The sequence below is a fragment of the Nocardia sp. NPDC059229 genome, from assembly GCF_042754165.1.
In the GTDB taxonomy this organism is placed as follows: Bacteria; Actinomycetota; Actinomycetes; order Mycobacteriales; family Mycobacteriaceae; genus Nocardia.
Genome location: NZ_JBHZAK010000014.1, coordinates 113,151 through 227,544, shown reverse-complemented (window position 1 = coordinate 227,544; position 114,394 = coordinate 113,151). Strand labels below are relative to the sequence as shown.

General features: G+C 68.5%; 97 protein-coding genes, 1 tRNA gene, 1 other RNA gene, 2 pseudogenes and 1 riboswitch (1 of these 102 running past the window's edge). Of the genes and pseudogenes, 34 read left to right on the top strand and 67 right to left on the bottom strand.

The genetic code is table 11. From position 1 onward, the window contains the following. Together ACFXHE_RS29375 and ACFXHE_RS29370 are read right to left on the bottom strand one after the other, a co-directional pair. Positions 1 to 715 carry the 5' end (the start) of a DUF222 domain-containing protein gene (locus ACFXHE_RS29375; RefSeq protein WP_379387662.1) on the bottom strand. Its footprint begins 743 nt before the window's first position, so 715 of the gene's 1,458 nt are visible here — the first part of the coding sequence; the start codon lies at positions 713 to 715; the stop codon falls past the left edge of the window. Between the two features lie 98 nt (positions 716 to 813). Continuing rightward, positions 814 to 1,257: a hypothetical protein gene (locus tag ACFXHE_RS29370; protein ID WP_379387661.1), complete on the bottom strand. Its 444-nt coding sequence runs from the start codon at positions 1,255 to 1,257 to the stop codon at positions 814 to 816. Positions 1,258 to 1,376: 119 nt separating this feature from the next. Between ACFXHE_RS29370 and ACFXHE_RS29365 the strand changes: the two genes are divergently transcribed. Together ACFXHE_RS29365 and ACFXHE_RS29360 are read left to right on the top strand one after the other, a co-directional pair. Then, positions 1,377 to 1,940: a helix-turn-helix domain-containing protein gene (locus ACFXHE_RS29365; RefSeq protein ID WP_364621588.1), complete on the top strand. Its 564-nt coding sequence runs from the start codon at positions 1,377 to 1,379 to the stop codon at positions 1,938 to 1,940. A gap of 65 nt (positions 1,941 to 2,005) precedes the next feature. Next, positions 2,006 to 3,364: a cytochrome P450 gene (locus tag ACFXHE_RS29360; RefSeq protein WP_379387660.1), complete on the top strand. Its 1,359-nt coding sequence runs from the start codon at positions 2,006 to 2,008 to the stop codon at positions 3,362 to 3,364. Positions 3,365 to 3,390: 26 nt separating this feature from the next. On the opposite strand, the gene ACFXHE_RS29355 is transcribed toward ACFXHE_RS29360, so the two are convergent. Beyond that, positions 3,391 to 3,855 (bottom strand): glutathione peroxidase, encoded by a 465-nt coding sequence (locus ACFXHE_RS29355; RefSeq protein ID WP_379387701.1) that lies wholly within the window; start codon positions 3,853 to 3,855, stop codon positions 3,391 to 3,393. Between the two features lie 63 nt (positions 3,856 to 3,918). Then, positions 3,919 to 5,151, bottom strand: a complete 1,233-nt coding sequence (locus ACFXHE_RS29350) for a cytochrome P450 (RefSeq protein WP_379387659.1) — start codon at positions 5,149 to 5,151, stop codon at positions 3,919 to 3,921. Between the two features lie 306 nt (positions 5,152 to 5,457). On the opposite strand from ACFXHE_RS29350, the gene ACFXHE_RS29345 reads away from it, so the two are divergent. Continuing rightward, positions 5,458 to 7,083 carry a GMC family oxidoreductase N-terminal domain-containing protein gene (locus tag ACFXHE_RS29345; RefSeq protein ID WP_364621432.1) on the top strand — a complete coding sequence of 542 codons (1,626 nt, stop codon included), beginning with the start codon at positions 5,458 to 5,460 and terminating at the stop codon, positions 7,081 to 7,083. A gap of 153 nt (positions 7,084 to 7,236) precedes the next feature. Continuing rightward, on the top strand, positions 7,237 to 8,232 hold the full coding sequence (locus ACFXHE_RS29340; protein WP_379387700.1) for a TIGR03617 family F420-dependent LLM class oxidoreductase: 996 nt from the start codon (positions 7,237 to 7,239) through the stop codon (positions 8,230 to 8,232). A gap of 465 nt (positions 8,233 to 8,697) precedes the next feature. Here ACFXHE_RS29340 and ACFXHE_RS29335 read toward each other — a convergent pair whose 3' ends face one another. Next, positions 8,698 to 9,306 carry a TetR/AcrR family transcriptional regulator gene (locus ACFXHE_RS29335; RefSeq protein WP_354838960.1) on the bottom strand — a complete coding sequence of 203 codons (609 nt, stop codon included), beginning with the start codon at positions 9,304 to 9,306 and terminating at the stop codon, positions 8,698 to 8,700. A gap of 103 nt (positions 9,307 to 9,409) precedes the next feature. On the opposite strand from ACFXHE_RS29335, the gene ACFXHE_RS29330 reads away from it, so the two are divergent. Both ACFXHE_RS29330 and ACFXHE_RS29325 read left to right on the top strand, forming a co-directional pair. Next, the gene (locus tag ACFXHE_RS29330) at positions 9,410 to 10,525 is read left to right on the top strand and encodes a hypothetical protein (protein WP_379387658.1); all 1,116 of its coding nucleotides are present in this window, start codon (positions 9,410 to 9,412) and stop codon (positions 10,523 to 10,525) included. A gap of 2 nt (positions 10,526 to 10,527) precedes the next feature. Further along, the gene (locus ACFXHE_RS29325; RefSeq protein WP_379387657.1) at positions 10,528 to 11,553 is read left to right on the top strand and encodes a phosphotransferase family protein; all 1,026 of its coding nucleotides are present in this window, start codon (positions 10,528 to 10,530) and stop codon (positions 11,551 to 11,553) included. A gap of 60 nt (positions 11,554 to 11,613) precedes the next feature. Here ACFXHE_RS29325 and ACFXHE_RS29320 read toward each other — a convergent pair whose 3' ends face one another. Next, positions 11,614 to 13,146 (bottom strand): MFS transporter, encoded by a 1,533-nt coding sequence (locus ACFXHE_RS29320; protein WP_379387656.1) that lies wholly within the window; start codon positions 13,144 to 13,146, stop codon positions 11,614 to 11,616. A gap of 156 nt (positions 13,147 to 13,302) precedes the next feature. On the opposite strand from ACFXHE_RS29320, the gene ACFXHE_RS29315 reads away from it, so the two are divergent. Then, complete coding sequence (locus ACFXHE_RS29315) at positions 13,303 to 14,040, top strand: TetR/AcrR family transcriptional regulator (protein WP_379387655.1); 738 nt, start codon at positions 13,303 to 13,305, stop codon at positions 14,038 to 14,040. An 18-nt stretch (positions 14,041 to 14,058) separates the two neighbouring features. Here the strand turns inward: ACFXHE_RS29315 and ACFXHE_RS29310 are convergent, their stop codons facing one another. From ACFXHE_RS29310 to ACFXHE_RS29300, 3 genes are read right to left on the bottom strand one after another with little or no spacing between them, the layout of a single operon-like run. Continuing rightward, a complete protein-coding gene (locus ACFXHE_RS29310; RefSeq protein ID WP_379387699.1) occupies positions 14,059 to 15,030 on the bottom strand; it encodes a low temperature requirement protein A in 972 nt (323 codons plus the stop codon). A gap of 12 nt (positions 15,031 to 15,042) precedes the next feature. Continuing rightward, the gene (locus tag ACFXHE_RS29305; RefSeq protein ID WP_379387654.1) at positions 15,043 to 15,219 is read right to left on the bottom strand and encodes a low temperature requirement protein A; all 177 of its coding nucleotides are present in this window, start codon (positions 15,217 to 15,219) and stop codon (positions 15,043 to 15,045) included. 21 nt (positions 15,220 to 15,240) lie between these two features. Beyond that, the gene (locus ACFXHE_RS29300; protein WP_379387653.1) at positions 15,241 to 15,966 is read right to left on the bottom strand and encodes an SDR family oxidoreductase; all 726 of its coding nucleotides are present in this window, start codon (positions 15,964 to 15,966) and stop codon (positions 15,241 to 15,243) included. Between the two features lie 119 nt (positions 15,967 to 16,085). On the opposite strand from ACFXHE_RS29300, the gene ACFXHE_RS29295 reads away from it, so the two are divergent. After that, positions 16,086 to 16,685, top strand: a complete 600-nt coding sequence (locus tag ACFXHE_RS29295) for a TetR/AcrR family transcriptional regulator (RefSeq protein ID WP_379387652.1) — start codon at positions 16,086 to 16,088, stop codon at positions 16,683 to 16,685. On the opposite strand, the gene ACFXHE_RS29290 is transcribed toward ACFXHE_RS29295, so the two are convergent. From ACFXHE_RS29290 to ACFXHE_RS29265, 6 genes are all read right to left on the bottom strand, one after another. After that, the gene (locus tag ACFXHE_RS29290) at positions 16,657 to 17,301 is read right to left on the bottom strand and encodes a MerR family transcriptional regulator (RefSeq protein ID WP_379387651.1); all 645 of its coding nucleotides are present in this window, start codon (positions 17,299 to 17,301) and stop codon (positions 16,657 to 16,659) included. The two genes, ACFXHE_RS29295 and ACFXHE_RS29290, sit on opposite strands and share 29 nt — an antisense overlap. 98 nt (positions 17,302 to 17,399) lie before the next feature. Then, positions 17,400 to 18,854, bottom strand: coding sequence for a catalase (locus ACFXHE_RS29285; protein WP_379387650.1), 1,455 nt, complete (start codon positions 18,852 to 18,854; stop codon positions 17,400 to 17,402). A gap of 403 nt (positions 18,855 to 19,257) precedes the next feature. Next, positions 19,258 to 20,508: a helix-turn-helix domain-containing protein gene (locus tag ACFXHE_RS29280; RefSeq protein WP_379387649.1), complete on the bottom strand. Its 1,251-nt coding sequence runs from the start codon at positions 20,506 to 20,508 to the stop codon at positions 19,258 to 19,260. Between the two features lie 750 nt (positions 20,509 to 21,258). Further along, positions 21,259 to 22,290: an aspartate-semialdehyde dehydrogenase gene (locus ACFXHE_RS29275; RefSeq protein ID WP_364621396.1), complete on the bottom strand. Its 1,032-nt coding sequence runs from the start codon at positions 22,288 to 22,290 to the stop codon at positions 21,259 to 21,261. A gap of 4 nt (positions 22,291 to 22,294) precedes the next feature. Next, complete coding sequence (locus tag ACFXHE_RS29270) at positions 22,295 to 23,560, bottom strand: aspartate kinase (RefSeq protein ID WP_354838925.1); 1,266 nt, start codon at positions 23,558 to 23,560, stop codon at positions 22,295 to 22,297. A gap of 112 nt (positions 23,561 to 23,672) precedes the next feature. Beyond that, positions 23,673 to 24,131 (bottom strand): SgcJ/EcaC family oxidoreductase, encoded by a 459-nt coding sequence (locus ACFXHE_RS29265; protein WP_379387648.1) that lies wholly within the window; start codon positions 24,129 to 24,131, stop codon positions 23,673 to 23,675. 97 nt (positions 24,132 to 24,228) lie between these two features. Between ACFXHE_RS29265 and ACFXHE_RS29260 the strand changes: the two genes are divergently transcribed. After that, the gene (locus tag ACFXHE_RS29260; protein WP_354838919.1) at positions 24,229 to 24,693 is read left to right on the top strand and encodes a MarR family transcriptional regulator; all 465 of its coding nucleotides are present in this window, start codon (positions 24,229 to 24,231) and stop codon (positions 24,691 to 24,693) included. Positions 24,694 to 24,706: 13 nt separating this feature from the next. Here ACFXHE_RS29260 and ACFXHE_RS29255 read toward each other — a convergent pair whose 3' ends face one another. After that, entirely contained in the window at positions 24,707 to 25,282 is a 576-nt protein-coding gene (locus ACFXHE_RS29255) for a dihydrofolate reductase family protein (RefSeq protein WP_379387647.1), read from the bottom strand. A 72-nt stretch (positions 25,283 to 25,354) separates the two neighbouring features. Between ACFXHE_RS29255 and ACFXHE_RS29250 the strand changes: the two genes are divergently transcribed. From ACFXHE_RS29250 to ACFXHE_RS29235, 4 genes are all read left to right on the top strand, one after another. After that, positions 25,355 to 25,933 carry a TetR/AcrR family transcriptional regulator gene (locus ACFXHE_RS29250; RefSeq protein WP_379387646.1) on the top strand — a complete coding sequence of 193 codons (579 nt, stop codon included), beginning with the start codon at positions 25,355 to 25,357 and terminating at the stop codon, positions 25,931 to 25,933. 31 nt (positions 25,934 to 25,964) lie between these two features. Further along, positions 25,965 to 26,147: a DUF1918 domain-containing protein gene (locus ACFXHE_RS29245; RefSeq protein WP_354838910.1), complete on the top strand. Its 183-nt coding sequence runs from the start codon at positions 25,965 to 25,967 to the stop codon at positions 26,145 to 26,147. Positions 26,148 to 26,341: 194 nt separating this feature from the next. Continuing rightward, positions 26,342 to 26,932, top strand: coding sequence for an SRPBCC family protein (locus ACFXHE_RS29240; RefSeq protein WP_379387645.1), 591 nt, complete (start codon positions 26,342 to 26,344; stop codon positions 26,930 to 26,932). 91 nt (positions 26,933 to 27,023) lie between these two features. Continuing rightward, complete coding sequence (locus ACFXHE_RS29235; protein WP_379387644.1) at positions 27,024 to 28,232, top strand: low temperature requirement protein A; 1,209 nt, start codon at positions 27,024 to 27,026, stop codon at positions 28,230 to 28,232. A gap of 28 nt (positions 28,233 to 28,260) precedes the next feature. On the opposite strand, the gene ACFXHE_RS29230 is transcribed toward ACFXHE_RS29235, so the two are convergent. The 7 genes from ACFXHE_RS29230 to ACFXHE_RS29200 all read right to left on the bottom strand — a co-directional run bounded on the left by ACFXHE_RS29230 (position 28,261) and on the right by ACFXHE_RS29200 (position 36,531). Further along, on the bottom strand, positions 28,261 to 29,049 hold the full coding sequence (locus ACFXHE_RS29230) for an ion transporter (RefSeq protein ID WP_379387643.1): 789 nt from the start codon (positions 29,047 to 29,049) through the stop codon (positions 28,261 to 28,263). A 90-nt stretch (positions 29,050 to 29,139) separates the two neighbouring features. Further along, on the bottom strand, positions 29,140 to 30,708 hold the full coding sequence (locus tag ACFXHE_RS29225; RefSeq protein WP_379387642.1) for a GMC oxidoreductase: 1,569 nt from the start codon (positions 30,706 to 30,708) through the stop codon (positions 29,140 to 29,142). 218 nt (positions 30,709 to 30,926) lie between these two features. Continuing rightward, positions 30,927 to 31,637, bottom strand: a complete 711-nt coding sequence (locus tag ACFXHE_RS29220) for a type 1 glutamine amidotransferase (RefSeq protein WP_379387641.1) — start codon at positions 31,635 to 31,637, stop codon at positions 30,927 to 30,929. Then, positions 31,634 to 32,884: a MurT ligase domain-containing protein gene (locus tag ACFXHE_RS29215; protein WP_379387698.1), complete on the bottom strand. Its 1,251-nt coding sequence runs from the start codon at positions 32,882 to 32,884 to the stop codon at positions 31,634 to 31,636. The genes ACFXHE_RS29220 and ACFXHE_RS29215 overlap by 4 nt, the downstream gene beginning before the upstream one ends. Before the next feature lie 88 nt (positions 32,885 to 32,972). Beyond that, complete coding sequence (locus ACFXHE_RS29210) at positions 32,973 to 33,596, bottom strand: pyridoxamine 5'-phosphate oxidase family protein (RefSeq protein ID WP_379387640.1); 624 nt, start codon at positions 33,594 to 33,596, stop codon at positions 32,973 to 32,975. A 64-nt stretch (positions 33,597 to 33,660) separates the two neighbouring features. Beyond that, complete coding sequence (locus tag ACFXHE_RS29205; protein WP_379387639.1) at positions 33,661 to 35,427, bottom strand: FAD-dependent oxidoreductase; 1,767 nt, start codon at positions 35,425 to 35,427, stop codon at positions 33,661 to 33,663. A 126-nt stretch (positions 35,428 to 35,553) separates the two neighbouring features. Further along, positions 35,554 to 36,531, bottom strand: coding sequence for an EamA family transporter (locus ACFXHE_RS29200; protein ID WP_379387638.1), 978 nt, complete (start codon positions 36,529 to 36,531; stop codon positions 35,554 to 35,556). A 228-nt stretch (positions 36,532 to 36,759) separates the two neighbouring features. On the opposite strand from ACFXHE_RS29200, the gene ACFXHE_RS29195 reads away from it, so the two are divergent. Both ACFXHE_RS29195 and ACFXHE_RS29190 read left to right on the top strand, forming a co-directional pair. Then, a complete protein-coding gene (locus ACFXHE_RS29195) occupies positions 36,760 to 37,659 on the top strand; it encodes a LysR family transcriptional regulator (protein ID WP_379387637.1) in 900 nt (299 codons plus the stop codon). A gap of 76 nt (positions 37,660 to 37,735) precedes the next feature. Then, the gene (locus tag ACFXHE_RS29190) at positions 37,736 to 38,725 is read left to right on the top strand and encodes an LLM class F420-dependent oxidoreductase (protein ID WP_379387636.1); all 990 of its coding nucleotides are present in this window, start codon (positions 37,736 to 37,738) and stop codon (positions 38,723 to 38,725) included. 84 nt (positions 38,726 to 38,809) lie between these two features. Here ACFXHE_RS29190 and ACFXHE_RS29185 read toward each other — a convergent pair whose 3' ends face one another. The 5 genes from ACFXHE_RS29185 to ACFXHE_RS29165 form a co-directional block, all read right to left on the bottom strand. Continuing rightward, positions 38,810 to 40,660, bottom strand: coding sequence for an AAA family ATPase (locus ACFXHE_RS29185; protein ID WP_379387635.1), 1,851 nt, complete (start codon positions 40,658 to 40,660; stop codon positions 38,810 to 38,812). A 251-nt stretch (positions 40,661 to 40,911) separates the two neighbouring features. Then, positions 40,912 to 42,714, bottom strand: coding sequence for a 2-isopropylmalate synthase (gene leuA / locus ACFXHE_RS29180; RefSeq protein ID WP_379387634.1), 1,803 nt, complete (start codon positions 42,712 to 42,714; stop codon positions 40,912 to 40,914). A 199-nt stretch (positions 42,715 to 42,913) separates the two neighbouring features. After that, positions 42,914 to 43,789, bottom strand: a complete 876-nt coding sequence (locus ACFXHE_RS29175) for a transglutaminase N-terminal domain-containing protein (protein ID WP_379387633.1) — start codon at positions 43,787 to 43,789, stop codon at positions 42,914 to 42,916. Next, entirely contained in the window at positions 43,789 to 46,557 is a 2,769-nt protein-coding gene (locus ACFXHE_RS29170) for a circularly permuted type 2 ATP-grasp protein (RefSeq protein WP_379387632.1), read from the bottom strand. Before ACFXHE_RS29170 ends, ACFXHE_RS29175 begins: the two co-directional genes overlap by 1 nt. 23 nt (positions 46,558 to 46,580) lie before the next feature. Further along, the gene (locus ACFXHE_RS29165; protein WP_379387631.1) at positions 46,581 to 49,949 is read right to left on the bottom strand and encodes a DUF2126 domain-containing protein; all 3,369 of its coding nucleotides are present in this window, start codon (positions 49,947 to 49,949) and stop codon (positions 46,581 to 46,583) included. Between the two features lie 64 nt (positions 49,950 to 50,013). Here ACFXHE_RS29165 and ACFXHE_RS29160 point away from each other — a divergent pair, with 64 nt between their 5' ends. Then, on the top strand, positions 50,014 to 50,655 hold the full coding sequence (locus ACFXHE_RS29160; RefSeq protein ID WP_379387630.1) for a hypothetical protein: 642 nt from the start codon (positions 50,014 to 50,016) through the stop codon (positions 50,653 to 50,655). A 370-nt stretch (positions 50,656 to 51,025) separates the two neighbouring features. Here the strand turns inward: ACFXHE_RS29160 and recR are convergent, their stop codons facing one another. Further along, positions 51,026 to 51,634: a recombination mediator RecR gene (gene recR, locus ACFXHE_RS29155; RefSeq protein ID WP_033090831.1), complete on the bottom strand. Its 609-nt coding sequence runs from the start codon at positions 51,632 to 51,634 to the stop codon at positions 51,026 to 51,028. A 14-nt stretch (positions 51,635 to 51,648) separates the two neighbouring features. Then, entirely contained in the window at positions 51,649 to 51,981 is a 333-nt protein-coding gene (locus ACFXHE_RS29150) for a YbaB/EbfC family nucleoid-associated protein (RefSeq protein ID WP_379387629.1), read from the bottom strand. A gap of 101 nt (positions 51,982 to 52,082) precedes the next feature. Here ACFXHE_RS29150 and ACFXHE_RS29145 point away from each other — a divergent pair, with 101 nt between their 5' ends. Continuing rightward, positions 52,083 to 52,892 carry a MerR family transcriptional regulator gene (locus tag ACFXHE_RS29145; protein WP_379387628.1) on the top strand — a complete coding sequence of 270 codons (810 nt, stop codon included), beginning with the start codon at positions 52,083 to 52,085 and terminating at the stop codon, positions 52,890 to 52,892. A gap of 15 nt (positions 52,893 to 52,907) precedes the next feature. Then, the gene (locus ACFXHE_RS29140; RefSeq protein WP_379387627.1) at positions 52,908 to 53,261 is read left to right on the top strand and encodes a VOC family protein; all 354 of its coding nucleotides are present in this window, start codon (positions 52,908 to 52,910) and stop codon (positions 53,259 to 53,261) included. A gap of 10 nt (positions 53,262 to 53,271) precedes the next feature. On the opposite strand, the gene ACFXHE_RS29135 is transcribed toward ACFXHE_RS29140, so the two are convergent. Then, entirely contained in the window at positions 53,272 to 53,706 is a 435-nt protein-coding gene (locus ACFXHE_RS29135; RefSeq protein ID WP_354838852.1) for an SRPBCC family protein, read from the bottom strand. A 164-nt stretch (positions 53,707 to 53,870) separates the two neighbouring features. Here ACFXHE_RS29135 and ACFXHE_RS29130 point away from each other — a divergent pair, with 164 nt between their 5' ends. Further along, entirely contained in the window at positions 53,871 to 54,359 is a 489-nt protein-coding gene (locus tag ACFXHE_RS29130; RefSeq protein ID WP_379387626.1) for a hypothetical protein, read from the top strand. On the opposite strand, the gene ACFXHE_RS29125 is transcribed toward ACFXHE_RS29130, so the two are convergent. Continuing rightward, positions 54,356 to 55,582: an SLC13 family permease gene (locus ACFXHE_RS29125; RefSeq protein WP_379387625.1), complete on the bottom strand. Its 1,227-nt coding sequence runs from the start codon at positions 55,580 to 55,582 to the stop codon at positions 54,356 to 54,358. The genes ACFXHE_RS29130 and ACFXHE_RS29125 overlap by 4 nt on opposite strands. 210 nt (positions 55,583 to 55,792) lie before the next feature. Here ACFXHE_RS29125 and ACFXHE_RS29120 point away from each other — a divergent pair. The 5 genes and pseudogenes from ACFXHE_RS29120 to ACFXHE_RS29100 all read left to right on the top strand — a co-directional run. Further along, positions 55,793 to 56,452, top strand: a pseudogene (locus tag ACFXHE_RS29120) (metallophosphoesterase family protein); the annotation flags it as partial. A 100-nt stretch (positions 56,453 to 56,552) separates the two neighbouring features. Continuing rightward, positions 56,553 to 56,792 (top strand): annotated as a pseudogene (locus ACFXHE_RS29115) (hypothetical protein); the annotation flags it as partial. A 76-nt stretch (positions 56,793 to 56,868) separates the two neighbouring features. Continuing rightward, positions 56,869 to 57,348, top strand: a complete 480-nt coding sequence (locus tag ACFXHE_RS29110) for a WD40 repeat domain-containing protein (protein ID WP_379387624.1) — start codon at positions 56,869 to 56,871, stop codon at positions 57,346 to 57,348. A 189-nt stretch (positions 57,349 to 57,537) separates the two neighbouring features. Next, the gene (locus tag ACFXHE_RS29105; RefSeq protein ID WP_379387697.1) at positions 57,538 to 58,986 is read left to right on the top strand and encodes an FAD-binding oxidoreductase; all 1,449 of its coding nucleotides are present in this window, start codon (positions 57,538 to 57,540) and stop codon (positions 58,984 to 58,986) included. After that, positions 58,983 to 60,299, top strand: a complete 1,317-nt coding sequence (locus ACFXHE_RS29100) for a class I SAM-dependent methyltransferase (protein ID WP_379387623.1) — start codon at positions 58,983 to 58,985, stop codon at positions 60,297 to 60,299. Before ACFXHE_RS29105 ends, ACFXHE_RS29100 begins: the two co-directional genes overlap by 4 nt. A 56-nt stretch (positions 60,300 to 60,355) precedes the next feature. Here ACFXHE_RS29100 and ACFXHE_RS29095 read toward each other — a convergent pair whose 3' ends face one another. The 5 genes from ACFXHE_RS29095 to ACFXHE_RS29075 all read right to left on the bottom strand — a co-directional run bounded on the left by ACFXHE_RS29095 (position 60,356) and on the right by ACFXHE_RS29075 (position 71,835). Continuing rightward, the gene (locus ACFXHE_RS29095) at positions 60,356 to 61,828 is read right to left on the bottom strand and encodes an alpha/beta hydrolase (protein ID WP_379387622.1); all 1,473 of its coding nucleotides are present in this window, start codon (positions 61,826 to 61,828) and stop codon (positions 60,356 to 60,358) included. A 111-nt stretch (positions 61,829 to 61,939) separates the two neighbouring features. Continuing rightward, a complete protein-coding gene (locus tag ACFXHE_RS29090) occupies positions 61,940 to 65,557 on the bottom strand; it encodes a protein kinase (RefSeq protein ID WP_379387621.1) in 3,618 nt (1,205 codons plus the stop codon). Positions 65,558 to 65,738: 181 nt separating this feature from the next. Continuing rightward, entirely contained in the window at positions 65,739 to 67,892 is a 2,154-nt protein-coding gene (locus ACFXHE_RS29085) for a 3-hydroxyacyl-CoA dehydrogenase NAD-binding domain-containing protein (RefSeq protein WP_379387620.1), read from the bottom strand. A gap of 37 nt (positions 67,893 to 67,929) precedes the next feature. Then, positions 67,930 to 69,141: an acetyl-CoA C-acetyltransferase gene (locus tag ACFXHE_RS29080; protein WP_364621314.1), complete on the bottom strand. Its 1,212-nt coding sequence runs from the start codon at positions 69,139 to 69,141 to the stop codon at positions 67,930 to 67,932. Positions 69,142 to 69,399: 258 nt separating this feature from the next. Then, a complete protein-coding gene (locus ACFXHE_RS29075; RefSeq protein WP_379387619.1) occupies positions 69,400 to 71,835 on the bottom strand; it encodes a DNA polymerase III subunit gamma and tau in 2,436 nt (811 codons plus the stop codon). A gap of 425 nt (positions 71,836 to 72,260) precedes the next feature. On the opposite strand from ACFXHE_RS29075, the gene ACFXHE_RS29070 reads away from it, so the two are divergent. Together ACFXHE_RS29070 and ACFXHE_RS29065 are read left to right on the top strand one after the other, a co-directional pair. After that, complete coding sequence (locus ACFXHE_RS29070) at positions 72,261 to 73,094, top strand: hypothetical protein (RefSeq protein WP_379387618.1); 834 nt, start codon at positions 72,261 to 72,263, stop codon at positions 73,092 to 73,094. Positions 73,095 to 73,200: 106 nt separating this feature from the next. Then, the gene (locus tag ACFXHE_RS29065; protein ID WP_379387617.1) at positions 73,201 to 74,496 is read left to right on the top strand and encodes an ammonium transporter; all 1,296 of its coding nucleotides are present in this window, start codon (positions 73,201 to 73,203) and stop codon (positions 74,494 to 74,496) included. A gap of 64 nt (positions 74,497 to 74,560) precedes the next feature. Here the strand turns inward: ACFXHE_RS29065 and ACFXHE_RS29060 are convergent, their stop codons facing one another. Further along, a complete protein-coding gene (locus ACFXHE_RS29060; RefSeq protein ID WP_379387616.1) occupies positions 74,561 to 75,490 on the bottom strand; it encodes a neutral zinc metallopeptidase in 930 nt (309 codons plus the stop codon). Between the two features lie 421 nt (positions 75,491 to 75,911). Between ACFXHE_RS29060 and ACFXHE_RS29055 the strand changes: the two genes are divergently transcribed. After that, on the top strand, positions 75,912 to 77,513 hold the full coding sequence (locus ACFXHE_RS29055; protein WP_379387615.1) for a DUF2207 family protein: 1,602 nt from the start codon (positions 75,912 to 75,914) through the stop codon (positions 77,511 to 77,513). A gap of 13 nt (positions 77,514 to 77,526) precedes the next feature. On the opposite strand, the gene ACFXHE_RS29050 is transcribed toward ACFXHE_RS29055, so the two are convergent. From ACFXHE_RS29050 to ACFXHE_RS29025, 6 genes are all read right to left on the bottom strand, one after another. Next, complete coding sequence (locus tag ACFXHE_RS29050; protein WP_379387614.1) at positions 77,527 to 80,226, bottom strand: fumarate reductase/succinate dehydrogenase flavoprotein subunit; 2,700 nt, start codon at positions 80,224 to 80,226, stop codon at positions 77,527 to 77,529. Beyond that, a complete protein-coding gene (locus ACFXHE_RS29045; protein ID WP_379387613.1) occupies positions 80,226 to 80,987 on the bottom strand; it encodes an ABC transporter ATP-binding protein in 762 nt (253 codons plus the stop codon). Before ACFXHE_RS29045 ends, ACFXHE_RS29050 begins: the two co-directional genes overlap by 1 nt. Continuing rightward, positions 80,984 to 81,856, bottom strand: coding sequence for an ABC transporter permease (locus tag ACFXHE_RS29040; RefSeq protein ID WP_379387612.1), 873 nt, complete (start codon positions 81,854 to 81,856; stop codon positions 80,984 to 80,986). The genes ACFXHE_RS29045 and ACFXHE_RS29040 overlap by 4 nt, the downstream gene beginning before the upstream one ends. Positions 81,857 to 81,944: 88 nt before the next feature. Continuing rightward, positions 81,945 to 83,369, bottom strand: coding sequence for an ABC transporter substrate-binding protein (locus tag ACFXHE_RS29035; RefSeq protein ID WP_379387611.1), 1,425 nt, complete (start codon positions 83,367 to 83,369; stop codon positions 81,945 to 81,947). A gap of 7 nt (positions 83,370 to 83,376) precedes the next feature. Then, entirely contained in the window at positions 83,377 to 83,604 is a 228-nt protein-coding gene (locus ACFXHE_RS29030) for a ferredoxin family protein (RefSeq protein ID WP_040853885.1), read from the bottom strand. Continuing rightward, on the bottom strand, positions 83,605 to 84,393 hold the full coding sequence (locus ACFXHE_RS29025; RefSeq protein ID WP_379387610.1) for a GntR family transcriptional regulator: 789 nt from the start codon (positions 84,391 to 84,393) through the stop codon (positions 83,605 to 83,607). 709 nt (positions 84,394 to 85,102) lie between these two features. Here ACFXHE_RS29025 and ACFXHE_RS29020 point away from each other — a divergent pair. Beyond that, the gene (locus ACFXHE_RS29020) at positions 85,103 to 86,377 is read left to right on the top strand and encodes an ROK family protein (RefSeq protein ID WP_379387609.1); all 1,275 of its coding nucleotides are present in this window, start codon (positions 85,103 to 85,105) and stop codon (positions 86,375 to 86,377) included. 185 nt (positions 86,378 to 86,562) lie between these two features. Here the strand turns inward: ACFXHE_RS29020 and ACFXHE_RS29015 are convergent, their stop codons facing one another. The 19 genes from ACFXHE_RS29015 to ACFXHE_RS28925 form a co-directional block, all read right to left on the bottom strand. After that, the gene (locus tag ACFXHE_RS29015) at positions 86,563 to 87,699 is read right to left on the bottom strand and encodes an LLM class flavin-dependent oxidoreductase (protein WP_379387608.1); all 1,137 of its coding nucleotides are present in this window, start codon (positions 87,697 to 87,699) and stop codon (positions 86,563 to 86,565) included. Continuing rightward, entirely contained in the window at positions 87,696 to 88,508 is an 813-nt protein-coding gene (locus ACFXHE_RS29010; protein ID WP_379387607.1) for a DUF1684 domain-containing protein, read from the bottom strand. The genes ACFXHE_RS29015 and ACFXHE_RS29010 overlap by 4 nt, the downstream gene beginning before the upstream one ends. Continuing rightward, positions 88,505 to 89,869 (bottom strand): NtaA/DmoA family FMN-dependent monooxygenase, encoded by a 1,365-nt coding sequence (locus ACFXHE_RS29005; protein ID WP_379387606.1) that lies wholly within the window; start codon positions 89,867 to 89,869, stop codon positions 88,505 to 88,507. Before ACFXHE_RS29005 ends, ACFXHE_RS29010 begins: the two co-directional genes overlap by 4 nt. A gap of 9 nt (positions 89,870 to 89,878) precedes the next feature. After that, positions 89,879 to 90,976: an LLM class flavin-dependent oxidoreductase gene (locus ACFXHE_RS29000; protein ID WP_379387605.1), complete on the bottom strand. Its 1,098-nt coding sequence runs from the start codon at positions 90,974 to 90,976 to the stop codon at positions 89,879 to 89,881. Beyond that, positions 90,976 to 92,601: a dipeptide ABC transporter ATP-binding protein gene (locus ACFXHE_RS28995; RefSeq protein ID WP_379387604.1), complete on the bottom strand. Its 1,626-nt coding sequence runs from the start codon at positions 92,599 to 92,601 to the stop codon at positions 90,976 to 90,978. The genes ACFXHE_RS29000 and ACFXHE_RS28995 overlap by 1 nt, the downstream gene beginning before the upstream one ends. Further along, positions 92,598 to 93,437 (bottom strand): ABC transporter permease, encoded by an 840-nt coding sequence (locus ACFXHE_RS28990; RefSeq protein WP_379387603.1) that lies wholly within the window; start codon positions 93,435 to 93,437, stop codon positions 92,598 to 92,600. Before ACFXHE_RS28990 ends, ACFXHE_RS28995 begins: the two co-directional genes overlap by 4 nt. Then, positions 93,430 to 93,579, bottom strand: coding sequence for a hypothetical protein (locus ACFXHE_RS28985; RefSeq protein WP_379387602.1), 150 nt, complete (start codon positions 93,577 to 93,579; stop codon positions 93,430 to 93,432). The genes ACFXHE_RS28990 and ACFXHE_RS28985 overlap by 8 nt, the downstream gene beginning before the upstream one ends. Next, a complete protein-coding gene (locus tag ACFXHE_RS28980) occupies positions 93,572 to 94,531 on the bottom strand; it encodes an ABC transporter permease (protein ID WP_379387601.1) in 960 nt (319 codons plus the stop codon). The genes ACFXHE_RS28985 and ACFXHE_RS28980 overlap by 8 nt, the downstream gene beginning before the upstream one ends. A gap of 4 nt (positions 94,532 to 94,535) precedes the next feature. After that, positions 94,536 to 96,170 (bottom strand): ABC transporter substrate-binding protein, encoded by a 1,635-nt coding sequence (locus tag ACFXHE_RS28975; RefSeq protein ID WP_379387600.1) that lies wholly within the window; start codon positions 96,168 to 96,170, stop codon positions 94,536 to 94,538. Then, positions 96,167 to 97,237: an LLM class flavin-dependent oxidoreductase gene (locus ACFXHE_RS28970; RefSeq protein WP_379387599.1), complete on the bottom strand. Its 1,071-nt coding sequence runs from the start codon at positions 97,235 to 97,237 to the stop codon at positions 96,167 to 96,169. The genes ACFXHE_RS28975 and ACFXHE_RS28970 overlap by 4 nt, the downstream gene beginning before the upstream one ends. Beyond that, on the bottom strand, positions 97,234 to 97,752 hold the full coding sequence (locus ACFXHE_RS28965; protein ID WP_379387598.1) for a GNAT family N-acetyltransferase: 519 nt from the start codon (positions 97,750 to 97,752) through the stop codon (positions 97,234 to 97,236). The genes ACFXHE_RS28970 and ACFXHE_RS28965 overlap by 4 nt, the downstream gene beginning before the upstream one ends. Further along, a complete protein-coding gene (locus tag ACFXHE_RS28960; protein ID WP_379387597.1) occupies positions 97,749 to 98,726 on the bottom strand; it encodes an ABC transporter substrate-binding protein in 978 nt (325 codons plus the stop codon). Before ACFXHE_RS28960 ends, ACFXHE_RS28965 begins: the two co-directional genes overlap by 4 nt. A 27-nt stretch (positions 98,727 to 98,753) precedes the next feature. Next, positions 98,754 to 99,518, bottom strand: coding sequence for an amino acid ABC transporter ATP-binding protein (locus tag ACFXHE_RS28955; protein WP_379387596.1), 765 nt, complete (start codon positions 99,516 to 99,518; stop codon positions 98,754 to 98,756). After that, entirely contained in the window at positions 99,515 to 100,411 is an 897-nt protein-coding gene (locus tag ACFXHE_RS28950) for an amino acid ABC transporter permease (protein ID WP_379387595.1), read from the bottom strand. Before ACFXHE_RS28950 ends, ACFXHE_RS28955 begins: the two co-directional genes overlap by 4 nt. Before the next feature lie 8 nt (positions 100,412 to 100,419). Next, a riboswitch (SAM riboswitch) is annotated at positions 100,420 to 100,512 on the bottom strand. A 102-nt stretch (positions 100,513 to 100,614) separates the two neighbouring features. Then, entirely contained in the window at positions 100,615 to 101,163 is a 549-nt protein-coding gene (locus ACFXHE_RS28945) for a flavin reductase family protein (RefSeq protein WP_379387594.1), read from the bottom strand. A gap of 143 nt (positions 101,164 to 101,306) precedes the next feature. Beyond that, positions 101,307 to 102,002, bottom strand: a complete 696-nt coding sequence (locus ACFXHE_RS28940; protein ID WP_379387593.1) for a hypothetical protein — start codon at positions 102,000 to 102,002, stop codon at positions 101,307 to 101,309. Positions 102,003 to 102,205: 203 nt separating this feature from the next. Continuing rightward, on the bottom strand, positions 102,206 to 102,925 hold the full coding sequence (locus ACFXHE_RS28935; protein WP_379387592.1) for a hypothetical protein: 720 nt from the start codon (positions 102,923 to 102,925) through the stop codon (positions 102,206 to 102,208). A gap of 157 nt (positions 102,926 to 103,082) precedes the next feature. After that, positions 103,083 to 103,778: a hypothetical protein gene (locus ACFXHE_RS28930; RefSeq protein WP_379387591.1), complete on the bottom strand. Its 696-nt coding sequence runs from the start codon at positions 103,776 to 103,778 to the stop codon at positions 103,083 to 103,085. Between the two features lie 117 nt (positions 103,779 to 103,895). Then, positions 103,896 to 104,474, bottom strand: a complete 579-nt coding sequence (locus tag ACFXHE_RS28925) for an HhH-GPD-type base excision DNA repair protein (RefSeq protein ID WP_379387590.1) — start codon at positions 104,472 to 104,474, stop codon at positions 103,896 to 103,898. Between the two features lie 76 nt (positions 104,475 to 104,550). Between ACFXHE_RS28925 and ACFXHE_RS28920 the strand changes: the two genes are divergently transcribed. After that, positions 104,551 to 105,405, top strand: coding sequence for a methyltransferase domain-containing protein (locus ACFXHE_RS28920; protein WP_379387589.1), 855 nt, complete (start codon positions 104,551 to 104,553; stop codon positions 105,403 to 105,405). A gap of 60 nt (positions 105,406 to 105,465) precedes the next feature. On the opposite strand, the gene ACFXHE_RS28915 is transcribed toward ACFXHE_RS28920, so the two are convergent. Beyond that, complete coding sequence (locus ACFXHE_RS28915; protein WP_379387588.1) at positions 105,466 to 106,755, bottom strand: aminotransferase class I/II-fold pyridoxal phosphate-dependent enzyme; 1,290 nt, start codon at positions 106,753 to 106,755, stop codon at positions 105,466 to 105,468. 140 nt (positions 106,756 to 106,895) lie between these two features. After that, positions 106,896 to 106,990, bottom strand: an RNA gene (gene ffs, locus ACFXHE_RS28910) — signal recognition particle sRNA small type. A 99-nt stretch (positions 106,991 to 107,089) separates the two neighbouring features. Between ffs and ACFXHE_RS28905 the strand changes: the two genes are divergently transcribed. The 4 genes from ACFXHE_RS28905 (at position 107,090) to ACFXHE_RS28890 (ending at position 110,443) form a co-directional block, all read left to right on the top strand. Next, positions 107,090 to 108,187, top strand: a complete 1,098-nt coding sequence (locus tag ACFXHE_RS28905) for a hypothetical protein (RefSeq protein ID WP_379387587.1) — start codon at positions 107,090 to 107,092, stop codon at positions 108,185 to 108,187. A gap of 54 nt (positions 108,188 to 108,241) precedes the next feature. Continuing rightward, positions 108,242 to 108,327: transfer RNA gene (locus tag ACFXHE_RS28900), tRNA-Ser, on the top strand. An 812-nt stretch (positions 108,328 to 109,139) separates the two neighbouring features. Continuing rightward, complete coding sequence (locus tag ACFXHE_RS28895; RefSeq protein WP_379387586.1) at positions 109,140 to 109,958, top strand: DUF2637 domain-containing protein; 819 nt, start codon at positions 109,140 to 109,142, stop codon at positions 109,956 to 109,958. Positions 109,959 to 110,017: 59 nt separating this feature from the next. After that, entirely contained in the window at positions 110,018 to 110,443 is a 426-nt protein-coding gene (locus ACFXHE_RS28890) for a hypothetical protein (RefSeq protein WP_379387585.1), read from the top strand. A 155-nt stretch (positions 110,444 to 110,598) separates the two neighbouring features. Here the strand turns inward: ACFXHE_RS28890 and ACFXHE_RS28885 are convergent, their stop codons facing one another. Then, positions 110,599 to 112,008: a wax ester/triacylglycerol synthase domain-containing protein gene (locus tag ACFXHE_RS28885; RefSeq protein ID WP_379387584.1), complete on the bottom strand. Its 1,410-nt coding sequence runs from the start codon at positions 112,006 to 112,008 to the stop codon at positions 110,599 to 110,601. Between the two features lie 97 nt (positions 112,009 to 112,105). Here ACFXHE_RS28885 and ACFXHE_RS28880 point away from each other — a divergent pair, with 97 nt between their 5' ends. After that, complete coding sequence (locus tag ACFXHE_RS28880) at positions 112,106 to 113,725, top strand: cytochrome bc complex cytochrome b subunit (protein WP_379387583.1); 1,620 nt, start codon at positions 112,106 to 112,108, stop codon at positions 113,723 to 113,725. Positions 113,726 to 113,946: 221 nt separating this feature from the next. Here ACFXHE_RS28880 and ACFXHE_RS28875 read toward each other — a convergent pair whose 3' ends face one another. Next, positions 113,947 to 114,156 carry a DUF397 domain-containing protein gene (locus ACFXHE_RS28875; protein ID WP_354838731.1) on the bottom strand — a complete coding sequence of 70 codons (210 nt, stop codon included), beginning with the start codon at positions 114,154 to 114,156 and terminating at the stop codon, positions 113,947 to 113,949. Between the last annotated feature and the right edge of the window lie 238 nt (positions 114,157 to 114,394).

Below are 114,394 nucleotides of genomic sequence, written 5' to 3'. Positions count from 1 at the left end.
CGCGCCCACATTCGCAGGTGAGGCGGCCGCGGCCGTCTGCCAGCGCGACCAGCGCGTCAGCCCGGCGCTGATTGGTGGTGCGCGGATCGTTCCCGCAGCACTGGGTGGTCGCCATTTCCCGCAACCGTTCATAGAGCGCCTGCCCACCGGCGGCGGGCAGCACCCCATCGAGCAGCGCGGTGCCGTCGTCGGCCGCGGTGACCTTCACATACCGGTCCGCCTCGGCGGACTTGCGCCGCGCGGCCTGACCCGCCGGATCCGCCTCCAGCAGCCACCGCCGCAGCGTCCGCCGAACCCGCTGCGGCTCAGCATTTTCCGCATACGCAACGATCCGCGACTCCAACTCGCCGACCAGATCCTCGGAAGCATTGGCCAGCGTTTCACTGATCGCCCGCACCCGTGGCAGGTCGATCCGGCCATCGGCGAAAGCCTCGCGAGTACCGCCGTATCGGTTGTCCAAGCCCAGACCGAGCGCGATCAGTGCATCCGCCGACCGCTGCGATACCTTCAGCGCAATCCCGATCTCGGTGGCCGCATCCTCGCCCGCATACAACGCACCGACCCCCAGTTCCAACTGCTGCTCGCGCCGCAGCCGATACAGCTGCGTCATCAACTCGACCTCTTCGGCCTGTGCCGCAGCAATCATCGAGTGCACCACACGGAGTCGCTCCACCACCTGCACGGCAGCGAAGCCATCACCAGCTGATTCACTCATAGATTCGATCATAATTTCGAATCTGAAGACACGGAAGCACGATGACCAAGACACGCCTTGAAAATCTCTGGCAAACAATAAGTTTCGCGCCGCGCGGTCTAATTGCAGGCGGCGATCCGTTGCAGGATTCGCAGCGCTCCGACCGCAGCGAGCTCACGGAACTTCCCTGCGGCCGCGACTCGGCGATAGAGGGCATCGGCGTCGCGGAGCACGAGCAGCCCGCCACCGGCGATCCAATGAGCCCAGTCGTCGTAGGCGAGCGCGGCGGCGGCATCGGAGCCCGGCTCGGCGATCAGGAGCAGACGCAGCGGTGTGCGCCACCCACGAACCTCGCTGTCGTAATCACCCGGCGCGGCCTCGTCGCGATTGCCCGGCGCAGCCTCGTCGGCGCGAGCGGCGACTTCCAGAATGACGCCCTTGGCCGCATATGCGTACGCGGCGTCGGACAATGCGCGAGCCTCGTCGACCGGCCACGTTCTGTTGATCCGCTCGATCAGTGCCGACATCTCGCGCGCGGTGACCTGGAGCGCGATGCGGTTCATTCGAAAGCCTTTCCGATGCGCGCTCATTCATACGGTTCGCGCATACCGCGAGTTGCTCGGCGGGCTCGGCCATAGTAGCATCCGGACACGTGTCTGATCCCCTTTCCGCCCGCCCTGCGGTGAGCATGGAGGCCACTCGCCGGCGACTCACCGAGAAGCAGGCCGATACCGTGGACCGCCTGACCCGGGCGGCCATGGATGTGCTGTCGCGGGAGGGATTCGCCGGGCTCACCGTGCGCATGGTGGCGGCGCAGGCCGGGGTAGGCACGGCCACCGCGTACACGTATTTCTCGTCGAAGGAACACCTGGTCGCGGAGATGTTCTGGCGCCGGCTGGCCGCCACCGAGCCGCCCGCCGCGGAGGGCGCCGATTCGACCGCGCGGGTGCTGGCGGTACTGCGCCAGATCGCGCTGCTACTGGCCGACGAGCCGACCCTCGCGGGCGCGGTGACGGCCGCGCTGCTGGGGACCGATCCGGATGTGGCACACCTGCGGCTGCGGATCGGTGGCGAGATCCGGCGGCGATTGATCGACGCACTGGGCGCGGACGCCGATCCGGAACTCGTGGAAACACTCGAAATGATCTACGCGGGCGCACTGGTGCGCGCGGGCATGGGCTATGTGTCCTATGCCGAGATCGCCGATCGCATGGAGAAATTCGCGCTGCGCGTGCTGCGGAGCTGAAACCGCTTGCCGGGCACCGACTCCCGTTGTACCGTCTGGACAGGTGTCTATCCAGGAGGTCGCAGATGGCCCTGGTCAAACCGCGCGCGGTATCCGGCGGGGAGCACGAGCACGGCCACCTCGAGGAGTTCCGCACCGATCCCATCGCCCTGATGACCCGGGTCCGCACGGAATGCGGTGATATCGGCTCGTTCCGGCTGGCGGATCGCGATGTCATCCTGCTGACCGGCGCCCAGGCCAACGAGTTCTTCTTCCGCGCCGGCGACGACGAACTCGATCAGGCCGCGGCGTACCCGTTCATGAGGCCCATCTTCGGCGAGGGCGTGGTCTTCGACGCTCCGCCCGAGCGGCGCAAGGAGATGCTGCACAATACGGCCCTGCGCGCCGAGCAGATGCGCGGCCACGCCACCACCATCGCCCGCGAGGTGGACCGCATGCTCGCCCGCTGGGGCGACGCGGGCGAGATCGACCTGCTCGAATTCTTCGCCGAACTCACCCTTTACACATCCTCGGCCTGCCTGATCGGCCCCAAGTTCCGCGAGGAACTCGACGACCGCTTCGCGCACCTGTACCACGAACTGGAGCGCGGCACCGACGCCTACTGCTACGTGGACCCCTACGCCCCCATCGAGAGCTTCCGCCGCCGCGACGAGGCCCGCGGCCAGCTGGTGAAGCTGGTGCGCCACATCATGGCCGGGCGGATGGCGAATCCGCCGACCGGCAGCGACGATCGGGACCTGCTCGACGTGCTGGTGTCGGTCCCCGACGAGCAGGGCCGGCCGCGGTTCTCGCCCAGCGAGGTCACCGGCATCTTCATCTCGATGATGTTCGCCGGGCACCACACCACGTCGGGGACGGCCGCCTGGACGATCATCGAATTACTCAGGCACCCACCGGTGCTGGCGCAGGTCATGGCCGAAGTGGACACCCTCTACGCCGACGGCGCGGACGTGAGTTTCCATGCGCTGCGCCGGATTCCGATTCTGGAGGCGGTCCTGAAGGAGGTCCTGCGCCTGCACCCGCCGCTCATCATTCTCATGCGGGTGGCGCGCGAAGAGTTCGAGGTGTGCGGCCACCGCATCGATCCCGGCGACCTGGTGGCCGCGAGTCCCGCTGTCTCCAAACGGATTCCGGAGGACTTCCCGGATCCCGAGCGCTTCGACCCAGGCCGCTACCTCGACCCGAACCAGGCGGATCTGGCCAACCGCTGGACCTGGATCCCCTTCGGCGCGGGCCGCCACCGCTGCGTCGGCGCGGCCTTCGCGCTCATGCAGCTCCAGGCCATCTTCTCGATCCTGCTGCGGGACTGGGAATTCGAGCTCGCGCAGCCATCGGACAGCTACCGCAACGACCATTCCAAGATGGTGGTGCAGCTGCAACAGCCGTGCGCGGTGCGGTACCGCCGCCGGGCACGGCCGTCGTAGAGCTGAGCTACAGGGAGCCCTCTGAGTTACAGCGCGCCCTCGAGGGCGGAGACCACGGCCGGATCCTTCGGCTCGGTGCGCGGACGGAACCGCCCCAGCACCGCGCCGTCGCGGCCGATCAGGAACTTCTCGAAGTTCCACTGGATGTCCCCGGCCTCGCCGGCGGCGTCCGCGACCTGGGTCAGCTCCTGGTACAGCGGAATCCGGCCCTCGCCGTTGACCTCGCTCTTCTCCAGCAGCGGGAAGTCCACCCCGTAAGTGGCGGAACAGAATTCCGCGATCTCCTCGGCGGTGCCGGGCTCCTGGCCCATGAACTGGTTGCACGGCACACCGACCACGGTGAAGCCCTGCGGCCCGTAGGTCTGCTGCAGTTCGACCAGGCCCGTGTACTGCGGGGTGAGCCCGCACTTGGAGGCGACATTGACCAGCAGCACGACCTTGTCGCCGGCCAGTTCGGCCAGTGTGGTGGGCTTGTCGGTCAGCGTGCGCAGCGGAATCTCGCGAAGATTGGTCACAAACACGAATAGTAGAACGAGTTCGATGAGGTCACCGGTTCAGGAGTAGCTCACCTGCCAGTGTTTGATCCCATTGATCCAGCCCGACCGCAGCCGCTGCGGCGGCGCGACCTCGGTGATTTCCGGCATGGCGTCGGCAATGGCATTGAACATCAGGTCGATCTCCAGCCGCGCCAGATTCGCGCCCACGCAGAAGTGGTTTCCGGTCCCGCCGAATCCGACGTGCGGATTGGGATCGCGCTCCACATCGAATTCGAAGGGATGGTCGAAGACCTCCTCGTCGAAGTTGGCGGAGCTGTAGAACAGCCCCACCCGCTGCCCCTCCAGAACTTTCTGCCCGCCGATTTCGGTGTCGCGCACGGCGGTCCGCTGGAAGGCCGAGACCGGCGTCGCCCAGCGCACGATTTCATCGGGTGCGGTGCGCGGCCGGCGCTCCTTGTACAGCGCCCACTGATCGGGGTGATCCACAAAGGCTTTCATGCCGTGCGCGATGGCATTGCGAGTGGTTTCGTTGCCCGCCACCGACAGCAGGATGACGAAGAATCCGAACTCGTCCGAGCCCAGGGCCTCACCGTCCACATCGGCGGTCACCAGCTGGGAGACGATATCGCCGACCGGGCGGGCCCGGCGCTGTTCGGCCATGTTGTAGGCGTAGCCGAGCAGTTCGGCATTGGCGGTCATATTGTTGCCCGCGAATTCCGGATCGTCGTAGTTGAGCAGCTGATTGGACCAGGTGAACAGCTTGTGGCGGTCGTCCTGCGGCACGCCGAGCAGTTCCGCGATGGCCTGCAGCGGCAGCTCGCACGCCACCTGCTGGACGAAATCGCCGCCGCCGCTCGCCTTCGCCTCCCGCACGATCTTTGCCGCGCGTTCGGTGAGCGCGGCCCGCAATCCCTCGATGGCGCGCGGGGTGAATCCCTTGGAGACGATGCGCCGGATCTTGGTGTGCTTGGGCGGATCCATATTCACCAGCAGCGCCTCGCGCCCGAGTTCGAGCTGTTCGGGTTCGGAGTCGGCGGGCATTTTGATGATGGAGCCCTTGCGATTCGAGGACCAGAGTTCCGGTCTGCGGGAGATCTCCTTGACATCCTCGTGGCGGGTGATCACCCAGTAGCCGTCGTCGTCCATGGGTGCGGCCTGCTCGGGAGTCTGGGCATTCCACCAGACCGGCGCGGTGCGGCGCAGCAGTGCGAACTCCTCGGCCGGGCTGTGGTCGGCCCAGAGCGCAGGATCGGTGAAATCGAAGCCGGCCGGTAATGACGGAACAGACACTGTTCCTCCTCGGGCAAGGTGCCGCTATGATCACGAAATTGGAACGTGTTTCACAGAAATTGAACCATGCCGACCTGCGGCTGGGCGGCGTTTCCGGCCTCCGATCCCCGGCTCCCGCACGCCCTGCGGGGCAGCTACCCCGCAGCAGTGGATCTGCAACATGTTCAACGAGGTCCCGCCGCGCCCGCGAGATCCATCAACCGGCCCTGAAGTCGATCTTGTGACTGGACAGCGTGTCCAGTGTGTCGGCAGACTAGAACTTGTTCTACAGTGATGCCAGGCACACTCGAAGATGAGGTAACTGATATGACCGCTTCCCCGGGCTCCACGTCCGAAGCCGATTACGTCGTCGTTGGCGCGGGCAGCGCCGGTGCAGTATTGGCCGGACGGCTCGCTCAGCGTGGCGCGAGCGTGATCCTGTTGGAGGCCGGGCGCAAGGACAACACCCAGCTGGTCACCCGCCCCGGCATGATCTCGATGGTCCACACGGTTCCGCAGCTGAAGAAGCTGGTGGCGTGGAAGCAGTACTCGGTCCCGCAGAAGCACGCCAACGACCGGCTGATCCCGATGACCCGCGGCAAGGTGCTGGGCGGCTCCAGCTCCATCAACGGCATGCTCTACGTGCGCGGCAACCGCGCCAACTTCGACTCCTGGGCCGCCGAGGGCAACACCGGCTGGAGCTACGACGAGGTCCTGCCCGCCTACAAGCGCCTCGAGAACTGGGTCGACGGCGCGGACGACTACCGCGCCACCGGCGGCCCGATCGAGGTCACCCGCCCCCGCGAGCTCACCCCGATCTCCGAAGAGTTCATGACCGCCGCGTCCGAGACCCTCGGCGCGCCGATCATCAAGGACTACAACGGCGCGTCGCAGGAAGGCATCTCGATCTTCCAGCAGAGCGTGAAAGACGGTGTGCGCTACAGCTCTTCGCGCGGCTTCATCACCAACATGCCGAACTCGAACCTGACCGTGCTCACCCACGTGCAGGCCACCCGCGTGGTGATCGAGAACGGCCGCGCCACCGGCGTCGAGATCGCCGAGAAGAACGGCTCGCGCCGCATCGTGCGCGCCGCCAAGGAGGTCATCGTCTCCGGCGGTGTCGTCGGATCGCCGCAGCTGCTCATGCTCTCGGGCATCGGCCCGGCCGGGCACCTGCGTGACCTCGGCATCGAGGTGGTCGCCGACCTGCCCGTCGGCCAGAACCTGCACGACCACCTGTTCGTGCCCATGACCTTCGTGTCCAAGAAGGCCATCCACCGCGGCATCCCCACCTACTTCGCGCGCGGCATCCTCAAGGAGATGCGCAACCCGGGCAGCTCCTTCATGGGCCGCACGGTCTTCGAGGCCGCCGGCTTCGTCAAGACCAAGTTCGCCGAGGGCGACCACCCGGACATGCAGATCCACACCCTGCCGTGGAGCTACCCGACGCCCAACCAGGACGCCGACAAGCTGCACCTGGTGGACCGCCGCCCGGCGCTCACCGTCATGCCCAGCCTCATCTACCCGAAGAGCCGCGGCGAACTGAAGCTGGCCTCCGCCGACCCGTTCGCCTCGCCGCTCATCGACCCGGGCTACCTGACCGACCCGTGGGACACCGAGTTCCTGATCGAGGGCATCAAGATGATCCGGGAGGTCATGTCGCACAAGAGCATCGCGGGCGACATCACCGAGAACTTCTTCCCGGGCCAGGAGTGGGCGGACGAGACCGCGCTGCGCCGCGAGCTGCCCAACCGCGTGCACTCCATCTACCACCCGGTCGGCACCTGCCGCATGGGTGTGGACGAGCGCGCGGTCGTCGACCCGACGCTGAAGGTGCACGGCATCGAGGGCCTGCGCGTGGCCGACGCCTCGATCATGCCGAGCATCACCGGCGGCAATACCAATGCGCCGAGCTACATGATCGGCGAGAAGGCGGCCGAATTCATCGGCTGACCACAAGCCCGCGGAGGAGTGCTGCTACTTCCCTGGTAGCTCCCCCGCGCGGGTCAGCGGATCACGACCACCGCTGACCCGAAACAGCCCCGGGCCTACTACCTCTCGGCCCGGGGCTGTTGTTTTCTCGTATCAGGAGGAGTCACGGTGTCCCTGGGCGTCGATATCTGGCTGAACGCGCCGCTCGCCGAATCGGCTTCCCGCGCAGTGCGATTGCGCGAGCTCGGGGTGGACGGGGTGTTCACCTTCGAGGGCGCGCACGACGTGTTCCTGCCCTTGACACTGGCCGCCACGTCCAGGGTCGACATCATGACCAATGTGGCCATGGCGTTCCCGCGCAGCCCGATGCATCTGGCGCACACCGCGTGGGATCTGCAGTCGTTGTCGGGCGGGCGGTTCCGGCTCGGGCTCGGCAGTCAGATCCGGACCCATATCGAGCGGCGCTACGGCAGCACCTGGTCGGAGCCGGTGGAGCGAATGCGTGACACCGTGCTGGCGGTGCAGGCGATCCTGCGGGCCTGGCAGGACGGGGAGCGGCTGGACTACCGCGGCCGGTTCTGGCAGCACACGCTCATGACCCCGCAGTTCGATCCGGGGCCGAATCCCCATGGGGCGCCGCCGGTTCTGGTCGGCGCACTGGGCCCGCGCATGACCACCATGGCGGCGGAGGTGGCCGACGGACTGCTGGTGATGCCGTTCAATACCGAGCGGCACTTCCGGGAGCGGACCCTCGCCGCGGTCGCGCAGGGGCGCGGTGACTCGACCCGGCCCTTCGAGATCATCGTGGAAGCCATTGTGGCCATGGGCGATTCGGAGCAAGAACTGCTCGAGGCGCGGCGGTCCGTGCGAAATCTGCTGGCGTTCTACGGTTCCACGCCCGCCTACCGTCCCGTCCTGGAGGTGGAGGGCTGGGCGGAGCTGCAACCCGAGCTGAACCTGCTCTCGAAGCAGGGGCGGTGGCGGGAGATGGCCGGGCTCATCGAGGACCCGATGGTGGACGCGCTCACCGTCAGCGGCACACCGGTCGAATGCGCGGAGCTTATCCGTACCCGCTTCGGCGACAGCGCCGCTCGCGTCTGCTGCTATTTCCCGGGTTACCAGGTCACCGATGCCGCCATCGCCGACCTGGTGACCGCGCTGCACTCCTGAACTTCCACATTCCACGAAAACTGCCCATCAGCAGGCATTTTCGCAATTACAAGATCTTGTTAAGGCCGCGCCAAGCGCGGCTCGGCATCGTTTGTGTCAACGCCGGAACGCACCGGCGGACCCAACGAGCCACCATCCGGGGGCGGGAACGCTGGGGCCGACCCGTCTACGAGGGGTGGCGGGTCGGCCACAGCAAACCAACCAACCGGTACTCAATTGGGGACATGGCCTACCGCGAAGGGGGTGGTAGGCCAGCGCAGAACCCGCCGAGTCCGACCACGAGGGGTGTCGGACTGGGCGGGTTCTTTGTGTGGCAGGCTAACGGTTAGCGATCTTGTTCGTCCGATTTGTGGCCTTGCCCGCCCGGCACACGGCATCATGTAGGTAAGTGCGCCAAGAAGATTGGGATTGCCGATGGAAACCGTGGTCGTCTTCGTACTGGCCTGCCTGATCTACTGGTGGGGCCTACTCTGACGTGGGAGTTTGCGCGACCGCATGCAGCGCGTCCGCGATGCGGCGGCTGAAGTGGTCGGCATCCTCGGTGCCGTGCGTGAGCGCGCGCATCAGGGTCGCACCCCGCAGGAATTCGAAGATCGCCTCGACATCGCAGGCGCCGGCCGCCTGACCCGATTCGGCAGCGGCCATGAGCAGCTCGCGCAGTGCCTGAATCGTCGGCCGCTCGCCACCGTCGAGCAGGCGGCGGTAGCTCTCCCGATCGTCGTGATATTCCGAGAGCAGGCCGGGGATGGCCGAGCGCGCCGCCGGGTGCGCGGCGGCATTCAGGAACAGGCGCGTCCAGGCCAGTAGGTCGGCGCGCAGGTCGCCGCTGGGAACCGGGTGATTCTCGGTGTCCAGGGCGAAGATCGCATCCTCCACCAGGGCACGCTTGCCGGGCCAGCGGCGGTAGATCGAGGTCGTGACTACTCCGGCACGCCGGGCCACGGCCGCGATGGTGGTGGCCTGGTAGCCGTCGCGGACCAGGAGTTCCTGGGTCGCGGTGAGCACCAGGGCATCCAGTTGCGGGTCACGGGGTCGGCCGGGGCCGGGGCGGGTGGTCCCGGTGGCTGCGGTCACGGGGCTCCCCTCTCGCTCGGGTCGGTGGCAAATTCTGAAACAGGTTACATCGTCGTCCAATTTGAAATACGGTATGGCCCGTATTCTAATTCAGGAGGCACCCATGCTGACGCCCCAGGACGAACTGCTCGCCCACCAGCTCCCCACCACCTTCGACCACGTCCAGCAGAGCGATCTGCGCTGGACCGAACGCGTCGTCCTGTACGGCTTCGACACCACCGGCGAGATCAGCGTGATGACCGGCATGGCGCGCTACCCCAACCGCAATGTGCTCGACGCCTACGCCATGATCACGATCGGCGACAAGACCGCCCACGTGGTCCGGCTCTCGCGCGAGATCGGCGACCGCTACGACGGCCTCGCCGACTGGCAGGTCGGCCCGTACCGGTACGAGATCGTCGAACCGCTGCGCAAGGTGCGCGCCACCCTCGGCGACAACGAGCACGGGGTGCGGCTGCAACTCGACTTCGAGGGGCAGTTCCCGGCCTACGAACAGGAACCCGCCTTCTTCCGCAGCCGCGGCCGGGTGCGCGAGGACGCCCGGCGCTACTACCAGAACGGGCGCATCTCCGGGTGGATCGAGGTGGCCGGCACCCGCTTCGAAATCGATCCGGAGACCTGGTGGTTCGGGCGCGACCACTCCTGGGGCACCCGCCACGGCGGGGGCGGCGGCAGCCTCGGCGAGGGCGAAGGCCTGCAGCCGGGCGACATCCCCGACGGCGTCCTCTACTACATGGGCATCTTCCAATTCGAGGACGAGCTGGTGCATTTCGCACAGCGCGAGACCGCCGACGGGCAGCGCTGGCACTTCGAGGGTACCGTGCTGGCTCCGATCGGCTCCGCCGCGCAGCCGGTCCCGATCGTCACCACCGACCACGCGCTGACCTTCCGCGACGACTTCCGCATCGTCAGCGGCGGCAGCTTCACCGCGCGCGGCGCCGACGGTCGCGACCGTGAATTCACCATCACGCCGGTCTCCGGCTTCTGGCCCGGCCTCGCGGGATACGACCACTACCGCGGCTACGCCTCCGGACTGTGGAAGGGCGCGGACTGGAGCGACGGCTTCACCGCCGACCTCACCGACACCGCGGATCTGCGGCAGGTCAGCATGCTCAGCGAGACCTTCTGCCGCATCGAGACCGCCGGCAAGGTCGGATACGGGCTGGTCGAAATGGTGTTCATGGGCCGCAATGCGCGGTACGGGTACGAGGGGTACTGACCGTGAGCGCCACCCGAATCCCCGCCGAGCACCTGGCGACGGCACTGGAACCAGCCGTGCGCGAGCATCTTTCGCCCGCTGGGAACGCGCGGGTGCTCGAGCTCGCGCGCACCGAGCGCGGATTCGCCACCGAGACCTATCTTTTCGAGGTCGAGGACGATTCCGGCCGGACTCCCCTGGTCCTGCGACGACCACCGGACATATCGCTGTTCCCGGACTACGACCTGCTGCGGCAGGTGCTGGTGATGCGCCGGCTGGCGGACACCGGGCTGCCGGTGCCGGCCGTGGCCTGGCTGGAGCGGGGCGACAATCCGCTCGGCAGCGCATATTTCGTGATGAACCGGCTGGAAGGCCGGGCGCCGAGCGACTATCCGTCGTATCACACGGCCGGGAACTATTTCGAGGCCACGCCGGAGCAGCGGGCCCGCATGTGGTGGGGGTGCGTCGACACCATCGCCGAGGTCAACCAGCTCGACTGGCGTGCACTGCGATTGGACTTCCTCGCCTTCCCGCAACACGGCACGGGTGTCATCGAGCAGGGCGTGAACTACCTCGACGCCGCACTGAACTGGGCGTGTGAGGGGAAGCCACCGGAGACCTACCGGCAGGCCGTCGCACATCTCCGGGACAATCTCTACGAACCGGAACAGGTCAGCCTGTGCTGGGGCGACGCTCGCATGTCGAACATCCTGTACGACAGCGATTTCCGGATACGCGGTGTACTGGACTGGGAGATCTCGCATCTCGGCGCTCCGGAGTCGGACCTGGCGTGGATGCTGTTCCTGGACTGGGCCTGTAGTGAATACGAGGGCCACATCCCGTTGCCCGGCACACCGTCACGCGAGGAGACCATCGCGTATTACGAGAAGCGCACGGGATACCGGGTTCGCAACCTCGAGTACCAGGAGATCTTCTCGGCCGCGCTGCTGTCGATTCCGTTGCTGCGCATGACCCATCGGGTGCAACTGCCGCCGGAGATGAACATCACCGGGTTCTGCACCGCGCGCATCGAGCAATTGCTCGGCTGACGGTCGAACGACGAAATCCGCCCCGGCATGGCGCCGTGGCGGATTTCGCTGTCGTATCGGCTACTTGGCCTCGGCCAGCTCGGGCTCGGCGGGCAGACCCTCTCCCTCGGCCGCCTTCGCGCCCTTCATCAGAAAGAAGGCGATCACCGTGGCGACCAGGACAGCCGCCCCACTCGCGAGGAAGGTGGTCGACATGGCGTGGGTGAAGGCCTCGCGGGCCGCGGTCACCAGGGCGCCGTCGCCGGAGGTGAAGGCACCCGCGATGCTGTCGCGAGCTGCCGCCGGGGCGTCGGAAGGCATTCCGTCGGTGTAGGTTCCGGCCAGCACCGCGCCGAGCACTGCCACACCCAGCGCACCACCGGTCTGCTGGATGGTGTCGTTCAGCGCGGAACCGACACCGGCCTGCTCCGGCGGGATGGCACCCATCAGAGCGCCGATGGCGGCGGGCATCGCCAGACCCGCACCCGCACCCAGCACCGCCATGGCCAGGGCCGCGGCCCAGAAGCCGGAGTCGGCGGTCAGCGACGCCAGCGCACCGGAACCGGCGGCCAGCACCACCATGCCGATCAGGGTCACCGGGCGCACCCCCAGCTTCTGTACCAGCGCGGCACCCAGGCCGTTGAAGAGTAGAGCGGCCACCGCCAGCGGGGTGAAGGCCAGTGCGGTCTTGATCGGCGAGTAGCCGAGCACGAATTGCAGGTACTGGGTGAGCAGCAGGCTCAGACCGGCATTGGCGAAGGTGACCAACACCAGCGAGAAGCTGGAACCGGTGAAGACGCGGTTGCGGAACAGGTGCAGCGGAACCATCGGGTGTTCGGCCTTCAGCTCACGAATCGCGAAGGCCACCAGGAAGACCGCCGCGGCGAGCATCGAAATCCAGGTGCCCGCAATGCCCTTGGTCGGGAACTCGATGATGCTCCACACCAGCGACACGGTGCCCACGATCGACAGCGCCATGCCCGGCAGATCGGTCGGGCGGGCCGGGCCCTTGGACTCCGGCATCAGGGCGAAGGCCGCGAAGATGGCCACGGCCGCGATCGGCACATTCAGCAGGAACACCGAACCCCACCAGAAGTGGTTGAGCAGCACGCCGCCCAGCACCGGGCCGCCGACCATGCCCAGCACGGACACGCCGGTCCACGCGGCGATCGCCTTGGGCCGCTCGTCCTCGTCGAACACGGTGATCAGGATGGACAGCGTGCTCGGCATGATGAGCGCGCCACCGATGCCCATGATCACGCGGCCGGAGATCAGCATGCCCGCGCTGGTGGCGTAGGCGGCGAGCAGGGAGGCCGCGCCGAAGAGGACCAGGCCGAGCACCATCACCAGCCGGCGGCCGAAGCGGTCGGAGAGACTGCCGGTGGTGAGTAGCAGGCCCGCGAAGACCAGGATGTAGCAGTCGATCACCCACTGCAGCGCCTGCGGGCCGGCGTGCAGGTCGATCGCGATCTCCGGCAGGGCGACGGTGAGGACCATATTGTCGATCACGAGCACCAGCGAGGCCAGGCAGAGCACGACGAGAATCAGCCAGCGCTTCGGGTTGCGCTGGGCCGCAGGCGATGTCAGCGCCTCGGTCATTTTGTCGGCAGTCATTTCGGTTCCCCTTCGAGAAGCTTTTCCGCACACTGTGCGGCGTTGTCGAACACTGTACGGTCTCCGTACACTGTTCGCAAGAAGGAACGGTGTACGGCCGAACGAACGGCGTTCTAGCTGGGGTTATGCTGTTCCACAGACGAAGGAGGAAGAGCCATGGCGGCCAAGACACAGGAGTTCTCGTCGGTGTGGACCCGCCCGCAGCGACAGCGGCGAGATCAGCCCGCACTGAGCCGGGAACAGATCGTGTCCGAAGCCCTCGCGCTGCTCGATACCGAGGGCTACGACGCGCTCAGCATGCGCAAGCTCGGCACCCGCCTCAATGCCGGAGCCACCTCGCTCTACACGCATGTCACGAACAAGGACGAGATCCTGGAACTGGTGATCGACGAGGCGTTCGGCGAGGTCCACGAGCCCGCCACCATCGCACCGGAGAACTGGCGCGCCGATCTACTCGCGCTGGGTCGCGATGTGCGCGACACCGTCCTGCGCCACCCCTGGATGAGCACCGCCATCACCGGAGCCGGACTCGCCTACCTCGGCCCCAATCTCATGCGCCTGTCGAACGCCATGCTCGCGACCCTCGAAGCGGCGGGCTTCGACGACCGGGAGGCGGACCGGGCCTCGAATGCCTTCTGGGCCTTCGTCCTCGGCTCCGCCGGCACCGAAACCGCCATGCTCACCAGCGTCTCCCGCAGCGGGCTCAGTGAACAGGAGTGGTTCGCCAAGATGATGGCCGTGTCCGAACAGGCGGTACGCGGTTACCCCCACGTCGCCAAACGGTACGGCGTCTACCGGGAACTCGACCCCACGCAGTCCAGGAACGACTTCTTCGACTCCGAGCTCGGACTCATCCTGGACGGACTGGAGTTTCGGCGCGACCGCGCCAAATGAGCAGCGGCGGACCGTGATTCAGCCCAACGTCGCCAGCCGACGGCGCTGGGCCGGAGTCTCCACCACCACCGAGCCGATCACCAATCCGGCCAGCACGCTGAGCAATCCCGCCACCGGAATGTGGGTCGCGATCGGCAGCAGCCCCGCCACCGGCACGGCGGTGAGCAACCGGATCACCACGACGCTCTCGCGAATTCCGGTGAAGGCGGCCCGGGTCAGCGCTACCGAGACCAGGTACACGATCACGCCGCCGACGACGCAGTCCGCGGCGGTGGCATTCGAATGCGCGCTGCCGCCGGTCACCGCGATGCCCATCGACGCACCGGCCAAGGCCAGACCGAGCAGCAGCGGCAGGTGCCCGAAGGTGTAGAGGTGCAGCAGTTTTCCGGTGCGCGCCAGCTCGGTGTGCGACCCCGGGCGCATCCCGCTGCCATTGAAATAGGACCACCACAGGCCCACGGTGAGCGCGAAGGCGGCGGCCGCGGTCACCGCAGCCCAGCCGGCGGTGTGTACCGCCGCGAGGCCATTGGTGAAGCCCAGCACGGATTCGCCCAGGATCACAATGGTGAAGAGCCCGAAGCGTTCTCGCAGATGGTCGGTCTCCTGCTCGACACCGGCCAGCCGCCGGGTCACCACCAGCGGCAGGGCCAGCTCCATGAGCATGGCCAGCGTCCAGGCGCCGTAGCGCAGCGGGCCGGCGTCGCAGGCGAGGCCGCCGAGCCAGCCCACCGCGCTCACCGCCGAACCCAGTGTGAACGAACGGAATACGGCCTGCAGTGCCGGATTCCGCCGGGAATCCCAGGCGTACAGCAGGGCGACACCGGCCCGGGCCACCAGGTACGCGAGGACGAATCCCGCGTCCACGCCCCGGCTCTGGCCGACCGCGCCCGCGAACACCGCCATGCCCACGATGCCGGTCAGCCCGAAACTGGTGAGCAGCCGGTGGGCCGCGGTATCCCGATCGGCCCGATTGGCGTGCACCGCGTACAGGACCCACGCCCACTACAGCGGCACGAACAGTCCGGCCGCCGCGGCCACCGATCCGGCATCGGGGTGCGCGCCCACCCGATGCGTGATCTGGCCGACCGCCGCCGCGAACACCAGATCCCCGAAGCATTCGAACCAGGTGGCCCGGCGCGGTGTGGTGGTTTCCGGTGCGGCGGCAGAGCTTTCGAGCATGCCGACCAAACTACTGGCTGGTCAGCGACCCGTCGCGAGACTGGTGCCGCCATTGGCGTCGAGCACGACGCCGGTGATGAATCCGTTGGTGGCCAGCATGTGGATGGCGCGGGCGATGTCCTCGGGGCGGCCGACGCGGCCGACCGGGGTGGTCGCCACCAGGCCGTCGAACAGGGCGGTGCGCTGCGCCTCGGGAACCCGGTCCCACCACGGGGTGTCGATGACGCCCGGGGAGACGGCATTGATGCGCAGCGGGGCGAGTTCGACGGCGAGCGGCGGCACCATGGCGTCGAGCGCTCCGTTGATGGCTGCCAGGCCCGCGGTGCCGGGGAAGGCCGAGCGGGACGAGCCCGCGGTCACCAGGGTGACCGAGCCCTGCGAATCCAGGTGCGGGAGCGCGGCTTTCAGGATGCGCACCTGCGGCCAGAACTTGCCGTCGAAGCCGGCGGCCAGCTGGTCCAGATCGAGGTCGGCGAAGGGACCGCTGCCGGCCGAGCCGCTCACCGAGATGACCAGGTGGTCGATGGTCCCGGCCTGGGCGAAGAAGGCGTCGATATCGGCCTGGCCGGTGGCGTCCAGGGCGTAGCCGGTGGTCTTGCCGCCGATACGCGCGACGGCCGCGTCGAGCTTGTCCCGGCCGCGGCCGGTGATGACGACCTCGGCGCCGTCGGCCGCGAAGGCGGTGGCGGTGGCCTCGCCGATGCCGGAGCTGCCACCCATGACGACGACGCGCGGTGTTGTGGTCATTGTCGGAAACCCTCTCTGTCGCTGTCCGTCTATTCTTACGGAACTGACAGTCTCGACAACACTGTTGGCGAGACTTTTAGTCTCGACAAATCGGTGAGGTGCGTCACAGGAGGGCGATCATGGAAAGCACGGCGGCACAGCCCAATCCGGCGCGACCGCACACCGGGCGACGGCGCAACGAGGCCACCCGGCAGGCCATCCTCGATGCCTCGCTGCGGCTGCTCGGCGAGTCCGACGGCGCACCGGTCACCATCGACGCCATCGCGCGGGCGGCCGGCGTCGGGAAGCAGACCGTGTACCGGTGGTGGCCGTCCAAGGGCGCGGTCTTGCTGGACGCGCTCACCGAACGGTCGGCGCTCGAGGTGCCGCCGCCGGACAGCGGCTCGCTGCGCACCGACCTGCGCACCCTCATGGAAGCGACTTTCCGTGGCGCACAGAGCAGTTCGACCGCACCCGCGTTGCGCACGCTGGTGCGCGAGGCAGCGCACGACCCGCATCTCGCGGAGCTGTTGCGGACCTTCACCGCGCAGCGCCGGGCAGCGGTGCGGGCCGTGCTCGAGCGCGGGCGGCAGCGCGGCGAACTGCCCGCCGACGCCGATCTCGATCTGCTCGTCGACCAGTTCTACGGGGTGTTCTGGTACCGCTTCATCCTCGGCCACGCGCCCCTGGACGACGCGCTCGCCGAACGGCTCACCGACTCGATGCTGGCCGGCCGCTGAAGAATTCGGCCGAGCGATCGGTCTGCGCCAGATGCCGCAGCGCGGCGATGAGCTCGTCACCGAGCACGTTTCCGACCACGACCGTCTCGGCCATGCTGTCGATATCGCCGCGCGAGGTCAGCACGGCCATATCCAGTTCGGCGATCGTCTCCAGGGCGTGGGCGTAGTCGTCGAGGCGGTCCGCGATATCGCCGTGGCCGAGCTGGCGCAGTGCGCCGACCACCTCGGCGGCGGCCGACACCGCCGGATTGTCGCGGCCGACGCGCCAGCCCAGGCGATCGAGCATGGCCTCCACCTCGGCGCGGGCGGCAGTCCGAGATTCCTCGTCGCAGAAGGCGATGCTGCGGGCGGCGGTGTGCTGGGCGACGCCGAGGATCTTGTGGGTGCCGAGATCCGGATCGTCCAGGGCCGCGATCACCTCGCGCGCCGAGGCGATGGAGAGCCCGCCGACCTCGATGAGCGCCCGGATCAGCCGCAGGCGGCGCAGGTGCGCGTCGTCGTACCGCGCCTGATTGTGGCCGGTCGCTTCGCCTTTGGGCAGCAGGCCTTCCCGCAGGTAGTACTTGATCGTCGGGGTGGACACGCCACTGGCCTTGCTCAGCTCCCCGATTCGCATCGGACCTCCTCGTCGCCGCGCGGGGCTTGCCCACCGAGCCACCATCATAGATAGCCGCGTTATGGACAACGCGGCTATCCGCTACGCCGGGAGCCGGGTCAGAGCTGCTCGCGGACGCCGATCTCGATGCGCTTGCCGAGCTCGGCGTCGACACTCTTCCAGTAGTCGAAGACCCGGCTCAGGATCGGCTCGCGCACGCCGCCCAGAATGTGGCCGACGACATTGCCCACCAGGCGATCCCGCTCGGCGTCGTTCATGACCTCGCGGACCAGGGTGCCGGCCTGCGCGAAGTCGTTGTCCTCGCGGTGCTGGAGGTAGCCGGCCCGGACCATGGCCGGGTCGAATGCCCAGGCGCCGTCGTCGATGGCGCGCGCCGGATCGGCGTGCGGGCCGCCGAAGGAGTTGGGCGCGTACACCGGAACGCTCGCGGCATTGTGCGCGAAGCGCATGGCGCCGTCCTGCGAGTAGGAGTTCACCGGTGCGGCCTTGGCCCGGTTCGGCGGCAGCTGCTCGTGGTTCGCCCCGATGCGGTAGCGGTGCGCGTCGGCGTAGGCGAAGACGCGGCCCAGCAACATCTTGTCGGGCGAGAAGGCAATGCCGGGAACCACATTCGAGGGCGCGAAGGCGGCCTGCTCGATGTCCACGAAGAAGTTCGCGGGGTTGCGGTTCAGGGTCCAGCGGCCGACCTCGATGAGCGGGTAGTCCTGCTGCGACCAGACCTTGGTCAGGTCGAACGGGTTGAAGCGGTAGTTGTCCGCCTCGGCGACCGGCATGATCTGGACCTTCAGGGTCCAGCTCGGGAAGTCGCCGCGCTCGATGGCCTGGTACAGGTCGCGACGGTGGAAGTCGGCGTCCTTACCGGCGAGCTCGTCGGCCTCGGCCTGGGTCAGGTTCTTGATGCCCTGGTCGGTCTTGAAGTGGTACTTCACCCAGAAGCGCTCGCCGGCCTCGTTGATCCACTGGTAGGTGTGCGAGCCGAAGCCGTCCATGTGGCGCAGGGTGGCCGGAATGCCGCGGTCGCCCATGAGCCAGGTGACCTGGTGGGCGGTCTCCGGGCGCAGGGTCCAGAAGTCCCACTGCATGTTCGCGTCACGCAGGCCGGAGCCGGGCAGGCGCTTCTGCGAGTGGATGAAGTCGGGGAACTTGATCGGGTCCTTGATGAAGAACACCGGGGTGTTGTTGCCGACGATGTCGTAGTTGCCCTCGGTGGTGTAGAACTTCACCGCGAAACCGCGCGGGTCGCGCCAGGTGTCGGGGCTGCCCTGCTCACCGGCGACGGTGGAGAAACGCACCAGCGACTCGGTGCGGGTGCCCGGCTGGAACAGCGCGGCCTTGGTGTAGCGGCTGACATCACCGGTAACCACCAGTTCGCCGAACGCGCCCGAACCCTTGGCGTGCACCACGCGCTCGGGCACCCGCTCCCGGTTGAAGTGGGCAAGCTTCTCGATCAGGTAGTGATCGTGCAGCAGGATCGGGCCCTGTGTGCCCGCGGTGAGCGATTCGTTGTCGCTGGGCACCGGGGCGCCGGTATTGGTGGTGGTCGCCTTGGTCATGTTTCCGAGCGTGCCGAGTTTTCTGGAACTAGTCAAGAAAAGTCCGCAGAGCGGTGAGTAAACAAAGGTATATACAGTCCGGCCGCGCAGGCGCGGCCTGGGCCCGGAGCTCATCCTGCTAGGCCAGCCAGGCTGAACGCTCGGGGTGACACCGGACACCATCGCGGGACCGTTGCCCAGATCACACTCCCCGCCCCGGAATAGATCCGGCGGACCCCGGGTTGATCCCCCTTGCCGGCGTCGGAACAGCCCCGGGCCGCACCCTTCGTCGCTACGAGCGACCACTCGCCGAGAGGCGCTTGTTGGGCGTCGGCTTCAACTTTCCGGGATCGCCTGAGCGGCATGCGTCGGACCCGGCTCGCGCACAACGGGATTCGCTGACCGGCCGCCACCCCTGGTTCGCTCAGGGGGTGACCGCGGCGCGGCTCGCCAGCTCCCGTAGTTCGTCGGCCGGTCGCCGACCGGCGAACTGCAGCAGATCCCGCACCACTTCGCGGGCGCGATGATCGGTGTGCACCAGCTCGGGGGTTAGTCGCTCGGCATTGAGCAACGCTTCCAATGCCTCGCTCGCCTGCCGCCGCTGCGCGTGCGCGCGGGCCACATCGACCAGGAAGCGCGCCTGCCGCTCCGGAGACAGGATCGAGGCGTCGACGGTGCGCGCGGTATCGAGCGCCTCGCCGGCGTCGCCCAGTTCGACCGCCACGGCCACCGCGTGCACGGCGACCCCGGTCGGACCGAACTCGGTGTCGAAATCGTTGCGGCCCTCGCCCAACCGGTCGGCGGCGGCGCGCGCCGCTGCCAGCCCGGTGCGGGCGGCCGTGCGATTCCCGTCCGTCGCCGCGATCACCGCCAGCATCAGCTGCAGAGATCCGTACAGCGACAGCACTTCCGGCCGTGGCTGCTCGGCCGCCACCTGCGCGGCCAGCGCGGCCACCGACACTCGCGCCGCCTGCTCGGCCTGTTCCAGGCGTTGCAGACGCAGGAAAGCCTGTGCCATGCGGTAGGTTCCGGCCACCACGCTCAGCGCGTCACCGGATTCCTCGGCCGCGGACAGTGCGCGATCGGCCGCGACCCACGCCGCGTCGACCTCTTCCTGGCGGGTGAACGCGGTCGCGGCCACCTGATAGGCGCGCGAGAGCAGGGTCAGCACCTCCGGCCGCCGCGTGGCATCCGCCCGCGCGGCGTGCTCGAGATCCGGAATCAGTTCCAGCAGACTGCTGCCCACCTCGACCAGCCGGGATTCGTGCGCCAGCTGCCAGGCCAGGTCCACTCGCTGTTGCAGCTCCGGCAGTTTCGCGGCCGCAGTGCTCAGCTCGAGACTGCGATCGGCCTCGTCTCCGAAGAGCTGTTCCAGCGCGGGATGCCCGGTGAGCAGCAGCCGCAGCTGCTCGAACACCGCCGAGCCGGGCCGATGCCCGTCACCGCGGTCGGCGGCAATCGGTTCGGCCGCTTCGGGACGCAGATCGCGTACCGCCACTCCGAGCACATCCGCCAGTCTTTGCAGAACGGACAGTCGCTCAACAGGCAGCACGTCTCGCTCGACCTGCGACACCCAGCTTTCCGAGCGCCGAATCGCCGCTCCCAACTCTTTCTGCGATAGTCCCCGCCGCCGGCGCAACTCCGCTACCCGTGCCCCAAGGGTACTTTCGGCCACCGGGTCAAACTCCTTCTGCCTGATCGGCTTTCCCGGCCGTCACCGCCCGCTTGTTTCGCCGATGTCTACCATGCCCTTCTCCTTCCGCCCTTTCCATCCAGAGGGGGATCTGCCGACAAGGATTCCAGACCGACCGAGCTTACGGCGCACAGTATGGAACATGGATTTTTCTTATTGCACCGCAATTTTTCTGTGTTTAACGTTTGAAGAGGACCCGTCGAACCAAACGGACGACAAGAGGTGGTCATGCCCGGCGAACTTCTCTTCTTCCTACTCGGAGCCGGAATCGGCGGCGCGGCAATGTGGTTCGCGGCGTGCGCCCTTGCGGCCACCAAGTATTCCTCCACTGCCGACGGGGCGACGGTGCAAAGCATCACCGCGCGCCTCGAACGCGAGGGTATCCGGAACTCGCGCTCGATGAAAGGTCAACCAGCCTCGCATCGGGCAACATCGAGATGACCGCCGCACCGAAAACCGACGAAGTCCATGTGCGCCTGCGGTTTCCCGGAGGAATGATCTTGGATTACCGCGCGGAACGCGCAATTGCCGAACGCCTCGCTGCGCATTTGCGCCCGCATCGCATAGAAGTCACGATCGACGGGCTCCGGACCGATCGACTACCGCCGCTCCCCTGTGCCGAACTTTGGGCGGATTGACCGACTCCAGGGAGCCTATCGCATTGACGCCTGGACAATATCCGAAAACGGACCGTGCACTTTCTTGTGCACGGTCCGTAACGGATAGATCTGATCAGTTGTTCAAAAGAACTTCCGCGATCTGAATCGTGTTGAGCGCGGCGCCCTTACGCAGGTTGTCACCGGAGATGAACAGCGCCAGGCCGCGGCCGTCCGGCACACCCGGATCCTGGCGGATGCGGCCCACCAGCGACTCGTCGATACCGGCGGCGGCCAGCGGGGTCGGTACGTCGGTGAGCTTCACACCCGGCGCCTTCGCCAGCAGCTCCTCGGCGCGCTCCACCGAAAGCGGCTGCGCGAATTCGGCATTGATCGACAGCGAGTGGCCGGTGAAGACCGGGACGCGCACACAGGTGCCGCTCACCAGCAGATCCGGCAGACCCAGGATCTTGCGGGACTCGTTGCGCAGCTTCTGATCCTCGTCGGTCTCGCCGCTGCCGTCGTCCACCAGCGAACCCGCCAGCGGGATCACGTCGAAGGCGATCGGGGCCACGTACTTGTTCGGCGCCGGGAACGCCACGGCCGAACCGTCGTGCACCAGCTTCTCGGCATCGCCGATGACGGCGCGCACCTGCGAGGCCAGCTCCTCGACACCGGCCAGGCCGGAGCCCGACACCGCCTGGTAGCTGGACACGATCAGCCGCTGCAGCCCGGCCTCGTCGTGCAGCACCTTGAGCACCGGCATGGCGGCCATGGTGGTGCAGTTCGGGTTGGCGATGATGCCCTTGACCAGGTTGCGGGTGGCCTCCGGGTTCACCTCGGAGACGACCAGCGGCACCTCGGGGTCCTTGCGCCAGGCCGAGGAGTTGTCGATGACGGTGACACCGGCGGCCGCGAAACGCGGCGCCTGCACCCGGGACATGGTGGCGCCGGCCGAGAACAGCGCGATGTCCAGTCCGCTCGGGTCGGCGGTCTCGGTGTCCTCGACCACGATGTCGCGGCCGCGGAACGGCAGCGTCTTGCCCGCCGAGCGCGCGGACGCGAAGAACCGCACCTCGTCGGCCGGGAAGTTGCGCTCCTCCAGCAGCTTTCGCATGACCGCGCCGACCTGACCGGTCGCGCCGACGACGCCTACACGCACACCCATGCCGCTACCGTCCCGTTCCGCCGTGCACGACCGCGACCTCGTCGCCGCCCAGATCGAACGACGAGTGCAGCACCTTCACGGCCTCGTCCAGGTCGGTGTCCTTGACCAGCACCGAGATCCGGATCTCCGAGGTGGAGATGAGGTCGATGTTGATGCCCGCGTCGGCCAGCGACTCGCAGAAGGTGGCGGTCACGCCCGGGTGCGACTTCATGCCCGCGCCGACCAGCGACACCTTGCCGATGTGGTCGTCGTACACGACCTGGGAGAAGCCGATGTCACCCTGCCGCCTGGTGAGCAGCTCGACGGCGCGCGGGCCCTCCAGCTTGGGCAGGGTGAAGGTGATGTCGGTCTTACCCGTCTCCACCTTGGAGATGTTCTGCAGCACCATGTCGATATTGATCTCGGCATCGGCGACCGCGCGGAACACCTTGGCGGCGTAGCCGGGCTCGTCCGGAATGCCGACCACGGTCACCTTGGCCTCGCTGCGGTCGTGCGCGACGCCCGTGAGGATTGCTTGCTCCAAGGGGATGTCCTCCATCGATCCGGTAATCATGGTGCCCGTTTTGTCGGTGTACGAGGACCGCACGTGAACGGGCACGTTGTAGCGGCGCGCGTACTCGACGCAACGCAGCATGAGAACTTTCGAGCCGCAGGCGGCCATCTCCAGCATTTCCTCGTAAGAGACGGTGTCCAGCTTCTGGGCGTCGGAGACGATGCGCGGGTCGGCGGAGAAGACGCCGTCCACATCGGTGTAGATCTCGCAGACATCGGCATTGAGCGCGGCGGCCAGCGCGACGGCGGTGGTGTCGGAGCCACCGCGGCCCAGCGTGGTCACGTCCTTGCTGTCCTGGCTCACACCCTGGAAGCCCGCGACCAGCACGATGGTGCCCTGCCCGAGCGCCTGCTGCACCCGGCCCGGGGCCACGTCGATGATCTTGGCATTGCCGTGCGTGCCGGTGGTGATGACACCGGCCTGCGAGCCGGTGAACGAACGAGCCTCGGCGCCCAGCGAGTGAATGGCCATGGCGACCAATGCATTGGAGATGCGCTCACCCGAGGTGAGGAGCATGTCCATCTCGCGGGCCGGAGCGGCCGGCGCGACCTGCTGGGCCAGATCCAGCAGTTCGTCGGTGGTGTCGCCCATGGCGGAACACACGACGACCACATCGTGGCCGAGCTTCTTGGTCTCGACGATCCGCTCGGCGACCCTCCGGATGCGCTCGGCGGTGGCGACCGAGGATCCTCCGTACTTCTGGACGACGAGAGCCACGGCGGAAATCCTCCAAGATCGACAAACTGCTGCTACCGACCCACAAGACTACCGGCCCAGGTCCACGACTTTTCGTCCCACCTCCTGTCCGCGGATTCCAGTCACCCGGCAGCTATTCCGGCGCCGACATCCGCACGCCCGGATCATGCTTGGCGACAAGGGTGTTGAACAGCCAGCTGTACTTGGTGTTGTGGAAGGCGACGAAGCCCCACTCGCCGTCCCGCCGCACCGCGACGTACACGTTCACCTTGGTGTTGAAGCGGTTCCGGCGGCGCTTGCCCTTCACCACGGCGCCACGGCCGTGCACGACCGCGACATCCGGGGTGACGAACCGCAGACCGGTGATCTCACCGTCGAGGCGGGTGCCCTTCATGTACTTCACGAACAAGGGTTCGTGCGAGGCCCGGATCGCCTCGCGCCCCCGCAGCCGGGCGCCGAACCAGGTGACGTAGTCGGCGTCCGTAGTGAAGACCTCGGCGTAGGCGGCGGCATCCCCGTCCGCCCATGCCTGATTCGAGCGGTCGAACAGCGCGCGAACAGCGGTTTCGTCGGTGATCTGCTGAACAGTCATGACATCCCTCCCGAAGATATCTGAACGAGTCATCAACTGATTTGAGAAGTAGTTGACTCATTCAGATATTGTCCGAGTGAGACTAAGCTGTCAAGGGATGAGCGAGAAACACGACGAACTGGGCGCCGCCCTCACCTTCGCCGCCCAGCGCAGCGCGACCGACGCCGTGATGCTGCACGGGGCCATGGCCGACAAGCTCGGCCTGCACGTCACCGACCTGCGCTGTCTCAATATGCTGCGCATCGGCGGCCCGGCCACCGCGGGCGAACTGGCCCAGCGCACCGGCCTCACCACCGGGGCCATCACCCGGATGATCGACCGGCTGCTGAAGGGCGGATTCGTGCGGCGCGAACACGATTCGAAGGATCGGCGCCGGGTGATCATCACCGCCCTGGACGACCGCATCGACGAGATCGCACCGCACTACGAGTTCCTGGCAACGGAATTCGCCAAGATCGCCCGCGATTATTCGGACGAGCAGTTGGAGCTACTGCTCGAGATCTTCAACCGGCTGCACGAGACCTCGATGGACGTCACCGCCCGGATCCGCGAAAGCGATTGAGCACGAACGGAACTCAGGCCCGATCGAGCCAGGTGACCTGCGTGCCGTTGCCGAATTCCCGGCGCTGGGTGACCTCGAACCGAGACGGGCTGAAGTTGCCGACGATCATGGGCAGGCCCGCACCCGCGATGACCGGATAGCTTTTGAGGATCAAACGGTCGATCTCGCCGATCAGCTGTCCCGCCAGATTCGCGCCGCCGCAGAGCCAGATGTCCAGGCCCTCTTCCTTTTTCAGGCGCCGGACCAGTTCGACCGGATCGCCCGAGACGATCTCCACCTGCGGATTGTCCACCGGCGCAAGGGTGGTCGAGAAGACGTACTGCTTCAGGTGGTTGTACGGACTGTCGGTTCCGGCGGCCAGGCCGGGCTCGTAACTGCCGCGACCCATGAGGACCGTGTCGATCTGCCGGTTCGGCGTATCGACCGGCAGGCCGACCAGTTCGCGAAGGTGGGTCGGGACCGTCTCCGGCATGGCCTCGTTGAACCAGGCCATCATGTCGTCGCCGGTCGGATAGAAGTCGTATTCCCCCTGCGGACCGGCGATGTAGCCGTCGAGGGAGACCGCCACGTAGTAGACGAGCTTTCGCATTGTTTACCGCCTTGTTCGTAGTACTATGTCCGTAGTGATTACTAACGTAGTACTACACATGGAGTGGTGTCAATGGTTCGGACGAATCCGGAACGACGCAATGCCCTGATCGACGCGGCCATCGAGGTCCTGGCCCGCGACGGCGCGCGCGGACTCACCTTCCGCGCGGTCGACAAGGAGGCCCGGGTGCCCGCGGGCACCGCCTCGAACTACTTCGCCAATCGCGACGAACTCCTGATCCAGGCCGGGCACCGTTTCTACGAGCGGCTACAACCCAGCAAGGAGACGATGGACCATCTCTTCACCGGCCCGCGCACCCGCGAGACCATCGCGGAACTGATGACGGAGACCGTCAACCGCATCACCGGGTTCCGCACCGGCTACCTCGCCCTGCTGGAACTCCGGCTCGAGGCCACCCGTCGGCCGGAACTGCAGGCGATCCTCGCCGAGCGGGTGCGCGCGGACCTCGATTTCAATGTCCGCAACCATCTGGACTCCGGCCTGCCCGGCGACGCCGACTCGGTGACGCTGCTCTACCTGGCCCTGAACTGGCTGATCGTCGAAAGACTCACACTGCCCGACATCTTCACCGACGAGGAGGCGGCCCGGCTGGTGCGCATGGCGGTGGAACGTGCCATTCCGACCTTGTGACGAGCATCACCAGGGGCGAATAATCCCAAGTATGCATGCAAGTGTCGGTGATCATCTGGTCATCCATGGGCGCAATGTCGGACTCCCCGACCACACCGCGGAAATCGTCGAAGTGCGCGGCGCGGAAGGTGAACCGCCCTACGTGGTGCGGTTTGCCGACGGCCGTACGAGCCTGGTTTTCCCGGGCCCGGACTCGGTGGTGGAGCCGGGCTGACGACACCCGGTCACAACCCGTTTCGGCCGTGTTAGCCCAAGATTTTCCGATCACGCCCCGGCGTGACCGGATAGCCCTGCCGAGCAGGGAAATCGGGACTTACCAGACCGACCAGTCGGTCAGAAGCGAGGGGTAGCACAGTTGACTCTCCGAGCGACCCTGGTCACAATCGGTGCCCGAATGGAAGGGTAGATATGAGAACGAAGACTGATCACCGGTTCGTCATCGACATCGATCCCGGACAGGTGATGGATGCGTTGCTCATGGTCGAGCAGATGCCCGACTGGTCCCCCTCCCATCAGGACGTCCGGGTCGCCACCCGCGACAAGCGCGGCCGCCCCAAGCGCGTCTACGTGTCGGCCAATCTCATGGGCCGCCCCGACCGGCAGGTCGTCGAATACACCTGCACCGAGAACCGCGTCGAATGGCGGGTTTCCGAATCCAGCGCCGGCGCCGGCGGCAAGGGCTGGTTCGACCTCGGCGAAACCGAGGACGGCGCCACAGAGGTCTGGTACCACTCCGAGGTCTACCTGCCGATTCCCGCGCCCGGCATGCTGCTCAAGCGCACCGCCCGCCGCGAGGGCGACGCGACGATCAGCAACTTCATCGCATTCGTCGAATCCGTCACCGGCGTCCAAGGACTCGGCGAGGTGGACGAAGCGTCCTACGGTGAATCGACCGCCTTCGAGCAGCCCGGTCAGGTCCAGCCCGGGTACGCCCAGCCGGGCTACGCGCAGCGCCTGGACTACGGCCGCAACTTCGAGCCCGGCTTCGGCACCGCTTAGGCCGGCCGCGAACACTCGCAGCTGATCGCGAACAGCGAACAGTCGTGATCGGCACTGCCTTTCGAGCCGCGCATTGGGCAGGATGTCCCTCATGCCCGGTCCCGTACGCACCCGCATGATGCCCGTCGCCGAGGACGCCTCGGTGACGCAGCTGGAACTGTTCTTCGACCTGGTGATCGTCTTCGCCTTCACCATGGTCACCGACTTCGCCGCGCACGAGACCACCGCGGTCAATCTGCTGCGCGCACTGCTCATTCTGGCCATGCTGTGGTGGGGCTGGATCGGCTACTCCTGGCTCGGCAATGTGGTCAAGGCCGATGAGGGCATCGCCCGGGTGGCCATGTTCGTGGCCATGGGCGGGGCGTTCATCATCGCGCTCACCATTCCCGAGTCATTCCACGATCTGCCGGGCGGCTGGTACGGGCCACTGGTGTTCGTCATCGCGTACCTGACCGTCCGGCTGGTCCACCTGACCGTGTTCTGGATGGCCAGCAGCCACGACGCCCAGCTACGCCGGCAGGTGATCCGCTGGGCCGCAGGCTCACTCAGCGTGGCCAGCGTGCTGCTGGTGGCCGGCGCGCTCACCACCGGGACCGCGCAGCTGGGTCTGTGGCTGGCGGCGCTGGTCTGGGACATGGGCTGGACGTTCTTCGCGGGCAACGAGTGGCGGCTCTACTCGCCCTCGCACTTCGCCGAACGGTACGGGCTGATCGTCATCATCGCGCTGGGCGAATCCATCGTGTCCATCGGCGTCGGCGTGGCCGGGCTGCCGATCTCCTGGTCCATCACGGTGGGCTCGATGCTCGGCCTGGGCGTGGCGGGCCTGCTGTGGTGGGCGTACTTCGATGTGGCCGCGCTGGTCGTGGAGCACGCGATGCATCGCGCCGGCGGCGAGCGCCGCATCCAGATCGCGCGCAACTGCTACACCTTCTGGCACTTCCCGATGATCGCCGGAATCGTGGCCATGGCACTGGGTTTGAAGAAGGTGCTCAGCTACGTGGGTGGGGCGCAAGGGCATTCGCTCAGCGACGAGCTGCACGGGATCCCGCTGTTCGCACTGTACGGGGGTGTGATCGCGTACCTGGTCGCCCTGGTCGGGTTCCGGCACTACGCGACCGGCAAGGTGCTGGTGCCGCGACTGGTGGCGGCGGTGGTGCTGCTGGCCCTGATCCCGCTGGCGTCGGCGGTGCCCGCACTTGCCGCGCTCGGCATGCTCTGCGCGGTCCTGCTGGCGCTCATCGTGTTCGAGGTGGTGCGCTATGCCCAGCCGCGCGATCTGATCCGCCACGGGCTCGACTGAGGCCCTCGAACACGCGGCGGGCGACGGCTCAGGGACTCGGGGTGAGCCGATTGTCGATGGCCTCCGGCACCCGCTCCCCCGAGTGCACGGCCTCGCGGATCTGATTGATGTTCTCGCGCAGGGCATCCGCCACCAGCTCGTCGGTGCGCGGATCGGCGAGCACCTGCAGCACGACGCGGAAACTGGCGTCGGCGATGCCGCGAATCATCTCCTCGTGGAACGGGACATAGCGCACCTTCCCCAGCTGGGGATCGCTGCGGATCACCTCGAGGATCATCTGGTCGATCTCGGAACGGTTCTCCTCCAGCGCATTCGCGATATTGCGGGTGTATCGGCCACACCGCAAAACCTCGGCGACCTCGTCCAGCACGGCCACCGTGATCGGGCGCTCGATGGCCTCGACGATGGCGCCGATCGACCGGTTCACCACGGCCGCGGTGATCCGGTCGCCGAACGCGCGGTCGGCCACCCGGCCCACCCGCACCGCGATCACCACGATGCGCAGCAGCCGGAAACCGCGGAAGAACGGACTGGTCACCGGGACCATGCCGAGGACCTCGTACCAGTAGATGAAGGGGAAGGTCCAGCTCCAGCCCTCACGCCGCCAGCGCCACAGGAATTCGGCGAGGAACACCGCGCAGACGCTGTAGTCCGTGATGCGGATCGTCCGGTAGGTGTGATCGGAGACCGGGAAGAACGTCACCCAGGTGACGAGCGCGACCGAGACCACCGCGAGCCCGAGCATGACGAAATCGGTCCACAGGGTGGGAGGCTTGTGGGGGATTTCATCCTCATCCGCAGCGCCGAGCTCGATCACGACGTCCCCTTCCTCATCGAACGGTCCCGCCAGCGTAGTCGGCGCAAATGACCACGCGGCGGGCTTCGAGGGGCCGGGCGGCCGGGCCGGCTACTTCCCCGCCCGGATGATCGCCTCGATATTGCGTTCCGCCACAGCGGTGATGGTGAGCGACGGGTTCACCGTCGCGGTGCTGCCCGGGATGCCCGCGCCGTCCATGACGTACAGGCCCGGATGCCCGATGACCCGGCCGTAGGCGTCGGTCGCCTGCCCCAGCACCGCCCCGCCCAGGGGGTGCGCGGTGAAGAAGCCTTGCGCGTCATAGCCGATCGGCGTGTAGTTCACCAGCGAGCGGTCGGACTGCGCCACCCGTTGATCGACCGCGCGGCAGGCGGCGACCACCTGATCCTGGGCCGCTCTGGGCCAGCTCAGTCCCACCGCGTTGCGGCCGGCGTCGTAGCCGAAGCGGGCCCGGGTCGGATCCAGCGTGATGCCGAGCGAGGCGATGGCGCCGGTGTCCACCGGAATGCCCGGCACATACCAGCTTTCGAGGTGCAGCGGCATGCTCGAGTCGTCGAAGATGCGGCTGGCACTGGGCACGCCACCACCGGTCATGGACAGCGAGCTGACGCTGCGCGCCAGCACCACATCGCCATTGGTGCCCCAGCCGTCGCCCACGTGCTCGTTGAGGTTGGGCAGGGTGCCGGTGGCCCGGGCGCGCACCAGCAGTTCGGAGGTGCCCACCGAGCCCGCGCCGAGGAACAGGCGGTCGCAGGTGAGGGTGCGGCTGCCGAGCACCTGACCGGTCGGGGCCAGCTTGGTCACCGTGACCACATATCTGCCGCTGCCGTCCTGGCCGATGGCGTCCACCCGGTGGCCCGGGTAGATGGCCGAGCGGCCGGTGCCCTCGGCGTAGCGCAGGTAGTTCTGGTTCAGATCGAACTTGGCGCCATTGGAATTGCCGAGATTGCTGCGCGACGCGATGGCCGAGACCCGGCTGGCGCCCGCCAGCTCGGCGCGGATCACATCCCAGTTGAAGATCGAATCATTGGCCTGCGGTTCGTAACCCGCGGCCCGCACCTGCTGATCCCATACCCGCGAATGGGTGAAGGGCGTGGAGTCGTACACGTCCTGCGGCATGGTGGATAGTCGCAGCATCTGGCGGACCCGCGGGTAGTAGACCGAATCGAGTTCGTCGTAGTTCACCACGCCCCCGAAGACCTGGTCGAACAGGTGCCGCGGCGGCGCGACCATGGCGCCGCTGAACACGATGGACCCGCCGCCCACCGCCGCCGCGCGCCACACGTCGATGCCCGGATACTCCGTGACGTCCAGCACGCCACCGAAATCCGAGCACGGCATGGGCACCTTGGTGATGCCGGTGAAGCTGGTGCGATGCCAGAAGCCGCGCCCGTCGGGCAGGTCGTCGCCGGTGAAGATCTCCCGCCACGGGTCGTTGGGCCAGCGCGAGCCGCGCTCGAGCACGGTGTTCTGCACGCCCGCCTCGGCCAGCCGCAGCGCGGTCACCGCGGCCCCGAAGCCGGAGCCGATGACGATGGCCTCGCTGTGTTCCGGCGGATCCGGCAGCGGCGCAAAGATTTCCGGTACCCACGCCTGGTACAGCGCGTTCCACAACGGATTGGCCGACGCCGGTCCGGCGCCGCGACCGGCGGTACCCATCCCGACACCTGCCAGCAGAGCCGCCGAAACGGCAGCCTTCAACACGGCGCGCCTACGCAAGCGGCCACCTCCCTCATCACGCATGGCCGCGCGCGAGATTACCGGCCGGTCGGCAACGCCTCAACAGGTTGGTGAGAGATCACCACCGAGATATGTGGGCCGGCTATGTGTTTCCACACTTCACCGGCATTGCGGGACCGGGCGGAGGCAGGCCGCTGTCAGGCCCGGAGGCGCTCGCGGCGGAGCTGGTCGACCTCCGGGAGATCCAGGGCCGGAAGCGAATCCACGCCCAGGGCCCGGGTCAGCAGATAGTCGGCGAGCTCGGGGTTACGGGCCAGGGCCGGGCCGTGCATGTAGGTGCCGAGCACCGAACCCTGGATGACGCCCTCGAGGCCGTCGCCCACCCCGTTGCCGACGCCCTTGGTGACGCGCCCCAGCGGTTTGGCGTCGCCGCCGAGTTTGGTTCCGCCACGGTGGTTCTCGAAGCCGGTGAGGGGCTGTGAGAGGCCCGGAACGAGGGGCTCGGTCGCCACCTCGCCGATGGCGCGCTTCTCCTGCGGGGAGGTGGTGACATCGAAAAGGCCGACGCCGTCCACACGTTCCCCGGAGGAGGTCTCGTACCAGTGGCCGAGCACCTGGATGGCGGCGCAGATGGCCAGCACCGGAGCGCCGCGTTCGGCGGCCTCCTGCAGGCCCGGGTGGCGCTGCAGGTGGCGGGTGGCCAGGCGCTGGGCCGAGTCCTCCGCGCCGCCCAGGGTGTAGACGTCCAGCGAGTTGGGAACCGGCTCGGTGAGCGGGATTTCGATGATCTCGGCGTCGTAGCCGCGCATGCGCAGGCGCTGGCGCAGCACCACGGCATTGCCGCCGTCGCCGTAGGTGCCCATGACGTCGGGCAGGACCAGGCCGATGCGGACGGTCGATTCACTCATGCGCGGGTCCCCGTCTCCAGGTCGCGGTTCAGGTCGCGGAACGCGGTGTAGTTGGCCAGCACCTCGACCCGTCCCGGCGGGCAGGAGGCAATGGCGTCCAGCGGATCCGCGACGGTGATGTGCTCGACGCCGGCGTAGGTGAGCCGGACCGCGAGATCGGTGGCGCGCTCGCCGGCGGCCACCACCTGGGTGCCCTCGAAGTGCTCGAAGCGGACGTCCCACAGCCAGGACAGGTCCTCGCCGTCGGGCACCTGGCCGTTGACCGCGATCACCAGACCCGTTGCGGCCGGATCGATCATGGACAGCGCCTCCTGCCAGCCGGCCGGATTCTTGGCCAGCAGCATGCGGGTGCGGCGGCCGTCGACCTCGACCGTCCGATAGCGGCCCGCGATCTCGCGCACGGTGCCCGCGGCGGCCGCGGCCGCGTCCGGATCCGCGCCCAGCGCCACCGCGGCGGCCACCGCCTGCGCGGCGTTGCCGCGATTGGCGCGCCCCGGAAGGGCAAGGGCGAGCGGGATTTCCAGGCCGTCCGGCCCGGACAGCGTGTGCTCGCCGACCCGCCACTGCGGCACGGGCCGCTGGAAGTCCGCGCCCGTGCTGTACCAGTGCTCGCCCTCCCACACGATGGGCTCGCCGCTGCGCGGACAGCTGGTGGCGTCCACCGACCAGCCGCTGCCGGCCGACACCCACACCACGTTCGGGTGGTCGTAGGCGATGGAGGTGACCAGTACGTCGTCGCAGTTGGCGATGAGCACGGCCGCGGGATGCCGCGCCATGCCCTCGCGCAGGCGGCGCTCGATCATATTGATCTCGCCGACCCGGTCCAGCTGGTCCCGGGAGAGGTTCAGCAGCACCACCACCGACGGGTTCAGCGCGTCGGCGACATGCGGCAGATGCAGTTCGTCCACCTCGATGGCGGCCAGCGGCGCGCTGCGGTGCGCGGTGAGCGCGGCCACGATCCCGGCGTCCATGTTCGCGCCGTCGGCCTGGGTGGCGACACTGTCGAGTCCTCGGCGATCCGCGCCGCCGAGGGTCTGCAGCGCCGCGGCGGTCATGCGGGTGGTGGTGGACTTGCCATTGGTGCCGGTCACCAGCACGGTGCGCTTGCCGCGGCCCAGCTGGGTCATGAGGGAGGGATCGATCTTCAGCGCGATCAGCCCGCCGATCATCGAGCCGTTGCCGCGCCCGGCCCGCCGCGAGGCCCACGACGCCGCCGTCGCCGCCCGCAGCGCCAGCTGTCCGCGCATCGAGATGTCTGCCACGACGCGAGTTTATGGGGATGGCGGGCGGGACGTGCAGGCGGCATCGGGGCCCACGGCGTGATACGCGCCGCACTCAGCCGTTGTAGAGCATCTTTCGATAGCCCTCGCCCGTGTAGTACGCCTCGAGCTGCTCGAAGGTCTCGGGGGTGGCCGGCTGCACATCCTTCACCAGGCGCGCGACGCTGGGCATGGTGTCCGCGGGCCACTGTTCCGGCTGCCACAGCGCGCTGCGCATGAACGCCTTGGAGCAGTGGAAGAAGATCTGCTCGATGGCGACCTCGATGGCCAGGATCGGGCGATGACCCTTGACCACCATGTCGTCGAAATAGGGTGCGTCACGGACCAGCCGGGCGCGGCCGTTGATCCGCAGGGTGTCGCCGCGGCCCGGAATCAGGAACAGCACGCCGACATGCGGATTGCTCAGGATATTGAGGTAGCCGTCCGCGCGGCGATTGCCGGGCCGCTCGGGAATGGCGATCGTCTTGTCGTCGAGCACCTGCACGAATCCCGCCGGATCGCCCTTCGGCGAGGCGTCGCAGTTGCCGTCGGCATCGCTGGTGGCCAGCACCACGAACGGTGAGCGGGCGATCCATTCCCGATCCCAGTGATGCAGGGAGTGCCGGTCCTTGTTCCGCGGCCGCGGCGCGACCTCCCCCAGCAGTTCACGCAGTTCGACCGGGTCCGTGATCTCGCTCATGCTCCCGATTCAACGCGCGGTGCGGGCCTCACACCAGCCTTTTTCGCCGGTGTGCGGAAGCACCCTAGGCGTCGAACATGTTCGGCTGTCCCGCCGCGTACCGCTGAATGTCCAGCTGCCGGAACGGCTCCAGCACCTCCGTGCGGTAGAGCGTGAACAGCTTGCAGCGCGGGGCATCCGAACCCGCCACCTCCAGCAGCTTGTTCACCGCGCCGCGGGCCGCCTCGCACGCGCCCTCCATGGTGGCCAGGTCCACATTGGTGCGCACGTAATCGCCTGCCAGATACAGGTTCTGGAGCGAGTCGGAATGCGATTCCGGGCGCAGCGCCCAGGAGCCCGCCGTATTGATCAGCAGCGGATCGGCATTGGTGTTGCGCTGCTGCGCGGCGTCCCACGCAATGCCGGTGTCGAGGAACCAGGAGTGCAGATCCTCATCGCGCAGCAGGTCGGCGCGATCGTTGAGGTGTGCCTTCAGCTGCGCCCACACCTCGCGCGCGATCTCGTCATGGGTGCACTCCTTGGCCGTTTTGCCGTAGAGCATGCCGGGGGTGTTCCAGTCGGAGATGTCGACCGACAGGCAGTCCTGCACGGTGCCGTCGCCCATGCCGGTGACCGGGGTGCGGTTCCAGAACTGAGCCTGCGCGATGGAGGTCAGCGACCACGGGGAGTCGACGTAGGCGGTGTGCCCGCGCGCGATATCGGTGGGGCGGCGGAGGAAGAACTGGATGCCGGTCATCCAGTCCACCGTCAGCTGGCTCATGCCCGCCAATTCCGGTCGCAGCGACAGGATTTCGGGCGTCCACAGGGTGCGTGCCACCTCCACGGGCAGTGCGCTCACGAAATGGTCGGCGGTGACCGTCTGGGCCGCACCCGACGAATCCACCACGCGCGCACCGGAAATGCGCGCGCCCTCCAGATCCAGACCCCGGACCTCGGCGTTGACGAAGGTGACGCCGAGATCCCGGAGGCGGTTCACCCAGGGATCGATCCATGCCTCGTTGGTGGCCCCGTTCAACAGCCGGTCCAGCGCGCCGTCATTGCCGACCTCGAGCGGATTGCCCAGGAACTGCTCGCCCATGGTGCCGATGGTGAGGGTGCTGGCCTTGTCCTCCCGCGCTGCCACCAGCAGCGTGGTGAGCGTGCGCGAGAGCAGCATACGGAATTCGTTGGAGCGCCTGCCCGCGCCCACGAAATCCCGCCAGGCCATGTTGTCCCACTGCCCGTAGCGGCGGGCGTCGCAGCTGGTGTTGAAGACAAGCAGGCGACTCGCGAAATAGAGGGCATCGCTGGTGCCCATTTTCGTGGAGGTCGTAATGGCCGACCCGACGGTCTCGCGGAAGTCGTCCGGACTCGACCAGGGCTTGCCGAACTTGCCCATCGGAATGATGGTGTCGTCCGCGTCCTTGCGCGAGAACCGCGCCTCGGGGGCGGCGATCAGGTTGTCCCACACACCATTGGCGTTGCGCGCGAACGGGATTCGCCGCATGGTGTCGGGCAGGTGGCGGTAGAAGCCGGGAAAGAACCGGAATCCGTGCTCGCCCCACAGCTCCGGCCGCCCGTCCTTGCCACTGCCCGGAACCGCGATGCTGCGCGCCTTGCCGCCCAGGGCCCGCCGCTCGTAGACGGTCACCTCGAAGCCGCGTTCGGCCAGTTCGTGCGCCGCGGTCAGACCCGCGACCCCACCGCCCAGCACCGCGACCAGCCGTCCGGCCTCGGCCCGCGCGGCGGTGGGCCGGGCGGCCCCCGACGCCACCGCTCCCGCCATTGCCCCGGCTGCGACCGCTCCACGCAACACTGATCGCCGCGTGACGGACAAACGTTGTCCTGCCATACCCGTTACCTCCCACGCCTGGTCCGCATCCTATGGAGCTGTCGCAGACAGATGGTCGGTTGGGGTGGAAAATTTCATCCCGAAGACCCGAAAGATGGGCGAACTACAGCAAATCGGACTGCTCAGCTAGGCCTCGACGAGATTCGGGTCCAGTTCCGACCGGCGTGTCGGCTCGGCGGGTCGGATGTGTCCGGGCGTGTCGAGCGCTGCCTCCGGCACCCGGACGCGGCGGCCCGCCGAGGTGGCCGTGAAGGCGCCGACGATCACGATGACGGCCCCGAACAGGGACAACGCGGACGGAGTCTCGTGCAGGAACGCCCAGGAGGCGGCGATTCCCACCACCGGCACGGCCAGCGACAGCGGCGCCACCGTGCCCGCCGGATAGCGGCTCATCAGATAGGTCCACAGCCCCGATCCCGCGATCGTCCCCAGCGCGACGATGTAGGCCAGGGCCGCGTAGGCGGGCCAGCCGGTCGCCGAGCAGGAGTCGATCAGGTCGTTCCAGCCGGTGGCCGGGCCCTCGGTGAGCGCGGACAGCACGAACATGGGGATCGGCGGCACCACGGCCATCCACAGCGTCAGGTGCAGCGGGTTCACCTGCTCGGACGAGGCCGCGGCCAGCCGGGAGCCGATATTGCCGAAGGCCCAGCCCAGTCCGCCCAGCAGGGTCAGCACCAGCGGCAGCAGCGCCGCGTGGTGCGAACGGTCCCACCCGATCACCGCCATACCCGCCATGGCCACCGCGATCCCCGCCAGCTGAATGCCGCGCAGCCGCTCCCGCAGGAACACCGCGCCCAGCAGCACCGTGAACGGCGCGGACGACTGCAGCACCAGCGAGGACAGGCCCGTCGGCATCCCCGCCCGCATGGCGGTGAACAGAAACGCGAACTGCAGAATCCCGAACCCGATCCCGTACAGCAGCAACCACTTCCACGGCACCCTGGGCCGCGGCACGAACAGCAGCACCGGAATCGCGATCACGGCGAACCGCAGCCCCGCGAAGAAGAACGGCGGGAAATGCTCCAGCCCCACGTGAATGGCCAGGAAGTTCAACCCCCACAGCACCACGACGGTGAGCCCGAGCAGTCGATCGCGATTGGTCATGCCGAAAATCTTGCTGACGCTAATAGATAAGAACAATCGAATAATTCTGCACCAACAATGTAGTACTACTTAACCATGCCCCAGCCCGACCCACCCCGCTCCGTCCCACCCCCGCGCCGCGTTCCCCGAGACACCCCAGCCGCCGCACCGGAAGCCCCGGCGACCGCCGCCCACCCCGGCCCCGCGCAGCTCGAGGGGTCCGGCGCGGCGCGGTCCGATGGGCCACTCATGTCACTCGAAAGACTGCGGGTACTAAGGGAATTGGCCGATCGCGGGACGGTTGCCGCGGTGGCGGAGGCGTTGTCGATGACGCCGTCGGCGGTGTCGCAGCAGTTGAAGGTGCTGGCGCGGGAGGCGGGGGTGGCGCTGCTGGAGCCGGATGGGCGGCGGGTGCGGCTGACCGATGCGGGGCGGGCGCTGGTGGTGCGGGCCGATGAGGTGCTCGAGGCCATGGAACGGGCGGTCAGCGAGATGGCCGAGTATCGGGGGTCGCCGCGCGGGCGGGTGCGGGTCGCCTTGTTCCCGTCGGGGGCGGCACTGCTGCTGCCGCATGTGCTGGCCGAGCTGGTGGACAGCGGAGTGGAGATGGTGGCGCGCGACGAGGACGTGCCGCCCAGCGAGGTGCCGCGTTTGCTGGCCGATTACGACGTGGTCCTCACCCACCGCGACGAGCGGGCGCCCTCGCTCAGCGGGCCGCGGGTGTCCTCGCGGGTGCTCATGCGCGAGCCGATCGACGTGGTGGTCGCGCCCGATCACCGGCTGGCCCGGCAGGGCGCCGTGGTTCCGGCGGAGCTGTCCGACGAGACCTGGATCAGCGTCCGCACCGGCTTCCCGGTCGACGACGTGCTGCGCTCGATCGCGACCGTCACCGGCGTGCAGCCTCGAATCGCGCAGCGGCTCAACGAGTTCAGCGTCATCGAGGCGCTGGTGGCCACCGGCTACGGCGTCGCCCTCATGCCCCGCCACGCGGTCCGTCACCCCGACCTGGTCATGCTCCGCCTGGCCGGCGTCCGCGCCGCCCGCGTCTACGACCTGGCCACCCGCCCGCATGCCGACAAGCGCCCGGCCGTCGCCATGGTCATCGCCGCGTTCCAGGCCGCGGCCCGCCGCGCCACCGGGACCGAATAGCCCGGCTACACCGCGCGACCGGGAATCGGAAGTCAGCGGTTGACTTGGAGCGCACTCCAGGTCCTACCTTTGCGGCATGAGCATTCGACTCGGGTATCAGATGCCGAACTTCAGCTACGGGGTCGCGCCGCGGGACCTGTTCCCGGCGGTGGTGGCGCAGGCACGGGAGGCCGAGGCGGCCGGCTTCGACGCGGCCTTCGTCATGGACCACTTCTACCAGTTGCCGCTGCTCGGCGCGCCCGAGGAGCCCATGCTGGAGGCGTACAGCGCGCTGTCCGGCCTGGCCGCCTCGACCGAGCGAATCCAGTTGTCCGCCTTGGTGACCGGCAACACCTACCGTAATCCGGCGCTCACCGCCAAGACCGTCACCACCCTGGACGTGGTGAGCCGCGGCCGGGCCGTGCTGGGCATCGGCGCGGGCTGGTTCGAGCTCGAGCACCAGGCCTACGGCTTCGACTTCGGCACCTTCACCGAGCGGTTCGAGAAGCTCGAGGAGGCCCTCGAGATCATCACGCCGATGCTGCGCGGGCAGCACTCCACCTTCGACGGCAAGTGGTACCGCACGAACAACGCCATGAACGAGCCGCGCGTGCGCGACGACCTGCCGATCATGCTCGGTGGCGGCGGCGAGAAGAAGACCTTCGGCCTGGCCGCCCGCTTCGCCGACCACCTCAACATCATCTGCAATGCCTCGGAGATCCCGCGCAAGCTCGAGGCCCTGCACGCGCGCCTGGACGAGGCGGGCCGCGACCCGAAGACCCTGGAGACCAGCTTCCTGGCGTTCGTCATCGTGGACGAGGACGGCGACCGCGCCCGCAAGACCCAGGCCGAGATGCTGGCCCGCATCGGCATCACCGACCTGGGCGCGCTGCCGAACGAGGCCCTGCGCAACACCCCGGCGGACCGCCAGTTCGTCGGCACCCCGGACCAGGTCGCCGAGCAGATCCAGTCCCGGGTGCTCGACCAGGGCATCGACGGAATCATCGTGAACATGGTCACCAACGGCCACGAGGCCGGCGCGGTCGAACTCGCCGGTCGCGCCCTGGCTCCCCTGGTCCGGGGCTGACCCGCTCCCCTTTCCGAGGCCGACTCATCGGAAATGCCCCGCGGTTCGGTTGAACTGCGGGGCATTTCGTCGTTCGATACCGGATCAGCCCTGCGGCCGGAAACCGTCGCCGTGCGGCGGATAGCCGCCGTCACCCTGCGGCGGGTAACCGCCGCCCTGCTGCGGCGCGAATCCGCCCGGCGGGGGCTGCTGGAAGCCGCCCTGCGGCGGGAACCCTTGCTGCGCAGCCTGATAGCCGAAATCGTCGGCCACCATGGCGGCCAGTTCCAGCAGGGCCCGCCGCGTCGGCTTGCCGACCAGTTCGAGGTCGATCTCCGCGCCCTCGGCCAGGTGGTCGTCGAACGGCACGACCTGCACCGCGCGGGTGCGGTCCAGGAACAGCTTGCGCAGCTGGTCCAGGTCCACCGTGGAGGAACCCTTGCGAGAGGCGTTGACCACCACCACGGTTCGCTCCACCAGCTTGTGGTAGCCGTGGTGGTCGAGCCAGTCCAGGGTGGCCGAGGCACTGCGCGCGCCGTCGATGGCCGGGGAGGTCACCAGCACCAGCGAGCTGGCCATATCCAGCACGCCGGACATGGCCGAGTGCATCAGGCCGGTGCCGCAGTCGGTGAGGATGATGTTGTAGAACTGCTGCAGGATGCCGATGGCCTTGCGGTAGTCCGCCTCGGAGAACGCCTCCGACACCGCCGGATCCTGTTCACTGGCAAGCACTTCCAGTCGGCTCGGCGCCTGCGAGGTGTGGGCGCGCACATCCGAATACCGCGAGATGTGCCCGTCCTCCAACAGGTTTCGCACCGTGGAGCGGGTCTGCCGGGGCACGCGGTGCGCCAGCGTTCCGAGGTCCGGGTTGGCGTCGATGGCGATCACCCGGTCACCGCGCAGCGAGGCGAAGGTGGAGCCCAGACCGACCGTGGTGGTGGTCTTTCCGACGCCGCCCTTGAGCGACAGGATCGCGATCCGGTAGTCCCCGCGGACCGGCTGGTTCACCCGGTCCACCAGCTGCCGGTACACCACGTCCGCGGCCGACTCGCCCGGGTTGATGGCACCGCCGGACGCCTTGTGCACGGCCCGCCGCCACCCGCTGCGCGGCGCCCGCTTGGCCCGCTTCAACAGGTTCAGATCATTGACCGAATGCCCCGGAGGCATCGGCTGCTGCCCGAACTGCTGCCCGAAACCACCCTGTTGCTGCGGAAAACCCTGCTGCGGCTGCGGATTCCAGCCGGGCTGGAAACCCACCTGGGGCTGCGGCTGGGATAGCTGGGTCTGCTGCTGCGGCGGCGCGGCCGGGGGCGGCGACCAGCTGTAGATCGGCCCGCCCGGTTGATCATTGGACGGCGCGAACTGCCCCGGCTGGCCCGGACCACCGAAATGCCCTGGCTCCCCGGGCTTCTCACTGTCACCGGGCACGCCCGGCGGCTCGGGGAACACCCGGCGCACCATGCCGTCGCTGCCGATCTCCTGCCGGATCTCGCCGTAGGGCGTCTGATCGCGCACCTCGCCCAGCGGTGCACGCGGCGGCGGAAAACCGCCCGGCACACCGGGATTCGGCGGCGGCGCGAACTGCCCGGCATCCGGCGGCGGGAACGCGCCAGCGGGTGGGAAGCCCGGCTGGCCGTACGGCCCGGGACCGCCCGGCGCGAACGGATTGTGGCCGTCCGGCCCACCGTAGGGCCCCGGGAAGGGACCGTTGGGTGGTGCGAAGGGGTTGGGCCCCTCACCCGGGTGCGGCAGTGCCTGGTCGATCGAATCCGGCACCGGCGGGAAGAATCCGGCCACCTGCTCCTCGGAATCGCTCGCCGCGCCGTTGTTCTCGGCCGGTTCGTCGGCCTTCACCGCGTCCTGCTCGGCCTCGACATCGGCTACCTCGACGGCGTCGTCGGTAACCCCCTTGCCCTGCACAGGCTTCGAGGTCGAATTCTGATCTTTCGTGGTCACGTGTCCCCCATCTGCTCGACGGCTCGAACAGAGAGCTCGGCGCTAATGCGTCCCAACGCTAGCATTATCGACCGGTCCAGATGCGGCGAGGCAGAGCCGCCTCCCCGCAGCTTCGGCGCCCGGCTGAGTGCCGTTATCACTCCTGCATGCGTGCCTGCGTCGGGTGCCGAACCGATTCTGGACGTACCCGGTGAGTTACCCCGATCCTCGCGAATTCAGTCGTGACGTTCGCGAGGGTCGGGAGCAATCCCTCAGGCCCTACGGGCAGCGCGGTTGACCGCGGAGACGACCGCACGCAGCGAGGCGGTGGTGATGGAGGTGGCGATGCCGACACCCCAGGTGACCTGATCGCCGATGGCGCATTCGACGTAGGCGGCGGCCTGGGCGTCGTCGCCGGAGGACATGGCGTGCTCGCTGTAGTCCAGCACGCGCACGTCGTAGTCGATGGTGGCCAGCGCGTCGACGAACGCGGCCAGCGGGCCGTTGCCCTCACCGGAAACGGCGTGCTCGACGCCGTCCACCTTGACAACGGCCTCGATGTGGTCGACGCCGCCGTCGGTCTCGGCGGCGGTGACCTTCTGGCGCATGCGCTCCAGCGGCAGGATCGGGGTCAGGTACTCCTCGGAGAAGACGTCCCACATCTCCTTCGGTGTGACCTCGCCGCCCTCGCCGTCGGTGATCTTCTGCACGGCCTGCGAGAACTCGATCTGCAGCCGGCGCGGCAGCACCAGCCCGTGGTCGGTCTTCATGATGTAGGCCACGCCGCCCTTGCCGGACTGCGAGTTCACCCGGATCACGGCCTCGTAGGTGCGGCCGACGTCCTTCGGGTCGATGGGCAGGTACGGGACCTCCCACACGATGTCGTCCACGTCGGCGCCCTGCGCGTCGGCGGCGGCCTTCATGGCGTCCAGGCCCTTGTTGATGGCGTCCTGGTGCGAGCCGGAGAAGGCCGTGTAGACCAGGTCGCCGCCGTACGGGTGGCGCTCGGCGACGGGCAGCTGGTTGCAGTACTCGACCGTGCGGCGGATCTCGTCGATGTTGGAGAAGTCGATCTGCGGGTCGATGCCGCGGGAGAACATGTTCATGCCCAGCGTCACCAGGCAGACATTGCCGGTGCGCTCGCCATTGCCGAACAGGCAGCCCTCGATGCGGTCGGCGCCGGCCTGGTAGCCCAGTTCGGCGGCGGCCACGGCGGTGCCGCGGTCGTTGTGCGGGTGCAGCGACAGCACGATGGAGTCGCGGCGGGCCAGGTTGCGGTGCATCCACTCGATGGAGTCGGCGTAGACGTTGGGCGTCGCCATCTCCACGGTCGCGGGCAGGTTGATGATCAGCGGCTTCTGCGGGGTCGGCGCGATGATCTCGGAGACCGCGTCGCACACCTCGCGGGCGTAGTCCAGCTCGGTGCCGGTGTAGGACTCCGGGCTGTACTCGTAGCGCCAGTTGGTGTCCGGGTAGCGCTTCTCGACCTTCAGGCACAGCTCGGCGGCGTCGGTGGCGATCTTCTTGACGGCGTCGCGGTCGGCACGGAAGACCACGCGGCGCTGCAGGATCGAGGTCGAGTTGTAGAAGTGCACGATCACATTGGCGGCGCCGGCGCAGGCCTCGAAGGTGCGCTCGATCAGCTCGGGCCGGGACTGGGTCAGCACCTGGATGCTGACGTCGGCCGGAATCGCGCCGTCCTCGATGATCTCGCGGACGAAGTCGAAGTCGGTCTGCGAGGCGGACGGGAAGCCGACCTCGATCTCCTTGTAGCCCATGCGCACCAGCAGGTCGAACATGCGACGCTTGCGGGCGGGGCTCATCGGGTCGATCAGCGCCTGGTTGCCGTCACGCAGGTCCACGGCACACCAGCCGGGCGCGCGGTCGATGATCTTGTCCGGCCAGGTGCGGTCGGGCAGGGTGACCGGCTCGACCTCCTCGGCGAAGGGCCGATACCGGAAGACCGGCATGGAGGAGTTCTTCTGTGTGTTCCAGGCCGGCTGGTCGGCGGGCGCGGGCTTGGACGGCGCGGTGATGGACCGGGTACCGGATACGAAAGCGTCAGCGGCTGACATGGCGATTTATCTCCGAGGGTGTGGCTGGATCCCAGGTATGGGGTAGACCGGCACGGCAGATCCCCGCGACGGGAGCCGGTCCGAATCAGACCCCGTCGCGGCGGCCGAGGAGAAGTGCCCGCTGCATGATGGCGACGAGTTTACAGGGGCGCAATAGATGCCCGGAAGCAGGGGAGGCGGGCGCCACAGCCCGGGCGTGTCACTCACCGGCGGCGATCGGTGCCACATCGACCGACACGGTGATGGTCGATTCCTTGGCATCGGTATAGATGATGCCGCGCAGGGGCGGCACGTCGGCGTAGTCGCGACCCCAGGCGACGGTGACGTAGCGGTCGTCGGCGAACTGGTCGTTGGTGGGGTCGAAGCCGATCCAGTGCCCGGCGGTGCCCGGGAGCCAGACCGCGGCCCAGGCGTGGGTGGCGTCCGCGCCGACCATGCGCTCCTTGCCGGGGGGCGGATCGGTGGACAGGTAGCCCGAGACATAGCGGGCGGCCAGGCCCTGGGAGCGCAGGCAGGCGATACCGAGGCGGGCGAAGTCCTGGCAGACGCCGTGGCGGGCGGCGAAGACGTCGGCGACGCTGGTGCTGACGGTGGTGGAACCGGATTCATAGGCGAAGTCGGTGTGGATGCGCGTGGTCAGTTCCCGCACCGCGTCCAGCAGCGGACGGCCGGGCGGGAAGGATTCGGCGGCGTAGGCGGCGACCTCGGGGATGATCTCGGGCGGGGTCAGGTCGAGAGTGAATTCCACGGCGAGCGGGCCGTTCTCGGCGGTCGGGCGGGCCTGCTCCCAGGCCGGCTGTGCGGCCGGCGCGGCGGGCGCGCCGACTTCGACGAGGGATTCGCCGGTCACCTCCAGGCGGCGGTGTTCGGCGGTGACGTGGAAGTAGAGGGTGGTGTTGTCGTACACGTCGGTGCCGACCGATCGGTCCGACGGGAGGGGATCGACGCGAATGTCGTGGGACAGCAACCGCTGTCCCGGAAACTCGCGCGGTGTCAGGTAGGCGCGGCCGTAGGAGCTGCTGACCACGTCCGAGTACAGGTAGACGGTGCGGTGCAGCACCCGGTAGCGGCGCATCAGCCCACCACCCGGGCGGAGCCCCACAGCGGCTGGATCTCGCGCGGCACCGACAGCCGGCTCGCCTCGAAGGATTCGGAGAGTTTGCGCAGCCGCAGGTGGACGCCGTCGAGCAGCTCGGCCAATTCGGTGCGGCGGCCGTCGGCGACGGTCTCCAGCTCGGCCGGGTCGACGCGGCGCAGCATGCGCTGGGCATCGGCCAGGAGTCGTTGCGGGCGTGAGGATCCGGAGGCCCCGGGCAGCGCCGGGAAGTCGGCCTCGAGGCGTTCCAGCTGGTAGGCCAGCGAGCGCGGGTTGTGCCCGTCGAACAGCAGCACTCCGGCGACGGCGGCGATGCGGACCGAATCACCGTGGCGGCGGCGGTAGCTCACCGCGGAGACGGTGGCCTGCAGGACAACGTCGGTCACCACCCGGCCGACCTCCGGCGGGTAGGCGTCGGTGAGGGCGGAGGTCAGCAGGGCCGACAGCGCCAGCGCGCGCTCGATGCGGCGCCCGATGTCCATGACGTGCCACCCCGTGTCCCGCACGGTCGATTCCGCGTCGATGCCGGTCAGCGACAGCAGGGCGGACAGGGCGCGGGAGTGCACTGCCGACAGGGCCGCGCCACGGTCGCCGCGGACGGCCCGGTACTCCGACAGCGCGCGATCGATGGAGCCGAGCACCATCCAGGTGTCGGGTGAGAGCTGATCACGCACGGCGCGTGCGGCTTTCGCGTAGCGCTCCACGGAGAATGCGACCGAGCCGGGAACCTCGCGGTCGACGGTGAGGGAGACCAGGTAGTCGTGGTCGCGGCGGGACGCGCCGGGCAGCGCGATCGGGACGGTCGGCTCGTCGGAGTACTCGCGACTCCGCGGCGGCTGGGATCCGGATCGGGTCCGCGTAGCGGACTGCGCCTCCGGCTGGCGGCGCCTGCGCCGACGCTCCGACAAATCTGGTTGCACGGCAGTCGGTTTCGGCACCGTGGGCGGCTTCGGCTCGGCCGGGGTCGTGCCGGTCATGCGGGCGAGGGCGGCCATCAGGATGGGCATCGCCTCCGCGCCCTCCAGCCAGGGCCGGTAGCGGTAGTCCTGGTGGCGTTCGTGGATGGCGCTGAGCAGGCGCACGGTGACCTCGGCGCGCTCGCCGTAGCGGCCCAGCCAGAACAGGTCGTTGAGCACGCGCGGCGAGCTGACCACGTCCATCGGGGCAACCGCGACGACCCGGCGCTCGCGCTCCTCGGGTACCTCGGCGGTGGCCGCGGGCACGGCCGGGACGGCGGCGGGCGCGGCGCGCACCCAGACGTCCTTGGCGGCGGCCTCCCCCACCATGCCCTCGGGTCCGCCGTGCTGATGCAGCTGCCCCAATCCGCCCGGCATGATGCGGTATCCGACGCGTCCGGCCAGGGAGAACAGGCGGACGGCGACGGGGGCGGCGGCGAGTCCGCCGGAGCCGTCGACCGCGGGGGCGACCGAGAAGCGGGCCGGTTCCTGACCGACCCACTTCCAGCCCTCGGTCTCGATGCGGGCCCGCCACTGCGCGCGCTGCACGGCGGTGAGGATGGGGCCGAAGATCGTGGTGCCGTCCACTGTGGAGCGCAGGATCAGGCGGTGCAGGTTGGCCGTCAGGTGGGAGCGTTCGGAATCGTCTCCACCCCAGTAGGATTCGATGCCCGGCAGGGTGAGTTCCTCGTCCAGCAGCCGCCGTGACAGGCGCGGCAGGAACGCGGCCAGCGCCGGATTCTCCAGCAGTCCGCTGCCCAGGGTGTTGACCACCGTGACCGCGCCGCGCCGCAGCACCTCCACCAGGCCCACCACGCCCAGACGCGAATCCGGCCGCAGGTCCAGGGGATCGGAGAACTCGGCGTCCACGCGGCGCAGTACCACGTCGACCCGTTCGAGCGTGCCCAGCGAGCGCATCCACAGCCGGCCGTCGCGCACCACCAGGTCGGCGCTCTCCACCAGCGGGAAGCCCAGTACGGAGGCCAGATACGCCTGATCGAAGGCGGTTTCGGAGTGCACGCCCGGGCTCAGCACCACGACCACCGGGTCCTCGTCGGCGCCCTGCGGCGCGGCCTCGATGAGCATGAGCCGCATGGCCCGCACGAACGGGGTGAGCGGCCGCGGGCTGGCCAGCTCGAAGGCCTCGGGAATGGCGGCGGACACCACGCGGCGGTCGGCCAGCGCGTAGCCCGCGCCGGAGGGGGCCTGTGCCCAGTCGGCGAGCACCCGGAAGCCGCCGTCGCTCCAGCGGCTGACATCGCAGGCGTGCAGGAACAGCTGATGCCGCCCCGGCAGTGAAATACCGTGCGCGGCACGGACATAGCCGCGGTGCGCGAAGACCACCTGCGGTGGCAGCAGCCCCTCGGTGAGGGTGCGGCGCGCGCCGTACACGTCGGTGAGCACCGCGTCGAGCAGCCGGGAGCGTTGCACCACACCGGATTCCAGCGCCGCCCACTCGGTGTCGGAGAGCAGCAGCGGAATCGGGTCCAGCCGCCACGGCGCGGGCGTCGCGGGCTGCTCGGAGCCGGTCACTTCGGTGTAGGTGATGCCGTCGTCCTCGATCAGCCGCCGGACCCGGCCGTCGATGCGGTGCAGTCCGGCCCGGCCCTGGTCCAGGAAGTCGGCGGACAGGTCGGCCCACAGGCCGCGCAGGCGGCCGTCGTGATCGACGAGTTCGTCGTAGAAGCCGCCGGTGGCCAGGCCGCAGGCGTCGCGGGCGCCGGTATCGGCCGCGGCGGCACGGTAATTCGCGAACTCCTCGCCGGGTGGCACTGCGTCGAGCACTGTCACCGCTACCACTTCCCCGGGTATGCCTATCGATCGCCGACGACGCCCCACACGGTCCGCGCCCGGCGCAGATCGAGTATTCCGGGCGCACCGACGTCTGTTGCCTGTATGGCCATTTTGGCACGCAGATCGGCGATATCGACCGGGCCCGGGGTGTGCCCGGCGGATTCGAATCGCCGATTGCGCCGGGATTGCGCCACCACCGAATTCACCGGCGGCCCGGCATAGAACATGCCGCCCGGATGGCTGACGTGATACGTGCAGCCGCCGCGGGACAGACCGGTCTGCAGCTCGACCACGTCGAAGACGAGCGGCGCGTCCACCGTGATCGTCGGATGCAGGGACTCCGGCGGTTGCCACGCCCGATACCGCACGCCCGCGACCTGCACATCCGCCCGCCCGGCCGGGACGAGGGGCAGCGGGAAACCGTTGCAGGTCACCGCATACCGGTCCCGGTCCGCCCCGGTCACCCGGACCTGCAGGCGCTCGACCGAGGAGTCCACATATCGCGCGGTCCCGGAGGCGGTGGTCTGTTCCCCGAGGGTGTTCCACGGCTCGATCGCCCCGCGCAGTTCCACTTCCATATCCCCGAGTACCACCGTGCCGAAGCGGGGAAAACGGAACTCCGAGAACGGATCCAGCCAGCTGGTGTCGAATTCGATGCCGTACGCGCGCAGATCGGCCGCCACCTCGGCGATATCGGCCTGCAGGAAATGCGGCAGCAGGTAGCGCCCGTGCAGGTTGGCGCCGTGCCGGAGCAGCGGCGCGGTGTAGGGGTGCTCCCAGAACCGCAGCACCAGCGCCCGCACCAGCAGCGACTGCACCATGGCCATGCGGAAATGCGGCGGCATCTCGAAGCCGCGCAGTTCCACCAGTCCGAGGCGGCCGCGCGCCGAATCCGGGCTGTAGAGCTTGTCGATGCAGAATTCGGCGCGGTGGGTATTGCCGGTGAGGTCGGTGAGCAGGTGGCGCAGCGCGCGATCGACCGCCCAGGGCGGCGCGGCCGGCTCGTCGGGGTCGGCGGCCGCGGCGGCCCGGCTCAGGCGGGCGATCTCGGCGAAGGCGATCTCCAGTTCGTAGAGCGCGGCCTCACGGCCCTCGTCGACGCGGGGCGCCTGGGAGGTCGGGCCGATGAAGCGGCCCGAGAACAGATAGGACAGCGCCGGATGCCGCTGCCAGTAGGTGAGCAGCGACACCAGCAGGTCCGGGCGGCGCAGCAGGGGCGAGTGCGCCGGGGTGCGGCCGCCGAGCGTGATGTGATTGCCGCCGCCGGTGCCGCGGTCGGTGCCGTCCACATCGAAGGATTCGGTGCTCAACCGCGCCAGCCGGGCCTGCTCGTAGAGCGTCTCCAGCAGCCGCGACTGCTCGGCGAAACCGGTGGTGGGCTGGACGTTCACCTCGATTACGCCCGGGTCGGGTGCCAGGGACAAGGTACGCAACCGGCCGTCCACCGGGGCCGGATAACCTTCCAGCACCACCGGCTGCCCGACCGCGGCGACGGCCTCCTCGACCCGGCGCACCAGATCGCAGAACGCACCGAATTCCTCGACGGGAGGCAGGAATACGAACAGCCGGCCGTTGCGGACCTCGGCGACCAGCGCGGTGATCGGCGCGCGCTCGGCGGACTCCACCACCGCGGGCGGCTCATCCGCGGCCAGCGGCGGGCGCGGCGCGAACGGGTCCGCCTCGGGTCGCGGCGGTGGCGCGTTCCAGCTGACGGACCGTAGCGGCAACCGCAGTCCGGCCGGGGAATCGCCCTCCGTCAAGACGATTCGACCGCGCCGCAGCTTCCAGTCGGCGCTCGCCCACCCGGCCTCGTCGTCCCGGCGGTACAGCGACAGCACGTAGGCGGCGGGCTCGCCGACGGCGGCATCCAGCCGAGCCAGCAGCGCGCTGCGCGCCGACGGCGAATCCCCGCCGCTGTCCAGATCCTCGTCGGCACCGACCGGATCACCCTGTGGCACAGCGGCCTTGGCGGCCATCCGGAGCAGCGAATCCTCGTAGGCGGGCCGCACCTGACCGTCCGGCAGGCCCAAGCCCCGTGCGATGTGGGCGATCACCGCTTGCGCGGCCCGGGCGTCCGGGCGGCACGACGGTTCCGCCACGGTCCCGGCCGGCGGGAGCCAGGGATGCGCGAGCAGGTCGGGGTGCCGCCAGAGCGGTTCGTCATCGTCGCGCCAGGTCATGGCGATTTCCCAGCGCGGCAGGGGTTCTCCCGGATACCACTTGCCCTGGCGGTACTGCACCAGGCCGGTCGGGGCGTAGATGCGGCGCAGGCGCTCGGCCAGGTCGGCGGCGCGTTCGCGCTTGCGCGGGCCGTCGGCCGCGGTGGTCCATTCCGGACCGGTCTGATCGTCGAGGGAGACGAAGGTGGGTTCACCGCCGATGGTCAGGCCGATCCGGGCAGCCTCGGTGCGGGCGTCCACGACCGCGCCCGCGGCGCGGATGCGCTCCCACTGGGAATCGGTGTAGGGCAGGGTGACTCGCGGATCCTCGTGGATCCGGCGCACGGTATTGGAGAAGTCGAGACTGGCGGAGACCGGGTCGGTGGATCCGGTGATCGGCGCCGACGAGACCGGATGCGGGGTGGCGGCCAGCGGAATGTGGCCCTCCCCGGCGAACAGGCCGGAGGTGGGGTCCAAGCCCACCCAGCCCGCGCCGGGCAGGTACACCTCGGTCCAGGCGTGCAGGTCGGTGAAATCGGCGGGCGGCCCGGAGGGTCCGTCCAGAGACGGTACGTCCTGGGCCAATTGGATGAGATACCCGGAGACGAAGCGGGCGGCCAGCCCGAACTCCCGCAGGATGGACACCAGCAGCCACGCCGAATCCCGGCACGAGCCGAGGGCGGCGCGCAGCGTGTGATCCGGCGACTGCACGCCCGGCTCCATCCGGACGGTGTAGGCGACATCGTGGCGCAGCGCCTGATTCACCGCGATCAGGAAGTCGATGGTGCGCGGCCGATCCGCCGGCGTGTGGCGGCGCACCCAGTCCCGTACCGAAGCGCCGGGGCCGGAACCGGATTCGCCCTCGTCCACCGGCCGCAGATAGGGCTCGAGGTCCGCGGACAACTGCGGCGAGTAACCGAACGGGAAATGCTCGGCGTGCTCCTCGACGAAGAAATCGAAGGGATTGATGGCGTCCATATCGGCGATCAGCCCGACCACGATGGACAGTTCCGGCGTGGGCTCGTGGAAGATCAAGCGCGCCAGGTAATTTCCGAACGCGTCCTGCTGCCAGTTCACCCAATGGTTCCCGGGGCTCACCCGCATCGAGTACGCCTCGATGGCGGTGCGGGTGTGCGGGGCGGGTCGCAGGCGGACCACGTGCGGATGGACGCGCACGGGATGGTCGAAGGAATAGGTGGTGCGATGTTCGAGGGAAACCTTGATCCCCATCCGTCCAGTTCACCACGCGAAGGCCGGAGCACGCTGGAGTTTTTCCGACAGTTAGCCTGGCCGGGTGAGCTACGACCTCGTTCTGCTGCCCTCCGGAGCCGCCGTGTCCCCCGCCGAGGTGGACACGTATCTGACCGCGCAGGACGGCAGACCGGCCGGTGACGCCGTCACCGAGATCGCGGCCGAGCTGGACGAGCGCAATGGCGAGCTGCCCGAGGCGGACAGCTTCCTGGGCTCGCCCGCCGGCGATGGCGTGCTCGGCGACGCCCTGTTCGTCTCCACGCCCTACGACGCCATCGGCCATGTGCGCGGGCTGCTGTTCGAGCTGGGCACCCCGCACGACTACGCGCTGTGGGACCCGCAGCTGGCCTGGCTGGTGGATCCGGCCGAATCGGTCAGGGCCGCCGTCACGCACGGCGGGGCGGGCGAATTCCCGTACCTGACACGGCAACTGGTGGAGCTGTGGATTCCGGAGCTGGGACAGCCCGGTCCGTATCTGATCGCGGAAACCGGAGATCAGATCTACATCCAGACCTATCGGCATCAGGACGGGCATTACGACCTGGAATACCGGGACGGGTCCGCCGACAAGCATTTCGCCGCCACCGCGAACGACCCGCGAATTGTGGCCGATCTCATCTGGGGCTGGGCCACCGGAGATCGTTCGGGATTCGCCGCACTGGATTGGCAGCGTCTCACGTTCTGACCGTCGAATAACGGACAGATTTCAATTTCCACTTCCAACCCCCCGGAATGAAGGCTGCGCACGCGCAGGAAAGCTAGCATTTCGCTAATTGCACGCGGTGTTTCCGAGCTTGTACGCATTACTCACCGAGGCGAGGAGCGAAACATGAAGCTACGCCCGTCGAAGCTACGCCCGTCCTTGAAGAAGGGGACCTTGCGTAAGGGCTTGGCAGTCGTGGCCGGTTTGGCGGCTACTTTCGCTATCGCCGTGGCATTGCACGCCAGCGGGGCCGGAGCCGATATCCCCAGGAACGTTCAACACATTCCCTGCCCGCAGCCGGCGGCGCTCCCCGCGCCGCCGACCTGGACATAACCCGATCCCGGTACACCACTTACAGGGCGCGCCGCCCGGAAAGGGCGCGGCCCAGGGTCAATTCGTCGGCGAATTCCAGATCGCCGCCCATGGGCAAGCCCGAGGCCAGGCGCGTCACGCTCAGTCCCGGGAAATCGCGCAGCATGCGGACCAGGTAGGTGGCCGTCGCCTCGCCCTCGGTATTCGGATCGGTGGCAATGATCACCTCGGTGACATCCACGCCGTCGTCCTGATTTCCGATGCGGGTCAGCAATTCCCGGATGCGCAACTGGTCCGGTCCGATACCCGACAGCGGGTCGAGCGCGCCGCCGAGCACGTGATAGCGCCCGCGGAATTCGCGGGTGCGTTCGATGGCCTGCACATCCTTGGGCTCCTCGACCACGCAGATCATGGTGCGGTCGCGGCGCGGATCGGCGCAGATACGGCACAGTTCACCGTCGGAGACGGTGCCGCAGACGGCGCAGAACCGCACGCCGTCCCGCACCTTCTGCAGGGCCGCCTGCAGCCGGTCGATCTCCGGCGGCTCCACCGAGAGGAGATGAAACGCGATGCGCTGCGCGCTCTTCGGGCCGACGCCGGGCAGCTTGCCCAACTCGTCGATGAGATCCTGAACCGGACCCTCGTACACCTACCCAGCCCCGATCAGAGTCCGGGCAGCGCGCCGCCGCCGAGACCGCCGGCCAGCGGGCCCAGCCGCTCGGCGGCCAGGTTCTGCGCGGTCTCCATGGCGTCGTTGAGCGCGCCGATGATCAGATCCTGCAGCGTGTCCACATCCTCGGGATCGACCACCTTCGGGTCGATGGTCAACGCCAGCACCTCGCCGGTGGCGCGGATCCGGGCGCGCACCAGGCCACCGCCCGACTCGCCCTCGACCTCCGACTCCGCGATCTCCTGCTGCGCGGCCATGACGGCCTGCTGCATCTGCTGGGCCTGGGCCATCAACTGCTGGAAATCGAAACCTTCACCGGGCTGCACGGCGCGTCCTTCCTGGGGGATGGTGATCGCTCCCCAGCCTAGTCGGCGACGCGCGCCGCGCTGCTTGACTCTCCCCTCGCTGGAGGGTGTTCGCTAAGGGCATGACGGTAACGGTTCCGATCGGCGAGTTCTCCCGGCTCACCTACCTGACCATCAAGACGCTGCGGTACTACCACGAGATCGACCTGCTGGCCCCGGTCGTGATCGACCCGGGCTCCGGCTATCGGTTCTATTCGACCGAGCAGGTGGATCAGGCGCACCTGATCAAGCGGCTGCGCGAGCTGAACATGCCGTTGCCGGAGATCAAGGCGGTGATGGCCGCCCCGGATCAGGCGGCGCGGGACGCGGCCATCCGGGCGCATCTCGAGCGGATGGAGGCCGAGCTGGTGCGTACCCGCGACGTGGTGGCCTCGCTCCGGGCGCTGCTGCTGCCGTCGACCGGGATCAGCGTCGAATACCGTTCCGTCACAAGCTATCCGGCGCTGGCCATGACGGCGGAGGTGGCGCGCGAGGACTGCGATGCGTGGTGTGAGCACAGCTACGGAACCATGTACGCGCAACTGGCCGGGGCGAACCTCGCACCCGCCGGACCGGGCGGCGCCACCTACGCGCCGGAGTTCTTCGAATACGACCGGGGCGAAGTCGTCACCTTCGTGCCCATCGACGAGCGGCACCGGGACCGCCTCGACGCCGGGACCGTCCTCGACCTGCCCGCCCGCCGGTTCGCCATCGCCGTCCACGCGGGCCCGTTCACCGAATTCGACCGCACCTATGGCGCGCTGGGCAGCCATGTGGCCGAACACGACACCGCGCTCGCCGAACCCGTGCGCGAGATCTACCTGGTCGGGCCCGGTGACGCCGAGCCCGCCGACTACCGCACCGAAGTCTGCTGGCCCATCGGCCGGCTCTGAAGAAGGAGAGAATCCATGGCACTGTCCCTCGGCAATATCGTCTTCGACTGCCACGACGCCGCCGCGCTCGCGGGCTTCTACGCGCAGCTGCTGGACCGCCCGGTCGACGAGGGCGCGAACGAGCATTTCGCGACCATCGACAACGCCGCCGCCACCCCGACGTTCATGTTCGTCCAGGTGCCGGACAAGAACCCGGGCAAGAACGTCGTGCACGTCGACCTGAGTGCGGGCAGCGCCCTGACCACCGAGGTCGAGCGCGCGGTTGCCCTCGGGGCCAAACATCTCGCGGACTTCGACGAATACGGCGTGAAGTGGGCGACGCTGGCGGACCCGGAGGGCAACTTCTTCGATATCGGCGGCGAGGGCTGACCCCCGCTCGCTAGGCGAGCTCGCGCTTCAGGTTCTCGAGCACCTCGGCCTGGATCTTCTTCAGGCCGAGCGGCGCGAAGATGCCCTCGAAGATGCCGCCGATGCCGCCCGCACCCTTCCAGGTGGTGCGCACGGTGACCAGCGAGCCGGTGCCCGAGGGGGTCACGGTCCAGGCGGTGACCATGGAGGAGTTCGAATCCCGTTCCGTCACCATGGAATCGGAGACCGAGATGGCCGCGCGCACATTGCGGGAGCGCTTCTCGGTGGCCTGCAGCGTCCACTCGGCGACGGTACCGGCGCCCTGGCCGCCCTCGACCACCTTGTAGTCGCGGTAGTGCGCGGAGAGGATCTTGGGCCGCACTGTCTCGTAATCGGCGATCGCGTCGAGGGTGCGCTTCGGATCCGCCGCGACGACGATCGAACTGGAGGCGCTGACCTGTCCCACCATGTGCTCCTTAGTGATTGCGCGGGCCGACCGGCACTCTGCCCTGTTACCGCTCGGTCATGTTACGCCGCATCCGGGTGCGCCGGTTCGCTGCGCGGTGTCGGGTCGGCCACCTATCCTGGTTGCACTAATGCGGGGGAGGACGCGGTGATGGCAATGAGCAGTTGTGCCGGGCGGACGCGCAGTACCGCAATTCGCTCCAGCCGCAGGGCGATGCCAGCGGGCGACCGTGGACGGCCGACCGCATTCGCAAGCAGTCCTACGCCACGGCGCTGGCCTGCGCCCGGTATCGGCAGCAGTCGGAGTTCCTGACCGTCGAACTCGGGCTGTCGTCGACGCTGTCGACCTACCGCTGGGACATGTCGGACAACGTGGTGATCATGAATCAGCGCGGCTCGAAAACCCCGGCGCTGCTGTTCGAGCGCGGCAAGTCCCAGTATTCGGATTTCACCCGGGAATTGGCGGTGAGGTTCAACCAGGCGCAGCCGGTGCAGCTCAGTCGCGACGCCGATCTGCGGCCGCCGAGCGAGCCGACGATCGGGCAGGTGCGCAGACTGCTGGAAGACCTCGGCCTACCCCTGCCCGCCGTGTATACCGACGACGACGTCATCGAGATCGTGGAATACGCACTGCGCCCGGTGAATACGTTCTAGCCGGTGAGCAGCAGCCCCGTGGTGGCGGCGGCGGTCGCGGCCACCGCGAGCACCAGGCCGGTCAGCAGGAACCGGCGCATGGGGACCCGTACCGCGTGGGTGCGGCAGAACTCCAGGCACAGCAGCGTGGCCAGGGAGGCCCACGGGGTGATCACCGGGCCCGCATTGGTGCCGATCAGCAAGGCCAGCAACTGGTTCCGCTCACCCGGGGAGATCACGGCCTCGCCCGCGGTGTAGGCGGGCAGGTTGTTGACGACATTGGACAGCGCCGCGCCCGCACCGGCGGCCCGGAACACGCTGGGACCGCTGGAGTCCTGCCCGATCAGATGACCCATCACCGTCGACAGCCCGTACGCGGACAGCGTGGGCACCACCAGGAACAGCCCGGACACGAAAACCAGCAGCTGCCAGGGGAACAGCGACAGGCGCAGCGCCGACCGGTCACAGATGGCGAAGGCCAGTACCGCGATGGCCGCGGCCACCGTGGCCGCGATCCCGATCCGATCCCCCACGAACGGAATGGCCAGCACGAACAGCACACACGCGCCCCCGGACGCGTACAGCAGCACCCGTTCCCGCAGATCCGCCGGGCGGATCGGCTCCGGCACCACATACCGGTCGGCCCCGCGCTGCGACCGCCGCCAGTACCACCACCACAGGCACAGCATGGTCACCGCGATCGAAAGCAATTGCGGCAGCCACATTCTGGCCGCGAAACCGGTCGCGTCCAGCGCCACCCGATCCGCCGCCAGCAGATTGGTCAGATTCGACACCGGCAGCAACAGGCTTGCCGTATTCGCCAGCCACAGCGTCGTCATGGCCAGCGGCAGCGGCGGAATCCGCGCCGGCCCCGCCAGCGCGATCATCACCGGCGTCAGCAGCACCGCCGTCGTATCCAGATTCAGCACCGTCGTCGTGGTTGACGCGAACAGCACGCACAGCAGGAACAACCCGACATAATTCCCACCGGCAATGATCGCCAGCCGATGCGCGATCACATCGAACACCTTGGCCCGCCGAGCCAGATTCGCCAGCACGATCACACTGCCCAGAAACAACAACAACGGCGCGATCCGCCGCATGTTCTCCGCCGCCTCATGCCTGGGCAGCAGTCCCGTTGCCACACAGAGCAATCCAACAATCAGCAGCCCGATCCGGACCGAATCCAGCACACTGGGCCGCCATGCCGTGGGCACAGCATCGCCTTCGACCAGCTTATCCACGCGTCCGCCTGGAGCCTTGTCGGCGGCTACCCACGATCTCAGCGGCAGCCCCGAGGACGGCAGCCCTTTGTTCGGCCCGCACCCCGTTCAGCGCGATCTTGACAACGAAGATCTCCGCGAGTGCTTTGGCCGTCGGGGCAGAAATGCCCATCGCCACGGTAAGTAGTAAGGCGTTCATGGGATGGGACCCAGCTGTTCGGGCATTGGCCAATGATCGCAGGGTTGGGGGGAGGGTCGCAGCGGCTGAGAACTGTCGCACGGCCGAGAATTGCGAAAGAGGGCAATTCGATTGGCCTCGGGACGCTTTCGATGGCGGGATACTGGCAGGGTGACGCTCGGTTCGGCCGCACCCTGTCGTCCGCCGATGTCCCCGCCGATCCCGAAGGCTTGCAGTCGCATATCTATGGCGCGGTCACCGAGCTCATCGACCGGCAGACCCCCGCACCAGATCTGATCGTGGTGAGCGGTGACCTCACCGAGTCCGCCCATCCGGCCGAATTCCGCAAGGCCGTCTCGTTTCTCACGGGACTGCGGGTCCTGCTCAAGCTGGAACCCGACCGGTTGGTCGTAGTCCCGGGCAATCACGACATCTCCAGACTCCTCTGCCGGGCCCACTTCCTCGACTGCGAGGCCAACGACCGCCTCCCCCGGCCGCCCTACTACGCGAAACTGCGGTTGTTCGAGCGGATGTTCAACACCCTGTACCGCGGACTCGACAATCTGGTCTTCGATGTCGGCCAGCCCTGGACCCTGTTCCCGGTGCCCGAATTGCGGCTCGCGGTGGCCGGTCTGAACTCCACCATGGCCGCCACGCACCGCCCCGAGGACGACTACGGCTCGGTGGGCACCGAACAGCAGGACTGGTTCGCCGAGCACCTGCGCGCCCCGAAGGCGCAGGGCTGGTTCCGGCTGGGCGTCGTCCGCCACGATCCCGCTCCCGGCCCGAACGTCCTGCGGCAACGACGGCAGCGTGCGGCTCTGGGACGCCGCGACCGGGCGGCTGGCCCAGCGCGTGCAGGGCAGCGCGGGCGGGCTGATCACCCTGGAGTCCGGCGTCTTCAGCCCGGCCCACCCCGCCCAGCTGGTGACGGTGGGCAATGCCGGGCGGCTGCGGGTGTTCGATATCGACGCCGCCACCGCGGAACGCGACATCACCGTCGATTCCGCCCCGGTGTGGGCCATCGCCTACGACCCGACCGCTCGCTACATCGCCACCGCCAATGACGACGACACCGTCACCCTGTGGACCCGCGAGACCGGCGGCGAGCACGCCGTCGGACAGCACGGTGCGGATCTGGAGTCTGACTGGCGGTCCCCCGCTGCACCGGCTGGACCTGCACCGCGGGCGGCTGTGGTGCGTGGCGGCGGATCCGGTGTCGGGCACGCTGGCCACGGCGGGCGACGATCTGGTCATCAACCTGTGGGACATCACCTCGGGACGGCACCTGCACACCCTCTACGGCCATCGGAACCGGGTGCGGTCCTTGGCTTTCGCCCCGTCGGGCCGGCTGCTGGCCAGCGCCGGGAACGACGGTTCGATCATGCTGTGGTCGCTGACGGATCCGGCCGCGGCTCCGCAGCCGCGCGGCACCCTGCTCGGGCTGCCCGAGGGCTGGGTGGCCTTCACACCGGACGGCCGCTACAAGACCGAGGGCCTGACGGCGGGCCAGTTCTGGCACGTGATCGGATTGTGCCGTTTCGAGGCGGGCGAACTGGATCCGTATCTGCCGCAGATCCGGCAGATGGAGCTCGACGACCCGCTGTAAAGGGCTCGGCCGCACCGTAACCCAATTGTTAGCTGAAGTAACAATCATCACGCCGGGGACGGGAATACCCTCGCTACACGGCAGGTCGCACCCGCCGACACGCATGCAAACTGTGTGTGAAAACCCGCCCCGCCGGTGCTCCCCTGCTGGCCGTACCGGTCGGTGCACGCTAGGTTTCCGAAGGTGGCAGTGAGTCTGTTGGGGAAGGCCGGCCGCGCATCGGCCGCACAGGAATCAGGTTTCGCCGCGCATCGGGCCGGAGTCGATCGCCTCCTGGCCTCGTACCGCGCCATCCCGCCGGATGCGAACGTACGGCTGGCCAAGAAGACGTCCAACCTCTTCCGGGCCCGGGCGCGCAGCACCGCACCCGGCCTCGATGTCTCCGGTTTGACGCAGGTCATCGCGGTGGACCCGGCGGCCCGCACGGCCGACGTGGCCGGCATGACCACCTACGAGGACCTGGTCGCCACCACCCTGCGCTACGGGCTGGCTCCGTTCGTGGTGCCGCAGCTGAAGACCATCACCCTGGGCGGCGCGGTCACCGGACTGGGCATCGAGTCCACCTCGTTCCGCAATGGTCTCCCGCACGAATCCGTGCTCGAGATCGATGTGCTGACCGGCGCCGGTGAGATCATCACCGCCACCCGGGACGGCGAACACGCGGATCTGTTCCGCGGATTCCCGAATTCCTACGGCACGCTCGGGTACTCGACCCGGCTGAAGATAGAACTCGAACCGGTGCTGCCCTACGTGGCATTGCGGCACATACGGTTCCACGATCTGCGGGAGCTGGAGGCGACGATGACACAGATCATCGCCGACCGCTCCCACGACGGCGAACCGGTCGACTACCTCGACGGCGTGGTCTTCACCGCCGACGAGAGCTACCTCGTCCTGGGCCGCCAGACCGACGAGCCCGGCCCGGTCAGCGACTACACCGGCATGGACATCTACTACCGATCCATCCAGCACGATTCGGCGCGGCCCAAGCGCGATCGGCTGACCATCCACGACTACCTGTGGCGCTGGGACACCGACTGGTTCTGGTGCTCACGGGCATTCGGGGCGCAGAACCCGCGGATCCGGCGCTTCTGGCCCCAGCAGTACCGGCGCTCCAGCTTCTACTGGAAGCTGATCGCGCTGGACCACCGGTACGCGATCGGCGACAAGATCGAGGCGCGGCACGGGAATCCGCCGCGCGAACGGGTGGTGCAGGACATCGAGGTGCCCATCGAGCACACCGCGGATTTCATGGAATGGTTCCTGCGCGAGATCCCCATCGAGCCGATCTGGTTGTGCCCCTTGCGCTTGCGCGACAACCCCGCGGAAGCGCAGGACGCGGCCGAACGTCCCTGGCCGCTCTATCCGCTGGAGCCCGGCCGCACCTATGTCAATGTCGGTTTCTGGTCGGCCGTGCCGACCGTGCCGGGACAGCCCGACGGCGCGGCCAACCGTGCCATCGAGCGCAAGGTATCCGAACTGGATGGTCACAAATCCCTGTATTCGGACTCCTACTACGGCCAGGATGAATTCGCCGGCCTGTACTACGGCGGCGACACGTACTCCACCCTCAAGAAGCGCTACGACCCGGATTCTCGTCTGCTGGATCTGTATTCGAAGGCGGTGCAACGCAAATGACCACGTACAAGGACCGTTCCGACGTATTCGCCGAGCTGGGAACCAAACTCAGCATTGCCGAGATCTTCGAGACCCTCCTCGACGGCCCGGTGCCGATCCGCCTGACCTGTTACGACGGCAGTAGCGCCGGACCGGAGGACTCGGAGTTCGGCCTGGAGATCACCACCCCGCGCGGCGTCAACTTCATCGCCACCGCGCCCGGCGACCTGGGCATGGCCCGCGCCTACATCTCCGGCGACCTGATCGCCCACGGCGTCGAACCCGGCGACCCCTACGAGCTGCTGAAGGCCATGGCGGGTATGAAGTTCCGCCGCCCCACCGCCCTGCAGCTGGTGGTCATCGCCCGCTCGCTGGGCTGGGAACTACTCAAGCCGGTGCCCCCGCCGCCGCAGGAGGCCATGCCTCGCTGGCGGCGCATCGCGCTGGAAGGCCTGCGGCACAGCAAGACTCGTGACGCCGAGGCCATCCACCACCACTACGACGTCTCCAACACGTTCTACGAGTACGTGCTGGGCCCGTCCATGACCTACACCTGCGCGGCCTACGAGGACCCGGCCTGGACGCTGGAGCAGGCCCAGGAGAACAAGTACCGCTTGGTCTTCGAAAAGCTGAACCTGAAGCCCGGCGACCGGCTGCTCGACATCGGCTGCGGCTGGGGCGGCATGGTGCGCTACGCCGCCAAGCGCGGCGTGCGGGTCATCGGCGCCACCCTGTCGGCCGAGCAGGCCGAGTGGGCGCAGGCCAAGATCGCCGAGGAGGGCCTGTCCGACCTCGCCGAGGTGCGCCACAGCGACTATCGCGACGTGCGCGAGGGCGAGTTCGACGCGGTCTCCTCCATCGGGCTCACCGAGCACATCGGCGTGCACAACTACCCCGCCTACTTCGAATTCATCAAGTCGAAGCTGAGGGTGGGCGGCCTGTTCCTCAACCACTCCATCACCCGGCCGGACAACACCCGCATCACCAAGGCGGGCGACTTCATCGACCGCTACGTCTTCCCCGACGGCGAACTGGCCGGCTCCGGCCGCATCATCTCCGAGGTCCAGAACGTGGGCCTCGAGGTGCTGCACGAGGAGAACCTGCGCCGGCACTACGCCCTCACCCTCGCCGAATGGTGCGACAACCTGGTGAAGAACTGGGACGCCGCCGTCGAGGAGGTCGGCGAGGGCACCGCCAAGGTGTGGGGGCTCTACATGGCCGGCTGTCAGCTCGGCTTCGAGCGCAATGTGGTGCAGCTGCACCAGATCCTGGGCGTCAGGCTCGGCGCGGACCAGGCCTGGACCGTGCCGCTACGCCCCTGGTGGAACGCGTAGGAACCCTCGTAAGACGAAGCAGGCGTGCGGCTTTCGCCGCACGCCTGCTTTCGCTGCTACGAGGACAGGCCCGCCACCGGAATTCCCAGGCGCGCGGTCATCCACGGGAATGACGAGGTGAAGGCCGCCGCCGCGAACTGCCAGGTGTGCCCGCCCTCGGTGGTGTGCACCGTGCAGTTGATATTGACCTGCTGCCCCTGGGCACAGAGCGCCTCGGCCGCGCCGACCTCGCCGGTGTCGTAGACGCCGTCCTTGCCGCCCATGCCGACCTTGCTCTCGTCGATCGACTGCTGCTGCATGTAGGCCTTCGCCTTGGGGTCGGAGGCCATCTTCTTCTGCCACGCGGGCGGCGTCAGATCGTCGAACAGGCCGACCGTATCGGCATACGGGCCGTGCTTCTGCATCACGGTCGTGGGATCGAAGGCCGCCCAGGCCTGCTCGCTGCCGCCGAAGAGCCGCTTGACGGTCTGCTCCTTGTTGCCCGCGGCCGGACCGAGATCGCCCGCGATATCCACGAAGGTGCCGAACAGTTCCGGATGCATGGTCGCCAGATCCACCGCGCAGGTCCCGCCCATGGACCATCCGACGATCCCCCACTTCGCGGGATCCGCGGACGCGCCGAAGGTCGATGCCACATAGGCGGGAACATCATTGGTGAGGTGGTCGGCCGCGTCGCCGCGCGGGCCGTTCACGCATTCGGTGTCGTTGTTGAAACTGCCGCCGGAATCGACGAACACCAGGATCGGCGTCCGGCCGTTGTTGGACTTCGCGAAATCGTCCACGCTGGTCATGATCTGACCGCTGCGCACCCAGTCCGCCGGCGTGTTGAACTCGCCGCCGATCATCATGACCACCGGCAGGGTGGGCGGCTTGTCGCCCTGGAACCAGGCCGGTGGCAGGTAGACGTATTCGGTGCGGTGATTGAAGTGGCTACCCGATTCCGGAATGTCCACCGGCACGATCCGCCCGGTTCCCACATTCGTGTTCCGCAGCGACGCCAGCGAATCCAGGCTGGTCTGATGCGGCAGCGGTTCCGCCGTCACGGCAGCCCACGCCGCGTTCGCGGTCGGGTAGTACCCCACCCACTGATTCAGCACGACACCCACGTTCAGCACAGCCGCCGGCACCGCCAGCACGGCCACGATCCGCTGCCACCAGCCACCGGTTCGGATGCCGACCACGGCGGCGGCGAGCGCCGCCCCCGCCAGGCCGATCGCGACCCACAGCAGCACCGGCGCCGGATCCGACGCCAGCCCCTCGTCGTTGGTGTACATCCAGGAGGCCCACACCACCCCGATCGCGAACACCACGCAAACCGGCACCCAGAGCAGCCACCACCGGCGGGTGAATCGCGCGAACGCCACCACCAGCAGGAAGATTGCGACGAAGGTGATCACCTGGGGCAGCCAGCCGTGCAGCAGTGAAACCCCGTGGTGGAAGCCGCCCCCGAACCCGGTCTGGGTCTGTGCGGGCAACTGCGGTGCCGGAGGCACGGCGGGCGGGGACTGCAGCATCGTCGTCACAGGCACGTCGGCGATTCTCGACACCATTCCTCGAGAAACCCTGTGAATAGGCTGCATGAAGCCTGGATGCTGGGCGAGCTCGCCCGAATTCGCCGGTTGCATCGGCGAATCCGCTGTTCAGAGCAGCGAATCGAGAAATCGGCGGGGCAGCTCCGCCGCCTCGGCATCGGCGTCCAGCGGCATCTCGTGGCGCATGGTGCGCAGGATGTTCACCACGCCCGGCCCGGCATCGAGCAGCGGCCGGGACCAGCCCAGCCCGGCGCAGCGGACCACCACCGGGGTGAGCACCGCGATGGACTCCCCGAGCCAGCCGGAGACCGACAGGCATTCGGCCAGCAGCAGCGCCGCGTCGAGTTCGGCGCGCGGCCGGTGTTGTTCGCGGATGCGCGAATACAGGGCGCGGGCGCGCTTGACCGCGGTGTCGTCGGTGCCGAGCGGGGCCAGGTCGTCGGTGGCGCGGTCCTCGCCGCGGTAGTGGCGGGCCAGCAGGGCACGGATGGTGGCGATCTCCTCCGCCTCGGCGGCCAGCGCCGCCGCGCCGGTGGCGTGCCGCAGCGCGCGGGCCATCGGATCGGTGACCAGGCCCGCGGTCAGCGCATCGACGGGCAGGCCCAGCCGCAGGCGCTCCGCCCGGACCTGGGCGGCCAGGCGGGTGAGCCGGCGGTCGGCCGCGATGCGCGCTCCCTCGTCCAGGCGCGCCGCGGCGGTCTCCAGGTCACCACGGACCGCCTTCACCCGGGCCCCGCTCACGAAGATGGTGACCAGGAAGTCCACCGGGCCGACCCGGGCGGTCAGTTCGTGGCTCTGATCCAGCAGCCGCTCGGCGCTGTCGAGATCACCGCGCCGGTAGGCCACCTCGCCCAGCAGCGCGGCCGCCACCCGCGCCGAGTTCGAGCGGGAACCCGCGCGGTCGCGGGCGATCTGCCACGCCTGCTCGAAACACCGGGTGGCGGTGTCGATATCGAGCTGCTCGTAAGCGGCGTCGCCCTGCGCGCAGCGTCCGAACACCTCGCCCAGCGGATCGGCCGACCGCACGTGATAGGGCGCGGCCCACTCCTGCATGTCCCGGACGCCCTCGAAGTCGAAGTCGCACAGGCGCACGAAGGAGGCCAGATTCGCGGCCGTCGACACCGTCCACGCCGGGAGGTCGTCGGCCAGCTTCAGGCATTCGGTGATCTTGTCCAGCACGCCTTCGGTGCGGTCGCGGGCCACCTGATCGGCCGCGGCCAGCACCGCCGCCTGACAGCGCTGGTTCACCGCCTCGGCGTCGTCGGTGCCACTGCGCGCCAGCATGTTCGACAACCGCCCCAGCGCGGTCCGGGCCGCACCGGACTGCTGCAGGTTCACATTGGCCCGGGCCAGCGCCATCAGCAGCTTGGAACGCGAAGTCACCTGCTGCACCGGCAGTTTCGACACCGTACCGAACAGGGTCGCCAGCCGGGAGCTGTCGATCAGGTCCATGCCGCCCTTCTCGACCAGGTCCAGCGCGTACTTCAGATCGGTGGCGGCCAGCGCGTGATCCACCGACTGCTTGATCAGATTGTGCTCGGCGAACCAGCGGGAGGCCTTGCCGTGCAGCTTCTTCAGCTGCCCGGGCTGGGCCCGGTCCAAGCGGGCGCGCAGGTGCTCGGCCACCATCGGCTGCATCTGGTACCAATTCGGATCGTCGGCGAGCCGGTGCACGAACAGTTCCCGCCGCTCGGCCTGATCCAGCAGATCGGCAGCGTCCTTCGCGCCGGACAGCGCCTCGGCCAGGGAGGCGTTCACGCGTTCGGGAACCGCTATGGCACTGAGGAATTCGAGCATGCGCGGCTCGATGGTGTCGAGCACGTTCTCGGCGAGGTACTCGCGAATCGCCTTGTTGTCGCCGGAGAGTCCGGTGATCAGCCGGTCCACGTCGCGATCGGCCGACCGCAGCGACAGTCCGGCCAGCTGGATCGCGGCGGGCCAGCCGTCGGTGGCGGTGTGGATCTGCTCCACCTGCCGCTCGCTCAGTTCCAGCCCCAGGCGCTCGACCAGGATCTGCCGGGTCTCCGCCTCGGTCAGCCGCAGCTGACCGGATCCGATCTCCACCAGTTCGTCGGCCACCTGCAGACGGCTCAGCGGCAGCCCGGCCCGCTCCCGGCTGGTGATGACGAAACGCAGGTCGTGCGAACAGTTGTCGAGCAACGACTCCATCACCCGCTGCGCTCCCGCGTCGGTGATCCGATGCCAGTCGTCCACCACCACGACCACCGGGCTCCCGCTCGCGTGCACCTCGTCGATCAGCGCCGACACCGCGTACGGCACCGCCTCGGCGGGCCGCTCCTCCAGCAGCTGCTCGAGCCCCGCGCCGATCTCCGGCCGCACCTTGCGGATGGCGGCGATGATGTGGGCCAGCAGCCATACCTCGTTGTCGTCGTCGCGGTCGATGCTGATCCAGGCCACCGCCACCCCGCGATCGGTGAGCTCGGCGCACCACTGCGCGGCGAGGGTGCGCTTGCCGAATCCGGCCGGGGCGTGGATCACCGCCAGCCGGCGGCGACCACCCGCGCGCAGCGGTTCCAGCAGCCGGGGGCGTGGTATCGGCTCGCGCGCCGGGGTCGGGGGCAGGAATTTCGTTGCGGCCGTGGGCGGCAGCGTATTGCCGACGGCCCCGAACTCGGTGGTGCCGGAGGCCGCGAACACGGCGCTGGGATTGCCCTGCGGCCGCAGCGTCAGCGAGTGGGTACGCGGGGCCGTGACCACGGTGTGCGTGCGCCGGCGCGAATATGTCCGGGTGGCAGCGGAATCCGTGCCGTCCACCCCGGGCTGTTCACCCTCGAGCAGCGCCATCTCGTCCGGGACCTGCCCGTGCTCGCCTTGCACGGTCCGCAGCAGCTCCCCGAATTCCACGGCGCTGCCAGGCCGATCACGCGGATCCGGCGACATGGCCGCCTCGATGGCCGCCGCCACGTCGGGCGGAATCTCGAGCTCCCGCAGATCCGGCACCGGCTGGCTGGTGATGCGCAGGAACTGCGCCACGATCTTCTCCCCGGCCTGCCGTTCGAAGGCGGCGTGACCGGTCAGCAGCGCGAAGAGGGTGGAGCCCAGCCCGTACACATCCGAGCGCACGGTCGGCTCGTCACCCTTGAGCACCTCGGGCGCGGTGAACGCGGGCGAACCGGTGATCAGACTCGTCGAGGTGCGGAAACCTCCTGGGATACGGGCGATTCCGAAGTCGGTGAGCTGCGGTTCCCCGTAGCGGCTCAGCAGCACATTCGCCGGTTTCACGTCCCGGTGCAGCACTTCGGCCCGGTGCGCGGTCTCGATGGCCCCCGCCAGCTTCACCCCGACCCGCACCGAATCCGTCCAGGACAGCGGACCGCTGTCCCGCACCACCTGTTCCAGGGAACCACGGGTGGCATAGGGCATCACGATGAAGGGCCGCCCGCTGGGCGTCACATCCACCTGCAGGATGTCGACGATGTTCGGATGCCCCGACAGCCGGCCCATGGCGTGTTCCTCACGCAGGAACCGCTCCCGGCTCTCGTCGTCGATCTCGGTGGAGAGCACCTTGACCGCCACCACCCGGTCCAGGGCGCGCTGGGCACAGCGGTACACCACCCCGAAACCACCCCGGCCGATCTCCTCCGCGTCGAACAGGCCCATCGCCTCGAGCTCGTCGTCGAGGGTCATGGGAAGGTAGGACTGCGTGGAGTCTTCGGGAGGGGCCTGCTCACTCCGCGAGCCGCCCGGGCGCGCCTGTGGATTCATCTGGACCTGCCTCCGGTGTTCTCCCGCGCATCTTCCAACGTAGCGCGGACCGCACGGGCGTGTGGACCTTTCACTCAGCTCCGGGCGTCCCGTCCGGTCCTCTTCACACACTTGTAAAACACCCGGCCCGGGCCGCGTATTCGCGACCCGGGCCGGGTGTTTCAGCGCTGGAGCGCCGTTGTTACTTGCGCAGCGAAGCCGGAACCTCGAAGCGGCTGCCGAACTTGGCGGCCAGCTCGTCGGCACGGGCCACGAAGGCTTCCTGTCCACCCGGGTAGCCCACGATGAACTGGTGGGTGCCACCGGTCCAGGCCGGGAAGCCGATGCCGAAGATCGAGCCGATGTTGGCGTCGGCGGTCGAGGTCAGCACGTTCTCGTCGAAGCACTTCTGGGTCTCGATGGCCTCGGCGAACAGCATGCGGTCCTCGAGGTCCTGCAGGGTGACACCCTCGGGCAGCGCCGTGGAGGTCTTGAAGGTGGAGCGCAGCTCCGACCACAGACCGGTCGCCTTGCCGTCGACGTAGTCGTAGAAGCCCGCGCCGCCAGCCTTGCCCTTGCGGTCGAACTCGCCCACCAGCTTGTCGAGGATCTGCGCGGTCGCGCCCGAGGCGGCGTCGATCTCGCCACCGGCGGCGATGATCGCCTCGGCGGTCTCCTTGTAGATCTTCTGCATGGTGGTGAAGTTCAGCTCGTCCGACAGCTTCAGCGGCGCCGCCGGGTAGCCCGCCTGCAGACCGGCCTGCTCGATGGTCTGCGGGTCGATGCCCTCACCGAGCATCATGATGGCCTCGTTGATGAACTTGCCGATCACGCGCGAGGTGTAGAAGCCGCGCGAGTCGTTCACCACGATCGGGGTCTTGCGGATGGCGAGGGTGTAGTCGTACACCCGGGCCAGCGCCTCGTCGGAGGTCTTCTCGCCCTTGATGATCTCGACCAGCGGCATCTTGTCGACCGGCGAGAAGAAGTGGATGCCGATGAAGTCCTCGGCCCGCTTCACGCCATTGGCCAGCAGGGTGATCGGCAGGGTCGAGGTGTTGGAGCCGAGCAGCGCGTCGGCGTCCACGATGTCCTCGATCTCGCCGAAGACCTTCGCCTTGAGCTCCGGGTTCTCGAACACGGCCTCGATGACGAAGTCCACGCCCGCGAAGTCGGCCGCGTCGGCGGTCGGCTTGATGCGGTCGAGCAGGGTCTTCGACTTCTCCTCGGTGGTCTTGCCACGCGAGAGCGCCTTCTCCTCGAGCTTGACCGAGTAGTCCTTGCCCTTGTTGGCGGCCTCGATGGTGACGTCCTTGAGGACGACGTCGATGCCGGCCTTGGCGGTGACGTACGCGATGCCCGCGCCCATCATGCCCGCGCCGATCACGCCGACCTTCTTGATCTCACGCTTCGGCACGTCCTTCGGACGCGAACCGCCGTTGTTGATGTGCTGCAGGTCGAAGAAGAACGCCTGGATCATGTTCTTGGCGACCGGACCGGTCAGCAGGGACACGAAGTAGCGCGACTCGATCAGCGAGGCGGAGTCGAAGTCGACCTGCGCGCCCTCGATGGCGGCGGACATGATCGCCTTGGGGGCGGGCATGTTCTGGCCCTTGAGCTGCTTGCGCAGGTTGGCCGGGAAGGCCGGCAGGTTGGCGGCCAGCGACGGGGTGGAGGGGGTGCCGCCCGGGATCTTGTAGCCCTTGACGTCCCACGGCTGCACGCCCGCCTCGGGGTTGGCCTTGATCCACGCCTTGGCGGCCGGGACCAGCTCCTCGACGGAGGCGACGGTCTCGTGAATGAGGCCGGTGGCCTTGGCCTTCTGCGCGTTGAACTTCTGGCCCTGCAGCAGCACGCCCATCAGGCCGTTCGCGATGCCGAGCATGCGGGTGATGCGGGTGACGCCGCCACCGGCCGGAAGCAGGCCCAGGGAGACCTCGGGCAGGCCCAGCTGCACGGCCTTGATGTCGGCCGCGATGCGGTGGTGGGTGGCCAGGGTGATCTCCAGGCCGCCGCCCAGGGCAGCGCCGTTGATGGCCGAAACCACCGGCTTGCCAAGGGTTTCCAGACGACGCAGGTCGTCCTTGATGAAGGTCAGTTCCTCCATGATGGCCGCGGCGTCCGCCGGGGTGGTCTGCATCATGTTCTTGAGGTCACCGCCGGCGAAGAAGGTCTTCTTCGCGGAGGTGATGACGACACCGGTGATGTCGTCCTTCTCGGCGACCAGGCGGTCCACCGTGGCCCGCATGGAGTCCTTGTAGAGCTGGTTCATGGTATTGGCGCCCTGGTTCGGGTCGTCCATGGTCAGCACGACGATGCCGTCGGCGTCCTTTTCCCAGCCGATCATGTTCTCGGTCATTGTTTTCGATTCTCCTGAAGATGAAAGTCGGTGGGCGTCAGACGCGCTCGATGATGGTGGCGACACCCATGCCGCCGCCGATGCAGAGGGTGACCAGCGCGTAGCGCGCGTTGCGGCGGTGCAGCTCGTCGACCATGGTGCCGGTGATCATGGCGCCGGTGGCGCCCAGCGGGTGGCCCATGGCGATCGCGCCACCGTTGACGTTCAGCTTCTCGTCCGGGATGTTCAGGTCCTTCTGGAACTTCAGGACGACGGAGGCGAAGGCCTCGTTGATCTCGAACAGGTCGATGTCATCGACCGTCAGGCCCGCCTTGGCCAGCGCCTTGTGCGCGGCCGGGGTCGGACCGGTCAGCATGATGGTGGCGTCGGCGCCGGAGGTGGCGGTGGCAACGATGCGGGCGCGCGGGGTCAGACCCGAAGCGGCGCCGGCCTCCTCGGAGCCGACCAGCACCAGCGCGGCGCCGTCGACGATGCCGGAGGAGTTACCACCGGTGTGGACGTGGTCGATCTTCTCGACGTAGGTGTAGCGCTGCATCGCGACGGCGTCGAAGCCGCCCATGTCACCGATGCCGGCGAAGGCCGGGTTCAGCTTGCCCAGGTCGGCGGCGGTGGTGCCGGGACGCATGTGCTCGTCGTTGTCCAGGACGGTCAGGCCGTTGATGTCCTTGACCGGGACGACGGAGCGCGAGAAGTAGCCGTTCTTCCAAGCCTGCTCGGCCAGGTTCTGCGAGCGGACCGCGTAGGCGTCCACGTCGTCGCGGGAGAAGCCCTCGATGGTGGCGATCAGGTCGGCCGAAATGCCCTGCGGCACAATGTAAGCGTTGTAGCTGGTCCACGGGTCCATGAACATGGCGCCACCGTCGGAGCCCATCGGCACGCGGGACATGGACTCCACGCCACCGGCCAGCACCAGGTCGTCGAAGCCCGAGCGGACCTTCTGGGCGGCCATGTTGACGGCCTCGAGGCCGGAGGCGCAGAAGCGGTTGATCTGCACGCCGCCGACGGTGTCGGGCAGGTTCGCGGTGAGCACGGTGGTGCGGGCGATGTCGGCGCCCTGATCACCGACCGGGGAGACGACGCCCAGGATGATGTCCGAGATGCGGTCCTCGTCCAGGTTCGGGAACCGGTTCCGCAGCTCCTCGACCAGACCGGTGGTCAGGTCGATCGGCTTGACCGAGTGCAGCGAGCCCTTCCGGTTCTTGCCGCGCGGGGTGCGGATGGCCTCGTAAATGTAGGCCTCTGTGGTCATATCGGAGTTTTCCTCTCTTGGGTGCGCCGTCACCGCGTTGTGCGGGCAGTGCCATGGCTATAACCTCGCCGACCGGCCCCACGACCGATCGCCTAGACGCTGTACAAACAGCGTCCCGAGCAGGCTCGTTGACGCTCCGGTAGCCCGTACGCCCGGGCCATACCTTAGAACCTCGCGAAACCGATACTCACGGCCACCCGATCATAGTACCGAACTATGCGAACTCCGGTTAACTTAAGTTGCCCCGCAGGGGAACTGTCAACCCTCGAGAGGTGTGGCCCCCAACTCCGACCGCAGCAGTGCTAGCGCCACCTCATCCGGGTCGCGGCGCTCCTCCGGAGGCACCGGCTTCGCCGACTCCTCCAGCATCTCCCGCTCCTCCTCCGGCGTAGTAGCAGGTGGGACGCCGTCATAACCTACCGGTGAGTAGTCCCCCGGCCCCGGATCGTCCGGAAGATCCGGCCCGTCAGGCAGCGGAATATCGTCCTCCGGCGGCGCGAACCGGGCACTGTTCGCATCGAACGGATCCCCGCCCGCCGGACCCGGATCCGCGGGCGCCGGAGCGGCGGGCGCCGCGGGTGTGGTGCTCCCCCACCCAGCGGCCGCCGCGGGCTCGGCGACCGGTGCGGCCGCGGCCGCCTTGGCCTGACTCGGGCGCGAGAACTTCGGTGCGGCCTTCTTGGGCGCGGGCTGCCCGCCCGCCGGGGCCCGCCCCGCCGCCGCCTTGGCCGCCGATCCGCCACCGGCGGCCGGTCCCCCGACCTCCCACCGCACATCGTGGTCGCGCCCCAGCACGGCCCGGACCGCCGACCGCACCGCGTCCAGGTTCTGCGGCTGCGACAACCGCTGCGCCAGCGGCGCGTGCAGATGCGCGAAGACGATCGTCTCCCCTTCGACCCGCGCCACACTGGCCCCGGTCAGCAGGGCCTGCACCGCGGCACCGAAGTCCCGCACCTTGGCCCGGATATCCGCCCACGCCGCCTCGATCTCCTGCAGCACGGCGTCACCCACGGGCGCGGCGGCCGCCGGAGCAGCGACCTCGGCCGGTGCCGCGACCGGCTCGGGCGCGGGGACCGGCTCCGGCGCGGGAGTCACGACCGGCTCGGCCTCGGCCACCGGCTCAGCGACCGGCGCGGCCGCGATCGGATCGGCAACCGGCGCAACGGATTCGACCGCCACCGGCGCGGGCACGGGGTCAGGGGCGGCCGAAACCGGCTGCGGCGCAGGGCTTTCCGCTACCGGGGTCGCCGCAACCTGCGGTGCGGCGCTGCCCACCGGGCTCAGCTCAGGCGGCCGGACCGCGGTGCCGCCGGTGACGGCCTGCGGTGCGGGATCAGCGGCCTGCGCCGGCGCGGATGCCGTCTCGGCGACGGGAGCTGCCGGCGTGCCGGACTTTTCGGCGCGCAGCGCGGCCAGGGCCGCGGCTCCGCGCCGGCGGTTGTCGCCGCCGGCCGGGGGTACGGCGGGAGCGGCGGACGAGGCCGCGTCCTGGGCAGCCGGGGCGGCCTGCGCCTGCTGTGGGGCGGCCGGGATTGCGCCGCTTGCCATTCGACGCTCGAGCAGCTCGAGGCGCTGGAGGGTGGCGGTTTCAGCGTCGGAGGCGGCCGGGAGGAGCATGCGGGCGCTGATGACTTCGAGCAGCAGGCGGGGGTTGGTGGCGCCGCGCATGTCGCCGAGGCCCTCGTGCAGGAGTTCGGCGTGCCGGGCCAGGGTGGCGGCGCCTAGCCGCTCGGCCTGGGAGCGCATGCGGTCGATGACGTCGCCGGGGCCGGTGACCAGGTTGCGGTCGGTGGCGTCGGGGACGGCGCGGAGCAGGATCAGGTCGCGCAGCCGCTCGAGCAGATCGGTGGCGAAGCGGCGTGGGTCGTGGCCCGCCTCCACCACGCGGTCGATGGTGCCGAACAGGGCCGCGCCATCGGAGACGGCAAGTGCCTCGATGGCGTCGTCGATCAGGGCGACATCGGTGACGCCGAGCAGCGAGACCGCGCGCGGATAGGTGACGCCGTCGGGGCCCGCGCCCGCCAGCAGCTGGTCCAGCACGCTGAGGCTGTCGCGCGGGGAGCCGCCGCCGGCGCGAATCACCAAGGGGTACACCGACTCTTCGACCTGCACCCCCTCCTGGTCGCAGATCTTGCCGAGCAGTCCGCGCATGGTGGCGGGCGGGAGCAGCCGGAAGGGGTAGTGGTGGGTACGCGAGCGGATGGTGGGCAGCACCTTGTCCGGCTCGGTGGTGGCGAAGACGAAGATCAGGTGGGCGGGCGGCTCCTCCACGATCTTGAGCAGCGCGTTGAAGCCCGCGGTGGTGACCATGTGCGCCTCGTCGACGATGAAGACGCGGTACCGGGATTCGGCCGGGGCGTAGAAAGCGCGGTCGCGCAGTTCGCGGGTGTCGTCCACACCGCCGTGGCTGGCGGCGTCGAGCTCGATGACGTCGAGATTGCCGGATCCGCCCGGGCCGAGCGCCACGCAGGACGAGCAGACGCCGCACGGCTTGGAGGTCGGGCCCTGTACGCAGTTCAGCGAGCGCGCGAGGATTCGCGCGGAGGAGGTCTTGCCACAACCGCGCGGTCCCGAGAAGAGATAGGCATGACTGATCCGCCCGGTGTCGAGCGCGATACTCAGGGGATCGGTGACGTGCTCCTGACCCACCACTTCAGCGAACGTTGCCGGTCGGTACTTCCGGTACAGAGCCACGGGGAGAGGTTACCGGGGCGCACCGACAGGCGGTGCCGCGCCGCCGGGCCGGTCGTCGGGTACGCCGCTTGTGTCCGGCCGTCCACTCGAACTATGGCGTAAATCACACTCATTCCCGAGGCCCGGTCAGAACCGACCGTCCCGAACGGATATCTCGACAATTCCCACAGCAAATTCTTAGCGTGTCCATAGCGGCCATTTGTCCAGGACCCCGGACCTGCTACGTCACCAGATACAGACTTACGTTCTGTTTCAGCTCCAGAGATCCGACATAACGATCCAGTCAATCGATGGGGCAAGATCGCAATCGCTTGGCTACCGTGGACGACGGCAACTTCGGTAGCCAAACCTTCATCAGGTTGGTCGCCCCGGCCGGTCCCTCATCCCGGCCGGAGCACAACCAAATCCCCCGGAGGACATGCCTCGTGCAGTCGTGTGACGACATCGCCGCAGCCTGGCTCTCCAGTACCGAATTCGCCGGCGATTCCGCCGCGGTCGGACTGCTCAGCCGGGCGATCAGCCCGCACGATTACGACATCCGGCGCGACTCCCTACCCGTGTCCGCCGCCGCCGATCCGGCCACCGCGGGCGCGATCCTGGAACTGCTGCAGCGCGGCCAGGTGCCGACCCTGGCGGCGATCCACACCCTCATCGTGCAGAACGACATGCGGGCCGAGGCCGACCGCATCGAGCGGCTGGGCCGGCGAGCGCAGCGCAGCATCGACGATTTCGGACGGGTGCTGGCGAAACTCACCGACAACTATTGGATCACGCACGGCACCGGCCCGACCCGGCGCGACATCCTGCTCTCCGAACCGGCGATCGCCCTGATCCGCGAGCGGGTGGGCGATATCCCGCCGACCGCCATCAAGCATCTGTGGCTGATCGAGCGCGCCCAGCGTGCGGGCTGGATCGCCTACAACGCCGCGCCCCGATCCCTGTGTGCCGGAAGGCGCTTCCATGCCGCCCGGTACGGTAACCGGGTGTCGCTGCGCCCGGTGAACACCATCGGCACGCTGGTGGCGGCGTATCTGCGGGACCAGGTGGCCGAGCAGGGCCGCCCGCCGCGCTGGTCGGTGCTCGCCTACGAATTGCGCGATGATCGGGGGCGCCGCGTGTTCAACGACACAGCCGACGCCCGGGTCCAGCAGCAGTGGCTGGTGACCGCCGAATGGATGGCGCTCGACGACGGCAATCCGGTCCCCGGCCCGCGCGGATTGCGCGCGCTGACCAAAAAGGTCAAGGATCGTCGCAGCTAGGGCTGTTAACGGCAGGTATCCGAAGCCTCATTTTTGTAACAGCGCCTTAACGTGAGGATTCGGTAACTTCCACGCAACGCGATCACCGCGTGGAAGGAGTTACCGCATGACACCTCATCTCGACCCGGCGGCGACGGCCTGGCTGCTGGCCGCCACGGCGCTGGTGCTGCTGATGACACCCGGACTGGCGATCTTCTACGGCGGCATGGTGCGGTCCAGCGGTGTGCTCAACATGCTGATGATGAGCTTCATCTCGATTCCGCTGGTCGCGGTGGCGTGGCTGCTGTTCGGGTACAGCCTGGCCTTCGGGGATGACGCGGGCGGCGGGATCATCGGCGATCTCGGGCATTTCGGGCTGGCCGGAATCGATCCGAACACGCTGCACGTGGTGGACAACAAGAGCGGGGCGGCGGTGCCGGAGCTGTTGTTCGTCACCTTCCAGCTGACCTTCGCGATCCTGACCGTGGCGCTGATCAGCGGCGCGATCGCCGACCGCGCCAAGTTCTCGGCGTGGATGATCTTCGTGCCGGCCTGGGCGCTGATCGTGTATGCGCCGATCGCGCACTGGGTGTGGACGCCGGACGGCTGGCTGGCCAAGCTGGGCGCGCTCGATTACGCGGGCGGCCTGGTGGTCGAGATCGCCTCGGGCGCTTCGGCACTGGCCATGGCGCTGGTGCTGGGACCGCGGGTGGGCTTCAAGACCGATGCCATGCGACCGCACAATCTGCCGTTCGTCCTGCTGGGCGCGGGCCTGCTGTGGTTCGGCTGGTTCGGCTTCAATGCGGGTTCGGCCCTGGCGGCCAATGGCATTGCCGCCGCGGTGTTCCTGAACACGCTGGTGGCGGGCTGTCTGGGCATGCTGGGCTGGCTGGTGGTCGAGGCGCGGCGCGACGGCAGGCCGACCACCTTCGGCGCGGCCTCGGGCGCGGTGGCCGGTCTGGTCGCGATCACGCCGTCCTGCGGTGAGGTGAACACCATCGGCGCGGTGATCGTGGGTCTGGTTGCGGGCGTGGTGTGTTCGTTCGCGGTGAGCTGGAAGTTCAAGGGCAACTACGACGATTCGCTGGACGTGGTGGGCGTGCACTTCGTGGGCGGCATCGTGGGCACGCTGCTCATCGGCTTCCTGGCCTCGGCGGTCATGACCGGTGGGCCGAAGGGCCTGTTCTACGGCGGCGGACTGGGTCAGCTGGGTAAGCAGACCGTGGGCGTGCTGACGGTGGCGGCCTTCGCCTTCGGGGTGACCTTCCTGCTGGGCAAGGTGCTGGACAAGCTGATCGGCTTCCGGATCACCAAGGAGGACGAGATCGGCGGCATCGACTTCGCGCTGCACGCGGAGACCGCCTACGCCGAGGGCGTGCACGGGCACGCGCCGAGCCGGATCGCCAAGCCGCACGGGCACTGAGCTATGAGATATTTCGAGCCCCGCTGCGTCTCGCAGCGGGGCTCGAATGCTTGTGCGGTGCGGTTCAGTTCACCTTGCTCGCGGGAACGCTGAAGGTATTGCACTGGAGGGTGCGGTCCTTGTCGTACCCGATCTCGAACCAGCCGCCCATGTTCTGGGCGGTGCCGTGGTCGCGCATGTCGCCGGCTCCGTCGCCGCGGTGATAGGCGTCATTGCGGGCCACGCCGATCTGGGCGCTGGTCAGCGAGCCGCCATTGCCGGAGGACGACAGGTACATGCCGTCGAAGCACTGGGCCTGCAATTCGGTGCGGCGGGACAGTTCCAGGCCGGTGTCGCTGCGGGAACCGGCGTCGCGGCGCTGCTGATGCACCTTGCCGAGAATGCCGGCCTGGGCCTGGACGTGATGGCCGTATTCATGGGCGAAGACGGACAGGTAGACGACCCAGTTGTTGCCGAAGAGATCGGTTTGCAGCTGGCTGATCGGCATGTAGATGGTCATGTCCGCCGAGCAGTAGAAGGCCGCGAAATTGGTGCTGTTCCCGGTGCACAGGGTGGTGATTCCGGTGGTGTCGGCGGACACGTTCAGCTTGGGCGCCTCGAACGGCAGATTGATCTTGTCGAACAACGGTTTCCACGTGGAGTGCAGGCAGTCCGCCGCGGTTTCGAAGAACTTGCGCGCCACCTCGACCTGGGTGCCCCACGGCGTGTAGGCGCACTTGGCCGGCAGCAGCGTGTAATCGGCATTGGTGAGCAGCGGGTTGTCGGCCGTGGCCGCGACGCCGTGGTTCTCACCGGCATCCCCCGAGTAGCTGGTCTTGACGGTCGAGCCGGCATTGATGGAATTCAGGCCGGTGGTGATGGCGGTGCGCAGCAGCACGCCGGTCACCAGCAGGACCAGGATCACCACCAGCACACCGATCCGGCCGCGGCGCGGCGGCGCGGGCCGGGTCATCGGGATCGCGCCGGTCGGCGGGGCGGCGGTGGGCGGCGGCATGGGCGCGCGGTAGGCGGGCCGGGCCGGGTAGCCCGGCGGCTGGCCGTAAGCGGGCGGCTGGCCGTAGCCGGGCGGCGGAAAGCCTTGGTGCGGTGGATATCCCGGCCGGGACGCACCCGCAGCGGGCGGGGGCGGATATCCCGGGCGCGGGGATTGATACCCGGGCGGCGGCGGAGTGGGCCGGCCCGGCTGCGGCGAATATCCCGGCGGCCGTTGGTATCCGGGCGGCTGCTGCGACCCGCCCGGCGGCGGGGTTCCGCGCGGTGGCACGGGACGCCGGCCCGGGGGTGTCGGTCCGTGTTCGGACGGTGGGCGAGTCATCTCCCCCGCACCCCCTCGTTCCTCAGAGATAACCTGCCGGCTCCATAGACCTGCGACTTGCCGCTGAGGAAGGATAGCAAGCTGGCTAGAGTAGCCAGTCATGCAGATTTTTCGGGGGGCCGCCCTGGTCGCGCTGCTGCTCGCGGTGGCGGGTGTGGCGGCGCCGGCTGCGGTGGCGCAGCCGGCCGGTGTGGATATCACCGCCGAGGTGAATCTGGGCGACGACGGTCTGCTGCGGGTCACCGAAACCGTGAAAGTGCCCGAGGGCGGCGAGTTTCGGCAGGTGCTGCCGCTGCGGGTGCAGGTGGGCGCTGGCGTGCAGCGCAATTTCCAGGTGACCGACGTGTCCGCCGACGGGGATGGCGATGCCAAGGTCGCCGACGACCGGTTCACCATCGAGGCCCGGCCGGGTTCGGCCACCTTCAAGTACACGGTGCACAACACCGTCAGTGACGCTTCGGGCGCGCAGGTCTTCCAGTGGACCGGCGTGCTGAATACCGATGTGGCGTCGATCAATGCGACGGTGTCGAGTCCGAGCTTCCGCATGGGCATCACCAGGTGCACGGTGGGCCCGCCCGGAAATCCCCAGGACTGCGCGGATATTCGCGTGGAGCCGGACGGCTTCGCGCATCTGGAGAAGACGGATCTGCACAAGGGCGACATCCTGGATGTGACCTTGCAGCTGCCGCCGAGCACGGTCAAGGCGAATGCCGATGTGCGCGACGACAATGCACCCGGCGCCTTCTCGCTGACCGGTCCGGTGTTCGCCGCGTTCGGTGTGCTGCTGGCGGCGCTGGCGGCGGCGGCCGGGTATGTGGTGTGGTCGCGGCGGTCGGCGCCGACGGGCACCGAGGTGCTCGATCCGCTGGTGCGCGCGGGCGACCACGTGCAGTTCACCTCGCCCGACGGGATGCTGCCGAGCACGGCCGGGCTGCTGCTCGACGGCCACGCCGATGTACCGGATATGGCGTCGACCGTGGTGGATTTGGCGGTGCGCAACTATCTGTGGGTGAGCGCTGTCGGCGATTCGGATTGGCGTTTCTCCCGGGTGAATCCGCCCGACGGGCAGCTGACCGCCTACGAGCGCGCGGTGTACGCGGCGCTGATTCCGGAGGGCGTCGAGTCGGTGCTGCTGTCCGAGCGCAAGGGCCGGGTGGATGCGAGCGCGGTGCGGGCGGCGCTGATCGGTGATGCCGTGGCAGCCGGGGTCTTCATCGACCGGACCCGCCGGGGTTTCGAGTTCTGGCTCGGCGTCGGGCTGATCCTGCTCGGGGTCATCGCGACCGTGGCGCTGGCCTTCGGCCCGCAGCGGCACGCCCTGGTCGGCGCGGCCATCGCGCTCGGCGGGGTGGCGGCGCTGCTGCTGCCGCGCTATCTGCCCGCCCGCACGGCGCTGGGCCGGGAGCTGACCGGTCGGGTCCAGGCCATGCAGCGCGGGCTGGACGCGATTGCGCCGCAGCGCATTCCGGCCGCCGATCAGGAGCTGGTGTTCTCCCGTGCGCTGCCGTTCCTGGTAGCCGCGCGCCGCGGGGACCAGTGGGTGCGCACCTTCCGTGACCTGGATCCGACGGCGGACGGGAGCCCGGGCCTGTACTGGTTCGGCGGCTTCGAGGGCGATCGCGCGCTGCAGCGTTTCGGCGCGCATTTCCCGTATTTCATCACGGCCGTCGAAGGGTTGTTCCGAACCGCCGACCAGCGCTGACCCGCATGACGGCCTAGCCGCCGGCGTGCACCGCCAGCGCACGCCGGGCGTAGGCGCGCACATCGGCATCGCTGTCCGCGCGGGCGGATTCGAGGGCGGCCAGGGCGGCGGCGGATTCCGGCCAGGTGCTGAGGGTCAGCACCGCGGCCTTGCGGATGTCGGGATGGATATCGGCGAGGGCCCGGCTCAGTGGTTCGACCGCTCGATCCGGTCCGACGGCGGCCAGGCCGCGCGCCGCCCCCTCCCGGATCTGCCATGCCGAATCACCCAGTGCGGCGGTCAGTGCCGCGGCGTCGGAGTCGGCGCCCAGTCGCGACAGCGCGGTGAACGCGGCCGCGCGGACCAGTGGGTCGCGGTCCGCGCTGAGGGCGCGGACGGTGTCGGCGCCGCCGAGTCCGATGGTGGCCAGACCGCGCGCGGCGGCAATCCTGACCTCACGATTGTCGTCGTAAGCGGCGGCGGTCAGGGCGGTCCAGTCGTCGAGGGAGACCTGGGCGTGCACGGCCTGGATACGGACGCGGTGGTCGGCGTCGACGGCGGCCTTGGCGAAGAGCTCCGCCGAGCCGGACCGCAGGGCGCGCAGCAGGTCCACCACCGCGGCGCGCACGATCGGGTCGGGGGAATCGGCGTGCCGCGCGAGACCGGTTGCGGCGGGCAGGATTTCGGCAAGTTCGCCCAGGCCGGACACGGCGGCCGACCGCACTTCCGCGTCCTCGTCCGCGAGCGCCGCGATCAGTTGCTCGGCGAAGCCGTCGGGCGTGTGCTCGGTGAGGACCGCCAGGGCGGTGGCGCGGACCCGGGGATCCGCATCGGAGAGGAAGGGCAGCAACTCCTGGGTACCGGGTGCATCCAGGCTCAGCAGTAGCGCGATCCGCGGTGCCACAACGTCTTTCGTCACGACACCCGCGGCCGGTGCATGGGAGCGCACCTGTGCCCCGAGGTTGGGCGGGGTGCCGATGAGCGCGGGCTGGTCCACCGGGACGACGGTGTCGTCGGTGCCGGGCAGATCGTCCAGCCCTGGCACCGGAACGAAATACGGTGCGACCGGCCGCTTCAGGAATTCCATCCGGCCGTCGGCGGTCTTGCGCAGGTTGAGGTGGTACCGCCATTCGACGTCGTCGCGTTCCGGCAGGTCGGCGCGCTCGTGGTAGAGGCCCCAGCGGGATTCGGTGCGGGTCAGCGAGGAGCGCGCGGCCATATCGGCGCAATCGCGAATGAAGGTGACCTCGGCGCAGCGCATGAGCTCGTGCGGGGTGCGCGCGCCCATGGCGGTGAGGTCGTCGCGCATGCGGTCGAAGGTCTCGATGGCGAGCGAGAGCTTCGTGGCCGTCTTGGGCGGGGCCACATAGTCGTTCACGAACCGACGCAGTTTGTATTCGACCTGCTGCTGTGGCGGCCCGTCGGGGTTGCGCAGCGGGCGGTAGACGAGTTCGTGGGCGGCGGCGACCTGGTCGGCGGGCAGCTCGCCGGGAGCGGTGACCTCGCTCAGGGTGGATGCGGCGTGCGCGCCGGCCAGGTCGCCGTAGACGAACGCGCCGATCATGTAGTTGTGCGGGACGCAGGCCAGGTCACCGGCGGCGTAGAGGCCGGGCACGGTGGTGCGGGCGTGTTCGTCGACCCAGACGCCGGAGGCGGAATGCCCGCTGCACAAACCGATTTCGGAGATGTGCATCTCGATGTCGTGGGTGCGGTAGTCGTGGCCGCGATTGGCGTGGAAGGTGCCTCGGGTGGGGCGTTCGGTGGTGTGCAGGATGCCCTCGAGGGCGTCCAGGGTCTCCTCGGGCAGGTGTGAGACCTTGAGATAGATGGGGCCGCGGGCGGATTCGATCTCCCGCTTCACCTCGGACATCATCTGACCGGACCAGTAGTCGGAGTCCACGAAGCGCTCGCCGAGCGCGTTCACCTGATACCCGCCGAACGGATTGGCCACATATGCGCAGGCCGGGCCGTTGTAATCCTTGATGAGCGGGTTGATCTGGAAGCATTCGATGCCCGAGAGCTCCGCGCCCGCGTGGTAGGCCATGGCGTAGCCGTCACCGGCATTGGTCGGATTCTCGTAGGTGCCGTAGAGGTACCCGGAGGCGGGCAGCCCGAGGCGGCCGCACGGGCCGGTGGCCAGAATGACGGCCTTCGCGCCGACCGCGACGAATTCACCGGTGCGCGTGTTCAAGGCGGCCGCGCCGACGGCACGCCCGTTCTCGGTGAGCACCCGCACGGGCATCAGCCGGTTCTCGATTCTGATGCGCTCGCGCATCTTCCGCTGCCGCAGCACGCGGTACAGCGCCTTCTTGACGTCCTTGCCCTCAGGCATGGGCAGCACGTACGACCCGGACCGGTGCACCCGGCGCACGGCGTATTCGCCGTAGGCGTCCTTCTCGAACTTCACGCCGTAGCGCTCCAGCCGCTGCACCATGGCGAAGCCGCGGGTGGCGGTCTGATAGATGGTGCGCTGGTTGACGATGCCGTCATTGGCGCGGGTGATCTCGGCGACGTAGTCCTCGGGTTCGGCCCTGCCGGGGATGACCGCATTGTTGACGCCGTCCATGCCCATGGCCAGCGCGCCGGAGTGGCGGACGTGCGCCTTCTCCAGCAGCAGTACGTTCGCGCCGGCTTCGGCGGCGGTGAGCGCGGCCATGGTGCCGGCGGTGCCGCCGCCGATCACCAGCACGTCGCAGTCGAGGCGGGTGGTGTCGGCGAGATCGGGGATGTCCATTACTTGGTTGCCTCCGTGAGGTCGCCCGAATGATCCAGGGCGGCAATGATGTCGGTGCGTAGCGCGCTGCGGTCGACCCCGGTTTCGCGCGGGCGCGGGACCTCCAGCAGCGCGCGCAGGGGTTCGCCGGCGCGGCCGAGCACCGCGATGCAGTCGCCCAGCAGCAGCGCCTCGTCCACGTCGTGGGTGACGAAGACGAGGGTGGCGGGATGCTCGCGCCAGGTGTCGATCAGCAGGCGCTGCATGGTGTTCCGGGTCTGGGCGTCCAGCGCGCCGAAGGGCTCGTCCATCATGACCGCGCGGGGCGCGCCCGCAAGTCCGCGGGCCAGCTGTACGCGCTGGCGCATGCCGCCGGACAGCGATTTGGGCAGGAAGTCGGCGAAGCCGGTGAGCCCGATCTCGGCGATCCAGCGGTCGGCCAGCGCGCGTCGTCCGGCCCGGGGTCCGCCCCGGAGTTTCAGGGCCAGTTCGATATTGGCGCGCACGGACTTCCAGGGCAGCAGGGCATTGTCCTGGAAGACGACGGCGCGGTCGCGATCGGTGCCGGTCACCTCGAGCCCATCGGCCAGCACCCGGCCGGTGTCCGGCCGCAGCAGGCCCGCCAGGGCGCGCAGCACCGTGGACTTCCCGCAGCCGGAGGGTCCGGTGAGGATCAGGATCTCGCCCGGTCGCACCGTCAGCGACAGGTCGCTGATCACCGGCGCGCCCGTGTACGACAGCCCGACCCGGTCCAGGGTCAGATCGATTCCGGCGGTGCTCATTTCACGGACTCCTCACCTCGGGGCAGCCAGTGCGTGACGCGCCGCCCGAGCAGTTCCACGGCGGCGGAGGTGGTGTAGCCGAGTACGCCGATGGTGATGATGCCGACGAAGACGCCCGGGTAGTCGACGATGGTGTACGCCTGCCAGGTGCGGTAGCCGACACCCAGCCGGCCCGAGATCATCTCGGCCGAGACCACGCAGATCCAGGCCACACCGATGCCGGTCGACAGTCCGCCGAAGACGCCGGGCAGGCTGCCCGGCAGCACGACTCGCCACAGCACGTCCCAGCGCGTCCCGCCCTGCGTCCGCACCGATTCCTCCCAGATGACCGGCAGCGCGCGCACCGCGTGCCGGGTGGCGACCATGATGGGGAAGTACGCGGCCAGGAAGGTGATGAACACGATTCCCGCCTCGTCGTCGGGGAACATCAGAATGGCGACCGGCACGATCGCGATGGCCGGAATCGGCCGGGCCAGCTCGGTGAGCGGCCCCAGCGTGTCGGCGATCCACCGCGAACGCCCCAGCGCGACACCGGATGCCACCCCGGCCACGGCCGCCAACCCGAATCCGGTGAGGATCCGGATGAGCGACTGCCCCAGATCGAGATAGTAGGTGCCGGTCCCCAGTTGATGCTGAAACGCCCGCAGGATCTGCGTCACCGTCGGCAGGGTGTCGAACCGCACCCAGAGTCGGAGGTGGGAGGCGGTCAGAAACTGCCAGACACCCACCGCGGCCAGCACGGACAGCGCGCGCACCAGGCGCGACCGCCATACCGTCCGGCCGGCCCCGGAGCCGGCCGCGCCCACCGCCCGTGCGGGTGCGGCGGCCGGCGACGCCGGACGGGCCGCAACCGCCGTGGACGCGGTCATCGTCCAACTCCGTTGCGCCACCGGGTGCTTCGGCCAGCTTCGGCCGTTCGCCGCCGACCCGGGATCACGTCGTTCCGCGGCCGGGCGCTCACGGCCGGACCTCGCTGATGGCCTGGTCGTAGGTCACCGTCACACCCGACGGGTGCCCGCCCAGGTAACGCTGCACGGCCGACGCGGTCGTGAAGGGCAGGTAGGTGTCGCCGTCGCGGACCCACAGCGCCTTGTCGGCGAACCAGCGGGTGCCGAGTTCGGCGTCCGGCACGTAGGCGGCGCGGACCGTCTTCCCCTGTGCCCGCGCCTGTTTGATCGCGCGGAGCAGGCTCGTGGGGTCGGCGGCGGGCTGGGTGACGTCCTGGCCGGTGAGCCAGATCTCGCCGGCCAGCGCCGGATTGTCGGCAGCCCGGTTGGCCACCGGATCGGTGCCGGCGACGGGCGCCGGGTTGGTGGTGCGCGCCAGCTCCGCGTCGTAGTTCAGGCCCCGCTCCGCGAACGCCTGCTTCAGCGCGGCCGGATCGACGAACCTGTCGATGTCGAGGTCGGCGAAGTCGCCGATCGACTTCAGGTACGGCACATCACCTTTGAACGCGGCGATGAGCGAGGGCTTCAGCGTGGTGTCGAAGGAGGTTCCGCCCGGCCCGTTGTACAGGTACACGACCTCCGGGGCCAGCCCGGCGTTGTCGGCGACCACCTGCGCCGCTTCCAGGGGGTGCTGGTGGATGAAATCGGTGGCCTCCAGCTGGGCCTGCAGGAAGGCATCGAGCACCTCGGGATGCTGCGCGGCGTAGTCGCGGCGGGCGACCACGCCGTGGAAGGTCGGGACGTTCAGTTCCGCGCCGTCGTAGAGCAGCCTGGCCTTGTTCTGGAAGACCAGCAGCCCGGGCCAGGCCACGAACTGCGACAGCGCCGCCACCTGCCCGGATTCCAGTGCGGAGGAACCGATCTGGGGCTGCTGATTGAGCACCTCGACTCCGGACTTCGAGTCGATGCCCGCGCGGGTCAACGCCTGCACCAGGGTGCCGTGCCCGGCGGAGCCCACGCTGGCCGAGATCTTCTGTCCGGCCAGGTCGTTCAGGGATTGCGCCTTGGATTCGGGCGCGACCACCACCATGTTGAGCGCGCCCTTGGGGTTGTAGCCGGTGATCGAGACCAGCTCGGTCTTCGATCGCTCGCTCGCCTGGGTGCGGGAGCCATTGATGAGCAGCGGATAGTCGCCCATCGAGCCGATGTCGATCTTCTCCGCCACCATCTGCGCGGTGATGGGCGCGCCGGTGTCGTAGTCCTGCCATTCCACCGCGTACTTCTTGCCGCCCGCAGCGCTCAGGGCGTTCAGGCGCTGTTCCAGAAAGCCCTTGGCCTTCAACAGGGTTCCGGCGGTGACGGTATTGATGGTCTTGGACTGGTAGCCGATGACGACCTTGACGGTGTCACCGTCGCCGGTGCTCTCGAGCGAGCAGCCGGACGCGGTCAGGGCGAGGGCGGCGGCCAGGGCGGCCAGAGCGGGGCGGTACTTCATGGGTTCCTCAACGCAGCAGGTAGGGCATATTGACGGTGACGGCGCCGGTGGGACAGCGGGCCGCGCAGGGGCCGCAGTACCAGCACTCGTCGACGTGCATGTACGCCTTGCCGTTGTCCGGGTTGATCGCCAGCGAGTCCAGCGGGCAGATCTCCACGCACAGCGTGCAGCCCTGGATGCACAGCGATTCGTCGATGGTCACGGGCACGTCGGCCCGGTGCTCGACCACAGCCATCTAGATCAACCTCCAGTCGGTGCCCGCTTCGGCACCCGGTGAGCGCTCCGGTGGCCGGATCAGGCTGCCGCGCATGGCGATCCGGTCTCCGCGCATGCGGATGTATTCCAGGTCGACCGGGCGGCCGTCCTCGAGTTTGGTGAGCCGCTCGAGCAGCAGCAGCGCGCCGCCCTCCGGCATCTGCAGGGTCATGGCCGAGTGGGCGTCGGCGGTGATGGCCTCGAGCGCGAGATCGGCGGATCCGAGTGGGCCGCCGCTGATCTGCTCGATGAGGGCGAAGACGTCATTGCTCTCGAGATCGCGGGTGACGACCTCGTCGCCGATGTCGGGGGCCAGATAGGTGAGGTCCAGGCTCAGCGGCAGGTCGCCGAGGTATCGCAGGCGCTCGATATACACAGCCTGTTCGCCGGGTTCGAGCCGCAGCTTGCGGGCGACCGCGGGCGGCGGCAGGAGCCGCCGGGCCGCACGCACCTCATTGCGGACCTCGCCGTGCCCGCGCAGCGTCTCCTTCAGACCGAGCAGGGCGTCGAGCCCGTGGTCGTACTTGCGCTGGGCGACATGGGTGCCGATCTTCGGGGCGCGTTCGATCAGGCCCTCGTCCTTGAGCAGGGCGAGGGCGTCGCGAATCGTGTTCCGCGACAACGCGAATTCGGCGGCCAGCTCGTGCTCCGGGGACAGCGCTCCCTCGAACGCGCCCGCGTGAATCTGCTGACGCAGCACATCCGCCACCTGACGGGCACGATCGGCCCGGCGCAGGGGTGCGCGCAGCGGTACCGGTTCCGGCGACACCTCGACTCCTCTCAACGCCTCTGACCTGTGGTTTCAGAACTGTAGAGGCGATGCGCGAGGACACCGGGGCACTCACCGGAGGGCTGCGCGGGCGGTGCGTTTCTACGCCGCCCGGCCGTGCGCGCGGCCTGCCGAAATGCCGGTGATTCGAGCTATTGCGCCACCGCGACCGCAGGTGGAGGACTTGGAATCACGCTGAGCGGAATGCGTGCACCGGACCCGGGCCCGGAGTGGGGTCGGGGCAGGCCCGCTTTCTCGAGATACGGGACGGCGAAGTGGCGTGCACCACATTTTCCGCCAGCTCTGCACGACCGCATCGGTGGCGTGAAATATCAACCGGTACAAAAGATTCGGCCGTGCGGCAGGTTGTTCGGAGGGTTTGCAGCCGAGGCGGGCCGACAGGCCCGGGGCTGCCGGGACGGACGCGCGCGCCTTCCGTTCGTCGTGATCGGAATGATACTTTGATCCTATGTCTGCCAGTCGCCCTCTCTCCGCGCCGCGGGTCACCTACGTGACCATCGCGCTGGGCGTTCGGCTGCCGCGGCAACGGGAACTGTGTTGTCCCTGCCGTCGCGCAGCCGAGTTCTGACCCGGATCGTTCAAGCATCACCGCCCACCCGGATCCGGGTTCCTCGCTGCACCGCTGATTCCTCCATGTAGGCATTCGTCCCCCTGTCGGCAGGCGGGACCGCAGCAAGGATTGCGAAAAGTGTCCAGCCCCACGCTCGAACGTCCCCATACCGCCGTCTCCACCGCGACCGCACGGCTGGCTCCGGCCCGCCCGGCGGTGCCACCGGAGCTGCGCATCACCGACAATCCGGCGGCCGCCGTGCTGCGCGCCGCCACCCGCGGACCCATCTTCCGCGATATCGCCGCGCAGGCCACGGGTCTGAGCATCGCCACCGTGAATCGCCAAGTGTCCGCGCTGCTTTCGGCCGGACTGCTGCGCGAGCGCGGCGATCTGACCGCGTCCGGCGCGGTGGGCCGCCCGCGGGTGCCGTTCGAGGTCGACACCGACACCTACGTGACGCTGGGTGTGCACATCGGCTTCACCGTCACCCGCATCGTGGCCGCGGATCTGTCCGGCCGCATTCTGGGCGGACTCGAAATCGCCACGCCCCAAACGGGTCAGGACGCGGCGCTGACCATAGTGGCCCGCAGCGCCAAGGCGTTCCTGGACCGGCTGCCGCGGCGGCGGCCGCTGTGGACCGGCGTGGCGCTGGCCGGGCGGGTGGATCCCGCCGCGGGCGTGGTGGACCATCCCCGCCTGGGCTGGCAGGCCGCGCCGGTGGCGGCGGTCTTCAGCAGCGTGCTGGATCTGCCGGTCTCGGTGTCCGCGCACGTCGAGGCGATGGCGGCGGCGGAGCTGCTGCTCACCCCGCGCGAGCCGGGTGAGGAGGCGCGACCGGGCAGCAGCCTGTTCGTCTACGCCCGCGAAACCGCCGGTGTGGCAGTGACATTGCACGATCGGGTGCACACGCCCGCCAACGGCCCCGGCTCGATCGCGCACCTGCCGACCGGCTCGGAGGTGGATTGCACCTGCGGCCGGCGCGGCTGCTTGGAGGCCGCCATCGGTGAGCGCGCCCTGCTGGAGCGCGCGGTGCGCAAGGGCGTGCTGCCCAAGCCGGAGGCCCCGCGCCGCCCGGCGATCACCGATCTGTACCGGGCCGCGGACTCGGGCAACACCGCCGCCCGTGACCTGCTCGTCGAGCGGGCCGAAATCCTGGGCCGCACCGCGGCTCTGGTGCGCGACATGTTCAATCCGGACCGGGTGGTGCTGGGCGGTCAGGCGTTCACCGGCTGGCGGCCCGGCATGGAGCGGGTCGCCAAGGCCTTCACGGAGTCGACCACCCTGCCCGCGGCGGATCTGCGGATCAGCCGATTCGGCGGACGGGTGCAGGAATTCGCGGCGGCGGTGACGTCGGTGAGCGTGTTCTACGCCGATCCGCTGTCGGCCATGCGCCGGGCCACCCGGGCCCGCTAGCCGGATACTACGAAATCCCCGCCGGTGCGTCCGGCGGGGATTTCCTTGTGGCCGAAGGGGGTCGGGCCGGACGGTCCACGGTCCGGCCCGGCCCCCGGTCCCGCAAGCACGCGAGGCCCTTGCGCGCACTGCGGGTTTCCCCGCCGCCCGCCCCGGAGTCCCCTTCCGGGCGGGCGGCGGTGGTCTCAGGCGGCGCGCACCTGCGGGGACAGTCCCCACTCGCGAGCCAGCAGGCGGTGGGAGTTCACCCGGTTCTCATGGTCGAAAGTCACGCTGGTGACCAGGATTTCGTCCGCTGCTGTGAGCCGCTGCAGGGCACGCAGGCGTTCGGCGACGGTGACCGGGGAGCCGACGAACTGGGTGGTGACCCGGTCGTCGACCAGGCGGCGCTGCTGGTCGGACAGCGGCGGCGCGGTGTCGGGATCGAGGTATTCCGCTGCGCCCGCACCGCTGCGAATGCTGTAGACCCAGTGGCCGTAGGTGGCGGCCAGGTGCTGGGCGGTGGCGTCGTCCGCGGCGACCACCACATCGGCGGAGACCACCAGGTACGGGCGCGGGAAGCGGGCGGACGGGCGGAAGGCCGCGCGGTAGGCCTCGACGGTCTCCACGACGGTGCCCGGCGAGACGTGATAATTCGCCGCGAACGGCAGGCCCAATCGCCCTGCCAGCTGAGCACTTTCACCACCGCTGCTACCGAACAGCCAGGGCTGCACGTCGGCTCCCTCGCCGGGGACGGCGTGCAGCTCGACGCCGTCGGGCGTGACATAGGTGCCGTCGAGCAGCGCGAGAATCTCCGCGATCTGCTCGGTGTAGGGCAGCGGTTGCGCGCCCGGCAGGTGCAGCGCACCCAAACCCGCTCGCACCCTGGAGAAGTCGAGCAGCTGGCCGGGGAAGAACGGGGGCGGGATGACCACGCCGTCACGAACCTCGGTGGGGCGATCCGGCGCGGGCACCGGCGGTACACCCGCCGACCGCACCTGGTCCGCACGGTGACCGGAGCGCCCCAGCCCCAGATCCAGGCGGCCCGGGTAGAGGGCGTCGATGGTGCCGAAGGCCTCCACCACCGAGATCGAAGTGTGGTGCCCGAGCTGCACGGCCGCCGACCCGACGCGAATGGATTCGGTTGCGGCGGCGATCAATCCGATCAGGGTGGTCGGCGCGGCGCCGGCCACCTTCACGAAGTGATGCTCGGCGACCCAGAACCGGTGGTAGCCGAGCCGTTCGGCCTGCTGGGCCAGGTCGATACTGTTGCGCACCGCTTGCTGCGGTGTGGAGCCCGCGCTGATCGGGGCCAGGTCCAGGACGGATAGCGGAATGGTCATGCGGTGTGCTCCTTCCGCGGATCCTGTTCGCCCGCTTCGACGGCCAGCGGGAGCCGGTTCTCGGCCGGGGCGACCGGGCAGGTGGCGTAGTCGGTGAACGCGCAGGGCAGATTGACCGCGCGGTTGAAGTCGAGGACCACGGTGCCGTCTGCGGCGGGCCGGGACAGACCCAGCCGCCGCACGCCGCCGTAGGTGGTGACGCCGCTGGTGGCGTCGGTGAAGAGCACGTGCAGGCCGCGCGTCTGGTTGCCGAAAACGACGAGTTGCCGCTGCTCGCCGTCCAGTTCGACGGTCACGGTTCCGGTGGCGGTGTGGTGGTGTTCGAGGCCCTCGACCACCGCACCCGTGGTGACCACCCGGGCCACCTCGAAGGGTTCGAACCGGCCGGTCACGACCCAGGCCGGATCCGGCCGGTAGACCGGGATCTCGGTGAAGGCCGCCAGGGCCGGCGACGCCGGATCGTGGACACGCAGCGCGAACTGCCCGGTCCGGCGGATCACCTCGATGACGCGGTCACCGGTGCGGACCTCGAGCCCCGGGGCGCCCTCGCCCGGGGTGAGCACCGCCGAGCCGGCGAGTGCCGCGCCGTTCAGCAGCAGCTGCCCTGCCTCCTCGGATTCCACTGTCACATGGACGTTCTCGCCGTCGGCGCGCCAGCGGCCGGGCAGGCCGTCGACGGTCTCATCGTGCTCCCCGAGCCAGTGCAGGCCGGTCAGGCTGAGCCAGCCCAGCGGTTGGCGAGCCCAGGCGGCTCGTTCGGCGCGGAACGTGGCCCACTGCTGGTCGAATTCGGTGGCGGTGGCGGTCATGAGGCGCGGGCTCCTTCGGTGCCGTGGTGGGGGTGGCGCAGACCCAGGTGGTCACGCAGGGTCGCGCCGGTGTACTCGGTGCGGAAGCTGCCCAGGGACTGCAGTTCCGGGACGACCTTCTCGACGAACTCGTCGAGACCGGTCGGTGTGAGATGCGGGACCAGCACGAAACCGTCGGCGGCATCGGACTGGACGTAGTGGTCGATCTCGGCGGCCACCTGCCGGGGCGTGCCCACGAACTGCTGGCGGGCGGTGGTGGCGATGATGAGCTCGCGAATGGAGAGCTGCTCGGCCTCGGCCCTGGCCCGCCACGCCTCGGCGATGGCGCGCGGATCGCGAGCGTGCCGGACCCTGCCCCGGGTGATGTTCACATCCTCGGCCGGATCGATGTCCGGCAGCGGGCCGTCCGGGTCGTAGGCGGAAAGGTCACGGCCCCAGACCTGTTCGAGGAAGGCGATGGCGGTCTGCGGCGTCACCTGCTGCCGGCGGATGTGGTCGGCGCGTTCGGCCGCGTCGGCCGCGGTGTCACCGAGCACGAACCCGGCCGCGGGCAGGATCTTCAGATCGTCGCGACCGCGGCCGTACTTGGCGAGCCGGTCCATCACATCCCGGTAGAACCGCTGCCCGTCCTCGAGCTCGCCGTGCGCACTGAAGATGACATCGGCCTTGGCGGCGGCGAATTCGCGGCCCTCGTCGGAGTCGCCGGCCTGGATCTGCACCGGATGGCCCTGCGGACTGCGCGGCAGCACGAACCGGCCGTCGATCTCGAACTGATCGCTGCTGAAGTGCACCTCGGGCACGGGCCGGGCGAAAAACCCGCGCTCCCGGTCGATCACGAGGGCGTCGGCGGGCCAGCTGTCCCACAGCGCGCGGGCGGCGTCGACCACCTCGTGCGCGCGGGTGTAGCGCTTGGCGTGCTCCAGATAGCCGCCGCGCCGGAAGTTCTCGCCGGTGAAGGCATCCGAGGAGGTCACCGCGTTCCAGGCGGCGCGCCCGCCGGACAGGTGGTCCAACGTCCCGAATTGCTTTGCCAGCTCGAAGGGTTCGTTGTACGTGGTGTTGATGGTTCCGGCCAGGCCCAGCCGGTCGGTGACCGCGGCCAGCGCATTGAGCACCGTGAAGGTGTCGGGGCGGCCGACCACGTCCAGGTCGTGGATGCGGTCGCGGTGTTCACGCAGGCGCAGGCCCTCGGCCAGGAAGAAGAAGTCGAACAGCCCGCGCTCGGCGGTGCGCGCCAGGTGCACGAACGAGTCGAAGTCGATCTGGCTGCCCGAGTCCGGGTCGGTCCAGACGGTGTGGTGGTTGACGCCCGGGAAGTGGGCGGCCAGATGAATCTGCTTGCGTATCCGCTGATCCGGCATGCTGGCTCCTCAGGCGTGGGCGGTGACGTGCGGGCCATCGGCGTAGCGGCCGGCCGGACGCGGCAGGCCCAGACGCTCGCGCAGGGACGGGGTGAGAGCGGGCAGGTGCGGCAGGGCGGCGGCCAGCGCCAGCGGGCGCAGCACCACACCGTCTGCCGCGCAGTCGCTTTCGATGCCGCGCAGCAGGTCGCGGAGTTCGGCGGTGGTGCCGATGTGGAACACCGTCGGCGGGGCCGGGGTGGCGATCCAGTCCTCCAGCTGGGCGACGTCGGCGGCGGCCGCGTCCACGGTGTCCGCCAGCTGGATGTCGATATCGAGCAGCACCCGGACCCGGTTGGGATCGCGCCCGGCGGCGGCGACCGCGGAGCGCAGTTCGGCGCGGGTGGCGGCGGCGGTCGCGAGATCCGGTGCGGCAATGCGGATCAGGTCGGCGCGGTGCACGGCCACCCGGGTGCTGTGCGGATCGGCCGCGCGAACCACCACCGGCGGCTGCCCCTGCGGCGGACGCGGGGTGATGGATGGGCCCTTCACCGAGAAGTGCTCACCGGCGAAGTCGATGTAGTGCAGTTTGTCGCGGTCGATGAAGCGGCCGGTGGACGTATCGCGGATCTCGGCGTCGTCCTCCCAGCTGTCCCACAGCCGCGACACCACCTCGACGGCCTCGTCCGCCTCCCGCCAGCGGGAGCGGTCGTCCTGCTCCGGCTTGCGGCCGAACAGGGCCGCCTCCCCCGCCGACACCGTGACCTCCCAGCCCGCCCGGCCCTTCGTGGCGAAGTCCAGGCTGGCAATGGCTTTGGACAGGTGGAAAGGCTCGGTGTGGGTGACCGACGCCTGCGGGATCAGGCCGATGCGCCGGGTCTGCGCGGCGGCGCGCGCGGCCACCGCCACGGCGTCCAGGCGGCCGACCGCCCCCGCCGGTTGCAGGGTGAATCCGTCGGGCAGGAATGCGAGATCGAGGCCCGCGTCCTCGGCGGCCCGCAGCACGCCCACCCAGTAGCGGGCATCGAAGAGGTCCTCGGCGCGGGAGTCTGCGCGCCGCCAGGAGGCCGGGTGCACGCCGGTGCCGGACAGTTCCAGGCCCAGCAGCAGCGGAGTGGGATGCGGCATCAGGCTGTCCTTTCGAGCGGAAGGGGGACCTCGGGCGGGGTCGCCCGGGGGACGGCCGCGAGCAGCTCGCGGGTGTAGTCGGTCTGCGGATTGCCGAAAAGCTCGGCCGTGGTGGCGGTTTCGACCACACACCCCTGGCGCATGACGGCCACGCGGTCGGCCAGGCGGCGGACCACAGCGAGGTCATGGGAGATGAACAGGTAGGCCAGGTCCAGGTCGGTCTGCAGCCGTTCGAGCAGATCCAGGATCTGGGCCTGCACCGAGACGTCCAGGGCCGACACCGGTTCGTCGAGGACGAGCAGGTCCGGACGCAGGGCCAGCGCACGGGCGATGGCGACGCGCTGCCGCTGGCCGCCGGAGAGCTCGGCGGGGCGGCGATCCAGGTAGGTGCCCGGCAGCGCGACCTGGTCCAGGAGTTCGGCGGCCGTCGCGCGCCGGGACCGGTGATCGCCGATCCCGAACGCCTGCAAGGGTTCCGACACGATCGTGCCGAGGCTCAGCTTGGGATTCAGCGACACGTACGGGTTCTGATAGACGACCTGAACGCGGCGGCGCAGCGCACGCAGCCCGGCCCCTTTCAGCGCGGTGACGTCCTGCCCGTCGAAGGTGACGGTGCCCGCGTCCGGTGCGGCCAGCCGGGCGATGATGCGGGCGGTGGTGGACTTGCCCGAACCGGATTCGCCGACCACGGCCAGGGTTTCGCCGCGATTGATCTCCAAGGAGACGTCGTCGACCGCGGTGACCGTGAAATCCCTGGTGACACGGAAGGATTTGCGCAGCCCGGTCGCCGACACCAGCGGCGTCGCGGGCTCGCGGACGGGTCGCGGATGCTGATCCCGGTCGAGGGTGGGGGCGGCGGCGATCAACCGCTTCGTGTACTCGTGCTGTGGATTGCCCAGTACCTCTGCCGCCGTGCCCGTTTCGACGATCAGTCCGTTCTGCATGACCGCGATGCGGTCCGCGCGTTCGGCGGCCACCGCCAGGTCATGGGTGATGAGCAGGACCGCCGTACCGGCTTCCGCGGTGCGCTGCGCGAGGTGATCGAGGATGCGGCGCTGCACGGTGACGTCGAGAGCGCTGGTCGGCTCGTCGGCGATCACCAGTTCGGGGCCACAGGCCAGGGCGATGCCGATCAGTACGCGCTGGCGCTGGCCGCCGGACAGGTCCTGGGGATATTGCCCGGCCCGCACCTCCGGCCGATCCAGTCCGGCCTGCTCCAGAATCCGCACCGCCTCGAGCCGGGCGGTGCGGCGATCCGCCCGGCCGTGAATGCGCAGCACCTCCCCCACCTGATCGCCGATGCGCAGCACCGGATTCAGCGAGGTGCCCGGGTCCTGCGGGATCAGGCCGATGCGCGCACCCCGGATCCGTTGCAGCGCCCGCTGCGAGGCGTGCTCGAGGCGCTCCCCGGCGAAACCGATCGCACCCGCCGTGATCCGTCCGCCGTTCAGCAGCCCGATCACCGCGTGCGCGAGAGTCGACTTGCCCGAACCGGATTCGCCCACCAGCGCGACCGTCTCACCGCGCCGCACCTCCAGCGAGACGCCGCGCACGGCAGCCGTCGTCCCGGTACTGCCCCGGTATTCGACCTGCAGCCCCTCGATACTCAACAGCAGATCGGTCATCGGACACCGTCCTTCTGCAGTGCCCGGGCAATGCGCTGGGTGGACAGCACCAGCACGACGATGACGAGGCCGGGCATGGTCGTCAGCCACCAGGCGGTGGCCAGGAACCCACGGCCGTCGGACACCAACGATCCCCATTCCGGCGTCGGCGGCACCGCGCCGTAGCCGAGGAAGCTCAGCGAGGCCACGAACAGCACCGCGACCCCGAAGTCCACCGCCGCCAGCGCCGCCACCGGACCGTAGGCATTGCGCAGCACATGACGGAACAGCACCGTGTGCCACCGCACCCCGGAGGCGAAGGCCGCCTCCACATACGGGGCCCGCCGCACCCGGAGCACCTCGCCCCGCATCACCCGCGCGAACCGGGCGATGAGCGAAACACCCACGGCGATGGCCACATTGCGGGTGCCCAGCCCCAGCACGGTGATCATGGCAAGCGCGACCAGCAGATCCGGTATGGACAGCAACACGTCGACCACCCGCATGATCGCGGTGTCCACCGCGCCGCCCGCCGTGCCCGCCACCAACCCCAGTAGCGAGCCCGCGACCAGCCCGAGCAGCACCGCGAACACGGTCGCGCTCACCGAGAGACCGGTTCCGTGCACCACGCGTGCGTACAGGTCCCGGCCGAGATTGTCGGTCCCGAACCAGTGCCCCGCGCTGGGCCCGCGCAGCTTCTGCGCCGGCACGCCATGCAGGGGATCGCTCCCGGCGAAAACCGCCGGGGCGACCGCCCATGCCAGCACCAAGAGCACCACGGCACTCGCCGCGAACAGTCCGAGTTTTCCGCGCACCCACGCGGCAGGTGCCGGCCACGGCACCAGATCCTCACGCATCGGACGCCTCCTCTTCTCCGAGCCAGTAGGCGATGCCGGGATCGAGGAGCGGGTGGGTCAGGGTGATGACTCGCAGCCGGGCGCGCGGGCCGGAGGGGACGCGCAGGTTCCGGATCAGGTGAGCGGGCAGAAGGTCAGACATGGGCGCGCTCCTTGCGGGTATCCCGGTGCGCCACACGGGGATCCAAGAGTGGATAGGCGAGATCGATGAGGAGGTTGACCGTGACGAAGACCAGGGCGGCGAACACGACGATGCCCTGCACCACCGGAATGTCCTGGTTCAGCACCGATTCCTGGGTGAGGCGGCCCAGTCCCGGCCGGGAGAACACGGTCTCGGTGACGACCGAGCCCGCCAGCACCTGGCCGACCCACAGGCCCGCCACCGTGAACGCGGGGGTCGCGGCGGGCCGCAGCACGTGACGCAGCTGCACCCACCAGCGCGACGCGCCCTTGGCGAAGGCGACCGCCACGAACGGCTGCCGCCAGGTGGCGACCAGGCTGCTGTAGAGCACCTGGGCGATCACCGCGCCCACCGGAATGGCCAGGGTGACGGCGGGCAGAATGGTGCCGCTGAATCCGGTCCCGCCGATCGCCGGCACCAGCCGCAGCCGGAACGAGAACAGCTGCAGCAGAAGCAATCCCACCCAGAACCCGGGCATGGACGCCCCGATCGGCGGTAGTGCGGTGAGCAGACCACGTAGCCATGGCCGCCCGGTGTAGGCGGCGGCCAGGGCGAGCCCGATGCCGCCCAGCAGCGCCAGCAGCAGGCCGAGCCCGGCCAGCGCCAGCGTCGGGGGCAGCGCCTCGGCCAGTGCGCCGGTGACGGTCTGGCCGCTGAAGATCGAATGACCGAGATCGCCGCGCACCGCGTGGGTGAGAGCGGTCCAGTACTGCGTCCAGAGCGGCTGGTCCAGGCCGTATCTGGCCCGCATTTCGGCGACGGCCGCCGCGTCCACCGGGGTGCCGGTGGCGGCGTTGGCGGCCATGTCCACCGGATCTCCCGGCAGCAGATAGAGCACCACGAACGACAGCGTGAATGCCGCCCACAGCACGCCCACCGCCTGAAGTACCCGTCCGATCACGTAGCGGCCCATGGGATTACCGCCGCAGCCAGGTGTCGTGGAACTGCAACCGGGCCGACGCCTCGAACTTCACCCCGGCCACGCCCTTGCCCACGCCGATGGCCTGGGACAGTTCGATGGTCGGAATCCACAGGCCCTGATCCAGCACCGCGGACTGGGCGTCGCCGATGATGCGGACCCGCGCGGCCGGGTCGGTGGCCGACAGCTGCTGGGCGAGCAGGGAGTCCAGCGGCTCGGCCGGGCCGCGGGCGTTCAGGTTGCGCTGGTCCACCGCGAAGGTGGTGCGCAGGATGTCGCCGTCGGCACGGGTGGAGTTGTAGTAGTCGAAGTCGAAGTCCTTGTTGTTCTGGCGCACATTCGATTCCGCCACCGACAGCGGCTCCAGGCGGAGATCGAATCCGACCGCCTTCAACTGCTGCTGGGTCAGTTCGAGGATGGCCTGATTACCCGCGAAGACCGGGGCGAAGATGACGCCTGCGGCCAGCCGCTGCCCGTCCTTGACCCGGATCCCGTCCGCGCCGGGAACCCATCCGGCCTGGTCGAGGAGCTTCTTCGCCGCGTCCGGGTCGTACTTCACGCGGGATGAAAGATCCACATAGCCCGGCGTTTTCGAGGCGAGCACGCTGGTGGCCGTCTTGAACTGCGGGCCCAGCACGGTGTCCACCAGTTCCTTGCGGTTGATGGCGGGCAACAGCGCGGCCCGCACCGCCGGGTCCCGCAGCGGTCCGCGGGTGACATTCACCTGGAGCCCGAACGGCACGCCCGGATTGGGAGTGAACTGCACCCGGCCGCCACCCGCCTCGATCTGCGAAACATCCTGCGGCAGTGCGTCACTGATGGCGTCGAGCTGACCGGAGGCGAGACTGCCGGTGCGGACCCCGGACTCCGGGACCACGGTGAACACGATCTTGTCCAGGTACGCCTCACCCTGGCTTGCGAAGACCGCAGAGCCCCAGGCGTATCCGGCGCGCTTGGCCAGCGTGGCCGAGGCGTTCTGCTTCCATTCCGCGTAGGTGAACGGGCCGCTGCCGATATTCGCGCCCAGGCAGCGGTCGTCGGCGGGCTTGGCGACCGTGGCATCGGACTGGATCCCCAGCTGCGGCGTCGACGTCGCCTGCAGGAACTGGGCATTCGGCGCTGCGAAGTCCACCCGCACCGTGCGCGGATCCACCACCGTGCTGCCGGTGTATCCGGCCAGGTAGCTCGCGGCCAGCGGCGCCTTGGCCCCGCCGAGGGCGACGATCGAATCGAAGTTCTTGCGCACCGAGTCCGCGGTGAGCGGGGTGCCGTCGCTGAAGGTGATCCCGTCTCTCAGATGGAAGGTGAACGACCTGGCGTCCGCCGAGACGGTCCAGGTGTCCGCCAGCCACGGCTTCAGCGCGCCGGATTCCGGGTCCTGATCGACCAGCGAGTCGACGATCTGCCGAGTCACGTAGATGGTCTGATTCGTCGCCGACTGCGCGGGATCCGAGCAGGTCGGGGCCAGCGACAGACCGTAGCGCAGGGTGCCGCCCGGCTCCGGCGGGCCCGACGGCTCGCCATTGCCACCGGCGTCACCGCCGCCACCGCACGCGGTCAGCGCGAGGGTGGCGGCGAGCGCGCCCGCGAGCGCGAGGGGACGGGTCGCGCGGGCGGCGAGGGGGTGATTCATGCGGGGTCTCCGGACAGGTAGCGATCGCCGCCCAGCGGGCGGCTCGGAATGCGTTGGCGCAGTTCGGATGCGACCTCGGCCTGGAACAGCTCGAGGCTCTCGCGATGCTGGGCCTCGGTGCGGCCGTCGGCGTCGGCGCTCAGATGGATCACCTCGTGGCCGAACCGCTCGTGATAGCGGCTCACTTTGTCCAGCACCTGTTCCGGGCTGCCGATGAGCGCCGAGGAGCGTTCGACGAAGTCCTCCACCGTCTCGAAGACGATGGGTACGCCGAACTTCCGGGCCACGGCCTGACGGGCCTCGAAGACCGGCCGATACAGGTCAACGGCCTGCTGCGAGGTCCGGGTCACCAGAAAGCCCGCCGTACCCGCACCCACCAGCGCCTCGGCCGGATCGTGCCCGTAGGCCGCCCAGCGTTCCCGGTAGTGGTCCACCAGTTCGGCGTACGGCTCGATCGGATAAGTGACATTCGCCGAGAACAGCGGATCCCCGTGGAGCGCCGCGTAATCCGCGGATTCCCGGCTGGTCGCGCTGCCGTGCCAGATGCGCAGCCGCGGCTGCAGCGGCCGGGGCAGCGCCTTGGCCTCGGTGAGCGCCGGCCGGAAGCGGCCGGACCAGGTGACGCTGTCGCTGTCCCAGAGCTTGCGGAACAGCTCGTAGCCCTCGCGGTTGCGATCCCACTGATCATCGGTGGTGACGTGGAACAGCTTGGCCTGCGCCGCGCCATTGCCCTTGCCGATGATCAGTTCCAGGCGGCCGTCGGAGAGGTTGTCCAGGGTGGAGTAGTCCTCGAACGCGCGCACCGGATCCAGCAGGCTCAGCGTGGTGACACCGGTGAACAAGGCCAGGCGCGAGGTGACCGCGGCGATATGGCTCAGCACCACCGGCGGGGCGGCGGAGATGAACGGATCCTCGTGCCGCTCCCCCACCGCGAAGCCGTCGTACCCGAGATCCTCGGCCAGCCGGGCGCTGTCGACCACGCGGCGCAACCGCTGGCGGGGCGTCTCGGCAGTGCCGGTCACCGGGTCCGGGGTGTGCGTGATCAGGGTCAGGAGCAGGAATTTCATGCCGGGACCGCCTCGGTGTCGCCGGAGCACCGGCCGGCGGCGACGTACTTCTCGAACGGGTGCACGTGCCCGACCTCCTTCACGATGTCGCGCGGCAGCGCGGTGTAGCCCGCGGCCGTGTACAGCGCCACGGCCTCCGGCTGACGCGGACCGGTGGTCAGGTAGATGCGCCGGTAACCGCGCCGGGTGATCTCGGCCTCCAACTGCTCGAGCACGAACCGGCCCAGCCCCCGGCGGCGGTGTGCGCTCGACGTCCAGATCCGTTTCAGCTCCGCGGTTTCCGCGTCGAAGCGCTGGAAGGCGCCGCCCGCCACCGGTTCGCCGTCCTCCACCACGATCAGCAGATCGCCGTGCGGCGGCGCGAAATGGCCGGCCGAATAGCCGGTCAGATCCGCGTGTACCTCACCCGGGGTGCGGCCGTAACGGCTGCTGTATTCGATGGCCAGCTCCGCCAGCAGCGGCGCGGCCAGCGGATCGTGCTGTGCGACGTGGAATACGGTGCGCGACACGCTCATCCCTTCTTCTTGGGTAGTCCGGGCGGGTTGATCCGCGACTGCTGCACGGCCTCGTTACCGAGGCCCCAGCGGTCGAGGACCTGTTCGTAGGTCCCGTGGTCGATGGCGTACTGGATGGCCTGCTGCACGGGGCCGATGAGCCCGTTGTCCTTGCGGGTGAGTGCCGCGATCTCGGCCTGCAGTGCGTCTCCCGCGCCGGACCAGGTGGTGAGCACCTTGTTGCCGGTCGTCGCGGAGTGATACTGCGCCGCCGGGTTGGGGCCCACATAGCCGTCGATCCGGCCGGAGGACAGCGCCAGGTAGTAGTCCGAGGATTGCTGGTAGTAGGCGAGTTCCAGTTCGGGCAGCCCCTCGGCCACGTTCCGGTCGTTCCAGGCGACCAGCAGCTGCTCCTGATTGGTGCCGGAGCCGACGCCGATCTTCTTGCCCGCCAGCGACTTCCGATCCTGATAGGTCCAGGTCGAATCCTTCGGCACCTCCAGGGCGATATTGTCCTTGCGGTAGGTGGCGAAGTCGTACTTCTCCTTGCGCTCCTCGGTGACCGTGACATTGCTGACGAACAGGTCGACCTCGCCCGAGTCGATCTTCACGAAGTTCTGTGACCAGTCCCCGTTCCGGCGCTCCAGCTTCAGGCCGAGAATGTCGGCGATCAGCGCGGCGACATCCACCTCGGAACCGATGACGGTGCGATCATCGGTGGCGTAGAAGCCGAGCGGCGGCGTCGCGCCGACAGTGCCGGTGACCACCAGCGTGCCGCGGTCGCGAATGGCCTGCGGGACCTGCGCGGCAATCGAATCCACCTTGCCGGCGTGAATGCGCCCCTTCTGCTCCGGTGACAGGTCATAGGTAAGGCCGTTCACGCTGCGCGTGTCACTGGTGCCGCCGTCACCCTTGCCACAGCCGCCCACCAGCAGACTCAGCAGCGTGACGGCGATCAGGACTCTGGTCCGTCTGCGACGGCTCGCCAGGGACATGGGTTTTCCTTACCTAGTGGGAACACGTCAGAGGACGTGCGCGAGAAAGGCTTTGGTGCGCGGGTGCGACGGGTTGTCCAGCACCTGCGCGGGCGGACCCTGCTCGACGATGCGGCCGGCGTCCATCAGCACCACGGTGTCGGCGACCTCGCGAGCGAAACCGACCTCGTGGGTGACGATCACCAGGGTCGAACCACCGCGCGCCAGATCTTTGATGACATCGAGGACTTCATTGACCAGCTCGGGATCCAGCGCGGAGGTGGGCTCGTCGAACAGCACCACCTCCGGCCGCAGGGCCAGCGCCCGCGCGATGGCCACGCGCTGCTGCTGCCCACCCGACAACCGGCTCGGATACTCGTCCGCCTTGTCCGCCAGGCCGACCCGCGCCAGCAGTTCGAGCGCCTCGGCGTTCACCTCGGCCTTGGAGCGGCGCTGCGCGGCCACCGGCGCGAGCGCCACATTCTCCCGAACCGTCAGGTGCGGAAAGAGATTGAAGTTCTGGAACACGAATCCGATGCGCGCCCGCTGCCGCAGAATCTCGCGTTCGTGCAGCTCGTGCAGCTTGCCGCCCTTGCGCCGGTAGCCGACCAGCTCGCCGCCGACCCGCACGGTGCCACCGTCCACCTGCTCGAGGTGGTTGATCGTGCGCAGCAGCGTCGACTTGCCCGAACCCGACGGGCCCAGGATCACCGTCACCTCGCCGGGGCGCACCGCCAAGTCGATGCCCGAGAGCACTTCATTGCGGCCGAAGGACTTTCGGATGCCGCGCAATTCGATCGCGAACTCGGTCATCGCCGATCACCGGCCTTCGAACGACGGCCCTTCGAGAAGTGCCGCTCGATAGAGAACTGAATGACGCTCAGCACGGTGGTCAGCAGGATGTACCAGACCGTGGCCACCATGAGCAGCGGCACCACCCGGCCATTGCGGCCGTAGATGACCTGCACCTGATAGAACAGCTCGGCAATCGCCATGGTCGACACGATCGAGGTGCCCTTGAAAAGGCTGATCACCTCGTTGGCGGCATTCGGCAGAATTCCGCGCATCGCCTGGGGCGCCACGATCGTGAAGAACTGCCGCCGCCACGGCAGGCCCAGCGACCGGGCCGCCTCCCACTGGCCCTCGTCGACCGAGATGATCCCGGCCCGGATGATCTCCGCCGAATACGCGGCCTGATGCAGCGCCAAACCGATGACGGCCGCGGTGAATCCGCTGATCACGCCATTGGTCTGGAATCGCGCGAACTCCGGCCCGAACGGAATGCCCAGCGACAGCGTCTTGTACAGGTAGGCCAGATTGAACCAGAACAGCAACTGCACGATCAGCGGGATCGACCGGAAGGCCCAGACATAGGTCCACGAGATCGCCTGCAGCACCGGGTTCTTCGACAGCCGGCCCACCGCCAGCCAGACACCGAGGAAGAATCCCAGCAGCGTGCCCCAGAAGGTCAGCTCCAGCGTCACCTTCAGCGCCGACAACACCGACTTCGCGGTGACATACTGCGCGAAGGTTTCCCAGTCCCAGCCCGGATTGGTGATCAGCCCATGTGCGAACTGCGCGACCAGCACCAGCGCGATCGCCGCGGTGACCCAGCGCCACGGGTGCCGGGCGCGGACGACCGGTAGATCCCCGTCGTGGTGTTCGGCTTCGGGCTCCGTCTGCGTGGGCGCCGCCAGCGTACTCATGGATTCGTCCTCCATCGGTCCCGGCGGAAGCACCCGCACCACGTGCGCGGGGGTTGCTGCGATGTCTGCGAGCCGGGTCTCTCGATCGCTCTGGATGGTGTAGACGACACTACGAATTCCGACGGCGTATGTCGCCGGTCCCGATCAACGTGAATTCAATTGCATGACAGTCGTTTTCCGGAATTCCGGTGGAAACGGGGAAATCAGCCCGCGGCCTCGTCGCGCTCGGGGGCCGGGTCGTAGAGGGCGCGGAAACCGCTGCGGTGGAAGACCAGCGGCTCGGAATCGGGGTGCGTGCCGAGCCGGTGCACCCGCAGCAATACCACCGCGTGATCACCGGCCGGAACCTGTTCGTGCACCGAGGTTTCCAGCCATGCCGTGGCCCCGGCGACGAACGCCGCGTTCCCGTTCCCGGGGTGCAGGTCGACATTGCGGAAGCGGTCTCCCCGCCGCGAGCTCAGCCCGCGCGCCGCCGGCTCCTGCTCGCTGCTGAGCAGGCTCAGACCCAAACGGCTCGCCTGCTCCAGCCGCGGCCAGGTCTCCGACGAATACTGAATGCAGATCGACACCAGCGGCGGGTCCAGGGAGACCGGCACGAAGGTGCTCGCCACCAGGCCGTACGGTGTCCCGCCGATCCGTGCGCACACGGCCACCACCCCGCTGGGAAAGTGCGAAAATGTCCGCCGCAGATCGGTCCCGTCGACCGGAGTGAGCGCGGCAGCCGCGCTGTGAATCGAGGTCAGCTCGCCCATTGCCCCACTTCAGCACCGCCGTACGCGCCACGACAGGATTGCGTTCACCTCGATTGCAAGTCGGCGGCGGCGGTCCCGTTGCGGGACAATGCGAAACCCCCGCCCGGCCGGCGCCGGACGGGGGTCGGGGATGCTTGCGATGGTTACTTCGGCGCCTCGATGTGCGGCTGGTTGATGGTGACGAAGTAGTTGTAGGCGGCGGCGATGGCGATCGGTGCGGTCACGAACAGCTGACCGGCGATGGTGCCCAGGAAGCCGACGGTGGCCGCGCCCAGAACGCAGCCGCCGAGCGGGCCGAGGCCGAACAGGGTGGCCAGGGCGCCGGTGGCGACCAGACCCACACCGATACCGGCGATGCAGCCGACGGCCGCGCCGCCGAGACCGCCGACCAGCGTGCCGATGGTGGCGCCGGTGGAGATGGTGTCCTTCAGGCGGTTGAAGGCGGCCTGCTCACGGTCGTAGTCCGACTTCCACGGAGCCTGGTCCTCGTAGGGCAGGTTGATCGGCTTGTAGACCGCGTGATTCGTGTCGTACTGCGGGGTCAGGGTCGCGGTGTGATCCGCGATCTCCGCGGCGATCGGGAACTCGAAGTCGTCGACCCGGAAGTTCAGCGGCAGGCCGGCCAGCACGGTGCCATTGGCGGCCTTGATCTTGAAAGTGCCGTCCTCGACCACCATCGAGCCACCATCGGTGTGGATGATGGTGTTGGTGTCGGAAGTCGTTGCCGCGTAATCGATCACGCCATTGTCGGCAGCCGGGGCCGCATTGACGGTGCCGGCGGTGACGCCCATGGCGGCGATCACCAGCGCCGCGGTCGCGGCGAAATTCTTGAAGCGCATTTCCCTTTGTTTCCTCATCAGACAGCCCGCAGGTGTGGACCGAATGATCGAAACGGGCCGACCCGAACGAGATATGGATCCGGGGTGCTGACGCGATGAACAGTTGAAATGGGAAACCCGCCCGGCCATACGGCCGAGCGGGCTGTCCCGATGAGGTATCAGCTGATGCCTATAGAGCCCCTCGCTCCTATAGAACCGCGCTCTTACTTGGCCGGAGCCGGAGCGGTGATGTGCGGCTGGTTGATGGTGGTGAAGTACTGGATCGCGGCGGCGATGGCGACCGGCGCGGTGATGAACAGCTGACCGGCGATGGTGCCCAGGAAGCCGATGGTCGAAGCGCCGACGAGGCAGCCGATGAGCGGGCCCGCGCCGAACAGAGCGGCCAGCGGAGCCGATGCCAGGCCGGCGACGCCGAAGCCCAGGACACAGCCGACGGCCGCGGCACCCAGACCACCGACCAGGGTGGCGACGGTCGCACCCATCGCGATGGTGTCCTTCATGCGGTTCCAGGCGGCCTGCTCACGGTCGTAGTCCGACTTCCAGGGAGCCTGGTCCTCGTACGGCAGGGCGACGTCCTTGACGTTGGCCGGCGTGTAGACCGCGTGGTCCATGTCGTACTGCGGGGTCAGGGTCGCGGTGTGGTCCGAGATCTCCGCGGCGATCGGGAAGGTGAAGTCGTCCACCTGGACCTTCAGCGGCATACCGGCGACGATGTTGCCGTTGGCGGCCTTGATCAGGAAGTTGCCGTTCTCGACGACCATCGAGCCACCATCGGTGCGGATGATGGTGTTGGTCTCGGAGTTGGTGGCGGTGTAGTTGATCGCGGCGTTGTCAGCGGCGGGGGCCGCGTTCACGGTGCCGGCGGTGACGCCCAGGGCGGCGACCACGAGCGCGGACACCGCGGCGAAATTCTTGAGACGCATGTGTATTCGGGATTCCTTTGAGATGAGCGGATGCGCCCCAGGGCAACAAGGTCAGGTGTAGCCCTGGGACGCTGTGATGGAAACCGGCCTTTTCAAACACAACGTGGCACGTCGGTTCCTTGCCGGTGAACCTTTGCCCATCGGTTGCCGAAATTGCCTACTTAGGGGCGGTAAACGGCTGATTGATAGTCGTGAAGTATTGCACCGCAGCGGCAATCGCCACCGGAGCCGTGATGAACAACTGACCGCCGATGGTACCCAGGAAGCCGACGGTGGCCGCACCCACCACGCAGCCCGCGAGCGGACCCGCGCCGAAGAGCGTGGCCAGCGCACCGGTGGCTACCAGGCCGACGCCGATGCCCGCGATGCAGCCCAGCGCCGCGCCGCCGAGGCCGCCGACCAGGGTGCCCACGGTCGCGCCCAGGCTGATGGTGTCGCGCAGGCGGTTCCAGGCGGCCTGCTCACGGTCGTACTGGGTCTTCCAGGGGGCCTGGTCCTCGTAGGGCAGCGCCACCGGCTTGTAGACGGCGTGGTCCGCGTCGAGCTGCGGTGTCAGGGTGGCCGTACGGTCGCTGACCTGCGCCGCGATCGGGAACTCGAATTCGTCGACGCGGAATTTCAATTCCGTGCCCGCGACGGTGGTTCCATTGGCGGCCTTGATCTTCAGCGCGCCGTCCTCGACCACGATCGAACCGGCGTCGGTCCGGATGACCGTGCCGGCATCGGTGGTCTGGGCCGTGTAGTTGATCGCGCCGTCGTCGGCCTTGGCCGGACCGGCATAGGCGGTTCCGGCGGTCACGCCGGTCGCCGCGATCGTCAATGCCGCGATTCCGGCGAATTTCCTCATCTTCATGCTGGTACTGCTTCCCACTGCCGCGAACTGAACTGTCGGCGGCAAGCATTAAGCAACCTCCCAGGTTTCTGGAGGTTAAAAACCAGCTTGATTCGATCCGGGCGAATCGGACATCGGTTACTTCGCCCTGGCGGCGGCCTTCGCCTGTTTCTTGAATTCCCGCACCTGAGTGAGGGATTCGGCATCGGTGACATCGGCGACCGAGCGGCGGGAACCGTCCTCGCCGTACGCGCCCGCGGCCTCGCGCCAGCCGTTGGCGGTCAGCCCGCGCTGTTTACCCAGGAGCGCCAGGAAGATCCGCGCCTTCTGATCGCCGAAACCCGGCAGCTTCTTCAGCCGCTTCAGGATTTCCTTGCCGTCCGGATCACCCTCGGTCCAGAGCGCCGCGGTCGTGCCGTCGTAGTTCTCCACGATGAATCGAGCCAGCTCCTGGACGCGCCGGCCCATGGAACGGCCATAGCGGTGGATGGCCGGCGGGGTCGCGGCCAGCTCCTCGAATTCCTCGGGATCGGCGGCGGCGATCTTGTGGATATCGAACCCGCCCATGCGGTCGGCGAGTTTCCACGGGCCGCGGAATGCGTGCTCCATCGGAAACTGCTGATCCAGCATCATTCCGACCAACAGGGCGAAATCATCGGTCGAAAGCAGCTCGTCGGCATCGGATTCCTGCGCAATACACAGCGTGCGGCTCACCATGCATCGATCATCCCATTCATCCCAGGTCGCGGTGACGCGGGTCACGCTGTGCCTGCAGAAGGACTAGGCTGCGGCCATGCCCGACACCATGGCTAATTCTTCAGTGCGAGCCGCGGCGCACCCTGCCGCTGGGTCCGGACTGCGACCGGACCGTTTCGACCGCGATGGACAAGACCAGCTCGTCGACGTTCACGATCTACAGGCAGCGCTGCCGGGCATCCGGAGCCTGCGCACCTGGGCCCACGAGGCCCTGGCCACCCGGCCCGGCGAGAGCGCCGTCGACATCGGGTCCGGCTCCGGGTCGGAGGTGCTGACCTTCGCCGACCTGGTCGGCCCCACCGGCACCGCGCTCGGCGTCGAACCCGACCCGCACCTGCGCAGCGCCGCCGAACGCCGCGCCGCCCAGGCCGGATCCGCCGCCAAATTCGTCAGCGGTGACGCCTACGGTCTGCCCGTCGGCAGCGAGAGCTTCGACGTGGCGCTGTGCGAGCGCGTCTTCCAGCACCTCACCGCACCCGCCCGGGCCGCCGGGGAGATCGCCCGGGTGCTGCGCCCCGGCGGGCGCGTGGTGGTCATGGACAGCGACTGGGGCACGGCCATCGTGCATCCGGGCGACCGGCACGTGGTGCACGAGGTCATCGAGACCATGATCGCGGGCACCACCAATCCCTACGCGGGCCGCCGGCTGGCGGGTCAGCTCACCAAAGCCGGGCTGGTCGTCGACGACATCGGCTCGCACGCGCTGGTGCAGGACGGCCGCGTCGGTGCGGGCGCGCTCCTCGCCCGGGTGGCGGACCGGGCCGTCGCGCGCAGCGCCATTACCGAGCGCCAGCGCGACCAGCTGCTCGCCGACCTGGAGGCCGGCGCCGCCAGCGGCGACATCCACCTGTCGGTGACCATCTTCGCGGTGCTGGCCCACAAGCCGCACTGACCGGAAACACGAGCGGCGCGCACCGTTTCGGGGTGCGCGCCGCTTGTTTCGTTGTGCGCCTCAGAGATTCATGAGCTTCTCGGACGCGGCCAGCAGCACGCAGGTGGCCAGGCCGTCCATCGCCTGCTCCAGCTCACCCTCGGACGGGAAGCTGGGCGCGATGCGAATGTTCTTGTCCTCCGGGTCCTTTCCGTACGGGTAGGACGATCCGGCGGGGGTCAGCGCGATGCCCGCGTCCTTGGCCAGCGCCACCACCTTGCTCGCGGTGCCCTCCAGCACGTCCAGGCTGATGAAGTAGCCGCCCTTGGGCTCGGTCCAGGACGCCACCTTCGAGGGGCCCAGCCGATCCTCCAGAATCCGCAGCACCAGTTTGAATTTCGGCTCCAGGATGGCGCGGTGCTTCTGCATGTGCTCCCGCACGCCCTCGGCGTCCCCGAAGAACCGCAGGTGCCGCAGCTGGTTCACCTTGTCCGGGCCGATGGTCTTCTTGCCCAGGTGCTTCAGGTACCACTCCAGGTTGGCGGTCGACGAGCCGAAAAAGCTCACGCCCGCACCCGCGAAGGTGATCTTCGAGGTGGAGGCCAGCACGAACGGGCGGTTCGGGTGCCCCGCCGCCGCGGCCAGGCCCAGCACGTCCAGCACCGGCTCCGCGGTATCGGTGAGCGGGTGCACCGCATAGGCGTTGTCCCAGAACAGGCGGAAGTCCGGCGCGGCCGTCGGCATCGAAACCAGTTCGCGGGTAACGGCTTCGGAGAAGGTGACGCCGGTTGGGTTGGAGTAGTTCGGCACCGCCCACAGACCCTTGATGCTGGGGTCGGACGCCACCAGCTCCGCGATCAGGTGGGTGTCCGGGCCGTCACCCTTCATCGGGATCGGGATCATCTCGAAGCCCAGCGACTCGGTGATGGCGAAGTGCCGGTCGTACCCCGGCACCGGGCACAGGAACTTGAGCACCGGCTCGTCGGCCCAGCGGCGCACCGAATCGGCGGTGCCGTGCAGCATCGAGAACACCAGCAGGTCGTGCATGATCTCCAGGCTGGCGTTGTTGCCGGCGAGCAGATTCGACACCGGAATGCCGAGCAGCTCACCGAAGATGGCGCGCAGCTCCGGCAGGCCGTGCAGGCCACCGTAATTGCGCACATCGGTGCCGTTGGCGTCGCGGTAGTCGGCGGTGCCCGGCAGCTCGAGGAGTTCCTGCGAGAGGTCCAGCTGCTCGGGCGAGGGCTTTCCCCTCGTAATGTCCAGCGTCAGCTTCTCGGTCTTGAGCTTCGCGTAGTTCGCGGTCTGCGTCTCGTGTTCCGTCACGAGTTCCGCATGGCTCATCAAACCGAATTGCGTCTGCCGAGGCATCTGACAGCCTTTCCAATGGCGTGGGATGTTTGTCCAGGGTTACGCGCACCGCGAACCCAACCGACCACGTTACTAGGCGGCCGCCCCGATTCGGCAGGGATATATACAGTTCCACCGCCACCCGATCGGGCCCCGAAAATGAAAGGGGACCCAGCGCACCCGGCAGAGCCCGTTGACCCTTGCTGCCTTCCGGCCCTGGGGGAGTTCACAGGATGCGCGCCGCGCTGGATCCGTCGGCCAGTGTAGCGGCTCACCGCGCCCCGTGCGCCACCGGGTCGATACGATGCCTGCGATAAGCGGGGTCACCCGCGAAATTCCGGAGGGGAAAGACGAGATGACGACTTCCGATCCAGGATCGGGTGGGCCGCACGACCCGGCGAAAGCCCAGGAAACCGCGCAGTGGTGGGCCACCCCGCCCAGCGGAACCGACGCCGGCCAACCGGTCCAGGGCACGGACCCGACCATGCTGAACTACAACGCCGGCGGCATCCCGCCATACACGCCGCCCGCCCAGCCGCTTTCGACCGGCCAGCCCTCCGGCGGCTACCCGGCGGTGCCGGGTGGATTCCCGCAGCAGGCGATGTCCGGGGGATTCCCGCAGCAGGCGGTGCCGGGCGGTTACCCGCAGCAGCCGGCCTCCGGGGGCTATGCGCAGCAACCGATGTCCGGCGGCTTCCCCCAGCAGCAGTATGCCCCGCCGCCTCCGACCCCGCCGATCGCCCCCGCCTACGGCTACCAGGCGCAGCCGCCCCGCTCGGGCGGCAACAAGACCGGCTGGATCGTCGGCGGTGTCATCGGCCTGGTAGTGATCGTCGGCGTCATCATCGGCGCGGTCGCCCTCTCCGGCGGCGACGGCCCCTCGCCGCTGAGCGACGACAAGAAGAAGAACGCCGGCAAGTACACGATGGACGGTGTCACCAACGGCTGCAGCGTGATCGACACCTCGGTGCTCAGCAAGTGGGTGCCCACCTCCAAGGGCACCCCCGAGCACTCCGAGACCAAGCCCACCGACTACTCGGGCGGGCGCTTCGAGTGCCGCGCCGGCAACGAAGAGGCCAGCAAGACCGACAAGTACACCACCAACACCGCCGACCTCACCCTCGACGTGTCCTTCCTGAGCGGCGCGTCGACGGCCTACAACAAGCCCGAATACGACACCTGGAAGACGTCCGACACCGGCACCACCGGCAGCGGCCGCACCGCCGGCGACGTGAACGGCATCGGCGAGGCGGGCTACTGGTCGGCCAAGGTCGACGACTGGACCTACTGGACCACCACCGACTACACGGTCGCGGTCAAGGACGACAACGCCTCCGTCAAGGTCAACATCCGCCTGCGCATGGCCAAGGGCCAGGACGTCAGCAAGGACGAGATCGCCCAGGTCTGCAAGGACCAGGCCCAGAAAGCCCTCAACAATCTGAAGAAGAAGTAGCCGCCGACCACGGCATTTGCTTCCACCAGGGGGGCACCCGGTATATTGCTCGGCGGAGGATTCGCCTAGTGGCCTATGGCGCTCGCCTGGAACGCGGGTTGGGTTAACAGCCCTCAGGGGTTCAAATCCCCTATCCTCCGCTTCGAAGGCCCCGGCCGGACCCAGTCCGGCCGGGGCCTTCCGCATTTCCACCGACCCGCAGCCGGTCGGACCGCAGTCTCGGACTCGCGCAATGCGCACGCAACCTCGTCGCGCGCGGACCGAGAAGGCGAGCAGGCCCTCGAAGTCATGAACCCGATGAGTCAGATGCGTCACGCCCAGTTCCGGCTGCCAGGCGCGCTTCCTCTCGAATCACAGTTGCCGCAGCAGGAGCACGCGACGCCTCTACCGAGAGCATCGGAGCCCCTGGGGTTTTCGAGATGGAATCCAAATCGAGACCCATGATCTTGGTTGCGGTGCGACGCCAGGTCCGGCAGCCGGCCGTCGAGACGAGAGCGGGTTGTGGAACGTGTGAGACATCCGGCGCGGACTCGGGCGGTTGCGCCGGTTCGGATTCCGCCCGGCTCCGGCCGGTGTCCTAGTGCTGATCGTGCCCACATCAGCGCTGTTCAGTGCGGGCACAATGACTTTCGTGGTGTCGGTGGTGGCACGGTCCTCCCCGGAGCACACCGGTGGGGATCACGCGATGGGCTTTGGTCAAGTTGCAGTTGGGTTCTCGTCAGGGCACGACGAGATGACCGACCAAAACGGATGATTGGCACGAAACACCTATTGGTTGGGTACTTGCGTTGGCCTGATTGGTGCGGTCAGGCGTGATGTGTTGCAGCCCTTGGGATTCGAGTTAATTGACGGCTAACTGCCGAGAGCATGATTGTGCGCGTCCGCGCAGCACCGAATCTGAAACTGGCGCGGTGCACAATCCGGGGACCGGCCGCACAGTACCCTCGCCGCCATGATGGAGATCACATCCGCGAGATCCACAGATGGCGACGTGCAAGCGCCCGCGCTGCACAGGGCGGGGGACGTCATGGGACGACTGAGTTCGTTCAGACCTCGGTTGGCGCATGCTTCGCTAATTGTCGCGGGCGTAGTAGCAGTCAAGTCATTTCAAATGTCTTTCGCCGCCCTGCACCAACTCTCGATACGCAATCTGGTACCGCCCGACCTGGCCTCGAATGTGCCGATCGCCATCGACGGCCTCGTAGTCGGTTCGATCATCGCCACCGCATCGTTCCGGCAATGGAGCGTGGGCTGGTGGTATTCGACCGTGTTGTTCGTTCTTTCGACCATGCTCTCGATCGCCGGGAATATCCAGTACGCCCACGAGATCGGTGGCGGCGTCGTGGCCATGTTCATCTACGCCGGCATGCCGCTGACCATGCTGTTCGCGGTGCACCTCACGTTGATGCTCTGGCAACGCGGCAAGCAGGTCGCGGCCGAGCTGGCAGCCGAGCTCGAGGCCACCGGGCTTGGCGCCGCCGAGCTTGGCGCCGCCGAGCTTGGCGCCACCGAGCTCGAGCCCGACCTCGAGGCCGCCGAGCTCGAAGCCGACCTCGAAGCCACCGAGCTCGAGGCCGAGTCGTTCACCTCACCGGATCTGGAGCACTCCGCGGAACCCTTTGCAGCGCGTCAGCCCAGGCTCTACCCGCTTGAATCCATCGGGCCCGGGTATTCCCGAGAGCAGACCGCAGGCATCGGCGCACAGCACAGGTCAGCTGCGTCTGACGCCGGCGAACGACCCCAGGTCTCGATGACCGCCGTGCAAATGTAATGGCGGATGCAGCTCGATCGACCCCTCAGTCACCTCTGAAACCCTCTCTGGAGCGAAAGATGGCGATGACCATGTGGCAGGACCAAGGAGTAGATCAGTTCCGGGAAATCGCGAGCCGGCTGGCTTCGATCATCCAGAACAGCCTGGATCGATCGGGTGCGATGACACAGTTCACCGACGCAGTCGGCAACGTCGAAGCATTCACCGATCTGATGATCGAATACTCCGGTCGGTGGTTCAGTGAGACGGGCGGACGCTCGACACTGATGGGGCCGGAACTGTTCTGGATGTTGTCCGAGCCCGGACCGCGGCGCGGCCCAGTCGTCAGCATGCGCAGCCAGGAATCCGGTGTCGAATCCGAAGTCAATTCCGGGCATCGCGCCCGAAAATTGTTGTTGATCTGCGTTTTCGAAGCACTCGCACATAGTCAATGGGGCGTCCCCGAGGGTGTCTCGGAGCATCCGCTGGTCAACGGTATGGTCTGATCCGCTGTTGAACTCGGCGATCCATTCGCTTGATCGAAAGCATCAGAGGTGATCCGGGCAAACAAGCAGCATTTGCTGGGCCCGCAAGGCTCCGGCCGGACTCGGTCCGACCGGAGCCTTCCGCATATCCGGCCCCGCAACATATCCAGCCCCGGTCAGCCCGTGGCGCCGGATTCCCGCAATGCGCAGGTGATCTCGTCGATCGCCGAATCCAACAGGGCGCTGTAGCGGTCCACGTCGGGGATTACCGCGGGATCGGCGTGGATGGAGACGGTGACCGTGTCACCGAGGCCGTGGATGCCGTGAGTCAGGTGCATGACCGTGCCGAGTGCTGGAAAGCCGGCCGTGAATCGGGCTGCACCGCCGCCGAATCGGAGGTCGGCCGGACCGCGGTCGACGCTGGAGACGACGGTATGACCCGAAACTCGTTCGGGGAGCACATCTATCGGGGCATGCATCACGTCATGGTGCAGCAGCGGGGCGGGGAGGACGGCGGTCACCGAATCCTGCGCGTCCTGGAGCGGATGTGCGGCGCGAGTGCGGCGCGCGGCGAGGTCGGCGGCGATGCGGTCGGCGCGGGTGCGCGGCTGGGGTGCGGCGACGGCCAGATCCACCGACAGGTCGCGGTAACCGTTGCGGCCGCCTGCCGCGGTGGCGATCGCCATGGGGACCTGGGCACGCAGGTCGGCGACCGCGGCGCCGCGCTCCGAGAGATAGGTCTCCAACGCGATGGAAATGGCGGTGAGCGCCACCACCGTTACCGAGTGGTCCGGTACCCGCAGCCGATTCTTGTCGCACACCAGCATGCGCACGATATGCGCGGCAGGCGGTGCGCCGGTGCCGTTCAGGGCCGTCGGTTCGGTATCAGGTGCGGGTGGCGGCAGCTCGCCGGCGGCCGTGAGCTCGGCCAGCCGGCGCTGGGCCCGGGCGGCGGCCAGACCTCGAACGACGGTGCGCGCCATGCCGATCGGGATGCCGGGCAGCGCAACAGTAGCGACGAGGGCGCTTGTCACGGCATCACGAATGCTGCGCGGGAGGAACCGATCGACGAGTCGGCTCGAGGGAACCCCGGAGGCAGATGCCGGAAATTCACTGCTGCTGAACAACGCTCGCGCGATGGTGGCGGCGCGACGGCCGTCGGCCAGGGCGTGGGATAGCTGGAGCACCACTACCAAGGCGGACTCACCGGTAGCGAATCCGGGGACGTCCCGGACATTTCGGAACACATGCAGCCGCCAGGGCCGGTGGTTCGCATTCAGGCCCGCGCCGAGCAGATCGCCTACGGCGGCGGTGACATTCACCCACGTGGCGTCGCGGAGGCGATGGTCGACAAACTGCTCGTTCGCGAATTCGCAAGTCGCCCAAATCGGATACGCAATATTTGCAGGAGTATCCAGCACACGTATCAGCAAATCCGGAATGCGGACCACCCGGCTCGCGACGGCCGCCCGCAGCTCGCCGGCCTCGCGTCCGGTGTCGGCGAAGCAGTAGAGCAGGAACAGGTCGTTGCGGGTACGCGCGGACAGCCAGTACATGGTGGCGTCCCGGGCGGCCAGGGATTTCACCCGATGACCATAACGAAACCCCGTACGGCGCAGTGGCTCCGGGTGCTACCGTTTGTAGTAGAAGCCTTACCATTCTCCCGGGGGCGGGGTGACCGCGATGGCAACCACCAGCAGGCTCGCCGGTCGACTTGCGCAACAAGCCGATGGCATGGACGAGCGCTACCAAGGCGCCGCATTCCTCAAAAGATCGATCAACAAGGTATTTCCGACACACTGGTCGTTCCTGCTCGGTGAAATAGCGCTGTACAGCTTCATCATTCTGCTGCTGTCCGGCGTCTATTTGACCTTGTATTTCGACCCGTCCATGCAGGACGTCACCTACAACGGCGCCTATCAGCCGCTGCGCGGGGTCACCATGTCGCGCGCCTACGAGAGCGCGCTGAACATCTCCTTCGACGTCCGCGGCGGACTCTTCGTCCGGCAGGTGCACCATTGGGCCGCACTGCTGTTCACCGCGGCCATGATCATCCACATGTGCCGGGTCTTCTTCACCGGCGCCTTCCGCAAGCCCCGCGAGGCCAACTGGGTGATCGGCGCACTGCTGTTCATCATGGCCATGTTCGAGGGCTTCTTCGGCTACTCGCTGCCCGACGACCTGCTCTCCGGCACCGGGCTGCGCGCCGCCTTCGCCGGAATCACCCTGGGCAGCCCGGTGATCGGCACCTGGCTGCACTGGCTCATGTTCGGCGGGGACTTCCCCGGCAGCATCATCATCCCGCGCCTCTACATCGCGCACGTGCTGCTGCTGCCCGGAATCATGCTGGCGCTCATCGGAATTCACATCGCGCTGGTCTGGTACCAGAAGCACACCCAGTACCCCGGCCCGGGCCGCACCGAGAAGAACGTCATCGGCACCCGCATCGTGCCGGTCTTCTCGCTGGACCAGGGCGCGTACTTCGCCTTCACCCTCGGCGTGCTGGCGCTCATGGGCGGGCTGCTGCAGATCAATCCGATCTGGAACCTGGGGCCCTACAACCCCTCTCAGGTCTCCGCCGGCACCCAGCCCGACTTCTACATGATGTGGACCGACGGCTTCCTGCGCCTGTTCCCGGCCTGGGAGGCCTATCTTTTCGGGCACACTGTCCCGGGCGCGTTCTCGGTGGCGCTGTTCATGCCGCTCATCTTCACGCTGATCATCACCTACCCGTGGATCGAGAAGCGGCTCACCGGCGATCGGGCCCGGCACAACCTGCTGCAGCGGCCGCGCGACGTGCCGGTGCGCACCGCTATCGGGGCCATGTCGCTGAGCTTCTACCTGATCCTCACCCTGGCCTGCGTCAACGACATCATCGCCTTCAAGTTCGACATCTCGCTCAATGCCACCACCTGGGCCTTCCGCATCGCGCTGCTGACCGTCCCGCCGCTGGCCTACACCATTGCCTACCAGCTGTGCGTGGGTCTGCAGCGCGCCGACCGCAGCGTGCTCGAGCACGGCATCGAAACCGGTGTGGTGCGGCGACTTCCGCACGGCGAGTACATCGAGGTGCACCAGCCGCTCGGGCCGGTGGACGAGCACGGCCATCCGATTCCCCTGGCGTATCAGGGCGCTCGCGTACCCCGGAAGATGAACGAACTCGGGATCGCCGGCCGCCCCGGCACCGGCGCATTCTTCTGGGCCGATCCGCCCGAGGAGCGTCAACTCAATGCCGCCAACGATCATGCGGCCGAGCACGCACAGCTGACGGTGCTGCGCAAGGTCCAAGACCGCGCCCACTGAAACCGCACCTACAGGTTCGCGGCCGTCTCGATTCTGGACTGCGGCTAGATAGACCTCCGCCTTGGAGCGGGGGAGCGAAGCGGAGGAGCGGAGGAGGGAAGAATCGAGACCTCAGGGCCGCGAACCCGCCCGGAGCGAAGCGGAGGGCAAATTGAACGCAGAGCGAAGCCCCCGAGTCTCCGGGACTCGGGGGCTTCAATTTGTTCCCGGTGGTGCAGCGGTCAGGCCCGCTTGAACTCGCCATCGGAGACGCCCGCCACGAAGGCATCCCATTCGCCGGGGGTGAAGGCCAGGATCGGCCCGCCACCGTGGTCCTTGCTGTCGCGGACCGCGACATTGCCGTCTCCGAGGAAAGCGACCTCCACGCAGTTGCCGTTGGGCCCGCTGTGTTTGCTCTTGCGCCACACGGCGCCGGTGAAATCCACCTTCACAGTACTAGCTCCTTTTCTGCGTCAAGCTTGGAATCTTGCTGGCATCCTTCTTGGCGACCTCGGGATCCATCCTTAATCACGAATCCCAGGTGTGCTTCGGGTCGCACGCAAACGCTCCGTACAACCCGTTCTCTGCACTTCGCGATGGGAATGCACCCCCGATGGCCGTTCCCGCGCTAAACCCTAGCAGGGTTCGTCATAGGGAGATCGCATTCTTTCGTTTTCAACCAGCAAATTT

What these genes read in the sequence shown, in the direction of transcription:
- ACFXHE_RS29370 (WP_379387661.1), bottom strand. Translation starts at nt 1,257, where the DNA reads ATGAACCGCATCGCGCTCCAGGTCACCGCGCGCGAGATGTCGGCACTG.
- ACFXHE_RS29085 (WP_379387620.1), bottom strand. Translation starts at nt 67,892, where the DNA reads ATGACCGAGAACATGATCGGCTGGGAAAAGGACGCCGACGGCATCGTC.
- ACFXHE_RS29080 (WP_364621314.1), bottom strand. Translation starts at nt 69,141, where the DNA reads ATGACCACAGAGGCCTACATTTACGAGGCCATCCGCACCCCGCGCGGC.
- ACFXHE_RS28995 (WP_379387604.1), bottom strand. Translation starts at nt 92,601, where the DNA reads ATGACCGATCTGCTGTTGAGTATCGAGGGGCTGCAGGTCGAATACCGG.
- ACFXHE_RS29005 (WP_379387606.1), bottom strand. Translation starts at nt 89,869, where the DNA reads ATGCCGGATCAGCGGATACGCAAGCAGATTCATCTGGCCGCCCACTTC.
- ACFXHE_RS28880 (WP_379387583.1), top strand. Translation starts at nt 112,106, where the DNA reads ATGGCAACCACCAGCAGGCTCGCCGGTCGACTTGCGCAACAAGCCGAT.
- ACFXHE_RS29090 (WP_379387621.1), bottom strand. Translation starts at nt 65,557, where the DNA reads ATGAATCCACAGGCGCGCCCGGGCGGCTCGCGGAGTGAGCAGGCCCCT.
- ACFXHE_RS29165 (WP_379387631.1), bottom strand. Translation starts at nt 49,949, where the DNA reads ATGGGGATCAAGGTTTCCCTCGAACATCGCACCACCTATTCCTTCGAC.
- leuA (WP_379387634.1), bottom strand. Translation starts at nt 42,714, where the DNA reads ATGTCAGCCGCTGACGCTTTCGTATCCGGTACCCGGTCCATCACCGCG.
- ACFXHE_RS29360 (WP_379387660.1), top strand. Translation starts at nt 2,006, where the DNA reads ATGGCCCTGGTCAAACCGCGCGCGGTATCCGGCGGGGAGCACGAGCAC.
- ACFXHE_RS28955 (WP_379387596.1), bottom strand. Translation starts at nt 99,518, where the DNA reads ATGACCGAGTTCGCGATCGAATTGCGCGGCATCCGAAAGTCCTTCGGC.
- ACFXHE_RS29225 (WP_379387642.1), bottom strand. Translation starts at nt 30,708, where the DNA reads ATGGGTACCGCCGGTCGCGGCGCCGGACCGGCGTCGGCCAATCCGTTG.
- ACFXHE_RS28990 (WP_379387603.1), bottom strand. Translation starts at nt 93,437, where the DNA reads ATGCGTGAGGATCTGGTGCCGTGGCCGGCACCTGCCGCGTGGGTGCGC.
- ACFXHE_RS28920 (WP_379387589.1), top strand. Translation starts at nt 104,551, where the DNA reads ATGCCCGACACCATGGCTAATTCTTCAGTGCGAGCCGCGGCGCACCCT.
- ACFXHE_RS29235 (WP_379387644.1), top strand. Translation starts at nt 27,024, where the DNA reads ATGCCCGGTCCCGTACGCACCCGCATGATGCCCGTCGCCGAGGACGCC.
- ACFXHE_RS28975 (WP_379387600.1), bottom strand. Translation starts at nt 96,170, where the DNA reads ATGAATCACCCCCTCGCCGCCCGCGCGACCCGTCCCCTCGCGCTCGCG.
- ACFXHE_RS28950 (WP_379387595.1), bottom strand. Translation starts at nt 100,411, where the DNA reads ATGAGTACGCTGGCGGCGCCCACGCAGACGGAGCCCGAAGCCGAACAC.
- ACFXHE_RS29250 (WP_379387646.1), top strand. Translation starts at nt 25,355, where the DNA reads ATGGTTCGGACGAATCCGGAACGACGCAATGCCCTGATCGACGCGGCC.
- ACFXHE_RS29275 (WP_364621396.1), bottom strand. Translation starts at nt 22,290, where the DNA reads ATGGGTGTGCGTGTAGGCGTCGTCGGCGCGACCGGTCAGGTCGGCGCG.
- ACFXHE_RS29245 (WP_354838910.1), top strand. Translation starts at nt 25,965, where the DNA reads ATGCATGCAAGTGTCGGTGATCATCTGGTCATCCATGGGCGCAATGTC.
- ACFXHE_RS29315 (WP_379387655.1), top strand. Translation starts at nt 13,303, where the DNA reads ATGGCGGCCAAGACACAGGAGTTCTCGTCGGTGTGGACCCGCCCGCAG.
- ACFXHE_RS29140 (WP_379387627.1), top strand. Translation starts at nt 52,908, where the DNA reads ATGGCACTGTCCCTCGGCAATATCGTCTTCGACTGCCACGACGCCGCC.
- ACFXHE_RS29345 (WP_364621432.1), top strand. Translation starts at nt 5,458, where the DNA reads ATGACCGCTTCCCCGGGCTCCACGTCCGAAGCCGATTACGTCGTCGTT.
- ACFXHE_RS29295 (WP_379387652.1), top strand. Translation starts at nt 16,086, where the DNA reads ATGGAAAGCACGGCGGCACAGCCCAATCCGGCGCGACCGCACACCGGG.
- ACFXHE_RS28925 (WP_379387590.1), bottom strand. Translation starts at nt 104,474, where the DNA reads ATGGTGAGCCGCACGCTGTGTATTGCGCAGGAATCCGATGCCGACGAG.
- ACFXHE_RS29255 (WP_379387647.1), bottom strand. Translation starts at nt 25,282, where the DNA reads ATGCGAAAGCTCGTCTACTACGTGGCGGTCTCCCTCGACGGCTACATC.
- ACFXHE_RS28895 (WP_379387586.1), top strand. Translation starts at nt 109,140, where the DNA reads ATGATGGAGATCACATCCGCGAGATCCACAGATGGCGACGTGCAAGCG.
- ACFXHE_RS29300 (WP_379387653.1), bottom strand. Translation starts at nt 15,966, where the DNA reads ATGACCACAACACCGCGCGTCGTCGTCATGGGTGGCAGCTCCGGCATC.
- ACFXHE_RS29210 (WP_379387640.1), bottom strand. Translation starts at nt 33,596, where the DNA reads ATGAGCGAGATCACGGACCCGGTCGAACTGCGTGAACTGCTGGGGGAG.
- ACFXHE_RS29330 (WP_379387658.1), top strand. Translation starts at nt 9,410, where the DNA reads ATGCTGACGCCCCAGGACGAACTGCTCGCCCACCAGCTCCCCACCACC.
- ACFXHE_RS28970 (WP_379387599.1), bottom strand. Translation starts at nt 97,237, where the DNA reads ATGAAATTCCTGCTCCTGACCCTGATCACGCACACCCCGGACCCGGTG.
- ACFXHE_RS28905 (WP_379387587.1), top strand. Translation starts at nt 107,090, where the DNA reads ATGACGACTTCCGATCCAGGATCGGGTGGGCCGCACGACCCGGCGAAA.
- ACFXHE_RS29320 (WP_379387656.1), bottom strand. Translation starts at nt 13,146, where the DNA reads ATGACTGCCGACAAAATGACCGAGGCGCTGACATCGCCTGCGGCCCAG.
- ACFXHE_RS29040 (WP_379387612.1), bottom strand. Translation starts at nt 81,856, where the DNA reads ATGACCGCGTCCACGGCGGTTGCGGCCCGTCCGGCGTCGCCGGCCGCC.
- ACFXHE_RS29065 (WP_379387617.1), top strand. Translation starts at nt 73,201, where the DNA reads ATGACACCTCATCTCGACCCGGCGGCGACGGCCTGGCTGCTGGCCGCC.
- ACFXHE_RS29000 (WP_379387605.1), bottom strand. Translation starts at nt 90,976, where the DNA reads ATGCCGCATCCCACTCCGCTGCTGCTGGGCCTGGAACTGTCCGGCACC.
- ACFXHE_RS28915 (WP_379387588.1), bottom strand. Translation starts at nt 106,755, where the DNA reads ATGCCTCGGCAGACGCAATTCGGTTTGATGAGCCATGCGGAACTCGTG.
- ACFXHE_RS29240 (WP_379387645.1), top strand. Translation starts at nt 26,342, where the DNA reads ATGAGAACGAAGACTGATCACCGGTTCGTCATCGACATCGATCCCGGA.
- ACFXHE_RS29060 (WP_379387616.1), bottom strand. Translation starts at nt 75,490, where the DNA reads ATGCCGCCGCCCACCGCCGCCCCGCCGACCGGCGCGATCCCGATGACC.
- ACFXHE_RS29055 (WP_379387615.1), top strand. Translation starts at nt 75,912, where the DNA reads ATGCAGATTTTTCGGGGGGCCGCCCTGGTCGCGCTGCTGCTCGCGGTG.
- ACFXHE_RS29100 (WP_379387623.1), top strand. Translation starts at nt 58,983, where the DNA reads ATGACCACGTACAAGGACCGTTCCGACGTATTCGCCGAGCTGGGAACC.
- ACFXHE_RS29285 (WP_379387650.1), bottom strand. Translation starts at nt 18,854, where the DNA reads ATGACCAAGGCGACCACCACCAATACCGGCGCCCCGGTGCCCAGCGAC.
- ACFXHE_RS29260 (WP_354838919.1), top strand. Translation starts at nt 24,229, where the DNA reads ATGAGCGAGAAACACGACGAACTGGGCGCCGCCCTCACCTTCGCCGCC.
- ACFXHE_RS28965 (WP_379387598.1), bottom strand. Translation starts at nt 97,752, where the DNA reads ATGAGCGTGTCGCGCACCGTATTCCACGTCGCACAGCACGATCCGCTG.
- ACFXHE_RS28930 (WP_379387591.1), bottom strand. Translation starts at nt 103,778, where the DNA reads ATGAAGATGAGGAAATTCGCCGGAATCGCGGCATTGACGATCGCGGCG.
- ACFXHE_RS29145 (WP_379387628.1), top strand. Translation starts at nt 52,083, where the DNA reads ATGACGGTAACGGTTCCGATCGGCGAGTTCTCCCGGCTCACCTACCTG.
- ACFXHE_RS28945 (WP_379387594.1), bottom strand. Translation starts at nt 101,163, where the DNA reads ATGGGCGAGCTGACCTCGATTCACAGCGCGGCTGCCGCGCTCACTCCG.
- ACFXHE_RS29050 (WP_379387614.1), bottom strand. Translation starts at nt 80,226, where the DNA reads ATGGACATCCCCGATCTCGCCGACACCACCCGCCTCGACTGCGACGTG.
- ACFXHE_RS29290 (WP_379387651.1), bottom strand. Translation starts at nt 17,301, where the DNA reads ATGCGAATCGGGGAGCTGAGCAAGGCCAGTGGCGTGTCCACCCCGACG.
- ACFXHE_RS29190 (WP_379387636.1), top strand. Translation starts at nt 37,736, where the DNA reads ATGAGCATTCGACTCGGGTATCAGATGCCGAACTTCAGCTACGGGGTC.
- ACFXHE_RS28960 (WP_379387597.1), bottom strand. Translation starts at nt 98,726, where the DNA reads ATGTCCCTGGCGAGCCGTCGCAGACGGACCAGAGTCCTGATCGCCGTC.
- ACFXHE_RS28940 (WP_379387593.1), bottom strand. Translation starts at nt 102,002, where the DNA reads ATGCGCTTCAAGAATTTCGCCGCGACCGCGGCGCTGGTGATCGCCGCC.
- ACFXHE_RS28980 (WP_379387601.1), bottom strand. Translation starts at nt 94,531, where the DNA reads ATGGGCCGCTACGTGATCGGACGGGTACTTCAGGCGGTGGGCGTGCTG.
- ACFXHE_RS29015 (WP_379387608.1), bottom strand. Translation starts at nt 87,699, where the DNA reads ATGACCATTCCGCTATCCGTCCTGGACCTGGCCCCGATCAGCGCGGGC.
- ACFXHE_RS29220 (WP_379387641.1), bottom strand. Translation starts at nt 31,637, where the DNA reads ATGAGTGAATCGACCGTCCGCATCGGCCTGGTCCTGCCCGACGTCATG.
- ACFXHE_RS28935 (WP_379387592.1), bottom strand. Translation starts at nt 102,925, where the DNA reads ATGCGTCTCAAGAATTTCGCCGCGGTGTCCGCGCTCGTGGTCGCCGCC.
- ACFXHE_RS29265 (WP_379387648.1), bottom strand. Translation starts at nt 24,131, where the DNA reads ATGACTGTTCAGCAGATCACCGACGAAACCGCTGTTCGCGCGCTGTTC.
- ACFXHE_RS29030 (WP_040853885.1), bottom strand. Translation starts at nt 83,604, where the DNA reads ATGGCTGTGGTCGAGCACCGGGCCGACGTGCCCGTGACCATCGACGAA.
- ACFXHE_RS29215 (WP_379387698.1), bottom strand. Translation starts at nt 32,884, where the DNA reads ATGCGCGGACAGCTGGCGCTGCGGGCGGCGACGGCGGCGTCGTGGGCC.
- ACFXHE_RS29305 (WP_379387654.1), bottom strand. Translation starts at nt 15,219, where the DNA reads ATGCTCGAAAGCTCTGCCGCCGCACCGGAAACCACCACACCGCGCCGG.
- ACFXHE_RS29195 (WP_379387637.1), top strand. Translation starts at nt 36,760, where the DNA reads ATGTCACTCGAAAGACTGCGGGTACTAAGGGAATTGGCCGATCGCGGG.
- ACFXHE_RS29200 (WP_379387638.1), bottom strand. Translation starts at nt 36,531, where the DNA reads ATGACCAATCGCGATCGACTGCTCGGGCTCACCGTCGTGGTGCTGTGG.
- ACFXHE_RS28985 (WP_379387602.1), bottom strand. Translation starts at nt 93,579, where the DNA reads ATGTCTGACCTTCTGCCCGCTCACCTGATCCGGAACCTGCGCGTCCCC.
- ACFXHE_RS29045 (WP_379387613.1), bottom strand. Translation starts at nt 80,987, where the DNA reads ATGAGCACCGCCGGAATCGATCTGACCCTGGACCGGGTCGGGCTGTCG.
- ACFXHE_RS29205 (WP_379387639.1), bottom strand. Translation starts at nt 35,427, where the DNA reads ATGGCAGGACAACGTTTGTCCGTCACGCGGCGATCAGTGTTGCGTGGA.
- ACFXHE_RS29175 (WP_379387633.1), bottom strand. Translation starts at nt 43,789, where the DNA reads ATGCGCCGCTACCGGGTGCTGCACCGCACCGTCTACCTGTACTCGGAC.
- ACFXHE_RS28890 (WP_379387585.1), top strand. Translation starts at nt 110,018, where the DNA reads ATGGCGATGACCATGTGGCAGGACCAAGGAGTAGATCAGTTCCGGGAA.
- ACFXHE_RS29035 (WP_379387611.1), bottom strand. Translation starts at nt 83,369, where the DNA reads ATGAAGTACCGCCCCGCTCTGGCCGCCCTGGCCGCCGCCCTCGCCCTG.
- ACFXHE_RS29010 (WP_379387607.1), bottom strand. Translation starts at nt 88,508, where the DNA reads ATGACCGCCACCGCCACCGAATTCGACCAGCAGTGGGCCACGTTCCGC.